The sequence below is a fragment of the Pandoraea capi genome (assembly GCF_902459735.1).
Taxonomy (GTDB): Bacteria; Pseudomonadota; Gammaproteobacteria; order Burkholderiales; family Burkholderiaceae; genus Pandoraea; species Pandoraea capi.
The window spans coordinates 115,344-230,686 of the sequence record NZ_CABPRV010000006.1 but is presented as its reverse complement, the minus strand read 5'-3'; the positions used below and the strand labels follow the sequence as shown (position 1 = coordinate 230,686).

Sequence of the window (115,343 nt, the reverse complement as noted above, 5' to 3'; positions counted from 1 at the left end):
GCTTTCCGCAAAGCTTGCCACCGGCATCACGCCACAAGCATGTGATGTGATGCAGCGTAGTCGCGCAAGACATCTTGATGCGAGTTTGCCAGCCACTCCCCGTGGCCTTGAATGCCTCGATGACCTCTCGATCAACTCGCATGTTCAACGTCACTTTTCTCTGATCGACAGGCAACACTGGGCGACCGCGGCGTTTCAGGATGGCCTCGGCACGCGTCTTTCCCAAAGCCTCCGACAGCACTTCGCGTGCGGGTCGCATCTTTCGCAGTTGTGCCGGTGACAACGGGGGCTCCCATTGACGGGGTGCCCCATCATTGCAGCAACGTTAGTGCCAGAGCTTCAGCAAAGTCCGAATCGTGATCAAAGGTCTTAGAACACCACACCGAGTCGCTCGGCAAGCACCCGCCTGGCATACGCCTGCGTCCTCTGCCATGAAAAAATTCAGATAAGCCTCACGTTCATTAGACACGCGGAGAGGTTTAGGACAGTGGTTTCGCCACCGCGTCACTGCACCGTCCGGCTATACCCCCTGAGCTTCGGCAGCATCTCCTCATACACAGCAGGGTTCCCTGCCACGATTTCGCCCAGTTGCAGGAAGGCGTCGCCGCCGGCGTAGTCGCCCACGCGGCCGCCGGCCTCCGTGATGAGCAAGCTGCCCGCCGCCATGTCCCACGCGTTCACGCCCTGCTCGAAGAAGCCATCCAGACGCCCCGCCGCAACGTTCGCCAGATCCAGCGCACACGCCCCCGGGCGACGCAGCCCCGCACACGCCCGGCTCATCTCCACGAACAACCGCGTGTAAGCCTCGATATCGTCCGTCTCGCGGAACGGGAAGCCCGTACCGATCAACCCATCGGCCAACTGGCGACGTCCCCCCACACGCATCGGCTGTTCGTTCAGAAACGCGCCACCCCCGCGCGTCGCCGTGAACAGTTCGTTGCTGTTCGGGTCGTAGACCACCGCGTGCGTCACCAACCCGCGATACGCCAACGCAATCGACACGCAGTAATACGGAAAGCCGTGGATGAAGTTTGTCGTGCCGTCCAGCGGATCGATAATCCACTGAAAATCGGAAAGGCCGTCCGCGCCCGCCGACCGCCCCGACTCCTCAGCCAGTATCGCGTGACCCGGATACGCCGCCCTCACCGTTTCGATGATCGCGGCCTCCGACGCCCGGTCCACCTGGGTGACGAAATCGTTGTGCTGCTTCTTGCTCACGGTGAGCCGATGACGTTCGGCCGACGCGCGATGGATGATCTGCGCAGCGCTGATAGCGGCGTTGACCGCAACATTAAGCATGGGGTGCATGGAACGAAATCCTGATGAAGCACGGCCGCACGGGCCGTCTGATAGACGAAATTACGTAAAACTGGAGAGCGCGACACCGCGTCACGACGTTCCCGGACATGAAGCCTCACCACTCGCCGATACCTGGCACCAACGCGTCGCGCTACCCGCATCGCCAGTGTTGTCGGCGTTGCCGGCGTTGCCATCCTCCCGCGCATCGCTCGCGCTAAGGGCATCGCAGACATCTCCGACATTGCGCGCCACCAACGCCCGAACCAGCGACCAGTCCGCGCGCTCGCAGAAGTCGATCATCATCGTGCCGCACGGCCCGAGATAACCTTCGAGACGCGCCGTCAACATGTCGTTGATCCCCCGTTGTTCGGGCCGCACGCCGCCGCACGCCACGCGCAAGGGATTCGCCCCCATGCCGGTGCCGCTGCAAAAACTGATCACCCAGCGGGTCTCCGCCATCGCTTCAGTGCGTGAGAGCAACGCGTCGATCTGACGGAACTTGTAATCGATGGCGGCCTCAATCGGCACACGATATTCGTCCTGAATCGAAAACGATGCCCCTGCCCGCCCGATATCGAATGTCGCATTGTCCGGCCATTCGGTGAGATCGATGCCGAGCGGCGTCGCACTGGCAAAGCGGCGCAGCAGCACGATCGAGCCTCTGACATCTCCCAGACGCGGTATCGTGTCGCCCAGAAACCAGCGAACGTGTTCCGCGTAGCGCTCGACATACGACGCAAAGGTCTGCGCAAAGCTGCGCGTACAATGCCGGTCGCCGCACTCGTCCTTGACGAACATCACGATGCACTCGCCGGGATACCTCGCGAAGAACGCCGCACAGGTCGCCAGAACATCGTCGAACATCAGCCCCAACGGAATTCGCTGGTGATTGATGTGAAAGACATCGTCTTCATGACGGCAGCGAATGTCGAGCACCCGGACGCCGCACGCCAACTGCACGGCCAGACTCGCACCCTGCGTCTTCGCCAACGCATCGTCGACGGTGTAGGCACAGGTGTCGTGGCTACCGGGCAACGTCAGACGATGCAGCGCAATGTCGTCGGGCAGCCGCGTCATCCAGCCGACCGTTTCGTTGGGTGTGCTTGCTGTCGTCAAACCATGTTCTGCCATCGTCGTGAAGGGAGATTCGCGTGTGACGGTGATGTCTTGCTGGTTCGTCATCTTTTTGCCCTTTTCTTCGGGCACGCTGCGCGAAGCAAGCTTTGCGTCCCCTAACTCGCCACGCCATGCCGAAGAAACAAACGTCCTGGGTTACTGCCGCCGATGTCGCGCGCCGCGCCGGCGTATCGCGTTCTGCCGTATCGCGTGCCTTCTCGCCGACGGCCAGCATCGCGCCCGAGACACGAGAGCGCGTGATGGAAGCCGCCCGCACACTTGGCTATCAGGTCAATCTGATCGCCCGCGAGATGATCATGCAGCGAAGCAGCATGATCGGTGTCGTTACCGCAGGGTTCGAAAACCCGTTCCGCGCCAAACTCCTCGCACAGATCATTGCCGCTCTCGGGCGCCACAAGCTCACCCCCATCGTGGTGAACGCCGAGGATCCGGTGCAGATTCAGCAATCACTCGACATGCTCCTGAGCTACCGGATCGGCGGCATCATCATGACGTCGGCCTCGCCGCCGCTCGGGCTCGCCCGTCAGTACCTCGAAGGCGAGATCCCCGTGGTGATGATCAACCGCGCGTCCAACCTGCCCGGTGCCGACGTCGCCGTCAGCGACAACGCCGCAGGCGCGACACTTGCGGCAAGCCTGCTGATCGACGCGGGTGCAACGCGCCTGGCCTTCGTCGGCCCGACCAAACCCAGTTACAACGGCAAGGCGCGCTGCGCCGGCTTCCTGCGCGCCACGCGCCAGTTCGCCGCCGTCAACGACGCCCTCGAGCACCCGGTCGAGACACATAGCACCCCGGCCGACACATACGAATGCGGTGTCGCCGCCGCGCACGCACTGCTGAGCCAGACCGCTCGCCCGGATGGCGTCTTCTGCTCGTCCGACCTGCTGGCGCTCGGCTTCATCGACACCGCGCGCCGTCATTACTCGATACGCGTGCCGGAAGACATTCGCATCGTGGGCTTCGACGACATTCCCGCCGCGGGCTACGACAACTATCGGCTCACCACGATCGCGCAAGACACCTACGCGCTGGCGGACACCGCGACCGACCTGCTCATCGACCGGATGAACGCGTTCTCCGGCGCCTCCCGAACACGCGTCGTGTCCGTCACCCCGATCGTGCGCGAGAGCTGCGGCTGAACACCGTCAGGCCTGCGCCTTCGCGCATGGATCACTGATCGATCACCTATCGATCACTTTAGTCCGCCCGAGAACCCGTGCAACAGATACCGCTGCACGTATCCGGCAACGGCCAGCGTGGGGAGCGACGCGATCATGCCCACGCTCATCAGATCCCCCCAATCGATGCCGTTTTCCGTCACATAGCCCGCCACCGCGAGAGGCAGCGTAAATCGACTCGGCGACGAGACGAACAGCAGCGCCAGCAAGAACTCGTTCCACGCGGCGATCAGCACGAAAATTGCAGTCGCCACCAGCCCCGGCGCGCAAAGCGGCAGCATGATGTGCACCAGCCGCTGGAACAGCCCGGCACCGTCGATGCACGCCGCTTCGTCGTAGTCGACCGGAATCTCCCGCACGAACGAGAGCAACATCCAGATCGCCAACGGCAGCGTGTAGACCTGATAGGCGAGCATCAGCCCGACTTCCGAATCGAGCAGATGCAGTGTCTTCGCCAGCGAAAACAACGGCACGGCGACCGTGATCGGCGGCATCAGCTTGACGGCCAGCACCAGCATCAGAAACATCACGTCGAGCCGCCCCGGAAAGCGCATGCGCACGAGCGCATAGGCCGCCGGGAACGCCAGCGTCAGCGATAGCAGCGTCGTGCCTGCGCTGACCAGCAGCGAATTGAGTACCTGACGACCGATGCCGCTCTCCCAGACCGTCTGGAAGTGCTGCAACGTCGGCGCGTGCGGCCACAGCGCGAGCGGATGGTCGAGACGCTCCAGCGACGGCGTGAACGCCGCGCCCAGCATCCAGACACACGGCAGCAGCATGAGCGCCAGCGCGGCGATGCGCAGCGTCCAGAGCACAGTGCGTTGCCCGGTCCGGCCGAATGCCGCCGAAGCCACCGAAGCCACCGAAGCCACCGAAGCCGGCGAGGTGAACACGGCAGACGTCGCAGACACGCACGGCACAGTGGCACCGGCAACCGGTGCATCACTGCGATTCATGGCCTGACTCATCGCGCCCCCGGCTTACGGATCGACAACCACACGTTCACCGAGACCAGCCCGGCGGCCACTAACAGCATCAACACCGATGCCGCGCTCGCCGGCCCCACGTTGAAGAATCGAAAACCGGTGTCGTAGACGTAGGTCGACAACGTCTGCGTCGCGTTGCCCGGACCACCGCCGGTTAGCGCATAGACCTTGTCGAACAGCTTGAACGTATCGATCGAGCGCAGCAGTAGCGCGAGCACGAACTGCGGCACGAGCAGCGGCAACGTGATGTCGCGCAGGCACTGCCACTCGCTTGCCCCATCGGTGCGGGCCGCCTCGTAGAGTTCGGGATCGATGGACTGAATGCCCGCGAGAATGATGAGAAACGCCATGGGCGTCCATTGCCAGACGTCGACGAGAATGAGCGACCAGATCGCCAGTCCCGGATCGGACAACCACTGCACGCCCGGCAACCCGAACTTCGCGAGCCCGGCATTCAGGAAACCACCGAAGTTCAGCCAGTTTCGCCAGATCGCCGAGCACACCAGCGTCGAGAGCATCATCGGCAGAATCAGCAGCGGCATGACGAAGCGCCGCCCGCGAAACGCCCGCGAGAACAGCAACGCCAGCGCACCGCCGAGCACCACTTCACACACCGACGCCACGACCGTGAAGTGCATCGTGTTGAAGAAGCTGGCCGAGAAGTTGTCGTCGGCGAGCACCGTGCGATAGTTCGCCAGCCCGGCGAACGCCCGACGCCCCGACGCGTAGTCGACGTTGAAAAACGAATCGGCCAGCACTCGCAGCACCGGGTACAGCGCCAGCACCCCAATGACGAGTAACGCCGGCCCAACGAGCCAGACCAACGGCAGCCAGCGACGCACAGCATTCATGGAATCGTCGAAGTCCGTATCGCGTCGTTAATTGACCGCAGTGGCCGCAGCCGCAAGCACCGGCGCGATCTTCTGCGACGCCTGGCGCAGCGCGGCTTCCGGCGTGAGCTGGCCCGTCAGCACGAGTTGCAGCGCATCGCCCAGCAGGCTCTCGATCTGCTCCCAGTGCTTCACACGCGGACGTGCACGCCCCGCCTCCAGCGCCTTGAGCTGATCCGGATACCAGCGGAACTGCTTCACGAGCGCGGCGTCTTCGAACACGCTCTTGCGGGTCGGCGGAATACCCATCGCCGCCAGACGCGTTTGCGTCTCACGCGACGTCAAATACGCAAGGAAGTCCTGCGCAAGTGCGGCGTGGCGGGCGTCCTTTGGAATCGCCATCTGCCAGATGCCGAGCATCGGCGCCGGCCCCTTCACCTGTCCCGGCGGCGCCTGCAAGGCGACTTCTCCCACCACGCGCGATTGCTTCGGGTCGTCGAGCGCCGGCACCCAGGCCGGCCAGACTTCGATGGCTTGCGCGGCAGCGCCCTTTTGCAGCGCATCGCGCACTTCGGCAGCGCCGTACACGGCGACGTCCTTCGGCGCACAGGCCTTGAGCGAGACAAACATCTTCAACGCCGCGAGCGCCTGCGGCGAATCGATGGCGGCGCGACCGTTGGCGTCGATCACGTCGCCGCCGTACGCCCACAGGATAGGCAGGAAGCCCGTCACGACCGGATTGCCCTTCGTGCCACGGAACACGACGCCCGACACACCGGCGCCCGCCGCAGTGGTCTGCGCGATCTTGAGCACGTCGTCCCAATTGCGCGGCGCTTGCAGCTTGTATTTGGCAAGCAGATCGCGGCGATACGCGAACATCTCGACGTTACCGACCACCGGCAGTGCATACAGACTGCCGTTCGGCGCCCGGCCCAGCGCAACGGTCGAGGCGACCATGTCGGCGTCGATGAGCGCGACGGGCAGCGGCTTGAGCCAGCCGTTCGCCATGAATTCCGGCGCCCAGGTGTCGTCCATCATCACCAGATCGTAAGCACCCGTGGCCTCGCGCATCGACAGCTTGAGCTTTTGATAAAGGTTGGCATTCGGCAGCTTCAGTAGTTCGATGTCGGCATCGGGATGCTGCTTCCTGAAGCCCGCGACGGCCTCGGTAAGGCCTTTGCCATAGATGTCGTCGCGACCGGCGATCACGAGATCGGCCGCGCCGGCGCTCGTCGCCACGGTGAACAGGCTGACGGTAGCGGCGACGGCAAGGGACACAGCGCGCAGACGGGTGAACAGTTTCATGCGATCTCTCACGGGATCTAACGGCGATTACGGAACCAGCGGCTCTGCCGAACATCGATTGCACACGTGTGCAAACTCGACACAGAAAAAGGCCACTGGCATGGCACGAGCGTCATTCTGGCGAGGGATCGTTAAAGAATTGTGGCAAGCGACATCGCGGCCGAGCAAAAGAAAAATGGGCGCTTCGCAGCGCCCATTCTCAAGTCATCGGTCAACATCGCATGGCGATGCGTCAAGCATCCGGGCGCGAGCCCTTCACCGTTGCGGCCGCATGTCCTGCCGCATCGCCATGGCGACGCCCCGCCATCTCGCTGCTGCCCGGGTCACCCGCCGGCAGACGATGATTCTCGATGTCCTGCACGACCTGAATGGCCGTGGCGTCGATGCCGTCGGTGAGCGGTTTCGGATCGAGGCCGATGCCGAGCACCATCACCGCCATCGCGCCCAGTAGCGCGAATTCGCGGCGGCTCAGATCCTTGAGCGACGCGACGCGCTCATTGCCCACCCGACCGAAGATCACGCGCTTGTACATCCACAAGGTGTAAGCCGCGCTCAGCACCAGCGTGAGCGACGCCAGCGCACCGATCCAGAAGTTGGCCTTGATCGCGCCCATCAGCACGAGAAACTCGCCGACGAAACCCGACGTGCCCGGCATGCCGACGTTCGCCATCGAGAACAGCATCGCGAACGTCGCGAAACGCGGCATCGTGCTCGCCACACCGCCGTAACCGTCGATCAAGGCGCTGCCGGTGCGGTCGTACAACATGCCCGTGCACAACAGCATGGCGCCCGAGACGATGCCGTACGAAATCATCTGCATCACCGCGCCGTCGGTGCCCATCTCGGAAAAGAGGAACAGGCCGAGCGTGACCAGCCCCATGTGCGCCACCGCCGAGTACGCCAGCAGCTTGCGCAGATCCGTTTGCACCAGCGCCACCAGACTCGCGTAGATCACCGCAACGAGCGACAGCACGACCATCAGCGGCGCGAGGAAGTGACTGGCGTCCGGCAGCAGCGGGAGGTTGAAGCGCAGCAAACCGTAGCCGCCCAGCTTCAGCATGCCGAGCATGACGGCCGCGCCTGTCGGCCCGTCGAGGTGAACTTCCGGCAGCCACGTATGCACGGGCCACATCGGCACCTTGACGGAGAACGCCGCGAGAAAGCCGAAGAAGAGCATGACCTGCACCGCGAGCGGCAGGTGCAGCGTCTGCCAGCGGGCCATGTCGAAGCTCTGCGTCTGCATGTACAGATAGAGCATCGAGACCAGCATCATCAGCGAGCCGGTCAGCGAGAAGAAAAAGAACTTCACCGCCGCGCGCGTGCGGTTTGCCCGGCCGTACACGCCGATGAGCAGATATAACGGCAGCAACGTCGCTTCGAAGAACACGAAGAACAGCATGCCGTCCTGCGCGGAGAACACGCCCTGCATCAACCCCGAGAGGACGAGGAAACTGCCGAAGTACGCGCTCATGCGCGTGGTCACGGCGCGCCACGACGCCAGCACCACGATGATCGTAGTCACCCCGGTGAGCGCCACGAGCCACAGCGAAATGCCATCGATACCCACGTGCCACGAGGCGTCGAACGAATCGATCCAGCGAAAACGCTCGACGAATTGCAGACTGGAGACATGGGTCTGAAACCCGCGCACGAGCGGCACGAGCGGTGCCGCCGAAATCACCCCGGCGCTAAGCGATGCCCAGCGCACGGCATTGGGGTAGCGATCGCGGCCGAGCAGCATGACGAGTGCGCCAGCCACGATAGGAAGCCAGATCAGGAGGGACAGGATGGGAAACATTGGGGGTCCTGGTGTGCCGCAACAAAAATCGAGCGCAAATGCGCAACGTCGACGCGGCCAGGGACGAACCTACCCCGCGCGTGTCACATAGCGTGAAACGCGAGAATCAAGGCAAAACAATGCCTGCGGGAGGGGACGCCGGGCGCGGGGGCGTCAACGAAGGTGGCAAGCATACGCGTCTCGAAAACATTTTGCATCGCAGCAAATTTTACAAATGATTGCGAACGCGTCAGCCGACCGACCGGTTGGCAATTAGGGTATCCGCCTAGGCTTTGGGTAAGCCCGCGCGACAACGCGCCGCAGCGTGCCCCGTCGTCAGCATGACAAGTCAATCGATCTCGCGCGTCGAAATCGTCAATAGCGCATTGCGGAAAGTGAAGACAGTGATGCGCATGAAGGTATCGTGCCGAAGCGCGGCACCTTCACGTTCGATGTGCTGAAACGCGTGATGAGACAGCGAGAAGATAGATAAGACGCGAACGGAAGCGAGACCGTCGCCGTCAACGTTCCTTACGCTTTGGGACGACGCAGATCGAACATCGGCCCGATCTCGGCGTAGTCGCCGAGATAGCCGGCGCGCATCACCGGGTGGGCTTTCACGGTATCGAACAAGCCGTCTTCACGCAGGAATTCGCGGCGGATATGCACGCCGACCACCTGCCCCAGCGCAAGCCAGTTGTTCATCGGCTTGCCGTCGAGATCATGCATGCGCACCACTTGCAGCAGCTTGCATTCGAGGGATGCGGGCGACTCGGCCACGTGCGGCACATCGACGTTCACGCCGGGGGCCTTGGTCAGCCCAGCCAGCTCGAACTCGTCCACGTCATGCGGCACGGGCGCGGACGTCTGGTTCATCTGCCCCACCAGCGACTTGCTCGTCAGATTCCAGACGAACTCGCGCGTGGCTTCGATGTTGGCGATGGAATCCTTGTACCCCTCGCTGCAAAAACCGATGATCGGCGGAAACGTGGCGAACGCACCGAAGAAGCTGTATGGCGCAAGGTTCACCTGACCCTGCGCGTCGCGGCTCGAAATCCAGCCGATCACGCGCGGCGCGACAATCGCCTTGAACGGGTCGTGAGACAGGCCGTGGCCTTTGGCCGGGTCGTAGAAATGAACGTCGTCAGTATGGGACATGAAAAGCGAGGGCCGAAAGTTATACGGTGTGCACGATGTGCACAGGGGTGCATGCGGTAATGCCGATGCTATCGCACTCCGGCGGCAAGCGTCGCCGCAGGACGGCAACCGCTTGCATTTTCACTGCCCACGCAGTGTCGCGGGGTCGATCGCTTCGGGGCGAAGTCGAGGCAGACGTCGCGGTCTCAGCCGCGTCCGAGGCGTGCGATCAGATCGCGATGCGCCGGCCACTGCGCGGCAAGCGCCGCAGGATCAGCCATCTCGAAGTCTTCGAAGGCAAAGCCCGGCGCTACCGTACAGCCAACCAGCGAGTACTGCGTGGACGGTGCGGGTTGTGCGGCAAACCAGTGACCGGCGCGCACCACGTGCTGAAGATGCTCGCCATGCGCGACATCGTGGCCAAGCGGCGTCGTCGTGAGCTTGCCGACGGCGTCGATCTCGTGAATCCAGAGTGTGCCGCCCAGATGAAAATGCCACACCTCGTCGCTGCGAATGCGGTGAAACGCCGAGAAGTCCCCCGCTTCGAGCAGATAAAGAATCGCGGTGGAGATGCTGCGTGGACCGGAGAATCCGTTCGGCAATGCCTGAGCGGAAATCGTGTCGCCGGCGCGATACGTCTCCCGATAATGCCCGCCTTCCGGATGCGGCAACAATTCCAGCGACGTCACGAGATCGGCAGCGGACGGCATAACGGACTCCTTGAAAATCTTGGGGGGAAGATGATCGATAACGATCGATAACGATCGATTTCGCCCCACACGATACCGCAACGCCATAGATGGCTGTGATCGACGTCGATGAAGGTTCCATCTCTCAAAACAATAATTTCGACTGACAAAACACGAGTCAAACCTCTGCCTCCAGCCACCCTGGCCGCAGACCCGCCTACGCAAAGGCCGGCGGCAGGCGCACCGCAGGAACCGGCGAGAATTATCGATTTGTGCGACGATTGCCGTGTTGCGTCGCGCAAGGCGGCGCGTTTTTCATTGCACGCGCCCCCTTGGCGCCGTCAGATCATGCCTGCCACACTCAAGATTGACTTTGTTTCCGATGTCGCCTGCCCCTGGTGCGCCATCGGCCTCGCCTCATTGAAGACAGCGCTCGGCCGACTGGGCGACGAAGTCGATGTCGACCTGCACTTCAGCCCCTTCGAGCTGAACCCCGACATGCCGGTGGACGGCGTGCCGCTCGCCGACTACATGTCGCGCAAGTACGGCCTCTCGCCGGAACAGCTCGCGCAGAATCAGGCGAACATCAGTGCACGTGCCGCCGCCGAGGGCTTCCCGATGCGCATGGATCTGCGCACGCACGCGTACAACACGTTCGATGCGCATCGTCTGCTTCACTGGGCGCAGACCGTCGGTAACGACAAGCAGCTCGCACTCAAGGAAGCGCTGCTGCGCGCCTACTTCGTCGAAGGCAAGCGCACGAGCGATCCGGAAGTGCTGGTCGACGCCGCGCGTCAGGCGGGCCTCGACACCGCGCGCGCTCGCGAGATCCTGTCGACGGACGAGTATGCCGATCAGGTGCGTGCACTGGAGCGTCACTATCAGAATCTGGGCATCAGCTCGGTGCCCGCGATCATCTTCAACAACCGTCATCTCGTGAGCGGAGGGCAACCGCCCGAGGTCTTCGAGCAAGCCATCCGTCAGATTCTGGCCGAGGGCTGATCCGTCATGTCGTCGTTGCCCCCGACCGCCGACAATTCGACGGTAAGCGCCGCCGCTGCGCAACCTCACGAGCCGCCCGCCACCGGACGCGGTCTTGCCATGACGGCGATCCTGCTCGCCGTCTCTCTCGCCAGTCTCGATACCGCGATCGCCAACACGGCCCTGCCGCAGATGGCGCTCGATCTGAACACGACGCCGTCGGCATCCGTCTGGATCGTGAACGCGTACCAGTTGGCAATGGTGGCCACGCTGCTGCCGTTCGCATCGCTTGGCGAGCGTGTCGGACACAAGCGGGTGTTCATGGCTGGCGTTGCGGTCTTTCTGGTGGCGTCGCTGCTGTGCGCGCTGTCGCCGTCGCTCGGCTTTCTTGCCGGCGCACGCGTGCTGCAAGGCGTGGGCGCGGCAGCCGTGATGAGCGTGAACATCGCGCTGATTCGCTTCCTCTATCCGGCGGCGCAGTTGGGACGCGGCGTTGGGCTCAACGCCCTGATCGTCGGCATCTCGTTTGCCATCGGACCGACGGTGGCATCGCTGGTGCTAGCGTTTGCCAGTTGGCCGTGGCTGTTCCTCATCAACGTGCCGACGGCGCTGCTGGCGCTGGCATTCTCGCGCCGCAATCTGCCGGACACGCCGCGCAGCGAGCACAAGCCCGACATGATCGCCGCGCTGCTCAATGTGCTGACGTTCTCGCTGCTGATCTTCGCACTCAGTCAGAGCGCACAGCAGGCCGACTGGCATCTGACGCTGGCGTGCTTCGTCGGGGCGTTGTTCTTCGGTTGGGCATTGATTCGACGTGAGCGGGGTCACCGTGCGCCGATGCTGCCGGTCGACCTGTTGCGTCTGCCTGCGTTTGCGCTGTCGACGCTTACGGCGATCTGCGCGTTTGCGACGCAAGGGTTGGGGCTAGTGTCGTTGCCGTTCTACTTCGAGAACGTGCTGCATCGCAGCCCCATCGAAACCGGCTTCCTGATGACGCCGTGGCCGTTCTTCGTGGCCGCCATCGCACCGTTGGCGGGACGTCTGTCCGATCGTTACCCGCCCGGTGCGCTGGGTGCCATCGGACTGGCGATGCTCAGTGCCGGGATGGCGTTGCTGGCGATCATGCCGGAGCATGCGCAGTTGTGGGATATCGGCTGGCGCATGGCACTGTGCGGGCTGGGCTTCGGCTTCTTCCAGTCGCCGAACCTGAAGGCGTTCATGCACAGCGCGCCGCCGGAGCGTAGCGGGGGCGCGAGCGGCATGGTCGGCACGTCACGACTGCTCGGTCAGGCGACGGGCGCCGCACTCGTCGCCCTCGCGCTGGGCCTGTTCGGCACGCACGGTTCGACCTGGGCCCTGGCTTGGGGCGCGGCGTTCTCCGCGGCGGGATGTATCGCGAGCGGGATGCGGTTGGTGGGCAAGCGTGCACACTGAGCGCTGAACGATCGGTAGTTCATCGAAGCCCCGCCTTTTGCGGGGCTTCGTCGTTTTACGAATAGTGTTGAAACGCGCCTGTCAGGGTTGACAGGTGCGAGATGCGCCGGTGTCGCCTAGATTCGAAAGACACCACGTCTCAACAAGAGGTCTCTCATGGCGAGCATTACGAGCACCACCCTCGACATGGTTGAGCGCAAGGGCGGCGGCCAGTTCACGATCACTGGAGCCGGATTCTCGAAGGCCGTTCAGGTGTACTTTGTCGATGCCTCTTCGAAGAAGATTCCCGCGACCAGTTACACCCTTGTGAGCGACACCAAGATCACCGGCGTGGTCCCGGCATTCACATCGCCGGCGCAGCAAAGGTCAATGTGACCGTGGGCGAAGACGCGACACCGGCCAAGAGTACCGAACCCGGCAGTACCTCGGAAGTCGGCACACCGCTCGGACTGGTGATTCAGCGCCGCCAGCAATATGCGAATGAGTTTTTCGTGGTGGATGCGAGTTCGACGGGCGCAGTCGCTTAGCGCCTGACGAACACGAATCTAGAGCCTCCGGTCACTCCACCGTCACCGACTTCGCCAGATTCCGCGGCTTGTCCACATCGGTGCCTCTTGCCACGGCGGCGTGATACGCCAGCAGTTGCATCGGAATGGTGTGGAGAATCGGTGAGAGCAAACCGTAGTGTTCGGTCAGCCGGATCACGTCGATGTCCGGCCCCGGCGACAGCCCGCAGTCGCTGTCCGCGAAGACATACAACTTCCCATTGCGCGCGCTCACTTCGTGCATGTTCGACTTGAGCTTCTCCAGCAACCGATCGTTGGGCGCCACCGCCACCACCGGCATCTCGTCGCTCACCAATGCCAGCGGCCCATGCTTGAGTTCCCCCGCCGGATACGCCTCGGCGTGGATGTACGAGATTTCCTTCATCTTCAGCGCACCCTCCATCGCCACCGGGTAATGCAGGCCGCGCCCAAGGAAAAGAATGTCCTGACGCCGCGTCAGTTGCTCCGCCCAGCCGATGATTTGCGGCTCCAGCGCCAGCACCTTGGCAACCGCATCCGGCAGATGACGCAAGGCCTTCAGGTGCTGCTGCTCGTCTTCATCCGTCAGGCGCTTGCGGCTTTGCGCCAGCGTCAACGCCAGAATGAACAGGGACACCAGTTGCGTCGTGAACGCCTTCGTCGACGCCACGCCGATCTCCACGCCCGCCCGCGTGAAGAACGTCAGCGCGCATTCACGTGCCAGCGCGCTCGTCGCCACGTTGCAGATCGCCAGCGTATGCAACATCCCGCGCTGCCTGGCCACATGCACCGCGCCGAGCACATCCGCCGTCTCGCCGCTCTGCGATACCGCCACGACGAGCGTCTTCGCGTTGGGCACGCTATCGCGATAGCGATACTCGCTCGCGATCTCCACACTCACCGGCAGTTGCGCCAGACTCTCGATCCAGTACTTGGCGGTGAGCGCCGCGTGATAGCTCCCGCCGCACGCCAGCAGCAACACCGAGTCGACCGCATTGAACACGCGCCAAGCGTTATCGCCGAACAACTCCGGCATGATCGACGTGACGTCCGACAACGTGTCGGCCACCGCGCGCGGCTGCTCGAAAATCTCCTTCTGCATGTAGTAGCGATACGGCCCGAGGTCCGCCGCGCCACTGTGGGCCGCCACGCGATTGACCGGACGCTCGACACGCTGCCCCTGCGCGTCCACCACCCAGTAGCGATGCAGTTGAACGTCTGCCACATCGCCGTTCTCGAGATACACGATCCGGTCGGTGACGTTGGCAAGCGCAATCGCATCCGACGCGATGAAGTTCTCCCCATCGCCCACGCCCAGGATCAACGGCATGCCGTCGCGCGCGCCGACGAGCCGGTGCGGTTCGTCCCGGCAGATCACGGCAATCGCATAACTTCCCTGCAATTGCGCAGCCGCCGCCTTTACCGCATCGAACAGATCGCCGTCGTACAGATGGTCGATCAGATGCGCGATGACCTCGCTATCCGTCTGGCTGGCGAAGGTGTAGCCGTGCGCCTGGAGCGTTGCGCGCAGTGCCTCATGGTTTTCGATGATGCCGTTGTGCGACAGCGCGATGCGCGGCGTTTCGGCATTCGGCGAGAAATGAGGATGTGCGTTGTCGGTGACCGGTTTGCCATGCGTCGCCCAGCGCGTGTGAGCAATACCGGTGTAACCGCTCAGTCCGACACGCCCGATTTCCTCCTGAAGATTCGCCACCCGCTCCACGCTTCGCGCCCGGACCAGTTCACGGTCACGATAAAGCGCCACGCCACACGAGTCGTACCCGCGATACTCCAACCGCTTCAGACCGTCGACCAGATTGGGGACGATGTCCCGCTGCGCCACCGCGCCGATGATTCCACACATCACGCTTCTCCGAAATGTTGCGTTGCCCGTCAGTGAAGCGATGGTAGAGTTGACGCAAAGAAATTAATCGTCAATATTCGAGTTCACATGAAATTTAAATTCATGCATCACGTGACATGAAATTTAATTTCAAACGCAAAACACATCTCGGACTCTCGCATGGCGAACCTCACCCTCGACGATCTGGACTTGCGCATCCTCGGCATCCTGCAAGCCGATGCCTCAATCTCGAATCTGGAACTGTCGCGACGGGTTCACGCGTCCGCGCCGACCTGCCTGCGACGTGTACGTGCTTTGCGCGAGGCCGGCGTGATCGCACGTCAGATCGCCATCGTCGATGCCACGAAACTCGGCCCGACGCTAAGCGCCGTCGTCGAAGTCAGCCTTGACCGCCAGACCGCCGAGGACTACGACACCTTCGAGTCCTACATCTGCGAGGAGCCTGCGGTGACGCAGTGCTACCGCGTCTCGCCGGGGCCGGACTTCGTCATCATCGCGGAAGTCCGCGACATGGCCGCCTACGACGAACTCGCACGACGCCTGTTCAAAAGCTCGGCCAATATCCGGAACGTGCGCACCTTCTTTTCGACGCGCTGCGCGAAGTTCGAGGCGAACGCTCCCGTTCATCCGAGTGTTTCTCGTTAATTGAAAATGTTCATTTGAACATTCGACACCGTCATTTGAATGTCATTCTCGGCTGTCAAAGTGGCGCCCATTCCAGAACGAATGTGCACATTGCGACCGTCAGATGGACCTCTCCGAACGCCAGACCCGTATCGTCGCCCTCTTCCGCCAACATGGCGAAATGAGTGTCGACGCCCTCGCCGAGCATTTCGGCGTGGCGACGCAGACGATTCGCCGTGACGTCAACATGCTTTGCGACGCCAACGTGCTGCGTCGCTATCACGGCGGCGCGCGTCTGCTCACCCCGGGCGCCAACCAACCCTACGAAGTGCGCCGCGTGCGCAACCTCGAAGGCAAGCTTCGCATCGGCCACGCTGCGGCCGAACGTATTCCGGACGGTGCGACCGTCCTGCTCGGCATCGGCACCACGCCCGAGCAGGTGGCCGTCGCGCTCGTGCATCGCAAGCGTCTGTGCGTCATCACCAACAATCTGCGCGCCGCCCTCGTGCTGGCCAGCAACCCTGAGCATCGGGTGATCGTGCCGGGTGGCGAACTCCGCTCGCCCAACCCCGAAATTCTCGGCGACGAAGCCGACCGCATGTTCCGCGCCTATCGGGCGGACGTGGGCGTGTACAGCGTCGGCGGCATCGACGACGACGGCACGCTGCTCGATTACGACCGTCACGAAGCGGCCTCGCGCGAAGCCCTTCGCGATGCCAGCCGCTATCGCATTCTGGTCGCCGATGCGTACAAGTTCACACGCAAACCCAGCGTGCGCGGCGGGCAAATCGCCGAGCAGGATCTCGTCATTACCGATGACGTCCTGCCCGATTCGCTGTGTCGGCACCTGGCAAGTCCGTCGGACGGATCGCCCGAAATTCTTGTCGTCTGACCACACGTTCATTGTTCACGCGCATCTTCCAAACGCATCGTCCACGCCCTGCCCAGAGACCGATCACCATGCCATCCGCTCCGCTTCGTCAGTCGCGCTTTGCGTCGTTTCAAAAACCGCTTAGCACGTCCGTGATGTCCATCCCCCTGCCGGTCGCCCGCCTCGCTGCCGTGGGCATCGCGGCCGCCGCCTGCCTCTTCGGCGCACTGACGCCCGTCACCGTCAATGCCGCGCCGCTGATCGTGGCGCATCGCGGCGGCACCGGCGACACGCCGGAGAACACCGTACAAGCCTTTGCCAACGCGTTGCAGAACGGCGCGCAGGCGCTGTGGATGACAGTGCAGGTCACGCGTGATGGCGTGCCGGTCATGTACCGTCCGGCCGACCTCTCCGCGCTGACGAACGGTCGCGGCAAGCTCGCCGACCTCGACTACGCCGACGTGAAAACGCTCAACGCCGGCTATGCGTTCTCACGCAAGGACGCCAGCGGCCAGACCGTCTTCCCCTATCGCGATCATCCGCTGCCGATTCCAACGCTGCGCGAAGCGCTGGCCGCCGTGCCGGCCAACGTCCCGGTACTGCTCGACATGAAGCAGACGCCGGCAGCCCCGCTGGTCGAAGCCGTCATCAAGGTGCTCGACGAGACGAACGCGTGGTCGCGTGTGCGTCTGTACTCGACGCAGGCCGATGCGACCGATCGCATGCGTGCGCGCCGCCCGCAGGCGCAGTTGTTCGAGTCGCGCGACGCCACGCGTAACCGCCTCGTGGCGGCGGCCCTCGCCGGCCAGTGCGCTACGCCCCCGGCGCCGGGCACATGGGCCGGGATCGAGTTTCATCGTCAGGTGGAAGTCGTGGAGCGGTTCACGCTCGGCGAAGGCATCTCGAAGGTCGTTGCCAACTGGTGGACGCCGGCCGCCGTGCAGTGCTTCAAGTCGCGCGGCGACGTGCACCTCGTCGCCTTCGGTGTCGAGACGCCGCAGGACTTCGAAGCGGCCTCGCAACTGGGCTTCGATGCGGTGATGACGGACTCGCCCGCCCGTTTGCGCGCCGCACTCGGCTCGCAAGGGAAAGACGCCGCGAAGTAACGAACGCCTGACGGCTTTCGGTTCATCACCCGCTTAGCTCGATCAGGCCACACGCCGATACCGGAGCACGTGGCCTGATCACCCGCTGACGCGATCACGATCATCCGAGGGATGTCGACATTCATATTTTTAGGATTCCTATTTTTTAAACGTGCATTCACTCGGAATAAACACCGGGGCACACATCGACGGCGCTTCACGGCGGCTACACCACTACACCACTACGCCGCTGCGCCAAAAAGCCGCTTTCAGGCCCTTTGGCCTTTTTCTACTCGCCCGACATCACTCAGGAAAGTCACCATGAAGTCATTCGCCCACGCGCCACTCGCGCCCCTCGCCCGTGCGACCGCGCTGCTCATCGGCTGCGGCGCCGCCGCACTCGCGCATGCCCAGTCCAACGTCACCCTTTACGGGATCGTCGACGGCGGCATCGGCTATGCCAGCAACGTCGCTACCGTCACGCGCGCCAGCGCCGCGGGCCGTCCGGCACTGGTCAACGGCGCGTCGAACTACGCGTTTCAAAGCGGCACGTGGCAAGGCAGCCGTTGGGGCCTGCAAGGTACGGAAGACCTCGGCGGCGGCCTGAAGGCGCTGTTCCGTCTGGAAAATGGCTTCAACATCGGTAACGGCACCGCCAGCCAGGGCGGCGCGCAGTTCGGTCGTCACGCCTATGTCGGCTTGCAGGACAAGGCTTACGGCACCGTCACCCTCGGCCGCCAGTACGACCCGCTCATCGATCTTGTCGGCGCCGTGGGCGGCACAGCACTGCTATCAGGCGTCGCCGCACATCCGGGCGACGTGGACAACCTCGACCACAGTTCGCGCGTGAACAACAGCGTGAAGTACCGCTCGCCGACGTGGGGCGGCTTCACCTTCGGCGCGATGTATGGTTTCGGCGGCCAGCCGGGCACGATGGGACGCCAGAACACCTGGGGCCTGGCCGGACAATATGCCAACGGTCCGCTGACGTGGGGTCTGGGCTATTCGCACGCCAACAACGACAAGGCCAGCGCGACGGACACGTCGGTCGGCACCTGGGTCGGCTCGTCGGAATCGGCCTTCGCGTCGTCGATCAACGCGGGATATGCCAGCGCCCGCGCTCGCGACATCATCGCGACCTCGATGACGTACCAGATCGGTGACACCACGCTCGGCGCGAACTACAGCCATACGGAATACTCGGCAGGCCCGTATTCGCGCTTTACCCGAACGGCCAAGTTCGACACGATCGGTGTGCTGGGCATGTACCGCGTCACGAATGCGTTCCGCGTAGGCGGCGGCTACAGCTTCACGAAGGTGAATGCGCCGGCCGCGAACGTCTCGGGCGCCAAGTACCACCAGTTCAACCTCGCGGCGTTCTACAACCTGTCCAAGCGCACGGAGTTGTACGCGTTGGCCGGTTATCAGAAGGCCTCGGGCAGCACGCTCGACGCGTTCGGCAACGTGATCGACGCCACGGCTTCGGTCGGCGACGCCGCAAACGGCATGTCGTCCGCAACCAACTCGCAGACCGTCGTGCGTCTTGGCGTCAGTCACGTGTTCTAAGACGCAACAAAGCAAACCGCCCGGGACTTGCGCTACTGTGCAAGTCCCGGGCGGCTTCTCTATCACTCGACAACCTGAGAGATAACGCGACGACGATGCGCCCCGCGGCTTACCGTCGGCTCCGATGATGTCGCAGCGATTTCACCGCGATGTGCCGGATGTCGTCGAAACCCGATGATGCGGGTTAGGCCGCCTGCGCCGGCAGCGCCGGCACGATCTGCACGCGAGGACGCGGCAGCGTCGTGACCGCATGCATCTGAGCGCGCAGCCAGTCGCGCGGACTGCTGCCCGTCTTGCGACGGAAGGCGCGTGCGAGCGCCGAGGCGCTGTCGTACCCGACCTCCTCGGCCACGCGCGCAATCGGCTGCCCGTCGCGCAAGCGCTTCTGCGCCAGCCCGATACGCCAGTCCAGCAGATAGTCCGCCGGCGATTGCCCCACGACTTCGCGGAATTGCGCGGCAAAATTCGCGCGCGACATGTTGGCCGTGCTCGCCAGCGACTCGACCGTCCACGGCTCGCCCGGCTGATTGTGAATCGCATTCAACGCCCGTGCGAGGCGAGGATCGCCCAGCCCGGCGAGCATGCCGAAACTCACGAGCCGATGCTCCAGCACGTGGCGCAGCAACTGGATCACCAGCAACTCGAACAACCGGTCCATCACCGCCAGCCGCCCGCAATGCTCGCCGAACGCTTCTGCGAACAGCCAGTTCAGCGTGAGTTCCAGCGTAGAGAGGGACTTCGTCGGCAGGACGAGAAACTCCGGCAGCGCCGCCACCAGCGGATTGTTGTGACCGCCGTCGAACGAGAGCGAGCCGCAGACCAGCTCCGTGCGATCCGCCTCGCCCGAGAGCAACTGGTGATGATTGCGTCGCGGGAAAAAGATCAGCGACGGTTCCACGATCTTCTGACGCACGCCGTCTTCCGTGACGAGGGCGACTTCGCCCGAACGCAGCAAATGAAGATGGCCGCCGTCGTGGGCGTCGACGCCGTAACTGGCAAGCCCACACATGCCGCCGCTATGAAACACACCGGCGCGAACGCCGAAATTCGAAATCAGGGTGGAGAGCCGATCCATGGCGCACTCGTCGAAATAACCCGGTGCGCCGATTATGGCGGATTTGTCCAACCCTTGCTCGGATCGGCCCACGCACTCAAGCACGATTCACGAGGCGCCTCACGCGCGGTTATCGCCAACCGTCGCAGCCGTGCCGATTTCCGAGCGCACTTCCGCACGTGAGCGACCAGCGGACGCGCGTTGTTGCAGCAGCGACGGATACGTTTCGAGCGATTGGTCAAGCTGGCCCGAAGCACGCGCCTCACGCAGTTCTTCCACAACTTGTGCACGGGTGAGACCTTGTGAAGCCACGGGCTGGCCGGCATCGGCGGTCTGCGTGTCCGCAAACGCCGAAGCGCAAGCAAACGAAGCGGTAGCGATCAGGGCAGCGGCAAAAAGACGAGCGTTCATGGTGAAACTCCTTTCGGTCGGCATGGAATTGCCGGATGTCTGTTTTCCCTGTGCGTTCATCCTGAGAGTGGATGAACGCTTGCGGGTATGACTGAAGATTACGAAAGGACAGCGCGCTCTGCACGGCAGGACGTCTGCAAGATGCGACCATTCGTCCAGTTTCGACGGGCGCGATTATCCGGCGCTATGGCATCGATAGCGAACGTCGATCAGATGGCCGGAAAAGGTGGAATTTCGTCCGTCTCGCGAACGGGGCGAACGAAGAATCGTGTTGAGGATTACGACGCCGTTACGCGCTTCTTGACTTTGATATCCGCCACCGGAATGACGGCGGCGGCCCCATCCCCCAACAGACGGCGCAACTCCGCCGGTTGGTCGACGAGATCGGCCAGCGTATAGCGATCGAGCACGGCAAAGTAAGCGCGCAGCGCGTCACCGAGCACACTGCGAAGATGGCATGCCGACGTGATCACGCAAGCGTTGTCGCCCTGATGAAAGCACTCGACCATGGCGAAATCGGGCTCCATCGCCCTCACCACTTCGCCGAGGCCGATGCGCTGCGGCGCACGCCCCAGCCGAATCCCGCCCGAGCGGCCACGCACGGTGTGCAGAAAGCCGAGTTGACCGAGCTTCTGCACGATCTTCACGAGGTGATTCTTGGGGATGTCGAACGCGTCCGCCACGGACTGCACGTGCACCAGCTCGTCGGGATGAACCGCGACGTAGATCAGGGTGCGCAGACTGTAATCGGTATGGTCGGTAAGTCGCATGCGACGGTGGACAGGGAACGGCGGCGGGAACGAATCGGGCGGCACGATATGTCTCGTCGGCCGCCCGGTGTGCTTTTGCGAGGCAGTTTAACATGGCTCCGACATGCATCTTATGTCCCGCGCACGCCACGCATCCCCCGGTCTCACGCAGCACCAACGGACGCGCAGCGCGATGCGCGTCAGGCCGTCGAGTGCCTTACCAGCGCACCGTCAGCCCGCCCATCCACGAATAATCGTACGTCTGCGGATTGAGGCCGCGCCGGTAGCCGACGTCGAGATCCATCCACGACGTCGGGCTATAGATCGCGCCCAGAATCATGAACGCGGGATTCGTCTTTTGCGCGAAATCGGGGTTCTGCGAAGTCCCCACGTCCAGAATCAGTTGCGTGGACGGCAGGACGCGATAGAGCACCGCCGCAGAAGCCTTCCAGAGCCCCTGACGCTGACCTTGACGGTTCGCCTGATAGGCAGCGCCGGCGTTGGCGAGAAACGTCCAGTCGTCGATCTGGTACTGGGCGAGCAATGTCGCACCGGCATTCACGCGGCCGGTGCCGAGTCCGCGCTGGTCGTTGCCCGAGGGAAACGTCAGATACGGCTTGAGACCGACGCTGAATGCACCGTCGTCGTACATGCGCCACTTGGCGCCGGTCTCCACATCGCCGATGCCGCTGCCAGACGTCTCCGAGCGGTTCTGAATGTTGGTGTACGGCACGTTGACGTACAGGTCGAGCGCTTCGCCGACACCGCGCGTGAGCGTGCTGTTCCATAGCGTCTGACGCCCGATATCCGGTTGCTTCGAGGTGACTTCGCCGTTCGTTTCGAATTGCCAGTTGCCGTCGCCTTGCGTGCCGGTGTCGTCAGACGTCAGCGGGTGCGCCGCGAAAGCGCTCAAAGGGCAAACCAGCGGGCCAAACAGCGCGAGGTAAATCAGTGGCTTCTTCATGAATCGTTCTCTTTGTGCGTGTGCCGCCCGGTGCGGCAGGATGCGCACCGGGACGTCAATGTGTGGGTTGTGGTGGTGGGATGAGCGATCAGAACCAGCGACCGAAGCGGCGGATGTAGATCGTCTTCACCATCTGCGCGAGCATGATGTAACCGAGCATGGTCGCCACGAGCCAGTAGAAGTACGACCCCGGCAGGCTCACGAAGCCCATGGCGTCGGCAAAGGGCGAATACGGCAGCCAGCAGGCGATGGCAATGGCGACGGAGGTCGAGAGCATGATCGGCAGCGCCGGCGTGCTTTGCAGGAACGGGATCTTCTGCGTGCGCAGCAAGTGCACCACGAGCGTTTGCGAGACGAGCCCTTCAATGAACCAGCCCGAGTTCATGATCACCTGTCCGGCATTGCCGCCGTGGGCGTGATAGAGCGCGCCCGCGCCGAAGACCGTCCACATCAGCGCATACGTCGTGATATCGAACACCGAGGAAGTCGGTCCGATCCACAGCATGAAGCGACGGATGTTGCTGGCGTCCCACTTGCGCGGTTTTTTGAGGAACTCCGGATCCATGCGGTCCCACGGCAGGAACATCTGCGAGATGTCGTACACGAGGTTCTGCACGAGCAGTTGCACGGCCAGCATCGGCTCCCACGGCAGGAACGCACTCGCCACCAGCACCGAGAACACGTTGCCGAAGTTGGAGCTGGCCGTCATGTTCAGGTACTTGAGGATGTTGCCGAACGTCTCGCGGCCCTTGATCACGCCGGCTTCGAGCACCATCAGGCTCTTTTCCAGCAGGATGATGTCGGCCGTTTCCTTGGCGATATCCGCGCCGGTGTCGACCGAGATGCCGACGTCTGCATCGCGCAGTGCCGGCGCGTCGTTGATGCCGTCACCGAGGAAGCCGACGGTGTGGCCGTTGGCCTGCAATGCCTTGACGACGCGCGCCTTGTGCAACGGAGCGAGCTTGGCGAAGACGGTCGTGCGGCCGACGACATCACGCAGCGTGGTGTCGTCCATCGACTCGATGTCCGAGCCGAGCAATGGCGTGCCCGGTTCGAGACCGACCTGACGGCACACCTTGATCGTCACGATCGGGTTGTCGCCCGTGAGCACCTTTACCGTCACGCCGTGTTCGCGCAGCGCGGCAATGGCCGGGGCTGCCGAGTCCTTGGGCGGATCGAGGAACGTCAGGAAGCCGCACACCGTGAGACTGTGCTCGTCGGACGTCTTGTACTGCGTCTTCGTCTCTCTCGCCGGAATGTCGCGCGTGGCCACGACCAGCACGCGGAAACCGTCTTCGTTGTAGGACTCCGCACGGGCGATCAGCATGGCGCGGGTGGTGTCGTCGAGCGCACGCACACCCTGCGGGGTCTTCACGTACGTGGCGACGGACAGCATCTCCTCGACGGCCCCCTTGGTGATCATCAGATGCTCATGACGCTCGTTTTCGACCACGACCGACAGACGGCGACGCACGAAGTCGAACGGCAGCTCGTCGATCTTGGCAAACGTGCGCGGTTGCACCGACTCGCCGATCTCGTTGGCGCGGCGGATGATCGCCACGTCGATCAGGTTGCGCTGACCGCTCTGGTGATAGCTGTTGAGCCAGCCCAGACGCAACACGTCTTCCTGCTCGTCACCCGCCACATCCAGATGCTGTTCGAGAATGATTCGGTCCTGCGTGAGCGTGCCCGTCTTGTCGGTGCACAGTATGTCCATGGCGCCGAAGTTCTGCACGGAGTTCAGACGCTTGACCACGACCTTGCGACGCGACATCGCCAGCGCACCGCGCGCGAGGTTGGCGCTCACGATCATCGGCAGCATTTCGGGCGTGAGACCCACGGCCACGGCCAGCGCGAACGTCAGTGCGCTCAACCAGTCGCCCTTGGTCAGGCCGTTGATCATGAACACGACCGGCACCATCACCAGCATGAAGCGAATGAGCAGCCAGCTCACACTGTTCACGCCCCGGTCGAAGCTCGTCTCCACGCGCTTGTGGCTCACGACGTTCTTCGCCAGCGCGCCGAAATACGTATCCGCGCCAGTCGCCACCACCACGCCGAGCGCCGTGCCGCTCACGACGTTCGTGCCCATGAAGCAGATGTTGGACAGATCGAGCAGGTTGGCATTGCCCGCACTGCCGTTAGCGCCGGCAATCGAAGCGGATTTCTGTGCGACGGAGCCGAGCGTGTCGTACTTCTCCACGGGCAGCGCCTCGCCGGTCAGAACGGCCTGGCTGATGAACAGGTCGCGCGACTCGATCAGACGCAGATCGGCCGGGATCATGTCGCCTGCCTGAAGCGTCACGATGTCGCCCACGACCAACTCACGCATGGCGACCTCGTGACGCTCAGACTTGCCCGACGCCGAGAGCCGGCGGCGAACGCTGGCCGTGGTGCGCACCATCGCCTTGAGCTTTTCGGCCGCGCGCAGCGAGCGGAACTCGGAGAAGAAGCGCAATAGGCCGCTGATCGTCACCATCGTCATCAGGATGATGATGCTCTTGTAGTCCTCGTCGCCCGGATCGGCAAAGTAGACGTCGGTGAAAAAGCTGATCGTGACGAGTGCGAGCAGCACGAACACGAACGGGTTGTTGAAGGCGCCGATCAACTGTCGGGTCCAGTGCGGCGGCTTGTCGTGCGCAATTTCGTTGGGGCCGTAGCGTGTCTGACGCTGACCGACGTCGGCGAGCGGCAGGCCGCTGGTGTCGGTGCCCAGCGTGTGAAGCACGTGATGCAGCGGTTCGGTCGCGAGACGTGCAACGACGTCGGGCCCCGAGAGGGGCAGATCGGAGGATGTCGAGTGTTCGACGAAGCCGCGCTGCTTATGGCGGGAGCGGTGGTTATTTGTCATGACGATTTCCTGGCGCGGCTTACGCTCACATGCACAAGGCATGGCGGCCGGCCGGTCTCGTCAGGCGCTACCGGATGTCATCTCTCCGGAAAACAGCGCGAACGCACCCAGCCGCGCCGCGCGGCGCGCGGTCGGTGATAGCGAAAAAACTGGGATGTGGCGTTATGTCGCCCGCCGGGACGTCATGCATCGCGTGCACGACCCCGACGGGCGACCTTCGAGGACTTCCGTCTTCCATTTTGGACTCCTTAAATTTTGATCATCGATAACACCGGATCGCGGGCAAGCGCGAGGCGGCGAATCGTCGGTGGATCGGGAAAACCGCACTCAGGCGGCGACGGGCGAGGCCCCGACGCTCGCGCGGCGCGAAGCGTCGTCGGACCAGAACACGCGGCGCACGCTCCGTTCGCCGGACAGTCGCATGACGAGCGACGTGAGCGATGCGCGCGATGCCTGCGGGCAATCGAGCGTCACGGTGGCGGACGCCTCGTCGCGGTCGCTCCAGCGCGTGATACTCACGTGCGTGGCGCGCAGGCCGAGGGCGGTCAGGTCGATGAACATCTGCTTGCGCAAGGCGCCAAGGGCCTCGGCCAGGCAGACGATGGTCAGATGCGACACCGGCGTAGTGCGCGTCGGTTGGCTCTGGAAAGCCTGAAACGTTTGAAAAGCTCGCATGATTTCCTCGCATGACTGCGAAGTGCCCATGGCGCATGTGAACACGCGGCATGGACGGCCGGCGCGTGAAGCCGCATCGTCATGACGCGCAAACGCCAAAGCGCAGACGCAAGACGACGACACCCATCACGGGCACGACAGTGGAAACTTTTGCGGGAATTGCGCCGAAGCGCCCTGGGCGGGCACGCTCGGAAAGAGCGTTCGGTTGGCGCGAGACACCGCATCCTGCTTGAGGACGCGGCACAGGGAGAGCTGTGGATCCTCAGGCAATCAATCGATCAAAGATCGAGGACTACTGGCATCGGAATTCACGGACTAACCCCTTAAATTGAAGACAGGGCGGATGGTAACTGAGGCTAATTTGGAGCGTCAAGCAATAAATGCTGCATCGCAAACATCTTCGGAATTTGCCTGAAAACAACACCCTCTCCGGTCGCACATGCCCGTGCGGCGGCCCTGAGCGACATCTGCCCCAATTCGGCACACCTACCCTTTTCCCATCGGCAAAGCACTTGCGATTGACAGGGACATTTCCCATGAGTTATCAATAATGATTATCATTAACAAATTACTGCGAGTTGTCTCACCTGCTGCATGACCGTTAGCCAGTGTTCGCGCTGGTCCTCAGTGTCGTGAGTGGACCGAGCATCAGGCTGGATCATGCAAACCCCGGGCACCCTCCCCTCCACCGTCGAACTGCTGTATTGCCATCACCACTCCTGGTTGAAGGGCTGGTTGCATCGACGTCTGGGCAGTGCCGAGCAGGCAGCCGACATCGCGCACGACACGTTCGTGCGATTGCTCGGCAGCGAGCGCGTGCCGTCAACGTTCGACGAGCCGCGCGCCTATCTCACCACGGTCGCGCAAAATCTCGTCTCGAATCACTGGCGTCGCCAGAAACTTGAGCGCGCCTATCTCGAAGCGCTCGCGCAAGTGCCGCGCGATGTCGAATGGTCGCCCGAGACGCGCGCCATGATGCTCGAAACCCTGCTGGAACTGGACCGTTTGCTCGATGGCCTGCCGACCATCGTGCGGCAGGCATTTCTGTATTCGCAGCTCGACGGTCAGACGCACGCGCAAATCGCACAGACGCTCGGCATTTCGGTGCCGACGGTCAAACGTTATCTCGCCAAGGCATTGCAGCGCTGTTACTTCGCCGACTTGTCCGACCTGCCGTTCGTCGGCTGACGAGGAGCACACCATGCCTGCCGTTCGTTCAAGCTGGTACGACGCCACCGCCGATGCCGCGCATGTGCCGGCGGAAGTGGCCGAGCGCGCCGTCGAATGGCTCATCGAGCTGCAGAGCGACGACGTGTCGCCGCTCACTGTCGCCGCATGGCAGGCGTGGCGCGAGGCGCACCCCGATCATGAACGCGCATGGCAGCGCATCGAGTCCGTCAAAGGCAAGCTCGCCCCGCTCGCCGCGCCCGTCGAAGCCGGGGTCGCGCAGGCCGCATTGGCGCCGCCCGCGTCGAAGCAGCGCCGCCGCGCGGTGAAGTCACTGGTCGTCTTGCTGTTCGCGGGTAGCGGAACATGGGGAACGTGGGGCGTCTTGCATTCGTCGCCCTGGCAGCGCTGGTCCGCCGACGTGCACACCGCCGTGGGCGAGCGTCGCACGCTGAGACTCGACGACGGCACGCAACTCGTGCTCAACACCGACACCGCCGTCGACATCGTCTATCGGGACAACGAACGCCGCGTCAGGTTGATCGCCGGGGAAGTGCTCATCACGACAGCCCCGGACACGCATGCGCCCGCGCGCGCGTTTCTCATCGAGACCGCACAGGGCACCGCGCGCGCCCTCGGCACGCGCTACACCGTGCGCCAGTTCGATGACGGCACGCATGTGAGTGTGTTCAAGGGTGCGGTGGAGATTCGGCCGCGCGACGTACCCGGCAAGTCGCTGATCCTGCCCGCCGGCAAACACGCGAGCTACACGGCCAGCAGCATTTCCGAGGCGAGCGACACACCGACCGACGACGCGACATGGGCCGACGGCTTCATCGTCGCGCGCAGCATGCGGCTCGCGGACTTCGTTGCCGAACTCGCGCGTTACAGCAACGCTTCGCTCACGTGCGACGCCAGCGTCGCCAACCTGCGCGTGTCGGGCACGTTCCCGCTCGACGACGTCGGCAAGGTGCTCGACACCCTCGGCACCACCCTCGCCGTGCGCACCGAAGCGGTCACCCGCTTCTGGGGCGCCCGCGAAATCCGGCTGGTCCCGGCCTAACGCTGATAAGGCCGATAACGCTGCGACCAGATTCCGTCACCTGTAGTCGGACGATTTCAGGCGACTCCGAAATTTTTTTAAAAAAGGTGATCCGTTTCTGTTTTTCGCGGGTCATGGAGGACGAGCACCACCGCTCTTCTTCCACACGAAAGGTCAGATCATGGGTCACGTCCGCGGGCTGCAACAACGCCTCAGCCAACCACTTCGGGTACCGCGCCGCACGCGGCTGGCCTGCGCATTGGGCCGCATCGCCCTGGGCGCAGCGGTTGCCGCCCCGGCCGGTGCAGGCCTCATCGCCCTCGGCGCGCCGCTCGCCGCTCACGCGCAGAACGCCACCGTGCAGGGTGCGCGAGCGTTCGACGTTCCCGCAGGCTCGCTCGAAGACGCTCTGAGCCGTTTCGGCCGCGACGCCGGCATCATGCTGTCGTTCAAGCCCGAAGTCGCGGCGGGACGTCACAGCAACGGCCTAAAAGGCACGTATACGCCGCGTAACGGGCTCGAAGCGCTCGTGGCAGGCACCGGGGTCGAAGTCGTCCCCCAATCGAATGGCAGCTTTCTCATTCAGCCCGCAGCGGGTCTGAACGCGACGGACTCCGCCGTCACCCTGCCGACGACACATGTCACCGCCACCTACGACAACGGCCTGCAACCGGCCTATGCCGGCGGTCAGATCGCACGCGGCGGCAGCCTCGGCATGCTCGGTTCGGCCGACGCCATGGATGTGCCATTCAGCACGATGAACTACACCGAGCAGATGGTGCGCGACCAGCAGGCGCGCACGCTGGCGGACGTCGTCATCAACGAATCTTCGGTCCGCATGCTGACATCCAGCGGCGGCTTCGGCGAAGACTTCCAGATTCGCGGCTACACCGTCTCGAGCAGCGACGTCGGCCTCAACGGCCTGTATGGCATGGTCTCCGCCAGCCGGGTGCCGGCCGCCATCGTGGAGCGCGTGGAAGTCCTCAAGGGACCGGGCACGCTGATGAACGGCGTAGGCCCGAGCGGCAGCATCGGCGGCGCCATCAATGTCGTGACCAAGCGCGCGACGAGCGAGCCGATCACGCGACTGACGACGACCTTCCAGAGCAAATCGCAGCTCGGCGTCGAAGCCGATGTGGGACGCCGATTCGGTGAAAACCAGGAATGGGGGGTGCGTCTGAACGGCGTGTTCCGCGACGGCAACACCACGATGGACAACGGCAAGCAGAACATCGGCTTCGGCTCCGTCGGCCTCGACTACACCACGCAACGCCTGCGCTGGACGCTCGACGCTTACACGCAACACGAAGGCGACGACAACTTCCGCCCGCAGATCGGCTTCCAGTCGTCGGTGAAGAAGATTCCGGACGCACCGTCCGCCTATCGCAACTTCTACCCCGGCACCGAGCTGCATCTGCACGACTCGGCCGTCACCACGCGTCTCGAATACGACGTGCTGAACAACGTCACCGTCTGGGGCGCGGTCGGCTATCACTACGCGAGCGCCTATCAGACGTTCCCGAGCGGCCCGGCCGACGCGCTCGGCAACTTCACGGCGACGAATTCCTACTACGACTCGTACACGCGCTCGCGCACGGCAGACGTCGGCGCACGTGCCACGTTCAAGACGTTCGACATCGGTCACACGCTGACGGTGCAGGCTTCGCGTCTGGAGCAGGATGCGGGTAACGCGTACTCGCCGGGCACCACGTCGGTGGTCTCGAACATATACAACCCCGTGCCGCTGCCGGCGGTGAACGTGCCGCGTGCGGACGCGAAGAAGGCATCGGAGTCGACGCTGACGAGCATTGCCGTGACGGACACGCTCTCGTTGCTGAACGACCGTGTGCTGCTCACCGGTGGCCTGCGCCACCAGCGTGTTGCGCTCGACAATTTCAGCACCGCCACCGGCGCGCTGACGTCGAGCTACGACCAGAGCGCCATCTCACCGCTCGCGGGTATCGTCGTCAAGCCGTTGCAGAACATCTCGGTCTACGCGAACTTCACCTCGGGTCTGTCGCGCGGCGGCATTGCACCGGCCACGGCGCGCAACGCCGGGCAAGTGTTCCCCCCGTACAAGTCCAAGCAGTACGAAGCCGGCGTGAAGGCCGACTGGGGGCCGGTGACGACGGTGGTGTCGGTCTTCCAGGTGCAGCGTCCGAACGCGATCACCGATCCGGCCACCAACGTCTACAGCTTCGACGGCGAGCAACGCAACCGCGGGCTTGAGTTGTCGGCGTATGGCGAAGTCGTGAAGGGTCTGCGTCTGATGGCCAGCGCCACGTTCTACGACGCGAAACTCACCAAGACGGCCGGTGGCGTGAACGACGGCAACGATGCCAACGGCGTGCCCAAGCGCGCGTTCAACTTCGGTGTCGACTGGGATACGCCGTGGGTGCAGGGACTCTCGCTCAACGGTCGCATCATCAACACGTCGCGCATGTACTTCAACGCGGCCAACACCCTCGAAATACCGGCCTGGACCCGCTACGACATCGGCGCGCGCTATCGCACCCGCATCGCAGGCAAGTCGGTCGTGTTCCGCGCCAACATCGAGAACCTGTTCAATTCGAACTACTGGCTCATGAGCGGCACCTACGCCACCGTGGCCGCGCCGCGCACGTTCCTGCTGTCGGCGCAGATCGACTTCTGAGGTCAGCCGACATGTCATCGATCCACCGCCGCAGCATTCGTCATCTCAAGAGGTAACTGACTCGCATCATGGCTCAGGTTCGTCGTACCCCCACGGGGACTGCCCGCACTTTGGACACGCCCGATATGCCCGATATGCCCGATATGCCCGATATGCCCGCCAAGCGGCAAAAGCTCGTCGGACTCGTCGCGCTCGTCTCTCGCATCGTGGCGGCCATCGGTGGCGGCTACGCCGTCGCGGCGCTCGCGAGCGTGGCGGTGCTCGCCCTGCCGATGAACAAGGTGCAGGCGGTCATCACCGGCGAGCTGGCGAGTTTCGCCATCTATGCCGGAGCGGTCGTGTGGGTGTTCGCGGTGCGCAGCGCGTGGCATGCCTGGGTCGGCTTGCTGATCGTTGCCGCACCGCTCGCGCTCGCCGCCTGGGCGGTCTCATCGGGCGTGATGACGGGAGGTGCGGCATGACACCTAAGCCAGCGAACGACGTAAGAACACCGAAGTCGCAAGGTCGTGGCATCCGTCAGACGATGTCCGACCTGCACACCTGGGCGGGACTGCTCGTGGGCTGGCTGCTGTACGCCATGTTCCTCACCGGCACCGTCAGCTACTTCAAGGACGAAATCTCGCAGTGGATGCGCCCCGAAGTGCCGCATCGGCAGACGCTGCCCGACCCGGCCATCGTCGCGCAGGAGGTGGCGAACCGGTTGACGACGCTTGCCGCCGGTAGCCCGCAGTGGAGCATCTACCTGCCGACCGAGCGCAATCCGGTCGCCGGTGTGTTCTGGCGCAATGCCCCCGCGCCCAATGGGAGCGCCAGCGCACCGCGTCGCACATTCGAAGAGGCGACGTTCGATCCCACGACGGGCGAGACGCTAAAAGCCCGCGAGACGCTGGGCGGCGATTTCTTCTACCGCTTCCATTTCCAGTTCCACCCGTTGCCGGTCCTGTGGGGACGCTGGCTGGCGGGCTTCTGTGCGATGTTCATGCTCGTGGCGATCGTCAGCGGCGTGATCACGCACAAGAAAATCTTCATCGACTTCTTCACCTTCCGATGGGGCAAGGGGCAACGCTCATGGCTCGACGCGCACAACGCGCTGTCCGTCTTCGGCCTGCCCTTCCATCTGATGATCACGTACACCGGTCTCGTCACGCTCATGGCGATGTATATGCCGTGGGGCGCACAGACGGCCATCAAGACACCGGCCGAGCGCAGCCAGTTGAACGCGCAGTTGAGCGCGTTTCCGCCGCCGGGCAAGGCCACCGGCGAGAAGATGCCGCTCGCGTCCATCGAAGCGATGGTGCGTGAGGCGCAGGCCCGCTGGGGCGCACGCGACGTCGGACGCGTCACCGTCACCAACGCCGGCGACGCCAACGCGCGCGTGGCCGTCACACGCGGCGAATCCACACGTGTCTCGATGAGTCCGCAATATCTGCTGTTCGAGGGCACGACCGGCAGACTCATCGACGTTCATGACAACGTGGGTGCCGCCGCCGAAACGCGGGGCGTGATGTACGCGCTGCACCTCGGACGGTTCAGCGATCTGCATCTGCGCTGGCTGTACTTCCTCGTCAGTCTTGGCGGCACCGCGATGGTCGGCACCGGGCTCGTGATGTGGACCGTGAAACGTCGCGGCAAGCTGCCCGACACGGCGCGCCCGCATTTCGGCTTCCCTGTGGTCGAGCGGCTGAACATCGCGGCCATTGCCGGCCTCTCCATCGCCATGACCGCGTTCCTGTGGAGCAATCGGCTGATTCCGGCCGATGCACTGAAGCGCAGCGCCGCCGAAGTCGACGCATTCTACTGGGTGTGGGCGGCTACGCTGCTCTATGCTCTCGTCAGGCCTGCGAAGCGCGCGTGGATCGAACTGCTCTGGGCCGGTGCTGCCATGCTCGCGCTGCTGCCGATCGTCAATGCCGTGACGACGTCGCGCGGCTTCTGGCGCAGCGTGACGACCGGCGACTGGGTCTACGCGGGGGTCGATGCCATGCTGTGGGCGTTCGCCGCCCTGCACGGGTGGCTCGCCGTACGTACCGCCCGGCACAAGCCGAAGACGAAACCAGCCAGGCGTGCGGACGTCGCCAAGGCTACGCCGCCGGCAATCAACGCGCCGTTGAGCGAGGATCGCGCATGATGCACGTCGTCACTTTCTTCATTTGTCTCGTGGGCTTCGCCGCGCTGGCGATGGCGACCGAGCGTCAGCAGGCAACGTTCTTCGGAGGTGTTTCGGTGGCGCGCACGCGCGCAAGTCGTGGGCTCGGATGGACGGCACTGATCGTCGCGCTGGCGGCAACGGTCGTGCATCAGGGATGGGGATTGGGGCTGGTGAACTATAGCGGCCAGACCAGCATGGCCGCCGGTCTGGTGTATCTCACGCTCATCATGGCCGAGCGCCGCCGCTCACGCTAGCGGCCGCAGGCCACGCTCATTCGTTCTCTTCGAAGTAGTGTCCGAACTTGACCTGCTTGGTCCGGATGTAGCGCTCGTTCTCTTCACGCATCGGGATGTCGAGCGCCACGCGCTCGCTCACTGGAATACCGTGCTTGATGAGCGTATCGAACTTCTTCGGATTGTTGCTCATGAGGCGCACCGAGCCCACGCCGAGAATGCGCAGGATGGCGGCGGCGGAGTCGTATTCGCGGGCGTCGTCGGGCAACCCCAGATCGAGGTTGGCCTCGACCGTATCGCGGCCCTGCTCTTGGAGCAGATACGCCCGGATCTTGTTGCTCAGGCCGATGCCGCGCCCTTCGTGGCCGCGCAGATACAGCATGACGCCGCGACCTTCTTCGGCGATCTTGCGCATGCCCGCATCGAGTTGTTCACCGCAATCGCAGCGGTACGAACCGAATACGTCGCCCGTCAGACACTCCGAATGCAGACGTACCAGCGGCGGCAAGGCGCCCGACGTGTTGTCCGTCACATCGCCCATGACCAGCGCGAGATGCTCGTTGGCGCTGTCTTTGACGCGAAATGCATGGGAAGTGAAGGTGCCGTAACGGGTCGGCAGGGTTGCCGTAGCGACAAGCTCGACGCATTCGCCAGCGTCGCAGTTGGGCGTGGCAGAGGCAGTACCAGGGGACTTCATGTTGACGTTCAAACCGGCTGAAATTGGGAGGTGCGTGCCACCCGGCTAGGGTGACGTGTACTCGGAGTGTACCGCCATTTGCCAATATCAGCCGACAGCCCTACGCAACACACCGTTGCATAGGGCTGTCCAATCGGCTAGCGCTTCACCCGGCCTTGGGTTCCGGGCACGCGATTCGCCGTTCTACAACCCTCAATAGTCCGCGCGCAGCGTGAGCATGATGTTGCGACGCTCACCGTAGATACCGTAGAACGTCGACGGCACGCGGGCATAGTAGTCGCGGTTAAACACGTTGTTCACGTTGAGCTGTGCTTCGAGATGGCGATTCACGCGGTAGGCCAGCATGGCGTCCCACACGGCGTAGCCGCCCTGCGAGAAGCCCGTTGCACGGTAGGTCGAGCTCTGGACGCGTACGCCACCGCCCACCCGCAGGCCGTCGAGCACGCCACCGAACAGGCCGTTCGTGAAGCGATACGTCGTGTACAGCTTGAACAAGTGCTGCGCCTCTTCGCCATCCAGCGCCTGACCGACCTGGGTCGGATCGCTGTTGTAACGCGTATTGAGCAACGTGTACCCGGCGTAGACATTCCAGTTACGCGTGACTTCCCCGGTCACCTCGGCTTCCCAGCCCTGACTTTGCGCCGAGCCCGCTGCGACCGAACCCAGCGGATGGAACGGGTCGGCCACGGCACGGTTCGTGTCCGTCATGCGATAAGCCGCCACCGTGGCGCTCAGGCGACCGTCGAGGAACGTGCCCTTCAGGCCCACCTCATATTGCTGCCCTTCGCGCGGCGGCAACCCCTGACCGTCGAACGTCGTCGCCGTTTGCGGTGCGAAGATCTTCGAGTAGTTGAAGTACGCGTTGATCTGCGGCGTGAGGGCCAGCACCACACCGCCGTACGGAATGAACTTGTTGTTCGCGCGTGCGGTGGTGTTCCACGGGCCTTCGGTCGGGAGCAGATTCTGACTTTGCTGCTGATACCAGGCTTCGCGTCCGCCCAGCACGACGGTGAGCGGGTCGAGCACGCGAACACGCGCCTGTCCGTACACGCCGAACTGCTGCGCTTGCAACTTGTTGCCGGAGTCGAACGGAATGGTCGGCTCCACCGACGGCGGCGAGAAGATGCTGAAGGTGCCGAGGTTTTCGCCACCCGACAGACTGCGCTGCTGCGTCATCTGGTAGTTCATGCCGACCAGCCATTCGTGCTTGCGGCCGAACGCCTGCACCGGACCGGACAAATGCGAGTCGATCCCCAGCAGGTTGTTCTCGCCACGTTGCGACTGGCCGAAATAACGGGCTGTGAGCGTCGCAGCGTTGATGCCCGGGCCGAGATAGGCGTACTTGCTGTTCGAGAGCACGTGGCGATAGTTGATGGTCGTCGTCGAGACGATATCGTTATCGAAACGGTGCTCCAGCTTGCCGTTGACTTCCTGCATCGACGTCCAGGCGTAGTTCCAGTCCGGCGAGAAGTTCGAGTTGTTGGGGGCGTTCAGGAATGTGCGGTTCGTCAGCAGCGACTGACCATAGTCGAACGCATGCAACGGGTTGACCTGATACGAGCCGGAGAGCGACAGCAACGTGCGCGGCGTCAGGTCGAATTCGAGCGCGCCATAGGCGAGGAAGTTGCTTTCGTTGGTCCGGGTGACCGACTTGTTGCCGGTATTGCCGGTCAGCACGGCGCGTCCGCGAATGGTGCCCGATTCGTTGAGCGGGCCCGTAACGTCGATCATCTGACGATAATTCGCCCACGAACCGATGGACGTCTCGCTGCGCACGGCGAAGGTGTCTCCCGGGCGCTTGCGCACCAGATTGACCGTGCCGCCCGGTTCACCCGTGCCGTCGAGCAACCCCGCCGGGCCGCGGAAGACTTCCACGCGGTCGTACATCGAGAGATCGAATTGCGGCTGGTACTGGATACCGCTCAGGATCGACACGCCGTCGTATTCGACGCCGACGTTGTAGCCTCGCGAGTTGAAGTAGTAAGTGCCGTCACCGTAGTTGACCGCCGTGATACCGGTGGTGAATTGCAGCGCATCGGCCACCGAGGTCATCGCCTGGTCGTCCATGCGCGCACGCGTGACGACCGACACCGAGTTCGGAATGTCCTTGAGTGCCTGCGGCGTCTTGCCGATGGTCGTGGTCGAGGTGCCGTACGAGCTCGACCCCTCGGTCTGCGCATCGCGTTGCGCGCTGACGTTTGCCGCCGGCAGTGCCGCCGTCGTGCCCGGTGCCGCCGTCGCGGGCGAGGTCGACTGCGCGTGCGCCGCTGCGGCCCCCAACATCAGCATCGCCACGGCGATGGGTGTCCGCGCGAGGCGCAGCGGCGACGGGTGCCCGGTCCTCATGCCGTCAGACATGCGGCCCCGTGCCGCGCGGCGAGGTTGCTGGTTCTGATTCTTTTGCATCGTTGACAACACTTCCCCTGGTTCCTTGTTGCCGGGATCTTCCGGCGATCGTGAATCGGTGCCTTGTTTTGTGTGGTGATTGTGCCTTTAGCGTCTCGGTCCAATTCCCGCTACACTGGCGAAAATATCGCAAATGAGACTCATTACTAAATTTGCGTGAGATTCGGCAAACACATTGATAGATCAGGAGAATATCGGGTTCGGAATAGGCAAGGGCGACAATTAATGTCGATTTTTTGACAAATTTCGTCTGAGTATCGATGCCCGATTACAAACCCCGGCATGAACGATTTTCTGCGCAAGCGATTCCCCAATGCCGTGCGTCCTTTGCCGCGCGATGTCTATTCGCAGATCACGTCGTACCGCCACGGCGAGCGGCTGATCTGGCATCAGCATCGTCACGGTCAACTGGCATTTGCGGTGCGCGGCGTCGTGCGCGTGCTGACGTCCACGGCCATCTGGACATTGCCGCCCTCGCGTGCCGTGTGGCTGCCCTCCGATGTCGAACACGAGTTACATGCCGTGGGCGACGCGCAGATCTGCAACGTCTACATGGAACCGCGCATGTTTCCCTGGGATTGGGTGCGGCCAACGGTGATTCTCGTCACCCCGCTGATCCGCGAGCTGGCGGTCACCGTCGGCCGTGACGGCGACAGCTATGGCCCGACGAGCCGCGCCGCACTCTCGGTGCCACCGCTACTGGGTGTGCTGCGCGACGCCACCGCCCTGCCCGAGCGCGGCGTGCCGGTCCCGCGCGACACACGGTTGCAGGCGATTTGCGAGCATTTGATGAACGACCCCGGCAGCAAACTGACGCTCGACTTCTGGGGCGAACAGTTCGGAGTCAGCGGACGCACGCTTGCGCGTCACTTCCAGAGGGACACCGGCATGACGTTCGTGACATGGCGTCAGCACCTGCGCGTGTCCGAAGCGATCTCGACACTGGCGCTCGGCTCGTCGGTAGCGGCGACGGCCGATGCCTTCGGTTATGCGAGTCCGAGCGCCTTCATCGCGATGTTCAAACAGGTCACGGGCCGCACCCCGCAACGCTACCTCGCCGACGCCTGAGCCCGCTCAGCGCGCGTAGCTCACCGGCATGCCGCCGTCGGGGTTGGGCAGCACCCCCATCGGCACGCCATAGATGGTTTGCAGCGTGTCAGGCGACATCAGTTCGGCGGGGGTGCCCCGGGCGATCGGCCTGCCTTGCTTGAGCGCGAGCAGCGTGTCGCAAAAACGCGCCGCCATGTTCACGTCGTGCAACACGATCACCACGCCCAGCCCGTGCGTGTCGGCCAGTTCGCGCACGAGCTTGAGCACGTCCAGTTGATGGGCGACGTCCAGCGCCGACGTCGGCTCGTCGAGCAACAGACACTGCGCCTGCTGTGCGACAAGCATCGCCAGCCACACGCGCTGACGCTCGCCGCCCGAGAGCGATTCCACCAGACGATCCGCAAAGCCCAGCACGTCCGTTTGCGCCATCGCCTGTTGCACGGCCTCGTGATCGTGCACATCGAAGCGCCCGAGCGCGCCGTGCCATGGATAACGCCCCAGCGCGACAAGCTCGGACACCGTCATTCCCGCTGCCGCCGGCGGTTGTTGCGGCAGATACGCCACGCGACGCGCAAATTCGCGCGCGCCCCACGACGCCAGGGCGCGTCCTTCGAACTGGAGGCTGCCGCTGACCGGCGAGAGCTGGCGCGCGAGCAACTTGATCAGACTCGACTTGCCCGAGCCGTTGTGGCCGATCAGCCCATGCACCTGCCCGCCCGCGAGTTCGAGGGTGAGGGGCGCGAGGAGCGTGCGGCCTTCCACGGCGAAGGAAACGTCTTGCAGCGCGAACATCGGAGTATCAGTCATGGGCTTTCGGTGAAGCAGGTTCGTGGTGCGCCCCGGCATCGGTCTGCGGCGCGCGCAGTTGGCCGTAGTCGAGGCGAATCAGACGATCCGCCAGATCGAAATAGCGGTCGTCGTGCGTAATCACCAGCACGCTCTTGCCGCGCGCCTTGAGCGCGGGGAGCATCTGGCGGTAGAAAACATCCTTGAAAAGCGGGTCCTGATCCGCCGCCCATTCGTCGAAGACGTAGAACGGCCGGTCTTCCAGATACGCCACGAGCAACGCGAGACGCTTGCGCTGCCCTTGCGACAGATCGAGCGTCGAGAAGCGGCCGTCTTCGATCGTGACCTTGTGATCGAGCTGCAACGACGTCAGGAGCGCCTTCGCCTGCGCATCAAGTCCATCGGACGGCAAGCCGAGCAGATGTTCGAACAGGAAGAAGTCGCTGAACACCACTGAGAACAACTGACGATAGTGGTCGCGCTCGGCATCGCCCACGGGCACACCGTCAAGCAGAATCCTGCCGTGCTCCGGCACATAGAGGCCGACGATGAGCTTGGCGAGCGTGGTCTTGCCGCTGCCGTTGCCGCCGACCAGATAGACGAGTTCGCCCGGGCGGAACGTCAGACCGATCGGGCCCAGCGTGAAGTTCTCGTTCTCCTGTTCGCGGAAGTAGCTGTGCGTCACCCCTTCGAGCGTGATGTCGTGGAACACCGGCACTTCCGTTCTGGCGGGCGCCGGCAGCAACTCGCGCGGCAGTTCCTTCTCGACCTGCGCGATGCGCTCCAGCGCCACGCGTGCACTCCCGAGCGAGGGCATCGCCGAGAGCACCCCCTCGATCGGCATGATCATGTACAGGAACACCAGCGCATAGCCCGACACGACCTGCGGCGGCAGATCGACATGACGCAGCACCACGAACAGCGTGAGCCCGATGAACGCGAAGAGAATGAAGCTGCCCCAGCTTGCCGCCGCCGCATACAGCACATAGCCTCGTGTGCGTTGCACGCGCACCGCTTCGACGTTGCTCGCGAGGCGATCTTCGATGAACGCGTCGCGTCGCGCACGATGCAGCTTGAGTTCCTTCGCGCCGTCGAACAACGCCCGGAAATCCTTCACCAGCGCTTCCTCGCGCTTGCGCGAGCTGCGCAGATGCAGGAGCGCACGCTGATTCGCGAAACGAAACCCGGCCGCGCCGATGAAGATCGTCACGACCGCGAACAACAGAATCTGCCACGACAGATAGCCGAGATAGATCAGGCAGCCCGCGATCACCGCGCCCTGCATGGCGAGCACCGGCAGATTCACGAACAGCACCACGATGGTGTCGAGATCCTGCGTGAGTACCGCGATGGCACGGGCGATGCCGTGCCGCTCCAGACTCGCGTACGGCGCCGCGCCGATGCGACGCACGACCTGCATGCGCAGCGTCGCTTTGGCCCGCTGACCGAGCGACATGAACAGCGTTTGCGACAGCGCACGCGTGACGAGCACCAGCACACCGAGGCCGAGAAACTGCATGCCGAGCACGCCGAGATGCTCGCGCGGTGCACCGAGCGCCCGGTTGATGAGCGCGACGAGACCGGCATTGCCGAAACCGCTGATGAGACTACCGGCGAGCGCGATTGCCAAAGGCCATCGCGACGCACGCACCAGTTGCCAGAACAAGGACATAGGAGGCAAACCTCTCTTATATTTTGTGGGGATATTGGGGGGACATCAGGCCACTTGACGACGCAAGTGCCACAGCAGATACGGTGCCGCGATCAGCATGGCGAGCACGCCCGCCGGCAACTGTTGCGGGAACAGCAGGTTACGGCCGAGCCAGTCGGCGGCAATCATCAGCAGCGCGCCGGACACGCTCGCCGCCACGGCCTGCGGGCGTCCCTTGCCGAATCCGGCCATGCGGGCGAGGTGCGGCGCGAGCAGACCAACGAACGACAACGGGCCGACGACGAGCGTAGCCACGGCGCTCAGCGTCGCGGCGAGACACCAGAGCCACAGGCGCGCGCGCTTCACGTTCACGCCGACGGCCGTGGCTGTCGCATCGCCCATCGGCAGCAGATCGAGCCAGCGCGACGCGAGACACGTCAGCAGCAGCCCCGCGAGCGCCGCCGCGACCGTGACCATCGCAATGCCGGGGCCGACGATGTACGTCAGCCCGAGCATCAGCGAGCGCAGCAGGAAGGCATTGGCCGTACCGCTCGCACTCGCAATCGCCACGAGCGACTGCGCCATGCCGGAGATGGCCACACCGGCGAGCAGCATACGTGTGGGTGAGAAGCCTCCCTTGCGCGAGAGCGTCAGCATCACGGCGAGACTGATCGCCGCCCCCGCGAAGGCCGCCAGGAACAGAACGGAAGCGCCCGCCCCCACCACGACGAACGTCACGATCAGCACGCCGAGCATCGCCCCGCCGCTCACGCCGAGCAGTTCGGGACTCGCCATCGGGTTGCCGCTGATCCGTTGCAGCAACGTGCCCGAGAGCGCCAGCGCGACACCTGCCGCGGCCGACGCCAGCATGCGCGGCATGCGCCACGGCGACATCGCCGTCCAGACATCGCCGCTCGCCCATCCCCAACCATCGAAGGTACGGCCGAGATGCTGCGTCGCCCACACGATCACCACGCCGAGCGCCAGCGTCACCGCCAGCCAGCGCAGCGGGTGACGCACACGCGCAGGCGGCGCGGCATCGGCCGTCGCCACTTCGCCGGCGCGCGTGCGACGCAGCAGCCATAGCAGCAGCGGACCGCCGAAGAGCGCGGCGGCAGCCCCTGTCGGCAGCGATGCGCCGTCGAACAGCGGCAGCCACTGTACGATCTGATCCGTCAGCATCAGCATGAGGGCGCCGATGGCCGGCGCCCAGACCAGTTGATCTCGCAGACGTCGCGCGCCCGCCAGCCGGACCAGTTGCGGCCCGGCCAGTCCGACGAAACCGATGATGCCGACCGTGCCGATGATGCAGGCGCAGAGCGCAACCGCGACCACGAGGCCCGCGGTGCGAATCCACGCGACGCGCGCACCGAGTTGCGTGATGCTGCGGTCGTCCAGCGTGAACAGGGTCAGCGGTCTGAGCAGCAGCGCCGCCGCGACGACCGCCACGAGCACGCGCGGCAGCAGCCAGCCGACGTCGTGCCAGCCGTTCTGCACGAGCGAGCCGGCCCCCCATGCAAACACGCCGACGAGCGCACGCTCGTGGGTCATCGACACCATGATCGACAGGCCGCTGCAATACAGGTTGACGATCATGCCCGCGAGGATCACCGGCACGGGCGCGAAGCGGCTGCGCCACGTCAATGCCATCACGATAGCTATGGCGGCCGCCGACCCTGCCATGGCGACGCCGGACTTCCACGCCAGCGCGACCGGCGGCAGCCAGATCGTCGCGGCCGAGAGAGCGAGCGATGCGCCGGAAGCCACGCCCAGCGTCAACGACTCGGCCAACGGGTTGCGCAGCACCTGCTGGAACATCACGCCGGCGAGCGAGAGCCCGGCACCGGCCAGCAACGACATGGCCAGACGCGGCAGCCAGGCGTAATTCACGAGCAGCCCCGACATCGCGGCAGGCGACGTCGGCGCGTAGGCGCCCTGCACCGGATGCACGATCGCGTGCCACACCGCCGCGACGAACGCCCCGCTGTCGACACCCGCCGGGCGCAGCGCCAGTAGCGTCGCGACAGCAAGGGCCACCGCAGGCAGGCCGACAATAAGCGCCAGACGCCACAGATGACGCACGTCGACGGGTGCCGACGCGCCGCGCGGCGCGCCACTCGTCACGGGGGAAAACGGATTGCCTGTGCTCATACCGCTGCCCCCGTCAGTGCGACGCTCAACGCGTCGGCCAGCTTCACGGCCGTGGGGGTGCCGCCCGTGGGCAGCATCATCGGCAGTTGTCCGACGCGCGCACCGCGCACGAAGGGCAGCGCCTGCCACAGCGGACTCTGGCCCAGCATGCCGAGCAAACCGGGACGCGCCCCGATGAGCATCGCGCTCGCCGCCGTATCGACACCGAGCTGCGTGTAATCGATCTGTGCCATGCCCTCCGTATCGCTCGGGCGTCGCCAGGCATTCGTGAGGCCGACGGCAGCGAGCGTCCCGCCGAATACGCTCTCGCGGCCGAAGACGTTCGTCAGACGCGTGTCGATGGGACTCATCAGATAGATCGGACGTTGCGTGGCGCCATGCTGCGCCAGCCGGTCTCGCACGGCGCCAAGGCGCGCATCCGTCTGCGCGAGCAGCCGCGCGGTCTCGGCAGGACGCCCGAGGGCGTCCCCCAACGCGTGCGCCCGTCGCTGCGCGAGACGGTATCCGTCTTCATGCGGATGCGCAGGCGGCGCGACGAATAGCGGCGCGATGCGCGACAGCGAATCGGCCAGCGAGGCATGCGCGGGCGTGATGACGATCAGATCGGGGCGCAACGACTGCACGACCTCGAAATTGGGCTGGAACAGCAGCCCCACGTCGACCACGGAATCCGGCATCTCAGGCGTGCCCGAAAGCAGCCGGTACCAGAACGGACGCGCGACGCCCACCGGGACCACGCCCAGCGCGAGCACCTGCGCAGCGAGTCCCCAGTCGAGCACGACGACACGCGGCGTGCGGCCCGAAGCCGCCGCCTCACCCGATACGCCGCCAGATAAGGCGCCAGATAAGCCGCCAGAAGCGGCAAAAGCACGCGAAGCGTGCAGGAACGGTGCCACCGCACCAACGCCAAACGCCGCCAGAAGGCGGCGCCGGACGGCAAACGATTTTCGTTGCATCACCATTGATATCGGGCTGTCCCCAGAACGGTTCGTGTTGCGCCGTAGTAGCAGAGGAACGAGTTCGTGCAATACGAGAGGTATTCGCGATTGAACAGGTTACTGACGTTGATGCCGAACCGCCATTGCTGCCAGTCGTAATGCACGGCGGCATCGACCAGCGTCCGGCTCGGCACTTCGAACGTATTGGCGGCGTCTCCCGCCGACGAACTCATGTAACGCACCCCGGCACCGAACCCGAGATTGCGCAACACGCCTTCGTGCATCGTGTAGTCGGCCCACAGGGCGAGGTTGTTGCGCGGCGTGATCGGCGGGCGCTTGCCTTGCGCCGTCGTGCTTTGCAGGTTGACCTGATTGACATACGTGTACGACGCGATGACCTTCAGATCGCGGGTGACGTTGGCACGCGCTTCGGCTTCGAAGCCGCGCGAGCGCACTTCACCGGTCTGCGTGGGGAACGTCGGGTGTGCCGGATCGACCACACTCACATTCTCCTGACGAAGATCGAAGGCAGACAGACGCAACGAGGCATCGTATTGCTTCGGCTGATAACGCACGCCGATTTCGTACTGCTTGCCCTGCGTGGGCTGCAACGCCCCGCCGGAGAAGGTCGTGCCGAGCACCGGCGCGAACGACTTCGCGTAGCTCACGTACGGCGCGATGCCATTATCGAACGCGTAGGCCAGCCCGGTGCGCCACGTGAAGGCGTGGTTGTCGGCCGTCAGCGTATTGCCGTTCGTGCTGGAACGGGTCGTCGCCCAGTCCTCACGCATGCCGAGCGTGAGCACCCAGCGGTGGTACCGCAGTTCGTCCTGCGCATACAGACCGGCCTGACTCAGCGAATAGTCCAGCCGCGTGTTCTGGTTCACCCCCGCCAACGCGGCGTAGTCGGGATTGAACAGATCCAGTTGCCCGACGACGGCGCCGCCGTAGTTATCGCCTTCGAGCACGCGGCGATAGTCGAAGCCGAACAGCATCGTGTGCTCGACGGGGCCGGTCGAGAATTTCGCCTGTGCATTCGTATCGATCTGCCACTGGCTGACGTGCTCTTTGTCTGCATTGCCCCACATGTAGACCGAGCGCTGATCCGCGCCGAAGCCGCTTGTAACCGACGTCTGGTAGTAGTTCTGGTCGATATGCAGGTAGCGCGCGTTCTGCGAGACGCGCCACGTGTCGTTCAGTTGCTTCGCGAACTGATAGCCGAACCAGTACTGCGTGCGCTGCATGCCGTCGCGGGTCGGGTCACCGAAGTATTGATCGGCGCCGAGGTGACCGTTCGGGTTCGCGAACAACGTGCCGCTCGCCGGCACCGGGTTGAACAGGCCGCCTTGCGGGTCGCGCTGATAGCCTGCCAGCAGCGTGAGCGACGTGTCGCGGTCCGGCCGGAACGTGATCGACGGGGCGATCGCCAGACGCTCGTCCTTGATCGCGCTCACCTGCGTCCTGGCGTCACGCGCCAGTCCGACCACGCGATAGAGGATCGTGCCGTCCGGGGTGAGCGATCCGCCCAGATCGAAGCCCGCCTGATAGGTGTCGTGATTGCCGATCTGAAGCATGACTTCGCGCACCGGCTGATCCGTGGGCAGCTTGCTGCTGTAGTTCACCAGACCGCCTGGGTTGCCCTGTCCATAGAGCACTGACGACGGGCCGAACATCACGTCGATGCGCTCCAGCAGATACGGGTCCACGCGCGCCGTCGCAAAGCGCGGCGACTGGAAGATGCTCAGACCGTCGAGGTATGCGTCGATATCGAAACCGCGGGCACGCAGCTGGTCGAAGCGCACGTCGGTGCCGTCCTGCGTATTGACGCCGGTGGTGTAGCGCAATGCCTGATCGATGGTGATGGCGCCCTGATCGTCCATTTGCTGACGTGTCACCGTCGAGGTCGCCTGTGGCGTGGTCAGCGTCGCGGCGTCGGTCTTCGTCGCGGTCCTCATGCGCTTGGCCACGTAACCGCGTCCCGGCCCGTTCGGGCTCTCGGTGAGCGACGAGTCGTTCACCTGCGTGGCGGGCAGCGACACCATCGCCCCGCCGGCGGCACCGGCCGCTGTATTGTCACTGCCGGCATCGGCGGCCATCGCCGCCGGCTGCCCAAAGACCGTTCCCGCCACCATGGCCGCGAGCATCGTCAATCGCCGCGCCTGGGTCGGCTTCCCCGTGTGATTTCGTTTCACTTTACGTCCGCTTCCCGCGTCAGTGTCATTCTGTCTGAATGAATTAAAATAAATGAGACGCATTACTATTATCACTTGTATCCGCCACCTGAACCCTGATGGCAGTTGGTAGAATACCGGGGATCGTTTTGCTGTGAATCGCAAAAAATGTTGAGAAACGGACATTTTTTGTCCATTTCTCTATGCTTTGGCGCGCCGCGCGTTGTCCTCACGAGGGGCAATTGAACGCGCGGCCGTCGTCTGACCGTGTCGAGCGGTCCGGTTGGGAAGTCGTCATGAAGGAATTGCTGCTGCGCCGCTACCCGGAAACGCGTCGACATCTGGCGCGCGACGTCACGCTTGTGGGCATGGAGTGCGAGGATGGCGAACGCCAGCCCTGGCACCAGCATCAGCACGGTCACGTGGTGATGGCGCTGCGTGGCGTGGTGCGAGTGCTCACGCCTGCGCACACCTGGACGCTACCGGCGTCGCGTGCACTATGGCTGCCGCCCAACACGCCGCACGAACTGCACGCCGTCGGGCGCATGCACTTCTGCACCATCAGCGTCGAGCCGGGCACCGTGTCGTGGTTGTGGCCGAACGCGCTCGCGCTCACCGTTGGCCCCCTGCTGCGCGAGCTCGCCGTCGACATCCTCCCCGACGGCATCCACTACGCCCCGGACAGCCGCACAGCGCTGTCCGTCCCCCTGCTGCTGCGCCTGTTGCGTGAAGCCGCCGCGCCCGGCGAGCACGGTTTGCCGTTGCCCAGTTCGGCGAAGCTATTGGCAATCTGCGAGCACATGATGATGGAGCCCGCGACCGATTACTCGCTGGAGCGATGGGGTGAAGAACTGGGCGCGAGCGGCAAGACGCTGGCGCGCCGCTTCAAGGACGAGACGGGCATGACGTTCGGACGCTGGTGTCAGCACATGCGCGCGTCGGAGGCGATCACGCGGCTGGCGCTGGGCGCGTCAGTCGGCGATGTCGCGCTCGCGCTCGGCTATCAAAGCCCGAGCGCGTTCATCGTGATGTTCAAGCGATTGTTCGGCCGTGCGCCGCAACAATATCTGGCGGTGGCGGATCGTTGAGGGTGCCCTGCCCGGCCGACCGTTCGCATCGGCGGATGCCGCCGGCTTGAGGAATAAAGCCGCGCCCCGGCTACGCCCCGTGCATCAAAGCACGCCGAGTGGCGAAGCCGTGGACGCGAAGGTGTCGCGAATCGACGCAATCGCCGCAATCGTCTCATCGATGTCGTCATCGCCGATGTGACGATGCGTGACGAGCCGTAGCATCGACGTGCCGCTCGCCCGCGCCAGAATTCCGTACTCCGCCAGCGCCGCCTCCCACGCACGAGGATTCGCCTCGCCTTGCTCGCCGACACGCAGGCGCACGATATTGCTCCTCGACGGCACGGCATCGACCAGTTGCGCATCGATTTGCGCCAGGCCCGCCCACAGACGTTGCGCACGCTGGTTGTCGTCGGCCAGTCGCGTGACCATCGTCTCCAGCGCCACCTTCCCCGCCGCCGCCATGATGCCCGCCTGACGCAGACCGCCGCCCGTCATGCGACGGAACGTGCGCGCCTGCTCGATCATCGCGTGCGAGCCGACGAGCATCGCGCCCATCGGCGCCGAAAGTCCCTTCGACAGGCAGAACGTCAGGCTGTCGCAATGCGCCGTGATCTGCGAGACGTCCACGCCGAGCGCCGCCGCCGCATTGAACACGCGCGCGCCGTCCATATGGACCGGCACACCGGCGCGCGACGCGAGCGCATGCACATCCGCCAGATACGACAGCGACGGCACGTAACCGCCCGAGTGATTGTGTGTCGACTCGACCGCAACCATCGCCGTCGGCTGGCCGTAACGCGAAAAGCCGGGACGCAACGCCCCGGCCAGTTGATCGAGATCCATTTCGCCACGCACTGACGGAATCAGCACCGGGAACAGATGCGCGAGCCGCGACATACCGCCCGCTTCCGACTTCGCCATGTGGGCCTGCACGTCGAGCACCGCTTCGCCGCCGTGCGTAGCGTGACACAGCGAGGCGATCAGATTGCCCATCGTACCGGAGACGACGTACATCGCCTCCTCCTTGCCGGTCATGACCGCCGCGAGATGTTCCAGTGCGCGTACGGTCGGATCGCCTTCGAGCGTGTCGTCACCCAGCGATGCAGTCTGCATCGCCTCCCACATCAACGCGGTGGGACGGGTGACGGTATCGCTGCGCAGATCGACGGCGCGTTCGGTATTGCCTGAGGTCATGCAAACTCCTGACCGTGGGCATGGCTGCCTGTGCCTGCCTGCGCGCCTTGCGACGATTCGGCCGCGAGCGCCGCCTGCACGGCCTCGGGCGATTCGTACGGAATGCCGGCGAGCTTCATGACGAGCTTGATGGCCACGGTATTGCTGAAAACGTTGATGGCGGTACGGCCCATGTCGAGGAAAGCGTCGACACCGGCGATGATGGCGAGGGCTTCGATGGGCACACCGATGGTGGTGAGCACCATGGCGATGGCCACGAGGCCGCCCGACGGGACGTTCGCGCTGCCCTTGCTGGCGAGTGTGGTGACAAGCACGATGGACAGCAGCGTCGGCATGTCGAGCGGCACGTGATACGCATCGGCCAGGAAGCCCACGGCCAGCGCGAAGTACATGATCGAGCCGTCGCGGTTGAAGGCATAACCCAGCGGCAACACGACCGATGCGATGGCCTTCGGGACACCCATCGCGATGAGCTTCTCCATATGCAGCGGCAACGTTGCTTCCGACGAGCGCGTGGCGAAGGCGAGAATCACCGGCTCGCTGATCGCGCGCGTGGTCGCCATCGGCTTTTCGCCGATCGCCTTGAGCACGATCCAGAACAGCACGAGCAGCACGCCGAGGCCGAGGTACATCGTGCCGACGAGCTTCACGAGCGACAGAATCGTGCCGATGCCTTGCGTAGCGAACAGCCACGAAATGATCGCGAAGATCGCCACCGGCGAGAGCGAGATGATCCAGTCGGTCAGTTTGAACACGGCGCCCATGAGCGCGTCGAGCACGCCCACGAGCGGCTTGGCGCGCTCGCCGATGGCCGACAGCGCCATACCCAGCAGCACCGCGAAGACCAGCACCGGCAGCAGATTGCTGCCGCTCATCGCCGCCACGATGTTCGACGGGATCATGTCCAGGAAGAACTTGGTCCAGTCGACCGACGCCGCAATCGGCTTGGCCGACGCGTGCGCCGTCGCAAGATTCGCGCCGAGGCCCGGGTGGAAGATCGCGTTCAGGCCGAGGCCGATCACGATCGAGACGAGCGTCGCGACGAAGAAGTAGATCATGCTGATCGCGGAGACGCGTCCGAGCGAGCGCGCGTTGTGCCCCATCTGATAGATGCCGAGCGTGATCGCCGTAAAGACGAGCGGCACGACGATCATCTTCACGGCCTGCACGAACGCCGTGCCCACGGGCATGAGCTTCGTGGCCAGCCCCGGGGCGACCATGCCGCAACCGATACCCAGCGCCAGACCGATCAGCATCTGGATGGGCAATGGAATGAGGCGCTTCTTCTTGCTGGCAGTACTTGACGACATGACGACAATCTCCGGATTGAACGAGACGACACCGCTCGCGCTCGACGTAGGCGGTACCCGGGCCTTCCGGGTATGGCAGACGGTCAGCGCTTGCGACCCGGCGCCGCTTTCGCAGCGGGCGGAACAGCCGGGGGGACGAGTGCCTGCAAGCGAGCCTGCATGGCGTGCGTGAGGTGGTCCCAGACACGACGCTGGGCCTCCTCGGGACGCCCGGCGGCAATGGCCTCGAAGATCGCGAGATGCTCGCGAACGGCGGTGCGGGTGCGCTCGGCGTCGTAATGCGGAATGCGTTGCAGCGCCAGACCGTTCTGGGTGCGCAACGCGTGATAGGTCTCGGTGAGGCGAACGTTGTCGGCAGCGGCGAACATCGCCTCGTGGAACTGCCAGCCCACGCGTTGCGTGATGTCGACGTCGAGTTCGATGCCCTCGGCGCCCTGCGCGTCGAGCGCGCGCAGTCGCACGGCCACTTCTTCGAGCGCGGGCGTCACGCCTTTTTGCGCGGCCAGCCATGCGGCCATGCCCTCGAGGGCAAGGCGCACCTCGTGAATCTCGCTCAAATCCCGCACCGACAACTGACGCACGAAGGTGCCGCGCATCGGCACGATCTCCAGCAGGCCGTCGTTCGCGAGGGCACGAATCGCCTCGCGCACGGGCGTGCGGCTGATGCCGAAGCGCTCCGAGAGCGCGCGCTCGGACAGCGCTTCGCCTGCACGGATCTCGCCGGAAACGATCAGATTGCGAATGGCGTTGTAAGCCGAATCGCTCAGGGCCGGGGTGCGTTGGGTCTGGTTCATAACTGGTATACCAGCAAAAAACAATTTGCCGGTCAACGGCAAAAGCTGTGGGGCGGGAGAATTTGCGGGTAAACGTTACGCCCCGCCTCGGTTAGCCGGACGTTGCGGGTCGTGCGCTCGAACACGCGAATGCCCAGACGCGTCTCCAGCCGGGCGATCACACGACTCACCCCGGACTGCGACATGTCGAGCGCCTCGGCGGCACGACCGAAGCGCTTCGTGTCGACGACCGCTGCGAGCACGTCGACGCCTTCGAGTAGTTGCGAGTTGAGTGTTTTCATTGATGACGTGGATGCAAGAATCATATGCGTTCCATGCAATCGAATTCATGAACGCCCGGCGTCAGAATCCGATCCGTCTCCACTTGTTTCTTCTCGGATCGATCTATGGAACCTGCCATAACCTCTTCCGCCGGCACGCCGGACGCTGCCGCCCGCTGGCCCGGTGCATCCCGGGCGAAAAGCGCCGCCGCAGTGCTAGCCCTCAGCCTCGGCAACATGGGGCGACGCATGTGCGCACGACTGATCGGCGGGGACGACGCGACACTGGATGCCGCCCGCGCGGTCCTCACGCCGATGGGCGCCGTGATCCGGCACGTCGGCCCGATTGGCTGTGGCGCATTGACCAAGCTCGCGACCAATACGCTCCTGGGCGTGCAAGTGACGGCGCTGGCGGAGGTGTTTGGACTGTTCGCGAGGTTCGATTCGATTGAATTTCGATGCGCCCGCCATCATCCGAAATGATTTGTAAGCATCGAGGTTCGATTCGATTGAATTTCGATGCGCCCGCCATCATCCGAAATGATTTGTAAGCATTCCTTATCAAATGACCGATAAGGAGGCGGCGCAGAAAATTCTGATTGAACACGACGAATTCGCGCAATCGTGCGAATTGAGTAAGTTGAGGAAGTCGCGTGTGACCCACCGGCGTTTCACACGGTCAAAATCCGTGAACGCCGCGCGGGTGAAGGGTCAGCGCGATGTTAGGACAATGCCGTTTCGGCAAACGAAATCACCAGCCCGTTGAGGCAGGGGAAAACTTGCGTCGTGCAAATCCGGTACCCCGCTCGCGCCCATCGCCCTGACAACGATCGACGGTCAGCCCGCCGCGCCGGACGGCGATATGAGCGCACCCCGGCCAAAACGTCGCGCCACACGCAAGGCAACCCCGCGAGCGCAGGCCTAACGCCGTCGCCGTGGGCAGACGTCAATCCTCGCGCGCCGCGACCGTCTCCTGGAGCAACATCTCGAGAAACGCCAGCGGCGCGGGGTCGAGCGGCGGCACCGCGTCTTCCGACGAGGCAGGCAGATGCGTGACGACCAGTTCCCAGCAGAGCGTCTTGCCTTTGAGCGGCACCTGCACCAGCCGCTCAGCGCGCCGCGACACCAGATCGGCCGGCAGAAACGCCACGCCCAGCCCCTGCTCCACCAGACTCATCAGCGTATCGAGATCGCCGATCTCGAACGCCACGCGGCGCCGCACGTCCGCCTCGGCGAACCCGCGATCCACCAGGCGCCGCGTGCCATGTCCCGGGACGAAGTCCACGAATGGCTCATCCGCGAGCTGTGTGAGCTGGATGTTTCGTCTGGCCGCCAGCGAATGGCGGTGGCCGCACGCGAGCACCATGTCGTCGCACGCGACAATGTGCGACGTGAGTTTCTCGCTACGCTCTTCGATCGGGAGAATTGCCAGATCGATTTCACGCGCCGCGATCTTGTCGTTCAGATCGTGAGCGCCGCCCTGCACCAGACGAATTTCAATCTGCGGATAGCGCTCGTAAAAGCGCGACATCAGGTTCGACAGGTCGAGAAACGGCGGCAGGCTTTGCACCGTGCCGATGGACAGGCGGCCCTTGCGAATGGCGTGGATATCGGCGACGTCGCCCGAGGCCCGGTCCAGCACATCGAGTGCACGTCTGACCTGATCGAGAAACGCCTGCCCGGCCGCCGACAGACTCACGTGACGAGTCGTGCGCACGAACAGCTTCGCGCCGAGTTCGTCCTCCAGTGAGCGAATCGACGTCGAGAGTGCAGACTGTACGATGTGACACCGCTCAGCCGCGCGCGTGAAATTGCCCTCTTCCGCCACGGCAATGAAATGGCGCAACTGCCTCAATTCCATACGCGACTCCCGCGATCCATCGCTTTGATAGATTAATTCCGACAATTAACGAAACTTATCAGATCAAACGAATCGTCGCATCGACGGTGATGTCATCGGTGTCTTGTCACGCTTTACTGCCCGGAAAATCGCCCGCACCTGCCCCTCGGCCGTCGTCGGCTGACGGGCATGACGGGGCGCGGCATCCATCGATTCCTATCACTCGATCTGCGACGAGACCTTCCAGAGATCCACATCGCCGTCTTGCGCGTATCGATCAATCTGTGCAAGTTCGTCAGCAGTAAAGTCGAGGCGCTTCACGGCATCGAGCGAGTCGTCGAGCTGCGCCACGGTGCGTGCACCGATCAGCGCTGACGTGACGCGTTCGTCGCGAAGCGCCCACGCAATCGCCATCTGGGCCAGCGTCTGACCACGCCCCTGCGCGATGTCGTTGAGCGCGCGAATACGGGCCAGATTGTCTTCGCTGAGCATGCTCTGGCGGAACGAGGTGCCTCGTGTGACACGGCTGCCCTCGGCGCTGGAAGTCGACAGGTACTTGGACGTCAGCAGCCCCTGCGCCAACGGCGAGAACGCAATGCATCCGGTGCCGAGATCGTCCAGCGTGCTCAGCAGCCCCTTCTCGATACGGCGATTGAGCATCGAGTAGTTCGGCTGATGGATGAATAAGGGCACACGCTCGTCGGCCAGGATCTGCGCCGCTTTACGCGTGAGTTCCGGCGAGTACGACGAAATGCCCACGTACAGCGCCTTGCCCTGACGATGCAGTTGCACGAGCGCGCCCATCGTCTCTTCCAGCGGCGTGTCCGGGTCCACCCGGTGCGAATAGAAGATGTCGACGTAATCCAGCCCCATGCGCTTGAGGCTCTGCTCGCAACTGGCGATCAGATGCTTGCGCGAGCCGTTCGGGCCGCCGTAGGGGCCGGGCCACATCTGCCAGCCAGCCTTGGACGAGATGATCAGCTCGTCACGAAACGGCTTGAAGTCCTGCGCCATCCAGCGGCCGAAGTTCTCTTCTGCCGAGCCTGCGGGCGGGCCGTAGTTGTTGGCGAGGTCGAAGTGCGTCACGCCACGGTCGAAGGCGCGACGCAGCATCGCGCGGCCCGTTTCATACACATCGACGCCACCAAAGTTTTGCCACAGGCCCAGCGAGATTGCCGGCAATTTGATGCCGCTGCGGCCGACGCGGCGATAAGGCATCTGAGCGTCGTAGCGCGTGCTTTCGGGTTGATAAAGCATGGAATTCTCCTTGGAAAAAGCTCAAAAGTCGGAACGCCTTGCACACGACGCGGGTACACCGCATGCAAAGACGATACAGGAGACGCGGCGAATATCAGGCGCGTGTCCAAAGACGCGTCAACGGCCCGCCGGTCCCCGTGACCGGATCGATTTGGGGAAACGGTAGCGACTGCATGCGCTGGCTCATCTCGGCCGTGGGCGCGGAGGTGCAGACGTCCCATTGCTGACCGCGCGGATACGCGCCGACGACGAGCAAGTCGTTGCTCGCCGAGACGCGCATGTGGCCGGTACCGGTCGGCAGCACCACGACGTCGCCGCTTAACGGTGATACGCGGCGCCCGCCGGGACCACCCAGCACGAGTTCGACGCTGCCGCGCACGAAGAACAACACTTCATGCGCCGTCGAGTGATAGTGGTGGTAATCGTAGATGCCTGCGCGCCATTGCGCGGGCCAGCCATGCTCACCGACCAGACGCTCGAACCTGTCCGCCGACGACCTGGCTTCGTCCGGGGTCATCACCTGACGATAGTGCAGCACCGGCAACTGCGGATTATTCGGAACCCACCCATTGCGCTGGAGAATGAAGCTGTCGGGCTCCAAGGTCGCTGCACGGGCGGCAAGTTCGGGAAACGCTGCACCGAGGCCCGTCAGCCCCAGCACGGACAGTGTGCGCATGAAATTGCGGCGGTCGAATTCAGACATGATGACTCCCCGGCCGTCAGATGCCGATGGTATTGCGATATGACGCGAGATAACCTTGTTCAGCGGACGTCGTACGGTCCATGGCCCACATGGCGCGGTGCCAGAACGGATAGATGGGTAGCGGACGTCCCACGGCTTCGATACGGGCAACCTGGTCGGCTGTCAGCACGAGGTCGGCTCACAAATTTGCAGAAACCCAGTCGAGTCGCCTCAACCGATCGTGAGCCTAGTTTGACGATAACCGATTGATTTTTTAAGTTCCGATTTTTGATGTCATCGATCTATGAGATAGATGAATGATCGAGGATGCTCATGCGTCCTTCAGCAACCCCAACCGGATCAGGCTTTCGGCCGTCGCGACAATCGCCTCCTCTCGCGGACGCGGTGTCCAGCCCAACAGTCGCCGCGCTTTCTCGCCCGTGGCGTTCATATCCACGCCTAGCAATGGCACGACGCCGCGCATGGTCGGGTCTTTCAGCGCACCAAGACGCACGACCCAGTTGGGCAGCACGCGCGTAGGCACCTTGCTCGCGGCGGCGCCCATCCGATCGCGCAACACCTTGGCGACATCGGCGATCCACATGCTGTCCCCGGAAATCGCCAGGAAGCGTTCCCCCTTCGCTGCCGGGGACGTCATGGCCCGCACATGCAAGTCGGCGACATCGCGCACGTCGACGAAACCGCAATTCACTTTCGGGCTGCCGGGCTGTCCATCCATCAGGTTCTTGATCAGGCGAATCGAGTGCGAGTAATCCTTGCCGAGCGCCGGGCCGACGACGGCGACCGGGTTGACGGCGGACAACTCGAGATCACCGCCTTCGCGGGCAATAAAGTTCCACGCGGCGCGCTCCGAAAGCGTTTTCGACTTTTGATAGAGCCACACGTCACCCGACAGATCGGACCAGTCCGTTTCGTCGAACGGGCGGTTTTTCGGCTTCTTGTGCCCGGCGCAGATGGCGCCGAAGGCCGACGTCAGCACGACGCGCTTCACGCCTGCGGCTCGCGCCGCGCGCAGAACGCGCAGGTTGCCGTCGACCGCCGGCTTGACCCAATCGTCCTCGCCGGCCTTTTCGCCGGTCGGTGTGGGCGAAGCGCCATGCAGCACATACGTGCACCCCGCCGCCGCCTCATGCCAGCCGTCGTCGGACGCCAGATCGGCCACGACGAACGACAGGCGGTCGCCCGCGTCGACACCGCCGGTCTTCAATTGCTCGCGCACTTCAGCTTCGCGCGAGAGCGAGCGCACGGTGGTCCGCACGCGGTAGCCATCGCCCAGCAGCGCGATGATGCAGTGTTGGGCAATGAAGCCAGTGCCGCCGGTCACCAAAACCAGTTCGTTTTTCATCATGAATCTCTGAAGGCCCTGAAGCGCCGGGGAATCACGGCGAGAGGAAGGGTTGTTCGCCGACACGTCGCGGCGAGAAAGTGGGATGTCCCAATGTCTGAACATGCGAGAAGATTACGGCCCGGCACTCGGACTGTGAATGCTCTATAGTTCGACTTACTTGCGCAATCGTACGAATATGAGATCAGATCCTTTCTCCGACATCCTGAAATTCACGAACGCGGAATCGATCGTGACCGGCGGTTTCAACGCAGGCGGACCATGGGCGCTGCGCTTTCCCGCGCCCGACAAGATCAAGTTCTTTGCCGTGCTCAAAGGCGAGTGCTGGGTCGTGATCGACGGCGTGTCCGAGCCGACACACTTCCGAACCGGCGACGTGGGACTGCTGACGGCCAAGCGCTCGTTCGTGCTGGCGGGCGATCTGGAGACGACGCCGGTCGATGCGATGAGCGTCTTTACCGGTGCGCGCAGTGGCATCACCACGCTTGGCGACGGCAAGGACTTCTCGCAGCTAGGCGGACACGTGCTGCTGGATCCGACGAGTGGCCGCCTGCTGGCGGACGTCCTGCCGCCGTGGATTCACGTGCCCGCGGCGTCGCCTCAGGCGACGAGCTTCCGGTGGCTGCTCACGCAATTGGTCGAGGAACGGGCAAACGATCTGCCCGGCGCCTCGCTCGTGGCAGGGCAACTGGCGCAAATGCTGTTCATCCAGATTTTGCGGGCGCATCTGGAGACGTCGAGCCCGATGCCCGCAGGATGGCTGCGCGCACTGGCAAATCCCCGCCTCGCGCCCGCGTTGCGGCTCATGCACGACGATCCGGCGCGTGACTGGCATCTTGAAGATCTGGCGCAGGCCTGCGCCATGTCGCGCACCACGTTCGCGTTCCACTTCAAGAAGATTGCGGGCGTCGCGCCCCTCACCTATCTCACCGAATGGCGCATGCGGCTTGCCGAGAAGACGTTGCGCGAAGGCAAGACACCGGTGGCAACGCTCGCCCAATCGCTGGGGTACGCCTCGGAAAGCGCCTTCAGCAATGCGTTCAAGCGGGTCACCGGAAGCTCGCCGAAAGCGTTCAGAAATGCGGGCGTATGAAGTCCGCATGCGAGGCCGGATGCAGGCCGTATAAAGCCTCCCTCACGTGCCCCGGGAGCCAATGACCGGCGCCGGCGCACTTACGTCGCGACGCACGCCCGCCAGCACACGGCCGATCGCGATGGCGATCGCGGCAACCACGAGTCCCATGATGACGTCCCAGACGTAATGTCCGCCGTGCGTCGGCGTGGACACGATCATGAGGGCGTTCCACCCGAAAACGAAAGGGAACAGGCGCTCGACCTTACGCGTTGCGTAGGTGAACAGCACGCCCAGTACTGCGTGAAACGACGGAAAGGAGATCAGTCCCTGCGCGGTCCAGATCGAAAGCTCCCGCATCTTGCCGGTTCGAAAGGCCATGAAATCCGATACCGTCGAAACGGTGTTCGGATCCTGAATGTGAAAATGAACGAAGGCGCTCTCCGCCGGGAACAGCGTTGCAATCAACATCACAATCGCACTGGCCACCATGAATTGCGCAACGAACTCGGCATAACTGGCGATGTTTCGGGTGTAAATAAGCACCAGCGGCAATAACGCCAATTGCGGAAACACCGATTGGTACGCAATGGAAAGCGTGACATCCAGCCATGGCCGCGCGCGCATCGCGTGATAAAGCGATGGCCAGTCGATGCCAAGACGCGCGTCGGCAGACACCAGCCAGTTGGCGATATCGGGAGCGGAAACGGAGACCGACAGGTATTGGAAAAACATGGCCGCGCCGCTAAAGCATGCCAGCGTCGTCACCCACAGCACGCCAACCCCGGCTTCCCTGTAGGCATTGCCACGCGCCGTCGCCAGCAACCGACGGGAAACCGCTGCACGCATTAGCACCGACGCCAGCAATACGCCCAGACCGCAGCGCACGATCATCCATTCGATATCACTTCGTAGAACGGACATTCCCGCACGCCCGCCCCACGCAACATCCACAACGATCAACGAAATATTGGCCAGCCACGTGGCCCAATAGAGACGCCAGAAATTGGGGGACATGCATTTCGCTCACTCTTGTTTTATTAGTTAAACGAAACATGACACGCAAACGACGTCTCGAAATATATCTAAGTTTTCGAGATTTTTGTGAACACCTCGATAATTTAGTAGTTAACTTTTAATCACCGTTTAAAAGCGACGCGCACCAACGCATCGAAGACATCGCGTCCGGCGCCGAATGCCGGATCGAATTGCAGCGCATCACGTGCGCACTTCTCCGTAATTTCCGGCGCAATGGCCAACGACGGCCCCATCATGCTCGTGGCAAGCTGAATTTCACAGGCGCGATTTAACGTCCAGAGATAGGTGAAGGCTTCGGGAATGCTGCCGCCCCAGGAAAGCAGGCCGTGGTTTCTCAGAATGACGGCCTTTTTTCCATCGATGCTGCGAATCAGCCGTGGCCCCTCCTCCGGGTTGACCGTCACCCCTTCGAAATCGTGATACGCGACACGTGTCTGCAATTGGGCGCTGTAGAAATTATCGCTGCGCAATCCAGCGGCGGAACAGGCCACCGCCACACCCGCTGTCGTATGCGTGTGCATCACGCAGTGCGCCCCGGGCAACCCGTGATGCAACGCGGCATGCACCGTAAAACCGGCCGGATTGATCGGATAGTCGCGATTGCCGAGGATATTGCCGTCGCCATCCACCTTGACGAGATTGAGCGGCGTGACCTCGGAATAATGCAGACCGAACGGATTGATGAGAAAGGCAGGCGGGGTGGCGTCAACCAGGCGAAGCGTGATGTGGTTGTAAATCAGCTCCGTCCAGCCGAGATCGTCGAATACCCGATAACAGGCGGCGAGTTCGCATCGTGCCGCCCATTCGCTATCGCTCATCCCCTCGGGCTGGGTGAAGTCATCAAATATGTGGCATCCGGAAATTGTTGTCATGTTGCGTGTCTCCTCATTACCCGAAAGAGTCTACGCGGCCCGGCGTGTCATATCGCGACTTCTGTTGATCGATTCCTAAAGAACGCTTACGAATACCGTCGACACCTCATCCCTCCAACGTCCGATACCAATCGCCGACCCATTGCTCCAGAAAGGCATGAAACCCTGCGGCCGCTGGCGACAATTCGCGCTCTTTGGCGTGATAAAGGCAAATCTGGCGAATCGTCTCCGGCTTTCCGGTGCGGCGCATCACGAGCCCCTGACTGCGTGCGAAGCCCTGCACATAGTCGGGCGCCAGCGTCACGGCGAGCCCGGCGCGGGCGAGACCGAACGCCGTGGTGACGTTCTCGACAATTTCGACGGGCAGCACGCGGTGCCCTTCCGGCTGGTCGCTGAGCATGCGCGTGACGCTGTATTCGTGATCGCGCCCGGTGGCGACGATGGACGTCTCTCGCAACGCCTCCCACGGCACGATGTCGTAGCGCGCGAGCGCGTGCTGCGGTGAACACCAGACCACCCACGGACTATCGAACAGGGGCGTCGCGCTCACTCGCTCACCGAGCGGCTGGTTTGGCCCGAGCGCGATGTCGATCTGCCCGTCCGCGACCGATGCCACAAGTTTCTCGACTTCGACGTCCGACGGACGGATCGTCACGTTCGGATGGTGCTGACGGTAAGCGGCAATGGCGTCGGGCAACACGGCGGCGCAGAGCACGAGCGGCGCGCCCACGCGGATCACGCCCGATGCGCGCTCGCGAATGTGCTTGGCCGATCGTTCGGCAGCATGGAGTTGCGTCATCGCCGCGGCAGCCGCTGGCAGGAAATCCGCACCGGCCACCGTGAGCGACACGCGACGCGTGGTCCGGTCGAAGAGCCGGAATCCCACTTCGCGCTCCAGCTCGCTCAGCAACTGGCTCACTGCAGACGGCGTGAGACACACCCGGTCTGCCGCGCGCGCGATACTCCCGCAGTCTGCAATCGCGAGAAACGTCTCCAGTTGTCGGGCATTCAATCGGCTCAGTGTCATAGCGGTTCGCGGTTCGCGGTTCGATAGTTAAGCGCGCAGCTCGCTCAGGATCTGCTCGGCCAGAAAGTCGCAGGGCGGACGATTGGACGTGGCGCTGCGTGCCAGCACGACTTCCAGGTCATCGAGCGGCGGCAGACCGTCGCTCTGAGAGAGCTGCAAAAGATGTGACGGTACGCTGCATCGCGCCAGTGGCGCAACCGCCAATCCCGCCTCGACCATGCTGATGAGCCCCAGCAGGCTCGGGCTCTCGTAAGACATGCGATACGGGATGTTCTCACGCTGGAGCGCGCTGATCGCCCGCGCTCGCGCGTTGCTCCCCGGCGCGAACAACGCCACCGGCAACGGACGCTCCTTCCACACGGGCCGTGTCGACGTGCCGACCCACACCATCGGCTCCACGCGAATGAACGTCCCCGTCACGCCTTTCGACTTCGTGAGGCAGGCGAGATCGAGCGTGTTGTCCTTGAGCAGTGGCGCGAGTGCGCTGCTGGGCAGTCCCAACACGCGGATTTCGACACGCGGATGCGCCACCGCGAACTTGCGCAGCACCTGCGGCAGCAGCGTCGAGGCGTAGTCGTCAGGGATACCGATCGTTACGCGCCCGGTCATCTCCGGGCGCACGATCGACGCCCACGCTTCGGCCCGCATCTCCAGCATCCGCCGCCCGTAATCGAGCAGCGTCTGCCCCTCCGGCGTGATGACCACATGGCGCGTGCTGCGCACGAACAGCGGCTTGCCGAGGTCGTCTTCGAGCGCCTTGATCTGCATGCTCAGCGCGGAAGGCGAGCGATGCACGACTTCCGCCCCGCGCGCGAACGAGCCGGTCTCGGCGACCGCCACGACCATCTCGAGCACATCGAAATCGAGTCTTTTCATTTGCTCAGAAATTCTGATGAATTGACTCAGATTATATTGCTTTACCGACGACAGGTGCCGCCGGATACTGGTGCAAACCTCCGCCACATCGAGCACCAACATGCCTGACCCCGCCCTGACTTCCGCCGCCAGCGCTTCCTCGTTTTACGCCTTCCTCGCGGTGTGCAGCCTGCTCGCCATCACCCCCGGGCCGAACATGGTCTACATCATGTCGCGCTCGATTGCGCAGGGCCGCACGGCGGGTCTCACGTCGCTCGCAGGGGTCATGGTCGGCTACCTGTTCTACATGTTTGCGGCAGCGTTCGGGATCACGGCACTCTTCGTCAGGATGCCTTTCGCGATGCTCGGACTGAGCATCGCGGGAGCGGCCTATATCGCGTATCTCGCCTGGCAGGCGCTGAAGCCGGGCGGACGGTCGCCGTTCGAAGTGAGAGCGCTCACATACGAACCGCCCCGGCGGTTATTCATGATGGGGGCAACGACAAGCCTGCTGAACCCCAAGCTCGCCATGATCTTCCTGACCCTCGTGCCGCAGTTCGCGCGCGATCAGGGCGGCAGCATTCTGGAAACGTCGATGCGACTCGGATCGATCATGATTCTGGCGTTCGCGCTGGTGAACGGGACCGTCGCCATCGGCGCGGGCAGCACCGCGAAGTTCCTCGCCACCCGCCCTCACCTCATGACGTTGCAGCGATGGTTCATGGGATCGGTGTTGCTGGCGCTTGCGGCGCGGATGGTTGTGGAGGCTTTCGCCTGAGCGGGGAAGAGACGGCAGCGTGCGCTTTCAGACGTTCAGACGGACAGGGCCTGCCACGCCAGACAGGCCTGACACCCCGGCACGTCGTCGATCCACAGGAAGTTCAACTGCCCGGCGGCCTGAAAGCGCGAGGCATCAGCGACATCAGCGACGATGGGGCGTTGCACGGCAAGATGGCCGACATCGACCCGCAGGCACAACAACCCCTCGGCAATCCCCAGGCCAATCGTTTTCAGAATGGCCTCCTTGGCGGTCCAGCACCGAAGGAAGGCGTCGCACCGGGCCGGTGAAGGCAGCGAGTCGATGTCGGCGCGTTCCTGCGCCGTGCACACGAGCGGCGCAAGCTCCTGCCAATTGAGCGCACGCTGCTGCACCTCAAGGTCGATGCCGACGCTGCGCGTTCGGGAAATGGCGATCAGCGCATCGCCCCCGGTATGGGAGACGTTGAAAGACAGACTGGCACCGGGTTCCGCGCCCACTGGCGCCAGTTCCGGGCGGCCGAATTCGCCCTGCGTGAAGCCAATCGACTCGGGTGGTATTCCCGTGTACTTGCTCAACAGCACCCGCAGCGCCGAGCGGGTTTTCGCGAAGCGCTCCCGGTCGACGTCGTAGCGAAACCGTCGCGCGCGCGCCAGTTCATCGGCATCGAGATAACGATAGATGTCCGGCGTCGCGTCAGCCGCCTCCCCCCCCTGAGCCGCCGGCGCGCCGCCCAGCGGTACATGCCAGACGTCGAGGTCCGCGGGCCACCTGCCAGCGCCATGCAGTTGTCGTGCACGCGCCGTCATGCAACGACCTCAGTCCTGTTTCCAGCCGCGCCGACACGATCGTGAGACATCATGTAAATGAGAATCATTTTGATTTTTGAGAAAAAATCGTCGATCATTGGGATTCAGAAAACTGGAGGAATTCCCGATGGGTTCGAACACTGATTTTGTCGCTCCTGCCAACGCTACGCGCCAGCTCGCGCTGGACGCTCTGCTCAGTCGCCAGTCGCACTGGCCGCTCGTCGAGCCCGCGCCGGGCGACGCAGAACTCAATCTTGCCTTCGACGCCGCCTTGCGTGCACCGGATCATGGTCGTCTGCGCCCGTGGCGCTTCGTGGTGATCCGCGACGAGGCGCGCGACGAACTGGGTCAGGTGCTCGTGGAGATCGCCGCCAAACGTGCCCCCGATCAGCCGGCAGAGACGCACGAACAACGGCGCCAGAAGGCGTTCGCGGCACCGGTCATCGTTGTCATCGCGGCGTCGGTCTCGACCAGGACCAGCGTGCCGGAAGGCGAGCAACTGCTGTCCGTGGGCGCTGCCACCATGAACGTGCTCAATGCGCTGCATATACTCGGCTACGGCGGCTTCTGGGCCACGGGGCCCGATGCCTACGACCGCGATCTGCACGAAGCGCTGGATTTCGAACCGCATGAGCGCATTCTCGGGTTCCTGTTCGTCGGCACGCCGCCGGAAAATACCGAAGTGTCGCCTCGCGCCGAACGCGGCGACCACGTGCGTGAGTGGCTCGGCCGTTCCAGCATCTGACACCGCAGCGGACTCTCGCGCCGCTGCCCTCGCCCACAGGTTCGACCTGACCGGGGTCGCCAATTCGGCGGCCCCTTTTTCATGCCATCGCCGCAGCGCGGTTCACTCCACTGAAGCACTCACCGGCGCATCCACATTCGGCTCGTAGGCGAACGTACTGCCGTCGGCTTCCTCGACGATGCGCCCCTGATGCAGACGCACCACGCGATCGGCCAGACCGAAATACCGATCGTCGTGCGAGATGACGATCAGCGTTTTGCCCTGACGCTTGAAGTCCGGCAGCATCTCCTGATAGAAGTAGCGACGGAACGTCGGGTCCTGATCGGCTGCCCATTCGTCGAGCACCATCCACGGACGGTTTTCCAGGTACGCATGCACCAGCGCCAGCCGCTTGCGCTGCCCGGCCGACAAATCGATAGTGGAGAACGCCCGGTCGACGATGCTCACCTTGTGCGCCAACCCGAGTTGCTCCAGATAGGCCTGCGCATGCGCCAGCGTTTGCGGATCGCTCGCCACGAGATCGTCGAACAGATGATAGTCGGAGAACACCGCCGAGAACTGCTGACGAAAATCGTCGAGCCGCTCGGCCGGCACCGGCTTGCCGTCGACGAGCAACTCGCCGTCGCCCGGGCTATAGAGCGAGAGCAGTGTCTTGATCAGCGTGGTCTTGCCGCAACCGTTCTCGCCCACGATAAACAGTGTTTCGCCGCGACGGATCTCGAGATCGATCGGCCCGAGCTGAAACTGCGTGCTGTCGCCCACGGCAGGAAACACGTGCGTCGCCTTTTTCAGCGCGAGCGTGTGCATCGTAGGAAAGGCCGGTTCGCCGGGCGCCGGGCCGTCGATCAGACGCGGTTCCTGATTGCGGAACTGACTCGTGAGTTCGGCAATGCGCTGGAACGAGACACGCGCCTGAATCAAGGTCGGCAGGCCACCGGCAATCATCTCGATGGGCCCGCGAATATAGAGCAGCACGATCACGAAGCCGCTGACGGCGCGCGAATCCACGCCAAGGCTCGACTGCAACAGAAGAATCAACCCGATCACGACGAAGAACAGCATGCTGCCCATCGCGTTGGCCGCGTAGTAAAGACGCATGGCGCGGCTCTTTAGCTCACTGATCAGATCAGCGGCGCCCGAGAGTTGCTCGCCGTACACACGTTGACGACGGGCGCGGTTCAGGCGCAATTCTTTGGCACCTTCGGTAATCGCGCGGTACTGCTTCTGAAGATCGTCCTGTGCGCCGCGCACCCCCTGATAGTGGAAATCCCAACGCAACGACGCGTAGTGATTGATCCCCAGACCGATCAGGATGGCGGCCAACGCGAAGAGGAACAACAGCGGCGAGAGCACCACCATATAGACCACGCATCCGAGCGCGATCGCCACGGCCACCATGAAGCCAGGGAAATTGAAGGTCACGGCGCTGACGGTGTCGACGTCGCTGTTGAGCGTGGCGAGCAACCGGTGCACGCGATAGCGCTCGACTTCGGCGATAGGCGCGCAGACGATACGCGCCGAGATGTCCTTGCGCAGTGCCGCAATGATCTTCTGGCCGATCACGCTGTTGCCCACGCCGGAAATCGCATTGCCGGCAAGGGTGACCGCGCAAAGCACGACGAACGTCACGACTGTCTTGCCGGTGATGCCGTCGGGCGCATGCAGGCCGTCGTTAATCGTCGCGAGCAGCCACGCCGTGGTGAGACCTGCGACCACGCCCATGACCGTAGAGAACAGGCTCATCGGGAGGAAGGGCCGGAACAGCCGGAACAGCTCGTGCCCGATGCGCGTCTTGTCAGGCGATTGACCAGTGGAACGGTCGGTCATGGCAATTTTCCCCAATCGTGAAACTTAACGGACGACGCAAACCGGCTCACCGGTTTGCGGATGCGACATCACCACCATTGCGATGTCGTAGATCTCTTCCAGACGCTCACTCGTCATCAGGTCGGCCGGCGTGCCCCGGGCACACAGACGCCCGCCGCGCAACGCCACGATCTCGTCGCAAAACCGTGCGGCCATGTTGATGTCGTGAAGCACCACCACCACACCCAGCCCACGTGTGCGTGAGAGCGACTGAACTAGCGAGAGCACTTCCACCTGATGCGCGACGTCGAGCGCGGCAATGGGCTCGTCGAGCAAGAGGCAGTCGGCATCCTGCGCGACGAGCATGGCCAGCCACACGCGCTGACGCTCGCCGCCTGAGAGCGTATCGACCAGCCGGTCGGCGAATCGCGCGACGCCGGTCAGCTCCATCGCCTCATCGACCCGCGCCAGATCCTGCGCGGAAAAACGACCCAGCGGCCCATGCCACGGATACCGACCGAAGCGCACCAGTTCCCGCACCCGCAGACCGGCCGCAGGCGGCGTGTGTTGCGGCAGATAGGCAATCTTGCGTGCCAGCGCCCGGCCCTGCCAGTCGTCCAGCCGCTTGTTTTCGAAGCGAATCTCTCCCCCGGCGGGCGCCTGCTGACGGGCCAGCAGCTTGATCAGCGTCGATTTGCCCGACCCGTTGTGCCCGATCAGCCCGATTACGCGGCGTGGTGCGAGCGTGAGCGTGAGCGGTTGCAACAAGGTGCGGTCTCCGACCTTGAACGACACGTCGCGCAGGTCGTACATCGGCGAGGGCACATCGTGAGCGGCATGCGCTGCGTGCGGGTCAGTCCCCGTTCCGACCGCCGCCGAAGGTGTGGCGGCGAATTCTGTGTCTTCCATCATCGTGTCACTCGGTCTTGCTGTGTGTTGTGTCATCGCTGTCGCTCCGGGCCCTCATGTCATGGCAGGTCAAGTCAGGTCCGATCGCGCCAGATCAGCATCAGGAAATACGGGCCGCCGACGAACGTCGCCAGCAGCCCCGCCGGCATCTGGTCGGGGAATAGCGCATTGCGCCCGATCCAGTCCGCCAGCACCAGCATGGCCGCGCCCACGAAGGCACCGCCGAAAATCTGCGACACCGGGCGTTGCAGGCCCAGCAGTCGTGCGATATGCGGTCCCATCAGGCCGACGAACGAAATCGGGCCGATGATGAGCGTGGCCGCAGCACTGAGCACGGCGGCTGCGAGCAGCAGCCCGAAGCGGGCGCGTCCGACGTTCACGCCGACCGACCGGGCGACGGCTTCGCCCAGCGGCAGGATGTCGAGCGCACGTGCGGCGAAGAGCACCAGCGGCAACAGCACCACCGCGATCATCAACGCCACGCTCGCCTGCGTCACCCCGACCCCGTACGTCGACCCCGCCATCCACGCCAGCAGCATCGCCATGCGCGGGTCGCCGCTGGCCATCATCAGTGACGCGAGGCCGCTGAACACGGTGCTGATACCGATGCCGGTGAGAATCAGGCGCTCCGGCGAGAAGCCGCTCCGGCGCGCGAGCAGGAACATCGCACCGAGCGCGAGAAACGACCCGGCCGACGCGGCCGCAAGCTGCATGGTCTGCGACGGCGAATTCACCGCGAACAGCAGCACGATCAATCCGAGCGACGCGCCCGACGAGATCCCCAGCACTTCCGGACTCGCCATCGGATTGGCCGTCAGACGCTGAATCAGAATGCCCGCGACCGAGAGCATGGCCCCCGCCGCCAGCGCACCGACCACACGCGGCACCCGCAGCGACGTCAATTGGCCGAGCGATGCAAACGTATCCACCCGCCATCCCGACAACCCTTGCGAGACGAGCACGGCGGCCACCGTCATGGCGACGAGCACGACGAGCGCGCCGATGACCACGACCCAGAGATTGCGCGGCTCGCGCTGCACGACCGGCCCTTCGGGTCGATGCACATGCGCGCTGTCGTGCAATTGCGGCAGCAGCCACAGCAACAGGGGCGCCCCGAGCAGCGCTGTCGCGATCCCCGTGGGAATCTCCGGAATCCACTGACCGAGCCACTGCACCAGTTGATCCGCCAGCCACAGCAGCAATGCGCCAATGATCGCGCCCCAGGTCAGGCGCCGGCCGAGCGTACGCGCGCCGGCCAGACGCGCCAGTGCAGGCCCGGCCAGTCCCACGAACCCGATCACGCCCAATGCGCTGACGATCCATGCGCACAGCAATGTGCCGACGAAAAGCGCGCATAGACGCAACCCGCGCAGCGATACCCCGAGGGCACGCGAGGCCTCGTCCCCCACGGACATGACCGAGAGCGGGCGCACCAGCAACGCCGTCGCTACCGCACCGAGCGCAATGCGTGGCAGCAACTGCTGCGCGATCGTCCAGCTATTCTGGTTGAGCGCGCCGGATTGCCAGACGAACACACCGAGCAATCCTTCGTGGAAGAACAACGACAGCACCGAGCCGATGGACCCCGCGCAAAGCGTGACGACCAGCCCGCACAGAATCAGCACCAACGGCGAGAGCGAGTGCGCCCACGCGATGACGAACACCAACGTGAATGCGGCGACGGCACCGCCGAGCGCGACGGCGTCGCGATGCTCGATGAGCAGCGACGGCATCCACAGTGTCGTGAGCGTCATCGCCAGATTGGCCCCGGCAGCCACGCCCAGCGTCGTCGGCTCGGCGAGTGGATTGCGCAGGACATGCTGAAACAGCCCGCCCGCGAGCGACAACGCCACGCCCGCCAGCAGCGAGACCGCCAGACGCGGTGCAAACGAATACTCGATCACCACGCGCTTCATGTCGTCGGGATCGGCGGCGGGCAGCAAACCGCGCCAGCCCGTGGCGGGCAGCGCATTGTGCAGATTCAGCCACGTGAGTCCGAGCGCCAGCACGAACAGGAGGAGAACGAACGACAGCGGCGACGTCTCGCGCGGCGGCATCGGCGTCGGAATGACCGCGCTAGACATGGCGAAAATCCTCACGGCGAACGAGTCCGTCGAGCCCGCTCAGCAGCGTCATGGCAGAAGGATACGAATTGAAAAGATCGATGAGCGGAATCCGGTAGACACGCCCCGCACGGACGGAAGCGAGCCGGTTCCAGAATGGGCTGACGGCGAGCTGACGCAGCGCGGCCGTCGTCGACGCACCGAAGTCGACGACCACGATGTCGGCATCCGGCGCTTCGGCCAGCAATTCCACGCCGCCGACGCTGAATCCATACTCATTAGTGCTGCGCGTCCAGGCATTGCGAAGCCCCACACGCGTCATGACGTCCCACATGATGCTGTTGCGGCCATACGCGACCATGGAGCGTCCGCCGTCGTTGAGCGTGACGAGATAGGTCTGACGTTGCGGGGGACGGCCGCTTTGCGCGAGCGTGTGGGCGACCTCAGCCATGCGCGCTTCGACCTGCCCGATATACGCGGCGGCCTGCGCTTCACGACCGGTCAGGCGCGCCAGCGTGCGCAGACCATCGGCCGCCCGGTCGAGCGCGCCGATCTGGCCGGTGAAGATGTCCAGATGGGTGACCGGGGCGACCACGCTCATGCGCTCGCGGGCGATTTGCGGCGTGGTGACGGTCACGCACCAGTTGATGCCCAGCTCGATCATCAGTTCGAGATTCGGCTCGATGGGGTCGCCGCTGTTGACGATATTCATGCCCGGCGGCATGCGAGGCTCGGCGCCCATCGAGTCGTAGAAAGCGCGATCGGCACCGGCAATGGGTTCGACGCCGAGGGCGAGCAGCGACGACACCGCGCCGCGATCGGGCGCAAGAATGCGCAGCGCGGACCCCGTCGGCGGGCGTCCGGCTGCCTGGACCAGAGAACCGGCCCCCGCCAGCATGGCGGCGGCACCGGCACAAAAACTACGACGTTTCATGCAACTTTCCGAGGGTTCTCGCCCGCGCGTCGCCGGTGTCGGCGCACGCGAGCGGTAAGGTCGTCAGGGAGATCGGCGCGACACCGCCAGCGCCGGCGCATCGCCCTTTTGCCACATCGCGAGCCAGCGCTCACGTTGTTGCGCGGTAGCTTGCGGCGCGAGCGCCAGAGAGACGACCGGCGCACCAAAGCTGTCGAACCACGTGATGTCTTCCGACTTACGGTTCGCTTCGTCCTGCGCACTGATGTCGGCGCACTGCGCGGCGATACCGGATGCCCGCACATGCAGGGTGAAGTGGCGGATCTGCACGCTGAGCCATCCGCCGCCGATATTCTCGATCTTCTCGATGCGCCCGTCCTGCGCCAGCGATGCTGCGCCGTTGTTCACGCCAAGGCGCACCGGCCAGCCGTTCGTTCGGGCGGCGTCCAATGCGTCGGCCAGCGCCATGCGGGCACGGCGGCCGTCATCGCTAGCCAGCGCACAGCGGCCTTGCGTTACCGGCACCTGCGCAGCCACGGGCTTGGGCGTCGCCCCCTTTATCGAAGCGATGTCCTGCGGGCCCGCGCGATAAGACGCGACAAATGCATCGTAGTCCATCACGTGCGCCGCCGGTTTCGAGTCCAGGACCGTCATCTTAGCGATATTCCGACCCTGTGCGTCGAAGAACTGCAACTGGCGGTACGGTTCGCGCTTCGGGCCGTAGTACCGTGTGACCGCATACGCGGACTGCCAGCGCGAGACGTCCAGTGTCATTCCCAGCGCCGACGTCGCGTGGCCGTTCGCATCGAAGAGCGGTTTGGACGACCGCACGATTTTTTCGCCGATACCCTGCTCCGTTCGCACCATCACTTCTAGACCTCCCAACCGGTGAAGGTTGGCAAGCATCGCGGGGAAGTCCTCGCGCCCCATGCGCAGCGGCACGATCAGGCTGCCCTGCTCCGTTGCCACGAGCGCCGCCTCGGACGTCCCCAGCAGTTCGCTGGCTTCGCGTGCCGGGACGCCTTGCGACGCCAACGCCTGCCACCGTGCCGGGAGCGTCGCCGAAGCGCCGACATCGGACAGCACGAACGGCGTCGCCTGTGCACTGTCGAGCCATGCGCCGCCACTATCCGGCTTCGCTGACGTTGCCGAGGTGACGGCATCGAGCGGACGCGCCACCCATGCCTGCTTGCTGTAGCGCAGCGTGCCGTCGGCAAAATGCGGCGACGCCGGATCGTCGGCCTGCGAACCGGCCATGAGCGTACGTGCGTCGACGGGGCCGCCGTTCGCCCCGAACGTCACGATCTGCATGTAGCTGTTCGAGAACGCGTGGGCGTCGATCTTCAATGCGCCGTCCTCGATGCGGGCGTCGCTATTGCAACCCGAGGTGAAGTAGCCTTCGTCGTCGCATCCGCCGAACCACGGGATTCTGACGCCATTGCGCGTGGCGTACATGGCCGAGCCTGTTTCGACGTCCGGCGTAAATCCACCTTCACGCAGGCGCAGCACGGCGACACCGAGCCCATTGGCGAGCGTCTTGCCGTCGAGCTTCAGCGTCGCAGGCGTGTCCAGCGGACGTTGCGGATCGAACGGCACGGCAAACCGCTTGTCTTCCGGTACCGCTTTGATCTGTGCCCACCAGGCGTTCCACAGCACCGCCCCCTGCGCGAAGGGTCCGCCCTTGTCGTCCCATTTCTTCAACACCGCGCATGCCGGTGCAATGTCGACGTCGCGCGGCGCTGCCGTCTTGCCCGGCTGATCACCCTGCGGGTCGCCGGACGGCTCCACCGTCACGATCTGCCGACGCCCGTCGGCACGACAGGCGCTCGCCAGCGCCTGCGACTTGAACAGCAATGCGGACATCGCTCTGGCATCGAGCGCCGCGCGCGCGACTGTGTCGACGCTCGCGCCCGGCGCACCGAGGCCGTCGCTGCCCCGCATGCGCTGCTCAGCAATGCGAAAGCCCAGACGCGGACGCAACCCCATCTCCGTGCGCTCCTGCCCCGTGACCGCGGCGAAGCCGGTGAGCGGTTGCGCCGGATTGACGATCCAGTGCGTGTTGTTCATGTTCGCAACGTAATCGTTGCGAAACATCTGCGGCATGGCATCGGCGGGCAACGCGCCGGCCTGTGCCGCGCCGGGACTGGTTTGCCAGTCGCACGTCGAGCGCGAGCCGTCGAGGAAAGGCACGCCCGGCACCTGCGAGGCGAGCGCCTTGCCCAGTGGCGGCGTGCATCGGGCGGCCAGAGAGTCCGGCACGTTGGGCATGGCGCCCACGTCGCCGAACCACACGCGCGGATCGTCGCGACCGATCGCGACCGTGTTCACCCAGGGGGTTGCCGCCTCGCGGCGCGCGATGCCGACGAATTCGTCCAGTGACGATGCGCGGCCCCACGCGAGGAAGTTCGCAAAGACCCGGTAGTTCTCAGCGTTGATGTCGCGGATCACGAACGCCAGCCCCGGATTGCCCGGTGCCGTGGCACGCCATTGCAACGCGGGCGAAAGCGACGCGAGATTCACGACCGGCCCCAGCGCCGTGCGATACAACGTGCGGGTATGCGGGCGCACCGTGCCGTCGCTCTCGCGCACGGGCACCGTGACGACAACGGGTGTCATGGCCACCGGCTTGCCGTCGACCCGATACGTGGTATCGCTATCGGGGGCGAGGGATAACTGAAACAGACCGAACCGGCGCGCCGCCGACACGGTATGCGTCCACGCGACATTGTGGTTGAAGCCGATCATGACGACCGGCACGCCGAGGAACGACACGCCGCTGACGTCGAGCTGGCCGGGCAACGTCAGGCGCATCTGATAGAAGCGGTCAGGTCCTTCGAGAAACCAGTGCGGATTGCCGAGCAACACCGACGCGCCACCTTGACCGGAAGTCCCGCGAGCGCTGCCTTGCGCACCGAACGCCAGTGCGTTGCTGCCGATGCCCCGCCCACCGCCCACGTCGAATGCGCCGGGGCGCAACGCAAGCTTGTCTGTCGACGCCGCACCGTCTTGCGCTTGGGGCGAAGCGGGCGCGTTGCCGGGCGGCTTGGCGCTCACGACACGTCCGGCGAAGCGAGCCATGCCTCCGGCAAGGTTCGCTGCGAAAAGCCGTCGATAGACATCCTCCGGCGAGATCGTCGTCACCCACGGTGTGTTGCGGCACGCGGCATGCGCCGGGCCGACACCGCTCGCCCCGCCGCGTTGCCAGTCGTTCAGGTAGCGGTTGTAACCGGCAGCGAACCCGTCGACCAGCGCACGAAACTGCGGCGTCTGGGCGTCACGATAGGCTTGCAGCCGAGCGTCGTCAGCGACGAAGCGGAAGAAAAAGTCGGAATCGAGATTGTCGAGTTCGCCAAGCGTGCTGGCCGTCGGCTGCTGGCCCTGCGCGCCGAAGTAGCGCGAGCGCTCACCACGGTACGTGACAAACGCCTGCGCCATGGTGCACAGATCGTCCTGCGCCTGCACGTACGCGGCGCCCCAGCCGAGGCTGCCCCAGTCGTTGGCGACCACATGCGGCACGCCGTCGGCGGTCCGTTCGATCCGGGCGCGATAGGACTGCGCGCTGCCCTCGCTGGCGCTGCCGGGCGAGTGCGACGTATCCGTCGCACAAGCGCCGAGTATCGCCAGACACAAGGCGCCGGACACTGAAAGGGTGAGGAATTTACGAGGGTTCACGGTACGTGAAATACGAAGTGTCATGAGTCGTCACCCTGCCGGGTGTCTTCGGCACCGGCGATATCATCCGGTTCGCGCAGCGCGCTCAGAGCACGATGCAGCGCCGCCATGAAATCCGGATGACGCACGATGCCGGTGTGATCCGTGTCGAAGCTCTCGACCACGACACTGCCCGCATGCGCACGCCACGCCCGGGTCGCGGCAATCGCATCGAGCGCCACGGTCGTGTCGCCGTCGCGACGGGCCAGCCACAGGTGCATCGATACCGGCAACAGGTCCGCGTCGCCCGCGTTGGACGACACGGCGTCGAAGTGCTTGCCGATGCGCAGCGCCGTCGCCAGCCACTGACGCCCGTCGTCGCCCTCGGGGATCTCCCCTTGCCAGCGCCCGGCACCGGCCCGCATCGCGGCTTGCAGAAGGTCGATTTCCGCGTCGGAGACGGCCATCGCCTGCGCAATATCCGGCGCGCCGTCGCGGGTTCCGTCATCCGATGCGGCACGCTCGGGCGCGGCACCATCCACGCTGCCGAGGAAGTCGACGACGTCGCCGTCTGCCACGAGCACCCCGGCGACATGACGGGCCATTGCCGCGCCGCTCGACCAGCCCAGCAAACGATAAGGCCCTCGCGGCTGAACACGACGGATCGCCGCCGCATAGTCGCGAGCCATCGCGTCAAGCGACGTCGGCGCCCAGTCAGCATCCGTGTACATCGGCGATTGCACGCCATGAACCCGCGCCACACCCTCCAACGCACTCGCCAGTGCACGGTACTCGCCAACAAGACCGTAGCCGGGATGGATCGCAAACAGTTGCCGTGCCGCCGTGGCCCCGCCAAGCGTGACGATGTTGGCCGGACGCCCCTGCGACGCCTCGTCCAGCCATGTCGCCAGACCGGCCACCGTCGGATGCGAGAACAGGCCTTCCAGCGAGAAATGCGTCACGCCGCTGCGCTGGGCACGCGCCGCCACCCTGAGCGCCGCGAGCGAATCACCGCCGATGGCAAAGAAATTGTCATGACGGCCGAAGCCGTCGCGACCCAGCGTGTCGCGCCAGATGTCGAACAGCAGCGCTTCGGTCGGTGTCGCAGGCCCCTGCGCGGCATCTCCCGGCGTCGGCGCGGACGGCTCGGGCAACGCCGCACGGTTGAGCTTGCCATTGGGCATGAGCGGCAGCGCATCGAGGTGCACGAAGGCGCCCGGGATCATGAACGCGGGCAATCGCGTCTGTAACGCATCGCGAAGGTAGCTGGGGTCGATCAGCGTTGCGTCGCCCGTGACGTAACCGACGAGTTGTCGGTCGTCGCCCTGCCCGCGCAGCTCCGCCACCGCCTCACGCACACCGGGAACGCTTCGCAACGCCGATTCGACTTCACCCAGCTCGATACGGAAGCCGCGCAGCTTGACCTGCTGGTCCATCCGACCGAGGAAGTCGATGGTGCCGTCCGGGCGCTTGCGGCAAAGGTCGCCGGATCGATACATGCGACCGCCGTCATTGCGGTGCGGATCGGGCACGAACTTCTCCGCCGTCAGGGCTGCGCGGCCAAGGTAGCCGCGCGCCAGCGTTTCGCCGCCGATGCACAGCTCGCCAAGCGCCCCGACCGGCAAGACATTGCCCGCGTCGTCACACACATAGACGTCGCGCGACGGATATGGCCCGCCGATGGACACGATGGGCTGGGCGCAATCGGCGTCCTGCGTCGGACGATACATGCAGGCGACGGTGGTCTCCGTCGGCCCATAGAGATTGTCCAGACGAATGTGAGCGAGCGGCCCGCTGCGCCATTGCCGCAAGGCGTCGCCGGGCAAGCCTTCGCCGCCGACCGTGATCTGCCGCAGCGCGAGCGACGCCGGTTGCGGCGGCTCGTGCAGCCATTGTTGCCAGTACGCGGTCGGAATCCGTGCAAACGTCACCTGCTCCGCGACCAGTTGACGGTTGGTCGTCGCCAGATCCCACGCCTTCGCGCCCCGCATTTCGATGCTGCCGCCCTGCATGAGCGAAGGCAGCATTTCGTGCAGCGCCACGTCGAAGTTGATCGTCGACGACTGCAATTGCCGATCGGACGCCGAGATGCCATACGTCGCGATGAAGTCGTTCAGATGCAGCGCGAGACTACGGTGGCTCACCGCGACGCCCTTCGGGCGGCCCGTCGAACCGGAGGTGTAGATGACGTAGGCGAGTTGATCGCCATGAACATCAGCGTCGTCAGGCGCGTCGCCGCTTGCCGTGGAGGCTTGCCCATCAGCCGCAGGGCGAAGCATGTCGATGTCGATGGCCTCGCGTTGCGCGAACAATCCCGTCAGCGCCTCACACGTCGTGGCGTCGGTCAGCAGACGCGTCACGCCGGCATCTTCCATCATGTAGGCCAGACGATCGGCCGGATACTCGGGATCGAGCGGCACGAACGCCGCACCGGCACGCAACACGCCGATCAGTGCGGGGACCAGTGCCACCGAGCGGCGCAGACAGAGTCCCACCCGCTCCTCCGGCCGCACCCCCGACACCCTGAGCGCCGCCGCGACGCGCCCGGACCATGCGTCGAGATCCGCGTACGTGAGATGTTCGCCTTCGCAGTGCACGGCGCGCTGGGCGGCATGCGCCCGGGCCGATTCGATCAACGTCTGTGCGACCGGCCGCCATGGCTTGTCCGTCACGCTGCCACTGCCTGGTGCCGCATTGACATCCGCCGGGGCGTCGACGAGGCGAACGTCCCCAAGCGCCACGTCGGGCGGTGCGGCCATCGCTTCATCGCGTACCAGACGATCGATCACCTGGCGGTAGCGGGCGAGCATCGCTTCGATGGCATCGCGCTCGAAGATATCGCAGGCGTACGTCAGCGACAGCCCGAACGCGTCGTCGTCGAACACGTTGAGTACGAGGTCGAACCGCGCGGTGGCGGCCTCGCTGGCCAACAATCCGAACTGCACGCCCGGGAGTGCCGTCGGCTTGTCCGGCCGCACGCCGTAGTTGAACATCACCTGGAACAGCGGCGTGTGGCTCAGGCTGCGCGGCACCTTCAACGCATCGACGACGCGGGCGAACGGCACATCCTGATTCGCCTGGGCTTCGATCATGCGCTCGCGGGTGTGCGCCAGCAGATCGCCGAGCGTCTGCAAACCATCAAACTCCACGCGGATGACAAGCGTATTGACGAAGAAGCCGACGAGATCGTCTGTGGCCGGATGCACACGACCGGCCACCGGCACGCCAACGCGAACGTCCTTCTGCGCGGCATATCGCGACAGCGTGAGTTGCCAGGCGCTGAGCAGGACGGTGAACGGCGTCGTGCCGTAACGACGGGCAAGTGCGCGCACGCCATGGCTGATGGCGTCGGGCAGCTCGGCGGTAATCCGCGCACCGAGATCCGCGCGCAGCCCCGCGCGTTTTCGTGCGACGGGCAATTCCAGCACCGGATGCTCGTCGCCGAGTCGGGCGTGCCAGTAGGCCAGTTGCGACGCTTCACGCGTCTCGTCGAGCCATTCGCGGTGCCATTCGGCGAAGTCTCCGTAATCGGCCTGTAGCGGCGCGAACGCCGGGGCGTCGCCCGCCAGCCGTGCCGCGTAAGCCGTTCCGAAATCGTGGGCGAGCACGCCGACCGACCATTCATCGGCCACGATGTGATGCGTCACGAAGTGCAGGACGTGCGACGTCGGGCCGACCCGCAACAGCGTCACGCGCAGGATCGGGCCGTGTGCCAGATCGATCGGCGCAGACGACAACGAACGCAGACGTGCCTGCAAGACTGCGCCCTTGTCGTCGCCTTCCCTATCCTCGACATCCTCGACCGACCAACCGAACGCGTCGGGGGCGTCGATCATCTGCCACGGCGTGTCGTCGATGGACGCAAAGCGGCTATGCAGCACCTCGTGCCGGGCCACGACATCGGCCACCGCGAGCTGCAATGCTTGCGGATCGAGTTGTCCGTCGAGGCGGAATGCGCCCGTCATGTGATACGCGGCGCTCCTCGGGTCCATCTGCCAGAGGAACCAGAGGCGCGCCTGACCGTGCGTGAGCCGTGCACGACGCGCGTCCTCACGCCGGGGAATCGGTGCGATAACGCTGGCGTGCTGCGGCGCGGTCGACACCATGCACTGCGCGAGCGTCGAGAGCGTGGCAGCGGCGAACACGTCGCGCAAGGCGAGCGCCTTGCCGTGCTTCGTCGCCAACTGCGAGACGATCTGCATCGCCTGCAACGAATGCCCGCCCAGTGCGAAGAAATTGTCGTCCCGGCTGACGGACTCGACGCCCAGCACGTCACGCCAGACCTCGGCGAGCGTCGCTTCGTCTCCCGCTTCAGGTGCAACGAAGTGTCGCGGGGCGACGTCCGGGGCCGGCAAGGCCTTACGGTCGATCTTGCCGTTGGGCGTGAGCGGCAGCGCGGGCAATACGAGAATGACCGCCGGGACCATGTAGTCGGGCAACTGCGCGGCCAGCTCGCTGCGCAGCGCGTCCGCGTCCGGGGCATCGGCGGGGGTGACCGGGCTGACGTAGCCTACCAGTTGCGTGCCCGATGCCCCATCATGCGCGACCACGACGGCGGCCCCAACGCCCGCCGACGCCGCCAGCCGGGCCTCGATCTCGCCGAGTTCGATCCGGTGTCCGCGAATCTTGACCTGATGATCCGTGCGGCCGAGGAATTCGAGCGTCCCGTCGTGCTTCCACCGGGCCAGATCGCCCGTGCGGTACAGGCGCTGACCTTGCGACGAGAACGGATCGGGGACGAAGCGCTCGGCGCTCAGATCGGCACGTCCGAAGTAACCGCGCGCCAGACCGCTGCCCCCGAGGTACAACTCCCCGGCCACGCCCGGCGGCACCGGCGCAAGCCGGGTGTCCAGCACGCGGGCCTGCGTGCCCGCGATGACCTGCCCCAGCACCGGCTTGCCGACAACGCGCCCCAACATCGACCAGATCGTCGTCTCGGTCGGCCCGTACAGGTTCCAGAGTTCACAGCCGCGCGCGCGCAGCGCTTCGGCCAGATCCGGCGGCAGCGCTTCACCGCCGCACAGTGCCCGCAACGCCGGCCACGGTTGCCCGGACGCCAGCAGCATGCGCCACGTGGCGGGTGTCGATTGCAGTACGGTCGCCTCGCTCGTGCGCAGCAATTCCGCCAGCGCGAAGCCGTCGCGTGCCGTGTCTCGTGACGCCACGATCACCTGCGCGCCCAGCGTGAGCGGCAGGAAGAGTTCCAGCGCGGCAATGTCGAACGACAACGACGTGACGGCAACCCATCGATCGCTCGCCGTCAGTCCCGGACGCCGGGCGAGCCCCGAAAGGAAGTTCGACAGGCCGCCGTGGCGCACCATCACGCCCTTGGGCTTGCCGGTCGAGCCGGAGGTGTAGATCACGTAAGCCAGGTGTTCCGGGCCGACGGGCACGTTCGGTGCCTCGTCCAGGCCGTCGGGATCGCGCCCCGAGACCCCGACGTCGAAACGATCCAGCAGCAGACACGTCGAGCCGGCCGGCAACGGTAACGTCGCCTGAAGCGACGATTGCGTGATGAGGCGCGTCACGCCGCTGTGTTCCAGCATGTATTGCAGACGCTGTGCCGGATACGCCGGGTCGAGCGGCACGTAGCAACCGCCCGCCTTGAGCACGCCGAGCAGCGCCACGAGCATGCCTGCGCCTCGCTCCAGTGCGATGGCCACGGGCACGTCCGCACCGACACCTTGCGCAATCAGCGCGTGCGCCAATCGATTGCTGCGGCGCTCCAGTTCGGCGTAGGTCAGGCAATCGTCATCGGCGCGCACGGCCATCGCGTCGGGGGTCAGTCGCGCCTGCGCGGTCACACGGACGTGCACCCGCGCGTCAGCCGAAAATTCTTCCGTCGCAACGCCCCAGGCGTCGAGTTGTGCTGCGGCGTGCGCATCGACGAGAGGAATGTCGTCGATGATCGCGTCGTCCGAGGCGCACAGCGCCGTCAGCAGCGCCTCATACTGGCGCGACAGACGCGCCATCGTCGAGGCTTCGAACAATTCGCGTGCATAGGTGAAGCTCCCGGCAATCGCACCGTCTGAAGCTTCGCCGACGTTGAGCGTCAGTTCGAACTGCGCAGCCTCGCCGCCGGTATCGAAATGACGCGTCGCGAGCCCCGGCAGATCGCGCAGCACGCGGTAATCCTCGCGCTGATGATTGAACATGACCTGGAAGAGCGGCGTGTGGCTCACGCTGCGTGTCGGGGACAACGCATCGACAAGGGTGTCGAACGGCAACGTCTGATGATCCATCGCCGCTTGCGTGCGCTCGGCGACGCTACGCACCAGCGCCGCCGCGCCCAGACGCTCGGGGAAGTCAGCACGCATGACGAGCGTATTGATGAACACGCCGATCAGGTTGCCGAGTTCGGGATGGTCGCGGCCCGATACGGGCACGCCAACGCGAATTTCACGCTGCATGCACCATCGATGCAGCAATGCCTGGAAGGCCGAAAGCAGCACGACATAGGGCGTCACGCCGTGGCGACGAGCCGCGTTGCGCACCGACGCGACTGTCGCGTCGTCCAGCTTGAACGGGTGACGGCCCGCCTTGTACACCCCGACGGGATGACGCGGATGATCGTGCGGCAGATCGAGCACGGGATGCGCATCAGCGCCTTCGCCAAGCAGCGAACGCCAATACGAGAGTTGCCTGTCACGCTCCGCACCGTCGAACGTCTCGCGCTGCCATGCGGCGTAGTCGCCGTATTGAATCGGCAGTTCGGCGCGTGTCGGGACAGACGCTGCGCCCGCCGCGCCGACCTGCGCCGTGTAGGCCGCGACGAACTCGTCGAGCAGCACGCCCACGGACCAGCCGTCGGCGACGATGTGATGCATGGCGATGAGCAGTACATGGTCCGGCTGTGCCTGCATCCCCTGCCCGCCCAGCCGCATCACGCCGACACGCAGCAGCGGTCCGCGCTGCAAATCGAACGGCGCATCGGCGAACGCCTGCGCACGGGCGGGCGCCTCGTCGGCGGACACATCGAATGCCTGCCAGTCGAACTCCGGCGCGTCGTGCACGACCTGCACCGCCTCGGTCTCACCCACCGGAATCTCGAAGGTCGTGCGAAGCACTTCGTGCCGCGCCACGATCCGTGCGAACGCGTGACGCACGGCTTGCTCGTTCAGCGCGCCGCGCAAGCCGATGCCGCCCGCCACGTGGTAAGCGCTGCTCTCCGGTTGCAGATGCCACAGGAACCACAGTCGGCGTTGCGCATGCGACATGGGCAATGCCTGACGCGAACGAAGGCTTCGGGGAATCGGCGCCGTCATCGGCCCGCTCGCCTGCATCGAGGCGGCAGCCAGCGCCGCCAGCGACCGATGCACGAACAACTGACGGGGCGTAAGCGAGATGCCTCGTGCGGCAGCCCGCGCGACCACCTTCAGTACCAGAATCGAGTCGCCACCGAGCGAGAAGAAATTGTCGTTGCGCCCGACACGTGCGAGGCCGAGCACGTCCGCCCAAACCTCTGCCAGCGCGATTTCGCGCTCACCGTCAGGCGCTTCGTATTCGCTTTGCCCGAAGGACGGTGCCGGCAGCGCACGGCGGTCGAGCTTGCCGCCCGGCGTCATGGGCAGCGCATCCAGCACGACGATGGCCGACGGCACGAGCGGCGCCGGGAGCGACGCTTCGAGCGCAGCGCGCAACGCGATCGCATCCGGCTGACACGCCGGCTGCCCTGTGACGTAAGCGGCCAGCCGCGTGCCCGCGTCGCTGTCGAACGCACTCACCACGGCTTCGCGCACGCCCGGCTGGGCGAGCAACGCGGCTTCGATTTCACCGAGTTCGACCCGGAAGCCCCGGATCTTGACCTGAAAGTCGACGCGGCCGAGGTATTCCAGCTCGCCATCGGCACGCCAGCGCACCAGATCGCCGGTGCGATAAGCACGGCTGCCCGGCGCCCCGAACGGATCGGGCACGAAGCGCTCCGCCGTCTGCGCGGCCCGGTCCAGATAGCCACGCGCAAGCAGATCGCCACCGATGAGCAACTCACCGACAGCGCCCTGCGGCGCCAGCGTCATGTCAGGCGTGACGACGTACAGTTGACGACCTTCGAGCGCCCGCCCGATCGGCACACTCGCCCCGGCATCGATTTGCGCATCAGAAGCGGTCCATGCAGACGCGGTGACGACCGCCTCCGTAGGACCGTAGGTATTGAGCAAGCGGATATGGCTGAGGTTGGCGTGCTCGCGCCAGCGACGCCACCCTTGCGCCGACATCGCTTCGCCGCCCACATGCAGTTGCCGGACACCGGCCAGCGGTGCTCCCGGCGTCGGCGCACCGTCGAGCGTCTGTGCCAGCACGTTCCAGTACGCCGTGGGCAAGTCGACGACCGTCACGCCCTCGCGTGCGACGTTCGCCACGAATTCGTCCGCGCTCCACAATTGCGGCCCGCGCAGCACCACGGCCGCGCCCACGTGAAGCGCCGGGAAAAGCTGTTCGACGAAGCCGTCGAAGTTCATGGTCGAGAACTGCAACACACGGTCGTCGCAGGTCAGCCCGCACAGCGATGCCCACACGCGCGCATGCGCCGCAAGCCCGCCATGGCTGACCGCCACGCCCTTGGGCTTGCCCGTCGACCCCGACGTGTAGATCACGTAAGCGAGATGCCCCGGCAACAGCGCCACCCGTGGGGCGCCGTCGAGCGCGTCGAAGCCATGCGCCGTGTCATGCGAAGCATCGATATCGACGCGAAGCACGCCGTCAGGCAATGCCACGTGAGCGCTTGCTTCATGACCGAGGACCAGCGTCGCACCGCAGTCGTCGAGCATGTCGGCGAGCCGCTGCGGCGGATAGTCCGGATCGAGCGGCACGTAAGCGCCCCCCGCCTTGAGGACCGCCAGAATCCCGACGATCATGTCGATCGATCGCGACAACGCCACGCCCACACGCGTGTCGGGCGTCACCCCCAGCGCGATCAGACGATGCGCCAGACGGTTCGCTCGCCGCTCGAGCGTGGCGCGCGTGAGCGACACGCCATCGTGACGCAACGCCAGCGCCTCGGGGTCCTGCACAACGTTCGCCTCGAACTGGCAGTGCACCGGCAGGAACGGGGCGGCGGCCTGCGAGGTCCGTCCGTGCGCCAGCAAGTGCGCATGCCCCTGCGGCGTGTGCAGCGTCAGTTCCCCCAGCGGCGAATCCGGCGTCGCGACGAACGCCGTGAGCAGCACCACGAACTGTTCGCACATCCGTGCCATCGTCTCCGGTGCAAACAACTCGCGGGCATAATCGAAGCTTCCGGTGATACCGCCGGACGCCAGTTCGTTCGCACTCAGCGTCAATTCGAACTGCGCCGCACGCTCGCGTGGCAAGTAGCGCTCCACATGCAGCCCATCGAGCGCCTGCACGGGACTGGCGTCATCGCGCTGGTAGTTGAGCAACACCTGGAACAACGGCGTATGCGTCAGGCTGCGCTCCAGCGCCATGGTCTCCACAAGCGCCTCGAACGGCAACGCCTGATGGGCGGCCGCCTCCAGCACCTGCGTGCGGGTCCGGTCCAGCAGTTGCGCCACCGTCTGCGACGCATCGAGCCGTGCGCGCATCACCTGCGTGTTCATGAACAGACCGATGAGCGGCGCGCTCTCGGGTAACTCGCGCCCGGCAATCGGCACGCCCACACGGACGTCGCGCAAACCGCTATGCCGCGAGAGCAGCAGTTGAAATGCCGCCAGCACGATCATGAACGGCGTGGCGCGATGCGCGGCGGCAAGCGCGCGAATCCCGCCCGTCAATGCCGGGGACAGCGAGAACGGCACGGCGGCTTCCGTGTACTGCGCCAACGGTTCGCGCGGATGATCCGACGGCAGCAGCAACACGGGGGCTGCCTCGCCGTCGCCCAGCGTCGCGCGCCACCAGTCGAGTTGCCGCTGCCGCTCGCCGGCCGCCAGCCGGTCACGTTGCCATTGCGCAATGTCCGCGTATTGCAACGACAGCGGCGCAAGCGCTGCGGTTTGTCCGGTGAGCGCCGCTTGATAGCCTGCGACGAATTCGCGCAGCACGATGTCGATGGACCACCCGTCCGCCACGATGTGATGCATCGCGACGAGCAGGATATGGTGACGCGAGGCCCGCGCCGAAGCCCCTTCTTCCGCCCGTTCCTGCACTGACGCCGCGTCGGCGGGCAACGCCAGCAAAGCCACGCGCAACAGCGGTCCGGCGCGCAGGTCGAACGGCGTGTCGTTGAATTCCTGAGCGCGCGCGTGAGCCTCGTCTTCCGATGCGACGTCCACCCACTGCCACGAGAACGGCAGGTCGGCATGCACGATCTGTTGCAGTTCGCCGTCGGTATCGGTATCGACGACGGTATCGCTGAACGTCGTGCGAAGCACTTCGTGGCGGGCGACCATTGCAGCGAAGGCACGCTGCACGGCGTCGACGTCCAGCGCGCCTCTCAGGCGCATCGCGCCGGTGATGTGGTACGCCGAACTCTCCGGCTGCAACGACCAGAGGAACCACTGGCGTTGCTGCGCATGCGACGCTGCGGCACGCAATTCCGCCCCCTCGCGAACGAGGACTTCGGGGCGACCTTGCGGCACGTCGTCTCGCGCGACCGCTTCGGCCAGCGCACGCAGGGTTGCCGCTTCAAACCATTGGCGCGGGGTGGAAGCGACGCCCGCGCGCGCGGCATGCGCCACACCTCGCAGCGTCAGGATCGAGTCGCCGCCAAGCGCGTAGAAGTTGTCGTCGCGACCGACGCGCGCGCCCTCATCCAGGCGCAGCGCCGAACGCCATGCCTCGGCGAGCGTGATTTCCACATCGCCCTGCGGGGCCTCGTAGACGGTGTCGCCATGCTGCGGGACCGGCAGCGCACGCCGGTCGATCTTGCCGTTGGGCGTGAGCGGCATCGCGGGCAGCACGATCACGCGGCCCGGCACCATGTAATCGGGCAGCGTACGGCCGATGGCACGGCGAAGCGCCGCCTCGTCCAGCGATGCGCCCGGCGAAGCCGTCACGTAACCGACGAGACGCGCGCCCCCCGGTCCAGTGTGAGCCGTCACTACCGCTTCGCGCACCCCTTCGTACGCAGAGAGGCCTGCCTCGATTTCACCGAGTTCGATGCGGAAACCACGAATCTTGACCTGCTGGTCGATACGCCCGATGAACTCGATGTCGCCATCGGCTCGGCGTCGCACGAGGTCGCCTGTGCGATATAGACGCGCACCGAGACGCGCACCATCTGCCGCGAACGGATGCGGGACGAAGCGCTCGGCCGTCAGTGAAGCACGCTGCCAGTAGCCTCGCGCCAGCCCTTCGCCGCCCAGATAAAGCTCGCCGGGCACACCGACGGGCGTCTCTTCGAGTCGGGTATCGAGCACCCATGCCTGCGTGGCACGGACGGGGGCGCCGAGCGTGGTCTTTTCACCGTCCACGCGTGCGACGAGCGACCAGATCGTGGTCTCCGTCGGACCGTACATGTTCCAGAGCACCACGCCGTTTGCCAGCAGCGACTGCGCCAGGTCCGGCGGCAGCGCCTCTCCCCCGCAAAGGCCCTTCAGCCCCCGAAGCGCCGCCTGCGTCTCATGCGCCTCAAGGTCGAGCAACATGCGCCAGGTCGCCGGGGTCGCCTGAAGCACCGTGGCCTGTGTTTGCGTCAGCAATCGGGCAAGCGCCGCGCCATCACGCGTGGTGTCCTTGTCGGCAACGATCAGTTGCGCGCCCGTCACGAGCGGCAGATACAGCTCCAGCGCCGCGATGTCGAACGAGAGCGACGTCACTGCGACCCAGCGGTCGTCGGCGCCAAGCCCGGGACGCTCGCCCAGACTCGCAATAAAGCTCGACAGCGCCGCATGGCGCACCATCACGCCCTTCGGTCTCCCCGTCGAGCCCGATGTGTAGATGACATAGGCCAGATGCTCCGGACGCACGTCCACGCTCAACGTCGGCACCACCCGCTGCCCATCGTCGGGCAGCACTTCGAACGTCCGGATGTCTGCGCCAAACCCGAGTCGCGCGGCGACTTCCGCACACGTGACAATGCGCTGCAAACCGGCATCCGCCACGATGTAGGCCAGACGCTCGGCCGGATATTCGGGGTCAAGCGGCACATACGCCGCACCCGAGCGCAGCACGGCAAGCACGGCGACGACCATGTCGACGGAGCGCTCCAGCGCAACGCCGATGCACACGTCGGGACCGGCGCCGTCGTCGATGAGACGCTGCGCCAGCAGGTCCGCGCGGCGCATCAACTCGCCGTACGTCACGCTCGCATCGCCGCAAACGACAGCGACACGCGACGGATCGAGCGCCGCGCGCGACGCTATGCGCACCGGTACGGGATCGAGCCGTGCATCGTGGACGCCGGCCGTCGTCTCGTCGGGCAGGCAATCCGCCGGGAGATGGGCCGACGTGCGCGGCGCGAGCGCGATGGCGCCCGTGGCACGATCCGGCGTGCTCACCAATGCATCGAGCCACGCCACGAAATCCTCGATCAGGGCGTGCGCGAGCGTGCCATCGACGCGCTCCCGATCGTATTCGAGGTCGAGATCCGCACCGAGGCTATGCCAGTCGACCGCCAGCGTCAGATCAAACTGGGGCGTGTCGTTGGACAGCGTGAGCACGTCCACCCGCACGTCGCCGACGCGCAACTGCGGCGCCGCGTCCGACTGGCTGAAGTTGAACATCGTCTGGAAGAGGCTACCGCCATTGCGCCGGGCGGCATCGAGCGCCAGTTCGAACGGCACGTCGAGCCGGTCGAGATTGGCAATGCGCGCCCGATTCACCGCCTCGACGACGGCGCGCAACGTTTGCGCAGGACGGTGATGCGCCCGGTAGACCTGCGTGCCGACGAAGCAGCCGATCAGGTCCGGCGTCCCCGGAACGTGACGGCCGTCGACGGGCACGCCGACCAGGAAATCGCCGTCGCCATGGTAGCGACGCAAGGTCAGTTGCCAAAGTCCGAGCAGCGCCACGAACGGCGTCACGCCCGCTTGCCGACACCACGCACTCAGTGCCGCATGTCGGGAGGCGTCCAGTTCGTGACGCAATACACCGCGCCGCACCCCGGCCTCGCGCACCAGCGGCGCAGGGAGTTGCAACGGACCGTATTCGTCAGCCAGATCCCGTTGCCAGCCGTCGAGCGCCGCCTGCCATCTTCCGCTGACGAGCCCCGCGTGCTGGCGTTGGGCATAGTCGGCGTACTGAATCGCAAGCGAGGGCAGCGTGAGCGCCGGGTCGGCGCCTTGCACCCCCGCGAGATAGGCCTGCGCGAACTCGCGCGCCCACACGTCGTTCGACGCGGCGTCCGAGATCAGGTGATGCATGGTGACGGCCAGCACGTACTGCTGCGCGGGCAAGGCGATCCACGTCACGCGCAGCATGGGCGCGGTGGCCGGATCGAACGGGATTCGGGCGCTCTGCGCCGCCAGCGCGGCCACGCGTGCGTCGATATCGGCGACCGGCAGTTCGCGCCAGTCGAGGCGTGTCATGGCGAACGGCACTTCGGACAGTACCGTTTGCGATGGCTCGCCGTCATGCAGGGAAAAACACGTCCTCAGTACGTCATGCCGGGCAATGACCGTGCGAATCGCCTGCTCGATGGCGTTCGCGTCGATATCGGCGCCTTGCAGACGGAACACGCGGGAGATGTGATAGGCGTCATCATCGGGTGCGAATTGCTGCGCCATCCAGAGACGGCGCTGAGCGAACGACAACGGCACGGCGCCCGGCAAGGCGGTCGACGCTTCGGTGTGCGGCGTTGCCTGCGCGTCGTCGCCACCGGCATCGCCTCTCGTTCCCGACGACGCTTGCATGTCGCTCATCAGCAGTTCCAGCAGCGCGGGGTCGAGATCGTCCATGGCCATTCCAGCATCCTCCGGTGAAACGGCCCGTGCACTTGCCCGGGCCGGAAAAGCAATCTGGCGCACGACGGCGCGCGCCAGAGGTCATGCAAGCGCCCAGATCGAACCGATCAGTAGGCCGTGCGCAACGTCAACATCACGGTGCGCGGCTGTCCGCGTGCGTAAGCCGCGGCAAAGTAGTCGCGATCGAACAGGTTGTTGGCGTTGAGCGACAGCGACGTCTTCTTCGTGAAGGCATAGCTGATCGACGCATCGACCACCGCGTAGAAGCCCTGCGTGGCGGTATAGCCGTTACGCGAGGCCGACGTTTCGCTCACCGCCGTGACGCCACCGCCCAGCGTGAGGCCATGCAACATGCCCGGCAGGCGATAGCTGGTCCAGAGCTTGAAGATGTTGTGCGGCGAGATCGACGCGAACGGCGACGCGATCGTGTCGAAGCTGTTCGAATCTTCCAGTTGGCTGTTGTTGTACGTGTAGCTGCCGAACAACTTCCAGCCCGGCGTCAGTTCTCCGGTCCCCGACAGTTCGAAGCCGCGCGTGCGCGCCTTGCCCAGTCCGATGTAGTGCGACGAGGTCGGATCATTCGGATCCACCATGGCGCGATTCTTCTGGTTGATCTGATACACCGCGAACGCCGTCGTGAAACGGCCGTCCATGAACTCGCCCTTGATCCCCGCCTCGTACTGATCGCCCGTAATCGGCTTGATCAGCGTGCCGGAGGTCGTGAGCAGGTTGTCCTGCGGCTGGAAGATGCTCGTGTAGCTCGTGTAGACCGACCACGTCTTGTTCAGGTCGTACACCAGCCCGGCGTAGCCCGTGAACTTACCGGCATTGCCCAGCGAATTGCCCGTCATGCCGAAGACGTTGTACGTCGGATCGACGGCGAAACGCGACTGATACCAGCTCACGCGCCCGCCGAGAATCAGGGTCAGCTGATCGAGCAGCGAGAGACGCGTCTGACCATAAAAACCATACTGCTTGGCGTACGTGTTGTTGCGGCTGGTAGTGTCCGGGGTGCCCGGGAACACCGGCATCGGATACAGAATGTCCAGCAAGTTGACGTTCGTCACGCTGAACAGATTGCTCGGGTCGCCGTAATATTGCGACTGGTGTTCGACCATGCGCATGTAGTTCGCGCCGATGGTCGCCTGATGCGTGCGGCCGAACAGCGTGAACGGACCCGTTGCCGACACGTCGATGTTCGTCTTGCCTTCGCTCACCACGTTGTTCGTTGCGCTGATATCGCCCGTGTACGTGACCGGGTCCCAGGCATTGAACTGGCTGGCTTGCAGCGTGGTCGAGCGCGAGTAGACGTAATCGAGCACGGCCTTGGCAGTCCAGCCGCCACCCAGCTTCTGGTGCAGCTCGGCGAAAAAGTCCGTCGTGCGGAACGTGTCACGGTTCCAGCCTGCGCCGTAGTAGTGGCCGCGCGGCAGATCGCCGTAGGTGCCGTTGGTGTAGATGCCCCAGATCCACGGCTCGTTCGAGGTGTACTCGTTGTAGCTCGCCCCCACGCGCAGCAGCGTCGTGGACGTCAGATCCGCTTCCAGCGTGCCGTACAGCACCTTGTTACGCGTGTTCGTGGTGTCCTGCACGCCATTGGCGCCGGTGTACGACACGACTGCGCGACCGCGCAGCGAGCCCGACGGATTGAGCGGACCGCCCACGTCGAGAGTCGCGCCGCTGTTGCCGCGCGTGCCGCCCGAGAGCGTTGCGCTCGCTTCGAACTCTTTCTGCGCGTGCTTGCGCACGAGGTTCACGGCGCCGCCCGGTGCGCCGAAACCGTTGAGCAGCCCGCTTGGGCCGGTCAGCACCTCCACACGATCGTAGATCGCAAGGCTCGGCTGGAAGGTGTCCGCCGTCACGGAAATGCTGCTGTTCACGAAGGACGGTGTGCCGTCCACGAGGAACGACGTGATCGGGAAGCCGCGCGCGTAGTACTGCACGCGGTCCGAATCGCTTTGCAGCGTCGTGATGCCCGGTGCGTACTGCATCGCATCCTTGAGCGTCTGGAAGTTCTGTTCCCTGATCTGTTCCTGCGTGATCACCGACACGCTCTGCGGGATCTCGCGCGCAGTCATCGGGATCTTCGAGCCGACCGTCGTGGCCGGATTGAGTGCGTCGGCCACCGGATCACGGCGGTCTTCGACATTCGTCGCGGGTAGCGATGCGGCGGGAGTGCCGGCCGCCGGAGATGACGTGGCGTCACCGCCGGCATTGTTCTGTGCAGTCTGCGACTGTGCCTGTGCTGCGGCAGCCTGCCCAAGGATCAGCAGCATGACCGCCAGACTCATGCGACTCGGTGTGAGTACGCCCCTCCTTGTTGACCGGCCCTGCCCGTGAATCGACTTCATGTGCAACCTTCCCCTATGACGTGTAGTGGCGCGCTCTCAGCGGCGCATGCTGCATCGGGATTCGGAGAGACGCCCGATGTAAGAATCGGAAGAAAATCTCGGAAATAATAACCGTTCTCATTACCATTCACAATTGAAATGACGAATCGGTGATGACAACTAAGCGATTTCAGCAACATCCCGGGAGATTGCGTCGTCAATCTCACCGGGATGCGGCCGAAATGTCGGTGTGCGATGGTTCAGGACGCCGCGCCGCTCGCCTGACGCGCCCGTGCCAATAGCGCCGCCTGCGCCTCGGGTGACAAGGCGTCGAACGTGAGTCGCGCCTGCGCGCGCCGCGCCAGCGCCTCGCCCCCGTCGGGGCGCGCCAGCAAGGCATTCGCCAGCGCACGCACCGTGGGGTTGGCAAAGACCAGTCCCGGCAGCACTTCGATGTGCAGCCCTTCGCCGATCCGGGCAACGAAACGAATCACCGTGAGCGAATCCCCGCCGAGGTCGAACAGGCTTCGCGTCACGCCGACCGGGGCTCGGCCCAGCAGGTCTTCGAGACGCTTCGCGAGCCAGGTTTCGAGCGGAGTCTGCGGGGCGACGTCGGCCGCACCGCCCTCGCCCGCCATGGCGCCGTCTCTCGGGTCCGGCAATGCCTGACGGTCGACCTTGCCGTTCGCCAGACGCGGCATTGAGGCCAGCGTGAGCACGAACGCGGGGATCCATGCGGCAGGCAGACGCTCGGCCAGCGCGTCACGCACCAGCTTGACGGGATCGGCCATCTCGGGCGCGACCACGTAAGCGGCGAGCTGCGCCTGCGTGCCGCTGCCCCACGTTCGCACCGCCGCCTGCGTCACCCCCGGAATGTCGCGGCACACGGCTTCGATTTCCGCCGGCTCCACCCGGTGGCCGCGAATCTTGACCTGCTCGTCGGCGCGGCCAAGCCATTGAATGCCGCCCTGCGGCAACCAACGCGCGACGTCTCCGGTGCGGTAGAGTCGTGCGCCCGGCTGGAACGGATCGTCGACGAACCCTTCGCGAGCGTCGCGTCCGAGGTAGCCCTGCGTGAGTTGCTCACCGCCGATGTAGAGCATGCCGCGCGCGCCGACCGGCGTGAACGAGAGGTCGTCGTCGAGCACCCGCACGTAGCAGTTCGCCAGCGGCTGTGTCAGCGGCAGCGCGCCATTGGCATCATTGCTGTCGCCCGCTGCCTCGCAGAGATGGGTCAGCACCCCCACAGTCGTCTCCGTCGGCCCGTAGTGATTGACGATCCGGACGTCCGGGCGAATGCGGCGCAATGCCTCCACCAGCGACGGCTGCGTCGCCTCCCCGCCGAGCACGACGGTGCTGGGCAGGATCGCAGTCGGCACCTGCACCAGCGCGTCGAGATGCGACGGCGTGATCTTCACGATATCGATGGCATTGCTGCCGACGAAACGGGCAAACGCCGCGCCGTCCGCCATGTCGGCCTCGTTGGCGACCACCAGACAAGCCCCGGCGGCCATTGCGCCGAACAGCGCCGTATTGCCGAGATCGGCCGCCACCGTCGAGGTCAGCGCGACCCGATGCTTAGACGAGAGCCACAGCACGTTCGAGATGGCATGCGCGTAGTTCGCCAACTGACGATGACCAATCGGCACCCCCTTGGGCGTGCCGGTCGACCCAGAAGTGAAGACGACGTACGCGCGATCCGTCGCACGCGGCGCTGGCAGGGTCGCGTCGCCGACCATCGGCTGCATCAGTTCGGAAAACGATACGAGCGGCACCGACGGCACCGGTGCCGAGGCATCGAACGGTGGGGCCACGATCGCCAGCACCGGTGTGGCCTGCGACAGCACCGCATGCACGCGCGACACCGGCCACGACGGATCGAGCGGCACATAGGCCGCCCCCGCGCGCATCGTCGCCAGCAATGCGATCACCATGTCGACGCTGCGCGGCATGGCAAGCGCGACCGTGTCGCCCGTGCGGACGCCCTTCGCTTGCAGGTGCGCCGAGACCTTCAACATCTCGCTCGTGAGCTCCGACCACGTGAAGCGTTTTCCGTCGCCCTCCAGCGCCGGGGCATCAGGCCGCTCCTGCGCGTGACGCAACAACGCGTGGACGACCGTTTGGTCGGCCACCGTCAGCGCCGGTCCTGCCCAGCCCAGATAGCGCGACTTATGGAGTTCGGACGTCACCTCGATCTGACGCCACGCCCTGTCGGCGCTGGCCGGCGCCGTGAGCGATCCCAGCAACGTCAGATACTGATCCGCGAGCACGTCGAGGGCATCGGCCGGATAGGCACGGGCGTCGCCCGTCAACGCGAGTTGAGTCACGGCGCCGCGAGCATCCGTGACCAGATCCAGATGGCATTCCGCTTTGCCCACCGGTGCCGTCACGCCGACCAGACGCGCGCGCGCAGAAGGCGAATCCCACACGACGATGCGCAGCGATGTCAGACCATGATTGCCGATGTCGGCGGGCACGGATTCCTGCCAGTTGCGATGTTCGTCGATGGTCTCGCCCAGTCGGCAGGCGATATCGACGAGCGAGAGCGTGTCGTCGAGGAACACACGCACCGGCATGCGCCGCTCGAACACACCAAGCGAACCGGCCAGCGGGCCGTAGTCAGCGCGACAGTCGTGGCACACGGTGCCATCGACCGGCGACTGCCCGCCGATGCGGGCCAGCAGCGCCCACCACGCCGCCTGCAACAGCAGGTCCGGCGCAATGCCGCGCGCCTGCGCCATCGCGACGAGCGCCGCGCCGGTCTCGCCGGGCACGACGCGTCGCACCCCATGCGCCACCGTATCCTGTGTCGCCTCGCCACTGCCGGGCAGCCGACGGTGCGCTGCAAGCCGCACGCCCGTGCGTGGCGAGCCGGCTTCGTCGAGGTACCGACGCCAGTAGGCCTTGCCGTCGAGTCCTTCGGTACCTTCGACGAGACTGTCGCGCCACGAAGCGAAGTCCTCGTATCGCAACGGCGCATCGTCATCGGCGCCGGCCTGCCCCGGCACATCCGATGCCAGAGCGATCAGTTCCTGCGCGAGCGCGACGAGGCTGGCTTCGTCGAACAGCCAGGCCCGCGCCATGAGGATCAGACGGGTGTCGCCCTGTGCGGCGTCGAGCACGCCATCGCAGGTGAGCCAGATCGCACAGGCGTTGGCGCGTTGCGAGGCGGCGTCTTCGGGCATCGGGCCGGCCGCGGCGGCCAGCGCAGCGGCATCTGCCGACGTGTGGTTCACGCGCCGCGCAATCCACGGCAAGCCCAGCGCAGGCGTCTGCGGGAGGTGCCGCACGCCGCGAAAGCCTTCGACCTGTCCGGTCGCCATCGTGAGCAGTTCATGGCGTTCGGACAGCATCGCCCACGCCTGACGCACCGCGTCCGGGGAAAGCGCCGCATCGGGCGCCACCACGACGGCCACACTGGCCGCCTCCATGCCGAGAGCCACGCGCGTGCGTTGCTCCGGCGTCAATGCAAATCCGGTATCGGTCATCGTTTGAGGCTCTGTCGGGTGTGACGATGCGTCACGCATGGTCGTCGTTCTGTGTCATCGGACCCGCAACCGGGTCGGCGGCCTGTGAGGCAGACGGTGAAGCGGGCTGCACGAGCGGCACGCTGTCGCGCGACATCATCTGCGCCATGGCCACCACGATCTTGCGCGGCTCCTGATAGGGGTCACGCGCGTGGGCCACGAGCAGGTTGTCGAGCATGACCACGTCGCCGCGCTGCCAGTCGAAGCGGAACGCGCAGGCGTCGTACGCGCGACCGACCAGAGCCATCGTTTCGTCGTCGATCGGCGTGCCGTCGCCGTACAGCACATTGCGCGGCAGACGGTCCTCACCGGCGATGTCGAGCAAGTGTTGCCGCACGTCCGGCGCCAGAAAATACGGGTGATGCAGTTGCACCTGATTGAAGAACGCCATGTCGCCCGTCGCCGGATGCCGGATCACGCCGGGTCCGCGAGAGACGGTCTGCAACGTGTCGCCGAACCAGCGCACTTCGGTGCCCACCGCCCGGCAACGCGCCTCGACTTCCTCACGGCTGTCGGTATGGAAGAACTGCCGCCACGGCACGTCGAGCCCTTCGATGAACGTGCGCACGTAGCACAGCCCCAGACGTGCGAAGCGATCCACGACCTCGGCGGGCAACCGGCGCAGCATCTCGCGGCCGTCGACGATCGGCGTTGCGCCACCGACCTGCGAAGGCAATTCGCAGAAGAACCACTGCTTGCGCGGCCATTGCTCCAGATGCGAGCTTTCGTTGTGGAAGAGGATCATTTCCTTTTCGGGATAGGGCGTGGAGCGGTACGTCCTCTCACCCTCCTCCTTCTTCGGCAGATCGCCGTAATCGCCGTAAAGCTCCGGCACGATCGCCTCAACGAAGCGCTCGAACTGACGCGGCCCCTCGATGGCGAAGCCACGCAGCAACAGACCGCCGTGTCGGGCGAGCCAGAGGTCAATCTGTTCGCGATGGCGTGCCGCCCAGACGAACGGGTCGAGATCGGCGTGCAACGGCTCGATCAACGCCGGGAAGCCCGTGCCCGCCTGCATCGGCGTGACGCGGACCTGAAAGTCCGGCGCGGCGGTAGTGCCGTCCCGACCAACCGCAGCGCCGGAGGCTGCACGCGCCGTGCGGCGTGCGCCACCGAGGGCACCCAGCTTGTCGAGTTTTTCCAGCTTCGCGGCGCGGGCGGCGTCTCGCGTTCGCGCGGCGTCGGACACCGGCGTGGTCTCGTTCGTCGGATTGTCGGGTTCCATGAGATAGGTCTCCAGAAGCTTGAGCCAGGTGGCAACGAAGCGTTCGATGCTTGCGTGCACGAACAGATCGGTTGCGAACACCCATTCGCCGGCAAAGCCGAGCGGGGTTTCATGCATGAACAGCGCCATGTCGAATTTCGACGACGCGGTAGGCTGGCCGATCGGGTCGATACGCAGACCGTCGATGGCGAGCGCGCCGCGCGGCGTGTTCTGCATGACGAAGAGGGTTTGCACCAGCGGACTACGGCCCGGCTCGCGCGCCACGCCGCTGGCCTCGACGATGCGCTCGAACGGCAGCGCCTCGTGAGCGATGGCGCCGAGCATGGCGTCATGCGTGCGGCGGGTGAGCGCCGCGAACGACGCGCCATTCGCCGCGAAGCGCGAGCGCACCGGCAGCACGTTGACGAAAAAGCCCAGCATCGATTCGAGCGCGACGTCGTTTCGCCCTGCCGAATCCACGCCCACCACCAGATCGTCCATGCCGGTCAGTCGATGCAGGAACGCCTGATAGCTCGCGAGCAGCACGCTCGACGCCGTCGTCCCGTGACGCTGCGCAAATGTGCGCAGCGGCGCGTCGAGATGCTTCGGCAGGGTGAATGGCACACCCGCGCCTGCGGTAGACGTCGCCTCCGGGCGCGCGTGATCGGTGTCCAGACGCAGCGCTGCCGGCGCATCGCGCAGTGCATCGCGCCAGTACGTGCGCAACGCCTCGCCGGACGCCCCGTCCAGTGCCTTGCGCTGCCAGTCCGCGTAGTCCACGTACTCCACGCGATTCGTCTGCGGCGCGGACAGCTCCGACGTCGTCGAGAAAACCGGTGCTTTCCCGGATACCTGTCCATCACGCACCGCCGAGTAAGCGGAGGCGAACTCGCTCACCAGCACGCTCATGGCCCAGCCGTCGGCAATGATGTGATGCACGGCGAACAGCACGACATGGTCGTTCGACGACAGACGCAGCAGGCGAATCCGGGCAAGCGGGCCGCTCGCCAGTCCAAAGCGATGCCGAGACTGCGCAGCGATGGCCTCGGCCACAGCGGCTTCCTGCGCCGATGCGGTTCGTCCTTCCAGATCGACGACATCGATGTCCGCTTCACCCTGCGACGCGATGCGTGCATACGGCACGCCGTCGTCGTCCGGATAGCTCGTGCGCAGCACCTCATGGCGAGCGACGAGCCACGCCATGGCGGCACGCGCGGTGTCGACATCGAACGCGCCCTGCACCCGCATGGCTGTTGCCAGCGTGTACGACGCCGCGTCATCCGGGCTGGCGAGCTTGTCGGCCAGCCAAAGACGGTACTGCGTGGGCGACAGCGGCATGCGCGAGGTGCGCGGCACACGAACGAGAGTCGGGGTTTCAGCCGCGATACGCGGCGCACGCGCCAACTGCTGCGCGAGCGCGCTGAGCGTCGGCGTGGCGAAGACGTCGCGCAGCGCCATCTCACGACCCAGCGTCGACTTCACACGCGAGACGAGCTGCAACGCCTTGAGCGAGTGACCGCCGAGCGCGAAGAAGTTGTCGTCGCGACCGACCGTCGGCACATCGAGCAGCGATTGCCACAGCGCCGCCAGCGCGATTTCCGTCTCGCCCACGGGCGCCGCGACGTGCGCCGCCTGAGCATCTGGTGCAGTATCAGCCGACGGCAGCACCAGCGCCCGGCGATCGACCTTGCCGCCCGGTGTCATGGGCAGCGCATCAAGAACGACGAGCACCTCCGGCACCATGTAGGCCGGCAGCGTGGCGGCGAGGGCCGAGCGCAACGCGGGCACGTCCAGCACGGCACCGGCCTCCGCCGTAGCCCATGCCACGAGTCGCTTGTCTTCACCGGCGAGGGTTGCGAGCGCCGACGCCACCGCCTCGCGAACGCCCGTGAGCGCCAGCAAGGCGGCTTCCACTTCGCCAAGTTCGATACGCAGGCCGCGAATCTTGACCTGCTGGTCGATACGTCCCAGATAGTCGAGCTGACCGTCGGCACGCCAGCGCACGAGGTCACCGGTGCGATAGCAGCGGCCCCCGTCGGTACGCGACGGGTCCGGCACGAAGCGCTCGGCCGTCAACGCCGCACGGCCCAGATAACCACGCGCCAGCAGATCGCCGCCGATGACCAGTTCGCCGACAGCGCCCTGCGGCACCGCCGTCATGTCCGGTGCGACGACCTGCACGCTGCGCCCCGGCAACGGACGCCCGATCGGCACCGTGCCCGGGAACGTCGCAGCGGTCGCTTCGGTCACCGACGTTGTGTCGTAGACGGTTGCGGTGATGGTCGCTTCGGTCGGCCCATAGGTGTTGATCAGCGTGACCGGGGCGAGCGCCGGGCTTGCCTGCGTGCGCCGCCAGCCCTGTGCGGACATCGCTTCGCCGCCCGCGTGGAACTCCCGCAACGGTGCAAGCGAGGCGCCGCGATCGGCAAGATCCTGCGTGAGCACGTGCCAGTAGGCCGTGGGCAAGTGCGCCACCGTCAGACCATGACGGGCCACCCGGGCGACGAATTCATCGGTCGTCCAGAGGTCGGGGCCCCGCATGACCACCGTCGCGCCCAGACACAGCGGCGGGAAAAGCTGCTCCACAAAGCCGTCGAAGTTCACGGTCGAGAATTGCAGCACGCGATCCGACGGCGTCAGACGCGCGTAGCGAATCGTCGCATCGATATGGCCGGAAAGCGCTGCGTGCGCGATACCCACGCCCTTCGGCTGCCCGGTCGACCCCGACGTGTAGATCACGTACGCCAGGCGTTGCGGGAGGTCCGACACCGACGGGGCGTCAGACGTCACAGCGCTTGCCGACGACTCAGCGATATCGACGTTCACCACCGCGACGCCCGGCAACCGCGTCAGTGCGGGCAACTTGCCCGCGACGGCGGCGTCAGTCACCAGCAGGTGGATGCCGCTGTCTTCAATCATGTACGTCAGGCGCGCCATCGGGTAATCCGGGTCCAGCGGCACATACGCCGCACCGGCCTTGAGGATGGCCAGCATGGCGACGATCATGTCGAGCGAGCGCGTCATGGCAATGCCCACGCACGTGTCGGGCTTCACGCCCGCGTGGCCCAGACGTTGCGCGAGACGGTTCGCTCTGGCGTCCAGCTCGGCATAGGTCAGGTGCGCGTCGTCGAGCATCAGCGCCAGCGCCGACGGCGTACGCGCGGCCTGCGCGGCGATGGCGGCGTGCACGGCCGTCTGCGCGAACGCACCCGATGCCGTGCTGTCGCCTTCGCCCCAGCGACGCAGGCGTTCGACTTCCGAGTCGTCGGCCAGCGTGATGTCCCCCACCGCCGCGCCCGTCGACGTGACGAACGCCGTCAGCACCGCAAGGTAATGCGTCATGAAGCGCGCGACGCTTGCCTCATCGAACAACTCCCGTGCGTACTGGAAGCTGCCGTCGATGAGGCCATCCGGCGCGCTGCGCAAGTTCAGCGTCAGATCGAACTGCGCGGCCTGCTCGACCGCGTCGAAGCGCTCCGTGATCAGCCCCGGCAGCGATTGCAGCGCACGGCGGCTCTCCTGCTCGAAGTTGAACATCACCTGGAACAGCGGCGCGTGCACGAGGCTGCGCTCGGGTTGCAGCGCTTCGACCAGCGCGTCGAAAGGCAGATCGCGATGCCGTTGCGCACCGCTCACGCGCTCACGCGCCTGCACCAGCAGCGCTTCGAGCGTCATGCGCGGGTCGATCTGCACGCCCAGCACCTGCGTGTTGACGAACAGACCGATGAGGCCCTGCACTTCGGCGTGTTCCCGATTCGCCACCGGCACCCCGACCCGAATCGCTTGCTGACCGGTATAGCGATGCAGCATCGTCTGGAACGCCGCCAGCAGCACCGTGAACACGGTCGTCTCATGGCGACGCGCCAACGCGGCGACCTGCGCCGCGAGCGCCGGCGGCAATGCCACCGGCAGACGCGCCGCGCGATAGCGCCCGCTCGTGTTTCGCGGACGATCCGTCGGCAACGCCAGCACCTGCGCGCGGTCGTCGAGCGCTTCACGCCAGTAAGCCAGTTGGCGCTCGCGCTCGGTGTCGTTCAGCACGTCGCGCTGCCACGTCGCATAGTCGGCGTACTGCACCGGCAAGGCGCGCCACGCCGGGGCGTCGCCTGCGAGCGCGGCGGCATAGCCCGTCGTGAACTCGTCGAGCATGACGTCGATCGACCAGCCGTCCGAGACGATGTGATGCATCGCCACAACCAGCAGATGATCCTGCTCGCCGAGCGAGACCAGCGCGAGGCGCAGCAACGGCCCCTGCGTGAGATCGAACGGCTGCGCCATGAACGCCGCCGCCCACTCGCGCGCCGCGTCCACGTCGAGCGTCGTGCGCTCGATCGTCACCGGCGCGGCCGCGTGCACGATTTGGAGCACATCGTCCCCTGCCCCCTGTCCGAACGTCGTTCGCAGGCTCTCGTGGCGAGCCACGATGGCGTCGAACGTCGTCTGGAGCGCCGCCATGTCGAGCGCGCCACGAATCCGGACAGTGTCGGCAATGTGATATGCGCTGCTTTGCGGATCGAGATGCCAGAGCACCCACATGCGACGTTGTGCATGCGACGCGGGAAGCGGAAGGGGCAACGACGAGCGGTCTGCGAGTGGCGCAAGTGGCCTGACCGGAGTCAGTGCGCCGCCCTGCATGCTCGATACGGACGTCGCCAGCGCCGCCACCGTCTGCGACTCGAACATCTGACGCGGGGAAAGCGAGATCCCGCGCCCTGCCGCACGTGCCACGATCTTGAGAATCTGAATCGAATCGCCGCCGATGGCGAAGAAGTTGTCGTGACGGCCTACGCGCAATGCGCTCGCGGTGTCGGCACGCCCTTCAGCGAGCACCTCCTGCCAGAGATCCGCCAACGTTTGTTCGAGCGCCGTTTGCGGCACTTCAAATGCCTGCGCTGCGAACGACGGCACCGGCAACCGATGACGGTCGAGCTTGCCGTTGGGCAACTGCGGCATCGTCTCCAGCACCATGAGGGCGGACGGCACCATATAGTCCGGGAGCGTCGTGCCCAATGCCAGACGCAGCGCCTCGGCGTCGAGCATCGGCTCCGTATCACGGGTACAACCGGCCACCGGCGTGATATAGCCGATCAGACGTGTCACACCGTCGACGTCGCGCGCCAGCACCACCGCCTGACCGACACCGGGCTGCGCGAGCAGCGCCGCCTCGATCTCGCCCGGCTCGATCCGGAACCCGCGAATCTTGATCTGATGATCGGTGCGTCCCAGGTATTCGAGCTGGCCATCGGCGCGCCAGCGCACCCGGTCGCCGGTGCGATACAGCCGTGCACCGTGCTCACCGAACGGATCGGGCACGAAACGATCGGCCGTCAGATCCGGACGATTCAGGTAGCCTCGCGCCAGCAGGTCGCCCCCGATCATCAGTTCGCCGATGGCGCCGGCCGGCACCAGTTGGAAATCGGCGTCGACCACATACAACGCGCGCTGCCCCAGCGGCACGCCGATCGGCACCAGCGCGGGCAGCGAATCGATTTCGGCGGCAGACGCGTCGAACAGCGTCGCCGTCACCGCCGCTTCCGTGGGGCCATAGGTATTGAGCAGACGCACGCCGCCGAACGCGCGGCTCGCGCGCCATTGCCGCAACGCCTCCAGCGGCATGGCCTCGCCCATCGCATGCACTTCGCGAAGCCCGGCAAACGCGTCGTCATCGCCCAGTTCCCGCGTGACCATCTGCCAGTAGGCCGTCGGCAGATCGGCCACGGTGATGCCGTGCTGCCGGACCTGCGCGCGGAATTCCGCAGCGCTCCATACGGAAGGCCCGCGCAGCACCACCGTCCCGCCCAGACAGAGCGAGGGCAGCAGTTGCTCCACGAACGGATCGAAGTTGATCGTCGAGAACTGGAGCACGCGATCGGCTGCCGTGATTCCGGCAAAACGCGCCGAGACGTCCACGTGACGCGCAAGTACGCCGTGCGATATCGCCACGCCCTTCGGCTTGCCGGTCGATCCCGACGTGTGAATCACGTAGGCCAGTTGCTCGGGATGAATGCGCACGTCCGGCGCGCTCGTCGCTACACCGTCGCGCGCATCGAGATCCAGCGTGTCGACACACAACACCGGCAATGCGAGATCCGCGGGCAGCCGGTCGAGCACATCGGCATGGGCGAGAATCGCCGCCAGACGGCTGTCCGTGACGATGTCCGCCAGTCGCGATGCCGGATAGTCCGGGTCAAGCGGCACGTAGGCCGCCCCCGACTTGAACACGGCAAGGACCGCGACCACGAGGTCGAGCGAGCGACGCATGGCAATGCCCACGCGCGCTTCGCCCCGGCCCTGATGCACGGCGATCAGATGCTGGGCAAGACGATTCGCTCTCGCGTCCAGCTCGCCGTATGTCAGACGCGCGTCGTCGAGAATGACGGCGAGCGCGTGCGGCGTTGCCGCCGCCTGACGGGCAATCGTTTCATGCACCGGGGCCGCGTGCGTCTGGCCGTCACCGTTACGCCCCCAGCCGATCAGCGCGTCAAGACCCTGCGCATCGTGCAGCGCGATCTCGCCGATGGCGCAATCCGGGGTCTGGACAAAGCCGGACACCAGTCGCGCGTACTGGTCGGCCAGTCGCTGCGCGCTCGCCGCGTCGAACAGCTCGCGCACGTAGTCGAGGTCGGCGTGGATCGCCCCTTCGGGCGACTCGCTGGTCGTGAGCGAGAGTTCGAACTGCGCTTCGCCCATGTCCAGCGCAAACGGCTCCACCCGCACGCCCGGCAGTTGCGCCAGTGCCCGCCGGTCGTCGCGCTCGTGATTGAACATGACCTGGAACAGCGGTGTGTGCGACAGACTGCGTTCCGGCTGAAGCGCGTCGACCAGCGCGTCGAACGGCAAATCCTGATGCAGGCGTGCCTGACGGGCGCGCTCGTCGATCTGCGCAATCAGTTCGGCCGCCGTGACGCGCGGGCCAAGTTGCGCACGCAGGACCTGCGTATTGACGAACAACCCGATCACGCCGGACATCTCAGTGCGCTCGCGGTTGGCGACCGGCACTCCGACGCGAATGTCGTCCTGCTGCGTATGGCGATGCAGCAACGCCTGGAACGCGGCGAGCAACACCACATACGGCGTGGTACCGAAGCGCCGGGCCAGTGCCCGCACCCCCGTCGATACGTCCGCAGGCAGTGCGAACGACACACGCGCCGCGTGATAGTCGCCAAGCGTGCGACGCGCGCGGTCGGTCGGCAGATCAAGCACCGGCTGCGGCTTGCCCGGCGCAGCGTCGAGCGCATCGCGCCACCAGGCCAGTTGCGCCTCACGCGCGCCGTGTTCGAGCCAGCCGCGCTGCCAGACGGCATAGTCGGCGTACTGCACCGGCAACGGCGTCCAGTCGGGCGTTTCGCCCGCGAGGGCGGCGCGATAGGCGTCGACGAACTCGCTCAGCAGGATATCCATCGACCAGCCGTCGGACACGATGTGATGCATGCCCACGACGAGCACGTGCGCGTCTTGCGCCATGCTCACCACACCTACGCGAAGCAGCGGGCCATTGACGAGATCGAACGGCTCGCCCATCCATTGCAAGGCAAACGCACGAGCACTGGCTTCGTCGCCGGTGCGATGCTCGAAAGCGCACGCCAGCGTGTCGTGCACGACCTGCGTGGCTTCACCTCGCGGCGACATCGCGAACGTCGTCCGCAAGGCTTCATGCCGCTCGACGAGCGAACCAAACGCCTTGCGCGCCGCCTCGGCGTCGAACGCGCCGCGCATGAGCAATGCGCCGCCCACGTGATACGCCGTGCTTTGCGGCTGCAACTGCCAGAGGAACCACAAGCGTTGCTGCGCGTGAGACAACGGCAGATGATGACGATCCGTCAGACGAAGGATCGGCGAAGGCGCGGTGTCCCCCACTGGCGCACCGGACGCATCGAACGCCTCGGACCTGTCCGTCGCATCGGCCGCAGCGGCCAGTGCCGCCAGCGTCGTGGCCTCGAAGCACTGGCGCGCCGTGAGGACGATCCCCGCCTGTGCGGCGCGTGCCGCGACCTTGAGCACCAGAATTGAATCGCCGCCGAGATCAAAGAAGTTGTCGTTGCGACCGACCGTCGGCACGCCAAGCAAGTCGGCCCAGATTTCGGCCAGCGCCAGCTCGGTCCGTCCCTGCGGTGCGGGACCGCCCGCATGCTGCGCCTCGGGCGCAGGCAGCGCCGCGCGATCGAGCTTGCCGTTGGTGGTCAGCGGCAGCGTGGCGAGCACGCTCACGCTCGCAGGCACCATGTAGTCGGGCAGATGTTGCGCCAGCGCCGTGCGGACCGATGCCCCGTCGAGCGCCGACGCGCCGCACACATAAGCGTGCAGACGCGCGTCCGCCGTGCCGCCCACGGCGATCACCGCCGCATCCGTCACGCCCGGCACGCGCAGCAGTTGTGCTTCGATCTCGCCAAGCTCGATGCGATAGCCGCGAATCTTGACCTGCTGGTCGATACGACCGAGGTAGACGAGTTCGCCGTCATCGGTCCAGCTTGCCAGATCGCCCGTGCGATAGAGACGCTCACCGTCCTGGGCAAACGGATTCGGCACGAAGCGCTCGGCCGTGAGGGCTGCACGGCCCAGATAGCCTCGCGCCAGCCCTTCACCGCTGACATGCAGCTCGCCGGGCACGCCGACCGGCGCGAGTTCGCCCCACGCGTCGAGCACGTACAGCCCGAGGTCGTCGATCGGACGCCCCACAGGACTGCGTTCCGCCCCGATGTCCCGGGACGTAATCTCACGGGCCGTGACGTGGACCGTCGTCTCCGTGATGCCGTACATGTTGACCATGGCCGGACCGCGATCGCCGTAATGCGCGAACCACGGTGCGAGCGCGCGCACTTCCAGCGCCTCGCCCCCGAAGATGACCGTGCGCAGGCGCAGGCCGTCCCCATACATCGACGGCACTTGCAGCAGTTGACGGAACGCCGACGGGGTCTGGTTCAGCACCGTCACACCGGTCTCGCGCAATAACGTCGCGAACTCGGCGGGCGAGCGTGAGACCGCGTGCGGCACGATGACCAGCTTGCCGCCGTAGCACAGCGCGCCGAAGATTTCCCACACCGAGAAGTCGAAGGCGAAGGAGTGGAACAGCGTCCAGACGTCCTGCTCACCGAACCTGAAGCGCGCCTGCGTGCGATCAAGCAATCGCATGACGTTGGCATGCGTGAGCTGCGCCCCCTTCGGCCTGCCGGTCGAGCCCGACGTGTAGATCACGTAGGCAAGCTGCCGCGCATCGACCTTGATCGTCGGGGCTTCTGCCGCTTCCACGGTGTCCGTGTCACCCGCCTCGTGGTCGATGTCGACCACAGGCAAACCGTCCGGCACCGGCAACAGCTCGCGGTCACCCGCGCGGGTCAGCAGGCAGCGCATGCCCGAGTCGGTCATCAGATACGACAGCCGCTCGGCCGGATAGGCCGGATCGACCGGCACGTAGGCCGCACCGGCTTTAAGCGTTGCGAGCATGGCCACGATCATCTGCGGCGAGCGTGTCATGCCGATACCGACGCGCGACTCCGCGCCGATGCCCACGGCGAGCAGGCGGTGCGCGAGGCGATTCGCCTGCGCATCGAGCTCGCCGTAGGTGACGACCGTCTCGCCGTCGCGCAGCGCCGGGGCCTGCGGTGCACGACGCGCGTTCGCCGCGATACGTTCGTGCAGGCACAACGCCTGCTGTGCCAACGTCGACACGGCTTGCGACTGCGGCGCACCGAGGGCCGCGATCTGCATGGCCTTGTCGGCGCTCAGGCGCAGCGCATCGGCCGCCGCCTGCGAACCTTCGCTGGCCAGCGCGCGCAACGTGCGGGCGAAGCGCGTCGCGAGCGTGAGCACTTCCTCGCGCGAGAACCCCTGCGTGCGGTAACTCCAGCGAATGCGCCACGCCGCGCCCGGCACGACCGTAACGGCGAGCGGGTAATGCGTCGATTCGTCGGTGCTTGCCCCCGAGAGCGTCAGACCGTGCGAAGACGCCTGCGCAAGCGCGCCGTCGACCGGGAAGTTTTCGAAGACGAACAGCGTGTCGAACAGCGAACCGCTGAGCGGCGCCACGCGTTGAATGTCGTGCAGCGGCGTGTGTTCGAAGTCGGCCGCCTCGGCACGCCGTGCCTGCAAGTCACGCAGCCAGTCGCCCGCCGCATCGCGAAGTGGGCGGTGACTCACGACCGGCACCGTGTTGATGAACAAACCGACGATGGTCTCGGCGCCGGGCAGCGACGCAGGACGCCCCGCCACGGTCGTGCCGAACGCCACGCTGGCATGCCCCGTCGCCTGATGCAGCATCAACGCCCACGCGCCCTGCGCAAGCGTGTTGACGGTGATGTGTTCACGTGCGGCGAACGCATTCAACAGGCTGACGGTGTCGGCATCGAGTTCAGAGACTTCCGTCGCGAAATCCTCGCGCGCCTGCGCACCGGGCAATTCACGAGGTGCGAGACGCGTCGCGCTGTCGAGGCCGCCGAGCGTCTTGCGCCAGAACGCATTCGCGCCACCGGCATCGTGCTGGCGTTGTGCGACAAGCCAGGCGACATAGTCGCGGAACGTCGCTGACGAGGCCGTCTGAGCCGCTGCGGATTCGCCGCGATAGTGGCGCATGACGTCGCCGATCAGGCGCGACGTGCTCCAGCCGTCGAGCAGCAGATGGTGGCAGGTCCAGATCAGGTGATACGTCGACGCGCCGGTGCGCACGAGGGCGACACGTTGCAGCGGCGGCGTGGCGAGATCGAAAGGCTGCTCGCGCTGTGCGAGCGCCAGGGCATCCAGCGCGACCGCCAGCGACGTCGTACGCTCACGCCAGTCGTGATGCAGGAACGGCACGGGCGCCTTGCGGGCCACCCATTGCAGCAGCGTGCTGCCAGTAGCCACGAAGCCCGTGCGCAACATCTCGTGACGCGCACATACGGCCTGCCACGACGCTTCGAAACGCGCCGGATCGAGTCCGTCGATATCGACACGCATCTGATTCAGGTACGCCCCGCCCTGCCCGTCGACCATGGCGTGGAACAGCAGGCCCGCCTGCATTGGCGCCAACGGGTAGAGATCGTCGACGTCGCGCCACGGCAGGGGCAGGCTTGCGAGCGTTGCCTCGTCCAGTGCGGCGAGCGGGAAATCGTCCGCCGTCACGCCGGCGGCGTGCTCATCGAGACAATGTGCGACGACAGCCGACAGTTCGCGGTCGATGGCAGCAGCCAGCGCTTCGACGTCCGCCTTCGCCAGACGTCGCGCGCTGAACGACAAGGCCACGCTCAACGCGCCGTCCACGACCTTGGCGTCGATGCTGAGGTCATGCGAGAGCGGCGTATCGCCGGCGACGGTCTGTCCGAGCGGTTCCCCGGCTTGCTGCCAATCCTGCCCCAGCGCACCGTCGAAACGCCCCAGATAGTTGAAGACAACGCTCGGCACCGGCACTTCGGCGAGCGCCTCGCGGGTCGCGTCGTCGCCCAGCCAGCGCATCACGCCGAAGCCAAGACCACGTTGCGGCACTGCACGCAACGCCGACTTCGTACGCAGAATGGCGTCGCGAAGCTCACCCTGCGCCTGAACGGCAAACGGGTACAGGCTCGTATGCCACCCGACCGTACGCGACAGATCGACGTCGTCGCTCCACGGCTCGCGTCCATGCCCTTCGAGTGCAATGACGTAGTTCGACAGAGGCGTCGGCACCTGCGTCGACACATTCGCCGGGGCGTCCACCCACGAGTGCAGGGCACGCGCCACGGCAACGAGCAGCAGCTCGGCCGTCTGCGTGCGATAGGCCACGCCTGCGTCTTGCAGAAGGTGTCGCGTCACGTCACGATCGAATCGGCGTTCGACCCGGGTCAGGTCCGCCGCCAGCGCCACGGCGCTGTCGTTCATCACCGGCAGATGCGTTGCACCGCGAATGCCCGTCCAGTACGGCAGCTCGGCGCGTTGCGCCTCGCGCGACGCCCCTTGCGCCAGACGTTCGGCCCACGAGCGATAGCTCGTGCCCACCGAGAGCAGCGCCGGTGCGCGCCCGGCGCGCCATGCGTCGTATGCCGCACGCAGGTCGCCAAGCAGGATGCGCCAGGACACCCCATCGACCGCCAGGTGATGCGCACTGAGCAGCAGGCGCTGGCTGGCGTCCGGCAGCGTGATGAGCACGGCGCGCAAGATCGGCCCGTGCGTAAGATGAATGCTGGCGTGCGCTTCGTTGCCGACGGCTTCGATCTCGTCGGCGCTCGCGACAGTCCTCGTCCACAGCACCGCCTGCGCGGCTTCGCGGTCGAACGCCGCATACGACTGACGCCATCCGCTGGCCTGTGCGGCGTCAGGTGTGAGGTCAGATGTGAAGCGAAGACGCAGCGAGGCATGAAGCGCGATGACGCTTGCCAACGCCTGACGCAGCGCCTGCGCGTCCAGCGGCTCCGCCGGCGTGAGCAGCAAGGCCTGATGCCAGTGATGCACGTTGGCCATGCCGGTAGCGAAGAACGCCCGCTGGATCGGCAACAGCGGCAGGTCGCCCGGCGCGTCGTCGGTCGTCACGCGTGCGGCACCGGCCTCGGCCGGTGTCGTCACCGCGGCCAGCGCGGCGAGCGTCGGCGCCGAGAAGAGTTGCTTCGGCGACAACGACAGCCCCTTCTGACGGGCACGCGCCACGACTTGCAGACTCAGGATCGAATCGCCGCCCAGTGCAAAGAAGTTGTCGTGACGCCCCACTTGCGGGACGCCCAGCACCGTTTGCCACAAGTCGGCAAGCACGCGCTCGGTCTCGCCCTGCGGGGCTTCAAACGCCGTGACGGCGGCTCCGGGGTCCGGCAGCGCCACGCGATCGACCTTGCCGCCCGGGGTGAGCGGCAGGGCGTCGAGCACGACGACCGTCTCGGGCACCATGTAGTCGGGCAGCGCGTTGGCGAGCGCCTCGCGCAGTCGGCCGCCGTCCACGGCTTGCGATGGCTCACGGCCCACATAGGCAATCAGACGCGTGCGGGCGCCGTCCGTGCGCACGATCGCAGCGGCTTCCCGCACGCCTGCCTGCGCCGTCAGCGCGGCTTCGATTTCGCCCGGTTCGATCCGGTAGCCACGCAGTTTGATCTGATGGTCAATGCGACCGAGATAATCAAGCGCGCCATCGTCACGCCAGCGCACCAGATCGCCGGTGCGATACAGGCGCGCGCCGTCATTCTCGAAGGCGTCCGGTACGAAGCGTTCGGCGGTGAGTGCCGGGCGGTTCAGATACCCGCGCGCGAGCAGGTCGCCACCGATCAGGAGTTCGCCCGGGGCACCGCGCGCCACGAGCGACAGATCCGGCGACACGACATACAACCGACGTCCCGGCAGCGCACGTCCGATGGGCACGAAGGCCGACAGCGACGGCAGCGCGTCGGCACCGATCTCCGCCGCATCGTAGACCGTCGCCGTAATGGTGGCCTCGGTCGGGCCGTAAGTGTTGATCAGCGTGACCGGCGCCAGCCCGGCGCTCGCGCGCGTGCGGCGCAATGCCTGCGCGGACATCGCTTCGCCCCCGGCGTGGAATTCACGCAGCGGCGCGAGGGATTCGGCGCTATCGGCCAGATCCTGCGTCAGCGCGTGCCAGTAGGCCGTCGGCAAGTGCGCCACCGTCACACCGTGATGGCGTACGCGCGCGACAAACTCGTCGCTCGACCAGACATCCGGGCCGCGCAGCACGACCGTCGCGCCGACACACAGGCTCGGGAAAAGCTGTTCGACGAAGCCGTCGAAGTTCACCGTCGAGAATTGCAGCACCCGGTCGGCGGCACTGAGCTTCGCGTAGGCAATGGTGGCGTCGACGTGGCCCGTGAGCGCGCCGTGCGAGATCGCCACGCCCTTCGGAACGCCGGTCGAGCCGGACGTGTGAATGACGTACGCCAGATTGTCCCTGTGCAACGCCGCGTCGGGCGGCAGCGGCTGACCGTCGGCCAGAACGGACGCGTCGATATCTAGACGCTGCACGCCCGCCGACAACGACAGCGAGACGTCTGCCTGTGAGAGCACGACGCGCACCCCGCTATCGTCGATCATGTGCGCGATGCGCGCCGCCGGATAAGCCGGATCGAGCGGCACATAAGCGCCGCCTGCCTTCATGACGGCCAGCAACGCGACCACCATGTCGATGGAGCGATGCATCGCGACACCGACGCGCGCTTCCGGCGTGACATGCATGCCGATCAGGCGGTGTGCCAGCCTGTTGGCCGCAGCGTCGAGTTCAGCGAAGCTCAGGCTGCGCTCGTCGAGGACAAGCGCCACGGCATCGGGGGTGCGTCGCGCCTGCGCCGCGATGCGTGCGGCCACCAGGGTCGTCGCGACGTCGGTCGCCACGGCCTCGCCCAACGCCGCGAGTGCGTTCGTCGTGTCGGCGTTCGGGGTCAGTGCGTCAACCACGCGCTGGCCGGTCGCCGGGGCGTCGGCCAACGCATTCAGCAACGTCAGGTACTCGCGACGCAGCCGTGTCGCCAGTGCGTCCGAACAACGCGTCGCGTCGAAGCGCCAGCCCAGCGTGGGCGTGCCGCGCGTGGCGACCGTGAGCGTGACAGGATAGTTGGTGCGCTCCCATCCCTGCACCTGGCCGACGCGCAAGGACGCATCGCCATCGAGCAGCCCGGCTGCCACCGGATAGTTTTCGAACACCATCAGGCTATCGAACGGCGCGGTGCCGTTCATGCCGAGCCATTGCTGGACGGAGGCGAGCGGGGTGTGCTCGTGCTCGCGCAGCGAGACGTTCTGTGCCTGCAACGCGCGCAGCCATTCCCCCAGGTCGCGCGACGGCTCGACGGCGACGAACAGCGGCAACGAGTTGATGCACAGGCCGAGCATGTCCTGCGCGCCGGGCAGCGACGCGGGACGGCCCGAGACCGTCACGCCGAACGTCACGCATTGGCGGAAGCTATGCTGCGAAATCAGCATCGCCCACGCGCCCTGCATCACCGTGTTGATCGTGACCTGATAGCGCTGAGCGGCTTCGGTGAGTCTCGCGCCAAGCGTGTCGGGAAGCACATCCTCGAAGGTAAGCGCTTGCCCCGCGGCGCTGGACTCGCCAGCGGCGTAGGCCAGCAACTGCCCGCGCTCGGACGCATCACCGGCTTGCGCCACCCACCAGTCGCGTGAAGACGGCTGACGCGAGACCCAGTCGACGTAACGGCTGTACGGCACCGCCGGTGCCGCGTTCGCCTGTCCCCGCGTCTCGCCGTTGCACACCCGCCGATAGGTACCGACCACTTCGGCCATCAGCAAGGCGCTGCTCCAGCCGTCGGTAATGGCGTGATGCGCTGTCCACACCAGATCGGCTGCATTGTCTGGGCGCAGGAATACGTTCACCCGCAGCAGCGGTGCGCGCTCGACGTCGAATCCGGCACGCAGATCGTTCGCCAGCCACTGTGAGAAACGGGCCTCGAAGGCTAGCGTCGTTTCGTTGTGCGCCGCCACCGGATGCACGGTGAACGGCAGTTCGGCGCGCGACTGTACGATTTGCAGGATCGGGCCGCCATGGCCCCACGCGAAACGCGTGCGCAGCGCGGCGTGACGTGCAACGGCGTGCTCCCACGCCGCGCGCAGGGCGTCGACATTGAGCTCGCCAACGAGCGTCACACGCTTTTGCGTGATGTACATGCCCTCGCCGGGCAACGACAGATCGTGATACAGCAACCCCTGCTGGACTGCCGTGGCGGGATAGACATCCTCCACCCCCGACGCTTCCAGCGACAGCCGTTGCCATTGCGCCGCAGTCAGCGCCGCGCGCGGGAAGTCGCTGCGCGAGAAGAGGCGAGCACGCTCGCGTGTCGCGGCCACCACGGCCTGCACCTGCGCGTCGAAACGCGCGATGCACTGCTCGACCTGTGCGGCATCGAGCAGATCGGGGTCGTAGTCCCACGTAATCGACAGCGCACCGTCCTGAATACGTGCGTTCAGATCGAGCGCGAACGGTGCAGGTGCCGCCACGGCCATCTCGCCGCAGGGCAGCGTCGACAGCGCGAACAGGCTGCCGCTCGCGACCGCCTGATCGAGGTTGCCGAGATAGTTGAAGCCGACCTGTGCGACAGGCAGCGTGGCGAGCGCATCGCGCACGTCGTCGCGCGCGTGCCACGCCAGCAGGCCCCAGTGCAGGCCCTTGTTCGGGACGTCGCGCAACGTGTCTTTCGTCGCGAGAAGCTGTTCGTCCAATGCACCGGTCGATGGCAAGCGCACCGGGTAGCGCGTCGTGAACCAGCCGATGGTCGAACTCAGATCGAGCTGGGCATGCTCGGCTTGACCCAGCGAGCCTAACGTTTCGCGGCCATGACCTTCGACGGCAACGACCGCGTCCGCACAGCCGAAGACATCGCCCAGCGAGCGGGCCAGCACGCCCAACAACGCTTCGTCCACCTGCATGCCAAGACGGCTGCGGGTCTGCGTCACCAGTTCGCGCGTCGACTGCGCGCCGAGCGACCACTGACGGGTCTGACGGGGCTTACCCGCACTGGCGCCGTCGAACAGCGGTTTCGCACCGGTGAGCGCGTCGCGCCACCACGGCAATTCGTCGATGACGCCGGCCGAATCGGCATGATCGGCGGCCGCCTGCACCCATACGCTCCAAGGGGTATTGTCCGGAAGCTCGATCGCGCGCAATTCGTGCGCGGCGTGGTAGGCACGCTCCAGCTCGTCGAGCAATACGCGCCAGGACACGCCATCGACCGCCAAGTGATGGATGGTGACGAGCAGATAGGCGCCCTCGGGCACCTGCATGAGACTGGCCCTGAGCAGCGGTCCCTGCCCGATGTCGAGCGAGCGATGGACACGGGTGCCCTCGCGGTCGATGGCCGCACGCCAGTCCGTCTCGGCGCGAAGGTCCAGCGTTTCGAGCAGGTTATGCGCGTCCACCGCCACGACCTGCTGCTGCCAGCCCGACGGCGTGCGCGTGAAGCGCAGCCGCAGCGCGTCGTGCGCCTGCATGACGGCGTCCAGCGCGCGTCGCAGCGCGGCGACGTCCGGCATGGATGCGCTATGCAGCAGCACGGCCTGATTCCAATGCGCTTCGCCGTGCGGGTGACGTTGGAAGAACGTCGCCTGAATCGGCGTGAGCGGCAGCGGATCGCGGCACTCCACGTGTGTCTCGCGGCTGTGCAGCGGCTCCGCCAGCAGCGAGAGCCGCTCGATGTCCGGCGCGTCGAAGATATGGCGCGGCGTGAGCTTGAGCCCGGCGGCGGCGGCCTGCGCAATCACGCGCAGGCTCAGAATCGAATCGCCGCCGATCTCGAAGAAGTTGTCCGTCACGCCAACATCATCGCGTCCCAGCACGTCGCGCCAGATGTCGCGCAGGGCGGTCTGTACGGCGCCCACCGGCGCCTGACGTTCACGCGAGGCCATGTCCTGCGGCATCGGCAGCGCAGCACGGTCGGTCTTGCCGTTCGGCATGACCGGCAGCGCATCGAGGTTCACGAACACCGACGGCACCATGTGCGCGGGCAACTTGCGCTCCAGCGAGCGGCGCAGCACCACGTCCGCCACGTCGCCCACGACGTAGCCGGCCAGTCGCGCGCCCTCGCCTGCGCCGACCAGCGCCACGACCGCGTCGCGAACCCCCGGGACCTGACGCAGCACCGCGTCGATCTCGCCCAGTTCGATCCGCAGGCCGCGCAGCTTGACCTGCGCGTCCAGACGGCCGAGGAAATCAATGCGGCCGTCGGCGCGGCGTCGGCAGAGGTCCCCGGTGCGGTACATCCGGGCACCGTTGCCGATGAACGGGTCCGGCACGAACTTCTCCGCGCTCAATGCGGCGCGACCCAGATAGCCGCGCGCCAGCGTGTGGCCCGCGATGCAAAGCTCGCCCAGCGCATCGACCGGCGCCTCGAGACCGTGCTGATCGATCACGTAGACACGGCGCGACGGATACGGCACACCGATGGAGACGATGGCGTGCTGCGTGTCTTCGTCGCACGTGCGGCGGAACATGCAGGCCACGGTCGTCTCGGTCGGGCCGTAGAGGTTATCGAGCTGAATGCCCGCCAGCGGGCCATCCTGCCATTGACGCAGCGCATCGCCGGGCAGCCCCTCGCCGCCGACGGTGATCTGACGCAGCCCGGCGAGCGCTTCGCGCGACGGCGGATTGCGCAGCCATTGCTGCCAATAGGCGGTCGGAATCCGCGAGAAGGTCACACCCTCTTCGCTCAGATGACGGCTCGTGGTCTCCAGATCCCACGCCTGCGCGCCGCGCATCTCGATTTGTCCGCCCTTGCACAGGGCCGGCAGCATCTCGTGCAGCGCCACGTCGAAATTGATCGTGGACGATTGCAGTTGCTTGTCGTCCTGCGAGATCGCGTACGTGCTCAGGAAGTCGTCGATGTGCTGGCTGAATGCGCCATGCGAGATCGCCACGCCCTTCGGACGCCCCGTCGAGCCCGACGTATAGATGACGTAGGCAAGCTGTTCGGGATGCACTTCCTGACAAACGACCTCGGTCGACGCCCGGTCCAGCGTATCGACGACGATGACTTCATGGCCGCTCAGGACATCGGCCATCGCCTGCGCGGTCGCGGCGTCGGCCAACACGCGACGCACGCCCGCGTCTTCCATCATGAACGCCAGCCGGTCGGACGGATACGACGGATCGAGCGGCACGAAGGCGCCCCCGGCACGCAGCACGCCGAGCAACGCCGCCGTCATCCACGGCGAGCGCTCGACGCACAGCCCGACACGCTCGTCGGCCAGCACGCCGGCCGCGGCCAGCGCCACGGCAATGCTGTTGGCCGCCGTGTCCAGCGTCTGGTACGTCCACCGGACGCCTTCGCAATGGATGGCCGGACGTTGCGGCGTCGCCCACGCCTGCGCCGCAATGCGATGCATCACCGGCTCGAACGCGTGACAGGTGAGCGGAGACGGTTCGATCCGTCCGGACAGCGTGATGGCGCCGACATTCGGCAGCACGTCGTTGGCCGGGCGGGCCAGTTGGTCGAGAATCGCGCGCAGATCGTCCTGCAACTGGCGCAGGATCTGCGGCGCGATGCGCGACGCCCTGGCCTTCCAGCGCAACGTCAGCGTGTCGCCGGGCAGCACGGCGAGCACCAGCGGGTAATGGGTCTGCTCGGTCGTGGCGAAGGCGGCGAGCGACAACGACGCGTCGTCGGCACGCACGGCCGCATCGATCGGATAGTTCTCGAAGACGACGAGGGTGTCGAACAGCGCTTCGGCGGCGCGTCCGGTCCACTGCTGCACCTGACGCAACGGCGTGGTCTCGACGGCGCGCAATGCCGTGCCGCGCTGCTGCACGTCCTGAAGCCAGTCGGCAACGCTCGACGCCGCAGGCACATCGATCCACAGCGGCAAGCTGTTGATGAACAGGCCCAGCGTCCGGTCGATCCCCGGCAGATCGTTCTCGCGGCCGGACAGCGTGACGCCGAAAGCGACCTGTGTGCGGTTGCCGTAGCGCGAACTCAACATCGCCCACGCGGCCTGCACCATCGTGTTGAGCGTGACGTGATACCGGCGCGCCGCATCGCGAAGGCGGGTGTCCAGCGTGGCGTCGAGCACGTCGTCGACTTGCAGCAGGGTGCTCGACGTGGCGTCGTGTGCGGTCGGCCCTGCCGGCAGACTGGCGACCAGCGTCGCCGGTTCGTCCAGCGAGCGCATGCGGGCTTGCCAGTAGTCGGCGTGATCGGTCTGCGTGTCCAGCCAGCGCACGTACTCGCCGTACTGCGGCAATGCGCTTTGCTCGGGCAACGACTCGCCGCGATAGATCGCCAGCACCTCGGCGAGCAGACGTGCGGCGCTCCAGCCGTCGAGCAACACGTGGTGGTCGGTCCAGACAAGATCCGTGAGACCGTCGGGGCGCGCGAACAGGTTCACACGCAGCAGCGGCGCGACGGCGAGGTCGAAGCCCTGCGCCAGATCGTCCGCGAGCCAGGCATGCAGACGCGCGTCGTAGGTCGCCTGCGGCCCGACGGACCAGTCATGACGCGTGTAAGGCAACCCGACATGACGCGAGACGACCTGCATCGCGTCACCTCCGTGCGCCCAGCTGAAATGCGTGCGCAGAATGGCGTGACGTGCCATGACCTGCGTCCAGGCGCCGCGCATACGGTCGTGATCGAGCGCACCGCGCAGCGTCAGACGCTTCTGGTTCACGTAGATGCCGCGCCCGGACTGCATCAGGCTGTGGAACAACAGCCCGCTTTGCAACGGCGTAGCGGGATACATCGCTTCGATGTCGCCATTGGCGCCCACGTCCGCAATCGCGGCGACTTCCCGGCCGTTCGACGGACTCGCCGCGCCTGCCTCGGAGATCGGCTGCGCCAATGCGGCGAGCGTGGCGACGGTCTGTGCTTCGAACAACTGGCGTGCCGTGATCTTCCAGCCCTCGCGCGCGAGGGCCGTCACGATTTGCAGACTCAGGATCGAGTCGCCGCCAATCTCGAAGAAGTTGTCGTGACGGCCGATGCGGTCGATTTGCAACACCGACTGCCATGCGGCAGCGACGGCCTGCTCGGCGGGCGACGCCGGCGTCTCGAAGGCGCCGCGATGCGCCCCTGCACGCGCCCCGGCATTAGCGCTCTCGCCACCGTGTGCAAGCATGAAATCGCTGGGCACGTCGTCCACCAGCGGCATGATGCTGCCGTCGGCGTTGCGCAACGTCACCTGCCCCACGGCAATGGACGGATCGCCTGCCAGCGCCTCGCAGAAGTTCACGAAGTGCGCGGCCCAGCAAGCAACGCTCGCCTCGTCGAAGATCTCGCGCGCATAGGTCATCGCCGCGCTCACGGAGCCATCGGCAGCCTCCTCCGTGTCCAGCGTCAATTCGAACTGCACGTTCCGGCCCGCGATATCGATACGCGAGACCGTCAGGCCGTCGAGCGCGTCGAACACATGGTGATCGGGCTGGCGATGGTTGTGCACCACCTGAAAAATCGGGGTGTGCCGCAGGTTCCGCTCGGGATGGAGCGCGTCGACGAGCACGTCGAACGGCAGATCCCGATGCGCCTGCGCTCCGGCGGCATTCGCACGCACCGTGTGCAACAGAGCGCCAAGCGTCTGCGTGCGTAGCGGTTGCGCATGCAGGACCTGCGTGTTCACGAAGCAGCCCAGCACGTCGTTCACTTCCGGACGCTCGCGCCCGGCAACGGGAACGCCGACGCGAATGTCACGCTGGCCGGAATGACGATACAACGTCGCCATGTAAGCGGTCAGCAACGCCACGAAAAGCGTGCTGTCGTGACGCTGGGCGCTTGCCCGCAATTGGCGCGTGAGCGCCGCCGGCAGCACGAACGTATGGCGTGCGGCCGTGTAATCCGCGAGCGACCGGCGCTCCCGATCCGCCGGCAACGCCAGCACCGGATGCCGATCGCCCAGCGTGGCGCGCCACCACGCCAGTTGACGCTCCCGCTCGCCGGCATCGAGCCAGCGGCGTTGCCACACGGCGTGGTCGGCGTACTGAACCGGCAACACCGGTAGCACCGGCGTCGTACCGTCCAGCGCCGCGCGATAACACGTGACGAACTCGTCGAGCATGCGGTCGATCGACCAGCCGTCGGAGATGATGTGATGCATCGACACAAGCAGATGATGCTCGTCGGCGCTCAACGTGACGATGCCCACGCGCAACAGCGGGCCCTGCGACAGGTCGAACGTCTCGCGCGCGAATGCGTTGGCGAGCGCTACGGCTTCGGCCTGCGGATCGGCGGTGCCCGAAACGTCGTGATGACGCACAGCCACCGGCATGGTGTCGTGCACGACCTGGCGCGCGGCGACCGGTCCGCCTGCACTTTGCGCGTCGCCTTGCGCCTGTGCGAACGTCACACGCAAGGACTCGTGGCGAGCGACAAGCGTATCGAACGCGGCCTGAACCGCCTGTTTCGCGCGGTGATCGAACTTACCCTGCAACCGCAATCCGCCTGCGATGTGGTACGCGGAGCTTTCCGGTTGCAGATGCCAAAGGAACCACAGGCGTTGCTGCGCGTAGGACAGCGGCAGCACCGCGTCGGCGCCGCGAGGCACCGGCACGAGCGCGGGCTGTGTCCCCACGTCCCCCTGCCCGCCCTGCACCCCGCCTTCATGGTCGAGCGCTTCGGCCAGTTCCGCCAGACTCTGATGCTCGAACAGATGCCGCGGCGCGAGTGCGAGGCCCGCCTGCGTTGCACGCGTCACGACCTTGAGCGTGAGCAGCGAGTCGCCACCGATCGCGAAGAAGTTGTCGTGTCGTCCCACGGAGGCGACGCCCAGCACATCCTGCCAGACCTTGGCCAGCACGGCTTCGGTGCCCGCGCGCGGCGCGACGTCGCCGCCACGGCCGAACTCGGGCGCAGGCAAGGCACGGCGGTCCACCTTGCCGTTCGCGGTCAGCGGAAACACCGGCATGACCACGATCGCCTTGGGCACCATGTAATCCGGCAGTACCGCACCCAGCGCACTGCGCAGCGCAGGCACCTGAGCGATGCCCGCCACGTGCGCGATCAGACGTGCGCCGCCCGGGCCTTCCTGCACGCTCGCGACCGCACCGTGTACGCCGGGCTGCGCGAGCAGTTGCGCCTCGATCTCGCCCAGTTCGATACGAAAACCGCGAATCTTGACCTGATGATCGATACGTCCGAGGTAATCCAGCTCACCATCGGCACGCCAGCGCGCCAGATCGCCGGTCCGGTACAGTCGGCCGCCGTCTGCCGCGAAGGTGTCCGGGATGAAGCGTTGTGCGCTCAGCGATGCGCGTTGCCAGTAGCCGCGTGCGAGGCCTGCCCCGCTCACGTGCAGTTCGCCCGGCACGCCGATGGGCGCGAGTTCGCCCTCGCTGTCGAGCACGTACAGCCCGAGGTCGACGATGGCACGTCCCACGGGGCTGCGCGTCACGGCGAGGTCGTCCTGCGTGATCTGGCGGAACGTCACGTGCACCGTCGTCTCGGTGATCCCGTACATGTTGATCATCCGCGGGTGGGCGTCGCCAAAGCGCTCGAACCACGGACGCAGCGTCTGCGGCTCCAGCGCCTCGCCGCCGAACACGACCACGCGTAACGTCAGATCGTCCGCCGTCGCCAGCGCCGGGACTTGCAGCAACTGACGGAACGCCGACGGCGTCTGGTTGAGCACGGTCACGCGCTCGCGGCGCAACAGCGTCAGGAAGTCGTCCGCCGCACGGCTCACGAGGTACGGCACGATCACGAGCCGTGCGCCGTAGCACAGCGCGCCAAAGATTTCCCAGACCGAGAAGT

General features: G+C 65.4%; 66 protein-coding genes and 1 pseudogene (1 of these 67 only partly in view). 21 read left to right on the top strand and 46 right to left on the bottom strand.

Features of this window, described 5'->3' with window-relative positions; translation table 11 throughout:
* Nucleotides 1-88: 88 nt before the first annotated feature.
* The 3 genes and pseudogenes from PCA20602_RS26385 to PCA20602_RS14615 form a co-directional block, all read right to left on the bottom strand.
* Nucleotides 89-283: pseudogene (locus tag PCA20602_RS26385) on the bottom strand (BrnA antitoxin family protein); the annotation flags it as partial.
* A 221-nt stretch (nt 284-504) separates the two neighbouring features.
* The gene (locus PCA20602_RS14620; RefSeq protein WP_150721848.1) at nt 505-1,308 is read right to left on the bottom strand and encodes an inositol monophosphatase family protein; all 804 of its coding nucleotides are present in this window, start codon (nt 1,306-1,308) and stop codon (nt 505-507) included.
* Nucleotides 1,309-1,389: 81 nt separating this feature from the next.
* Nucleotides 1,390-2,481: a phosphatidylinositol-specific phospholipase C gene (locus tag PCA20602_RS14615; protein WP_246182165.1), complete on the bottom strand. Its 1,092-nt coding sequence runs from the start codon at nt 2,479-2,481 to the stop codon at nt 1,390-1,392.
* A gap of 65 nt (nt 2,482-2,546) precedes the next feature.
* Between PCA20602_RS14615 and PCA20602_RS14610 the strand changes: the two genes are divergently transcribed.
* Nucleotides 2,547-3,575 carry a LacI family DNA-binding transcriptional regulator gene (locus tag PCA20602_RS14610; RefSeq protein WP_150721847.1) on the top strand — a complete coding sequence of 343 codons (1,029 nt, stop codon included), beginning with the start codon at nt 2,547-2,549 and terminating at the stop codon, nt 3,573-3,575.
* Nucleotides 3,576-3,628: 53 nt separating this feature from the next.
* Here the strand turns inward: PCA20602_RS14610 and PCA20602_RS14605 are convergent, their stop codons facing one another.
* From PCA20602_RS14605 to PCA20602_RS14580, 6 genes are all read right to left on the bottom strand, one after another.
* Nucleotides 3,629-4,570 (bottom strand): carbohydrate ABC transporter permease, encoded by a 942-nt coding sequence (locus PCA20602_RS14605; protein ID WP_150721846.1) that lies wholly within the window; start codon nt 4,568-4,570, stop codon nt 3,629-3,631.
* Nucleotides 4,571-4,578: 8 nt separating this feature from the next.
* A complete protein-coding gene (locus PCA20602_RS14600; RefSeq protein ID WP_150721845.1) occupies nt 4,579-5,451 on the bottom strand; it encodes a carbohydrate ABC transporter permease in 873 nt (290 codons plus the stop codon).
* 27 nt (nt 5,452-5,478) lie between these two features.
* On the bottom strand, nt 5,479-6,735 hold the full coding sequence (locus PCA20602_RS14595) for an ABC transporter substrate-binding protein (RefSeq protein ID WP_150721844.1): 1,257 nt from the start codon (nt 6,733-6,735) through the stop codon (nt 5,479-5,481).
* A gap of 232 nt (nt 6,736-6,967) precedes the next feature.
* A complete protein-coding gene (locus PCA20602_RS14590; RefSeq protein WP_150721843.1) occupies nt 6,968-8,533 on the bottom strand; it encodes a complex I subunit 4 family protein in 1,566 nt (521 codons plus the stop codon).
* 510 nt (nt 8,534-9,043) lie between these two features.
* Nucleotides 9,044-9,670, bottom strand: a complete 627-nt coding sequence (locus PCA20602_RS14585) for a flavin reductase family protein (RefSeq protein ID WP_069341813.1) — start codon at nt 9,668-9,670, stop codon at nt 9,044-9,046.
* 185 nt (nt 9,671-9,855) lie between these two features.
* Nucleotides 9,856-10,359, bottom strand: a complete 504-nt coding sequence (locus PCA20602_RS14580; RefSeq protein ID WP_150721842.1) for a cupin domain-containing protein — start codon at nt 10,357-10,359, stop codon at nt 9,856-9,858.
* Nucleotides 10,360-10,686: 327 nt separating this feature from the next.
* Between PCA20602_RS14580 and PCA20602_RS14575 the strand changes: the two genes are divergently transcribed.
* The 4 genes from PCA20602_RS14575 to PCA20602_RS25655 all read left to right on the top strand — a co-directional run bounded on the left by PCA20602_RS14575 (nt 10,687) and on the right by PCA20602_RS25655 (nt 13,280).
* Nucleotides 10,687-11,340, top strand: coding sequence for a DsbA family oxidoreductase (locus PCA20602_RS14575; protein ID WP_150721841.1), 654 nt, complete (start codon nt 10,687-10,689; stop codon nt 11,338-11,340).
* Between the two features lie 6 nt (nt 11,341-11,346).
* On the top strand, nt 11,347-12,753 hold the full coding sequence (locus PCA20602_RS14570; RefSeq protein ID WP_150721840.1) for an MFS transporter: 1,407 nt from the start codon (nt 11,347-11,349) through the stop codon (nt 12,751-12,753).
* Between the two features lie 156 nt (nt 12,754-12,909).
* Nucleotides 12,910-13,128 (top strand): IPT/TIG domain-containing protein, encoded by a 219-nt coding sequence (locus tag PCA20602_RS14565; protein ID WP_150721839.1) that lies wholly within the window; start codon nt 12,910-12,912, stop codon nt 13,126-13,128.
* A complete protein-coding gene (locus tag PCA20602_RS25655) occupies nt 13,125-13,280 on the top strand; it encodes a hypothetical protein (RefSeq protein ID WP_174981146.1) in 156 nt (51 codons plus the stop codon). Before PCA20602_RS14565 ends, PCA20602_RS25655 begins: the two co-directional genes overlap by 4 nt.
* Before the next feature lie 31 nt (nt 13,281-13,311).
* On the opposite strand, the gene glmS is transcribed toward PCA20602_RS25655, so the two are convergent.
* Entirely contained in the window at nt 13,312-15,141 is a 1,830-nt protein-coding gene (gene glmS, locus PCA20602_RS14560) for a glutamine--fructose-6-phosphate transaminase (isomerizing) (protein ID WP_150721838.1), read from the bottom strand.
* Nucleotides 15,142-15,300: 159 nt separating this feature from the next.
* Between glmS and PCA20602_RS14555 the strand changes: the two genes are divergently transcribed.
* The 4 genes from PCA20602_RS14555 (at nt 15,301) to PCA20602_RS14540 (ending at nt 19,287) form a co-directional block, all read left to right on the top strand.
* Nucleotides 15,301-15,786 (top strand): Lrp/AsnC family transcriptional regulator, encoded by a 486-nt coding sequence (locus PCA20602_RS14555; RefSeq protein ID WP_150721837.1) that lies wholly within the window; start codon nt 15,301-15,303, stop codon nt 15,784-15,786.
* 103 nt (nt 15,787-15,889) lie between these two features.
* Nucleotides 15,890-16,657 carry a DeoR/GlpR family DNA-binding transcription regulator gene (locus tag PCA20602_RS14550; protein ID WP_150721836.1) on the top strand — a complete coding sequence of 256 codons (768 nt, stop codon included), beginning with the start codon at nt 15,890-15,892 and terminating at the stop codon, nt 16,655-16,657.
* A 134-nt stretch (nt 16,658-16,791) separates the two neighbouring features.
* Nucleotides 16,792-17,742: a glycerophosphodiester phosphodiesterase family protein gene (locus PCA20602_RS14545; RefSeq protein ID WP_150721835.1), complete on the top strand. Its 951-nt coding sequence runs from the start codon at nt 16,792-16,794 to the stop codon at nt 17,740-17,742.
* Between the two features lie 300 nt (nt 17,743-18,042).
* Entirely contained in the window at nt 18,043-19,287 is a 1,245-nt protein-coding gene (locus PCA20602_RS14540) for a porin (RefSeq protein ID WP_150721834.1), read from the top strand.
* Between the two features lie 184 nt (nt 19,288-19,471).
* Here the strand turns inward: PCA20602_RS14540 and PCA20602_RS14535 are convergent, their stop codons facing one another.
* The 6 genes from PCA20602_RS14535 to PCA20602_RS14510 all read right to left on the bottom strand — a co-directional run bounded on the left by PCA20602_RS14535 (nt 19,472) and on the right by PCA20602_RS14510 (nt 25,991).
* Complete coding sequence (locus tag PCA20602_RS14535) at nt 19,472-20,362, bottom strand: AraC family transcriptional regulator (RefSeq protein ID WP_150721833.1); 891 nt, start codon at nt 20,360-20,362, stop codon at nt 19,472-19,474.
* 99 nt (nt 20,363-20,461) lie between these two features.
* Entirely contained in the window at nt 20,462-20,752 is a 291-nt protein-coding gene (locus PCA20602_RS14530) for a DUF4148 domain-containing protein (RefSeq protein WP_174981143.1), read from the bottom strand.
* A gap of 278 nt (nt 20,753-21,030) precedes the next feature.
* Nucleotides 21,031-21,522: an Rrf2 family transcriptional regulator gene (locus PCA20602_RS14525; RefSeq protein ID WP_150721907.1), complete on the bottom strand. Its 492-nt coding sequence runs from the start codon at nt 21,520-21,522 to the stop codon at nt 21,031-21,033.
* Nucleotides 21,523-21,718: 196 nt separating this feature from the next.
* Nucleotides 21,719-22,465, bottom strand: a complete 747-nt coding sequence (locus PCA20602_RS14520; protein ID WP_150721831.1) for a transporter — start codon at nt 22,463-22,465, stop codon at nt 21,719-21,721.
* An 88-nt stretch (nt 22,466-22,553) separates the two neighbouring features.
* Nucleotides 22,554-25,316: a magnesium-translocating P-type ATPase gene (mgtA, locus tag PCA20602_RS14515; RefSeq protein ID WP_150721830.1), complete on the bottom strand. Its 2,763-nt coding sequence runs from the start codon at nt 25,314-25,316 to the stop codon at nt 22,554-22,556.
* A gap of 327 nt (nt 25,317-25,643) precedes the next feature.
* Nucleotides 25,644-25,991, bottom strand: coding sequence for a hypothetical protein (locus tag PCA20602_RS14510; RefSeq protein WP_139133149.1), 348 nt, complete (start codon nt 25,989-25,991; stop codon nt 25,644-25,646).
* A gap of 660 nt (nt 25,992-26,651) precedes the next feature.
* Here PCA20602_RS14510 and PCA20602_RS14505 point away from each other — a divergent pair.
* From PCA20602_RS14505 to PCA20602_RS14480, 6 genes are all read left to right on the top strand, one after another.
* Complete coding sequence (locus PCA20602_RS14505; protein ID WP_069341830.1) at nt 26,652-27,179, top strand: sigma-70 family RNA polymerase sigma factor; 528 nt, start codon at nt 26,652-26,654, stop codon at nt 27,177-27,179.
* A 13-nt stretch (nt 27,180-27,192) separates the two neighbouring features.
* Nucleotides 27,193-28,221 carry a FecR domain-containing protein gene (locus PCA20602_RS14500; protein WP_150721829.1) on the top strand — a complete coding sequence of 343 codons (1,029 nt, stop codon included), beginning with the start codon at nt 27,193-27,195 and terminating at the stop codon, nt 28,219-28,221.
* Between the two features lie 160 nt (nt 28,222-28,381).
* Entirely contained in the window at nt 28,382-30,853 is a 2,472-nt protein-coding gene (locus PCA20602_RS14495) for a TonB-dependent receptor (RefSeq protein ID WP_150721828.1), read from the top strand.
* Nucleotides 30,854-30,987: 134 nt separating this feature from the next.
* Nucleotides 30,988-31,314 carry a DUF3649 domain-containing protein gene (locus PCA20602_RS14490; RefSeq protein ID WP_246182173.1) on the top strand — a complete coding sequence of 109 codons (327 nt, stop codon included), beginning with the start codon at nt 30,988-30,990 and terminating at the stop codon, nt 31,312-31,314.
* Nucleotides 31,311-32,981, top strand: coding sequence for a PepSY-associated TM helix domain-containing protein (locus tag PCA20602_RS14485; RefSeq protein WP_150721827.1), 1,671 nt, complete (start codon nt 31,311-31,313; stop codon nt 32,979-32,981). The genes PCA20602_RS14490 and PCA20602_RS14485 overlap by 4 nt, the downstream gene beginning before the upstream one ends.
* A complete protein-coding gene (locus PCA20602_RS14480) occupies nt 32,978-33,256 on the top strand; it encodes a DUF3325 domain-containing protein (protein ID WP_150721826.1) in 279 nt (92 codons plus the stop codon). The genes PCA20602_RS14485 and PCA20602_RS14480 overlap by 4 nt, the downstream gene beginning before the upstream one ends.
* A 16-nt stretch (nt 33,257-33,272) precedes the next feature.
* Here the strand turns inward: PCA20602_RS14480 and ribA are convergent, their stop codons facing one another.
* The gene (ribA, locus tag PCA20602_RS14475) at nt 33,273-33,932 is read right to left on the bottom strand and encodes a GTP cyclohydrolase II (protein ID WP_150721825.1); all 660 of its coding nucleotides are present in this window, start codon (nt 33,930-33,932) and stop codon (nt 33,273-33,275) included.
* A 192-nt stretch (nt 33,933-34,124) separates the two neighbouring features.
* Nucleotides 34,125-36,290: a TonB-dependent siderophore receptor gene (locus PCA20602_RS14470; protein ID WP_246182164.1), complete on the bottom strand. Its 2,166-nt coding sequence runs from the start codon at nt 36,288-36,290 to the stop codon at nt 34,125-34,127.
* A gap of 330 nt (nt 36,291-36,620) precedes the next feature.
* Between PCA20602_RS14470 and PCA20602_RS14465 the strand changes: the two genes are divergently transcribed.
* Nucleotides 36,621-37,406: an AraC family transcriptional regulator gene (locus PCA20602_RS14465; RefSeq protein WP_150721824.1), complete on the top strand. Its 786-nt coding sequence runs from the start codon at nt 36,621-36,623 to the stop codon at nt 37,404-37,406.
* Nucleotides 37,407-37,412: 6 nt separating this feature from the next.
* Here the strand turns inward: PCA20602_RS14465 and PCA20602_RS14460 are convergent, their stop codons facing one another.
* From PCA20602_RS14460 to PCA20602_RS14440, 5 genes are read right to left on the bottom strand one after another with little or no spacing between them, the layout of a single operon-like run.
* The gene (locus PCA20602_RS14460; protein WP_217432432.1) at nt 37,413-38,195 is read right to left on the bottom strand and encodes an ATP-binding cassette domain-containing protein; all 783 of its coding nucleotides are present in this window, start codon (nt 38,193-38,195) and stop codon (nt 37,413-37,415) included.
* Nucleotides 38,188-39,846 carry a cyclic peptide export ABC transporter gene (locus PCA20602_RS14455; protein ID WP_150721822.1) on the bottom strand — a complete coding sequence of 553 codons (1,659 nt, stop codon included), beginning with the start codon at nt 39,844-39,846 and terminating at the stop codon, nt 38,188-38,190. The genes PCA20602_RS14460 and PCA20602_RS14455 overlap by 8 nt, the downstream gene beginning before the upstream one ends.
* A 45-nt stretch (nt 39,847-39,891) precedes the next feature.
* Entirely contained in the window at nt 39,892-41,976 is a 2,085-nt protein-coding gene (gene fhuB / locus PCA20602_RS14450) for a Fe(3+)-hydroxamate ABC transporter permease FhuB (RefSeq protein ID WP_150721821.1), read from the bottom strand.
* Nucleotides 41,973-42,932, bottom strand: a complete 960-nt coding sequence (locus PCA20602_RS14445) for an ABC transporter substrate-binding protein (RefSeq protein WP_174981140.1) — start codon at nt 42,930-42,932, stop codon at nt 41,973-41,975. The genes fhuB (PCA20602_RS14450) and PCA20602_RS14445 overlap by 4 nt, the downstream gene beginning before the upstream one ends.
* Nucleotides 42,932-45,106 carry a TonB-dependent siderophore receptor gene (locus PCA20602_RS14440; RefSeq protein ID WP_246182163.1) on the bottom strand — a complete coding sequence of 725 codons (2,175 nt, stop codon included), beginning with the start codon at nt 45,104-45,106 and terminating at the stop codon, nt 42,932-42,934. The genes PCA20602_RS14445 and PCA20602_RS14440 overlap by 1 nt, the downstream gene beginning before the upstream one ends.
* A 275-nt stretch (nt 45,107-45,381) precedes the next feature.
* Between PCA20602_RS14440 and PCA20602_RS14435 the strand changes: the two genes are divergently transcribed.
* Nucleotides 45,382-46,173 (top strand): AraC family transcriptional regulator, encoded by a 792-nt coding sequence (locus PCA20602_RS14435; RefSeq protein ID WP_069341840.1) that lies wholly within the window; start codon nt 45,382-45,384, stop codon nt 46,171-46,173.
* Nucleotides 46,174-46,257: 84 nt separating this feature from the next.
* On the opposite strand, the gene PCA20602_RS14430 is transcribed toward PCA20602_RS14435, so the two are convergent.
* The 4 genes from PCA20602_RS14430 to PCA20602_RS14415 form a co-directional block, all read right to left on the bottom strand.
* The gene (locus PCA20602_RS14430; RefSeq protein WP_150721819.1) at nt 46,258-47,349 is read right to left on the bottom strand and encodes a threonine aldolase family protein; all 1,092 of its coding nucleotides are present in this window, start codon (nt 47,347-47,349) and stop codon (nt 46,258-46,260) included.
* A complete protein-coding gene (locus PCA20602_RS14425) occupies nt 47,346-48,659 on the bottom strand; it encodes a dicarboxylate/amino acid:cation symporter (RefSeq protein ID WP_217432430.1) in 1,314 nt (437 codons plus the stop codon). Before PCA20602_RS14425 ends, PCA20602_RS14430 begins: the two co-directional genes overlap by 4 nt.
* Nucleotides 48,660-48,742: 83 nt before the next feature.
* Entirely contained in the window at nt 48,743-49,453 is a 711-nt protein-coding gene (locus tag PCA20602_RS14420; protein WP_150721818.1) for a GntR family transcriptional regulator, read from the bottom strand.
* A gap of 32 nt (nt 49,454-49,485) precedes the next feature.
* Nucleotides 49,486-49,734, bottom strand: a complete 249-nt coding sequence (locus PCA20602_RS14415) for a helix-turn-helix domain-containing protein (RefSeq protein ID WP_150721817.1) — start codon at nt 49,732-49,734, stop codon at nt 49,486-49,488.
* Between the two features lie 105 nt (nt 49,735-49,839).
* On the opposite strand from PCA20602_RS14415, the gene PCA20602_RS14410 reads away from it, so the two are divergent.
* Complete coding sequence (locus tag PCA20602_RS14410; protein ID WP_150721816.1) at nt 49,840-50,196, top strand: NAD(P)-dependent oxidoreductase; 357 nt, start codon at nt 49,840-49,842, stop codon at nt 50,194-50,196.
* Nucleotides 50,197-50,659: 463 nt separating this feature from the next.
* On the opposite strand, the gene PCA20602_RS14405 is transcribed toward PCA20602_RS14410, so the two are convergent.
* From PCA20602_RS14405 to PCA20602_RS14390, 5 genes are all read right to left on the bottom strand, one after another.
* Nucleotides 50,660-51,574 (bottom strand): LysR family transcriptional regulator, encoded by a 915-nt coding sequence (locus PCA20602_RS14405; RefSeq protein ID WP_150721815.1) that lies wholly within the window; start codon nt 51,572-51,574, stop codon nt 50,660-50,662.
* A 198-nt stretch (nt 51,575-51,772) separates the two neighbouring features.
* Entirely contained in the window at nt 51,773-52,810 is a 1,038-nt protein-coding gene (mgrA, locus tag PCA20602_RS14400) for an L-glyceraldehyde 3-phosphate reductase (protein WP_150721814.1), read from the bottom strand.
* A 94-nt stretch (nt 52,811-52,904) separates the two neighbouring features.
* The gene (locus PCA20602_RS14395; RefSeq protein ID WP_174981137.1) at nt 52,905-53,513 is read right to left on the bottom strand and encodes a cupin; all 609 of its coding nucleotides are present in this window, start codon (nt 53,511-53,513) and stop codon (nt 52,905-52,907) included.
* Between the two features lie 16 nt (nt 53,514-53,529).
* A complete protein-coding gene (locus tag PCA20602_RS25650; protein WP_174981134.1) occupies nt 53,530-53,682 on the bottom strand; it encodes a hypothetical protein in 153 nt (50 codons plus the stop codon).
* A 141-nt stretch (nt 53,683-53,823) separates the two neighbouring features.
* Nucleotides 53,824-54,858 (bottom strand): SDR family oxidoreductase, encoded by a 1,035-nt coding sequence (locus tag PCA20602_RS14390; protein ID WP_150721901.1) that lies wholly within the window; start codon nt 54,856-54,858, stop codon nt 53,824-53,826.
* A 139-nt stretch (nt 54,859-54,997) separates the two neighbouring features.
* Here PCA20602_RS14390 and PCA20602_RS14385 point away from each other — a divergent pair, with 139 nt between their 5' ends.
* Nucleotides 54,998-55,951, top strand: coding sequence for an AraC family transcriptional regulator (locus PCA20602_RS14385; protein WP_150721813.1), 954 nt, complete (start codon nt 54,998-55,000; stop codon nt 55,949-55,951).
* Between the two features lie 42 nt (nt 55,952-55,993).
* Here the strand turns inward: PCA20602_RS14385 and PCA20602_RS14380 are convergent, their stop codons facing one another.
* The 4 genes from PCA20602_RS14380 to PCA20602_RS14365 form a co-directional block, all read right to left on the bottom strand.
* Nucleotides 55,994-56,947: a phosphatase PAP2 family protein gene (locus PCA20602_RS14380; RefSeq protein WP_150721812.1), complete on the bottom strand. Its 954-nt coding sequence runs from the start codon at nt 56,945-56,947 to the stop codon at nt 55,994-55,996.
* A gap of 122 nt (nt 56,948-57,069) precedes the next feature.
* A complete protein-coding gene (locus PCA20602_RS14375; RefSeq protein WP_150721811.1) occupies nt 57,070-57,840 on the bottom strand; it encodes a class II aldolase/adducin family protein in 771 nt (256 codons plus the stop codon).
* Between the two features lie 106 nt (nt 57,841-57,946).
* A complete protein-coding gene (locus PCA20602_RS14370; protein ID WP_150721810.1) occupies nt 57,947-58,867 on the bottom strand; it encodes a LysR family transcriptional regulator in 921 nt (306 codons plus the stop codon).
* A gap of 27 nt (nt 58,868-58,894) precedes the next feature.
* Nucleotides 58,895-59,743: a LysR substrate-binding domain-containing protein gene (locus tag PCA20602_RS14365; RefSeq protein WP_150721809.1), complete on the bottom strand. Its 849-nt coding sequence runs from the start codon at nt 59,741-59,743 to the stop codon at nt 58,895-58,897.
* A 100-nt stretch (nt 59,744-59,843) separates the two neighbouring features.
* Between PCA20602_RS14365 and PCA20602_RS14360 the strand changes: the two genes are divergently transcribed.
* Nucleotides 59,844-60,500: a LysE family translocator gene (locus tag PCA20602_RS14360; RefSeq protein ID WP_150721808.1), complete on the top strand. Its 657-nt coding sequence runs from the start codon at nt 59,844-59,846 to the stop codon at nt 60,498-60,500.
* 35 nt (nt 60,501-60,535) lie between these two features.
* Here PCA20602_RS14360 and PCA20602_RS14355 read toward each other — a convergent pair whose 3' ends face one another.
* A complete protein-coding gene (locus tag PCA20602_RS14355; RefSeq protein WP_150721807.1) occupies nt 60,536-61,288 on the bottom strand; it encodes a 4'-phosphopantetheinyl transferase family protein in 753 nt (250 codons plus the stop codon).
* Between the two features lie 127 nt (nt 61,289-61,415).
* On the opposite strand from PCA20602_RS14355, the gene PCA20602_RS14350 reads away from it, so the two are divergent.
* Nucleotides 61,416-62,033, top strand: a complete 618-nt coding sequence (locus tag PCA20602_RS14350; protein ID WP_150721806.1) for a nitroreductase family protein — start codon at nt 61,416-61,418, stop codon at nt 62,031-62,033.
* 102 nt (nt 62,034-62,135) lie between these two features.
* Here the strand turns inward: PCA20602_RS14350 and PCA20602_RS14345 are convergent, their stop codons facing one another.
* From PCA20602_RS14345 to PCA20602_RS14305, 9 genes are all read right to left on the bottom strand, one after another.
* Nucleotides 62,136-63,860 carry a cyclic peptide export ABC transporter gene (locus PCA20602_RS14345; protein WP_150721805.1) on the bottom strand — a complete coding sequence of 575 codons (1,725 nt, stop codon included), beginning with the start codon at nt 63,858-63,860 and terminating at the stop codon, nt 62,136-62,138.
* A 24-nt stretch (nt 63,861-63,884) separates the two neighbouring features.
* Nucleotides 63,885-64,652, bottom strand: coding sequence for an ATP-binding cassette domain-containing protein (locus PCA20602_RS14340; protein ID WP_246182171.1), 768 nt, complete (start codon nt 64,650-64,652; stop codon nt 63,885-63,887).
* A 170-nt stretch (nt 64,653-64,822) separates the two neighbouring features.
* On the bottom strand, nt 64,823-66,832 hold the full coding sequence (gene fhuB, locus PCA20602_RS14335) for a Fe(3+)-hydroxamate ABC transporter permease FhuB (RefSeq protein WP_150721804.1): 2,010 nt from the start codon (nt 66,830-66,832) through the stop codon (nt 64,823-64,825).
* A complete protein-coding gene (locus PCA20602_RS14330) occupies nt 66,825-67,745 on the bottom strand; it encodes an ABC transporter substrate-binding protein (RefSeq protein ID WP_150721803.1) in 921 nt (306 codons plus the stop codon). Before PCA20602_RS14330 ends, fhuB (PCA20602_RS14335) begins: the two co-directional genes overlap by 8 nt.
* A gap of 63 nt (nt 67,746-67,808) precedes the next feature.
* Nucleotides 67,809-71,420 carry a penicillin acylase family protein gene (locus PCA20602_RS14325; protein ID WP_150721802.1) on the bottom strand — a complete coding sequence of 1,204 codons (3,612 nt, stop codon included), beginning with the start codon at nt 71,418-71,420 and terminating at the stop codon, nt 67,809-67,811.
* The gene (locus tag PCA20602_RS14320; RefSeq protein WP_174981131.1) at nt 71,417-85,162 is read right to left on the bottom strand and encodes a non-ribosomal peptide synthetase; all 13,746 of its coding nucleotides are present in this window, start codon (nt 85,160-85,162) and stop codon (nt 71,417-71,419) included. The genes PCA20602_RS14325 and PCA20602_RS14320 overlap by 4 nt, the downstream gene beginning before the upstream one ends.
* 113 nt (nt 85,163-85,275) lie before the next feature.
* Nucleotides 85,276-87,444 carry a TonB-dependent siderophore receptor gene (locus PCA20602_RS14315; protein WP_174981128.1) on the bottom strand — a complete coding sequence of 723 codons (2,169 nt, stop codon included), beginning with the start codon at nt 87,442-87,444 and terminating at the stop codon, nt 85,276-85,278.
* 314 nt (nt 87,445-87,758) lie between these two features.
* On the bottom strand, nt 87,759-90,986 hold the full coding sequence (locus PCA20602_RS14310) for a non-ribosomal peptide synthetase (protein WP_174981125.1): 3,228 nt from the start codon (nt 90,984-90,986) through the stop codon (nt 87,759-87,761).
* Nucleotides 90,987-91,017: 31 nt separating this feature from the next.
* Nucleotides 91,018-115,343, bottom strand: the 3' portion of a protein-coding gene (locus PCA20602_RS14305) for a non-ribosomal peptide synthase/polyketide synthase (RefSeq protein ID WP_174981122.1). 4,027 nt of this gene lie beyond the right edge of the window; only the last 24,326 of its 28,353 coding nucleotides appear in the window; its start codon lies off the right edge, out of view — the gene reads right to left on this strand; its stop codon occupies nt 91,018-91,020.

Coding starts and splice junctions, on each gene's coding strand:
- PCA20602_RS14620 (WP_150721848.1), bottom strand. CDS start 1,308: ATGCACCCCATGCTTAATGTTGCGGTCAACGCCGCTATCAGCGCTGCG.
- PCA20602_RS14615 (WP_246182165.1), bottom strand. CDS start 2,481: ATGACGAACCAGCAAGACATCACCGTCACACGCGAATCTCCCTTCACG.
- PCA20602_RS14610 (WP_150721847.1), top strand. CDS start 2,547: ATGCCGAAGAAACAAACGTCCTGGGTTACTGCCGCCGATGTCGCGCGC.
- PCA20602_RS14605 (WP_150721846.1), bottom strand. CDS start 4,570: ATGAATCGCAGTGATGCACCGGTTGCCGGTGCCACTGTGCCGTGCGTG.
- PCA20602_RS14600 (WP_150721845.1), bottom strand. CDS start 5,451: ATGAATGCTGTGCGTCGCTGGCTGCCGTTGGTCTGGCTCGTTGGGCCG.
- PCA20602_RS14595 (WP_150721844.1), bottom strand. CDS start 6,735: ATGAAACTGTTCACCCGTCTGCGCGCTGTGTCCCTTGCCGTCGCCGCT.
- PCA20602_RS14590 (WP_150721843.1), bottom strand. CDS start 8,533: ATGTTTCCCATCCTGTCCCTCCTGATCTGGCTTCCTATCGTGGCTGGC.
- PCA20602_RS14585 (WP_069341813.1), bottom strand. CDS start 9,670: ATGTCCCATACTGACGACGTTCATTTCTACGACCCGGCCAAAGGCCAC.
- PCA20602_RS14580 (WP_150721842.1), bottom strand. CDS start 10,359: ATGCCGTCCGCTGCCGATCTCGTGACGTCGCTGGAATTGTTGCCGCAT.
- PCA20602_RS14575 (WP_150721841.1), top strand. CDS start 10,687: ATGCCTGCCACACTCAAGATTGACTTTGTTTCCGATGTCGCCTGCCCC.
- PCA20602_RS14570 (WP_150721840.1), top strand. CDS start 11,347: ATGTCGTCGTTGCCCCCGACCGCCGACAATTCGACGGTAAGCGCCGCC.
- PCA20602_RS14565 (WP_150721839.1), top strand. CDS start 12,910: ATGGCGAGCATTACGAGCACCACCCTCGACATGGTTGAGCGCAAGGGC.
- glmS (WP_150721838.1), bottom strand. CDS start 15,141: ATGTGTGGAATCATCGGCGCGGTGGCGCAGCGGGACATCGTCCCCAAT.
- PCA20602_RS14555 (WP_150721837.1), top strand. CDS start 15,301: ATGGCGAACCTCACCCTCGACGATCTGGACTTGCGCATCCTCGGCATC.
- PCA20602_RS14550 (WP_150721836.1), top strand. CDS start 15,890: ATGGACCTCTCCGAACGCCAGACCCGTATCGTCGCCCTCTTCCGCCAA.
- PCA20602_RS14545 (WP_150721835.1), top strand. CDS start 16,792: ATGTCCATCCCCCTGCCGGTCGCCCGCCTCGCTGCCGTGGGCATCGCG.
- PCA20602_RS14540 (WP_150721834.1), top strand. CDS start 18,043: ATGAAGTCATTCGCCCACGCGCCACTCGCGCCCCTCGCCCGTGCGACC.
- PCA20602_RS14535 (WP_150721833.1), bottom strand. CDS start 20,362: ATGGATCGGCTCTCCACCCTGATTTCGAATTTCGGCGTTCGCGCCGGT.
- PCA20602_RS14530 (WP_174981143.1), bottom strand. CDS start 20,752: ATGAACGCTCGTCTTTTTGCCGCTGCCCTGATCGCTACCGCTTCGTTT.
- PCA20602_RS14525 (WP_150721907.1), bottom strand. CDS start 21,522: ATGCGACTTACCGACCATACCGATTACAGTCTGCGCACCCTGATCTAC.
- PCA20602_RS14520 (WP_150721831.1), bottom strand. CDS start 22,465: ATGAAGAAGCCACTGATTTACCTCGCGCTGTTTGGCCCGCTGGTTTGC.
- mgtA (WP_150721830.1), bottom strand. CDS start 25,316: ATGACAAATAACCACCGCTCCCGCCATAAGCAGCGCGGCTTCGTCGAA.
- PCA20602_RS14510 (WP_139133149.1), bottom strand. CDS start 25,991: ATGCGAGCTTTTCAAACGTTTCAGGCTTTCCAGAGCCAACCGACGCGC.
- PCA20602_RS14505 (WP_069341830.1), top strand. CDS start 26,652: ATGCAAACCCCGGGCACCCTCCCCTCCACCGTCGAACTGCTGTATTGC.
- PCA20602_RS14500 (WP_150721829.1), top strand. CDS start 27,193: ATGCCTGCCGTTCGTTCAAGCTGGTACGACGCCACCGCCGATGCCGCG.
- PCA20602_RS14495 (WP_150721828.1), top strand. CDS start 28,382: ATGGGTCACGTCCGCGGGCTGCAACAACGCCTCAGCCAACCACTTCGG.
- PCA20602_RS14490 (WP_246182173.1), top strand. CDS start 30,988: ATGCCCGATATGCCCGATATGCCCGCCAAGCGGCAAAAGCTCGTCGGA.
- PCA20602_RS14485 (WP_150721827.1), top strand. CDS start 31,311: ATGACACCTAAGCCAGCGAACGACGTAAGAACACCGAAGTCGCAAGGT.
- PCA20602_RS14480 (WP_150721826.1), top strand. CDS start 32,978: ATGATGCACGTCGTCACTTTCTTCATTTGTCTCGTGGGCTTCGCCGCG.
- ribA (WP_150721825.1), bottom strand. CDS start 33,932: ATGAAGTCCCCTGGTACTGCCTCTGCCACGCCCAACTGCGACGCTGGC.
- PCA20602_RS14470 (WP_246182164.1), bottom strand. CDS start 36,290: ATGTCTGACGGCATGAGGACCGGGCACCCGTCGCCGCTGCGCCTCGCG.
- PCA20602_RS14465 (WP_150721824.1), top strand. CDS start 36,621: ATGAACGATTTTCTGCGCAAGCGATTCCCCAATGCCGTGCGTCCTTTG.
- PCA20602_RS14460 (WP_217432432.1), bottom strand. CDS start 38,195: ATGACTGATACTCCGATGTTCGCGCTGCAAGACGTTTCCTTCGCCGTG.
- PCA20602_RS14455 (WP_150721822.1), bottom strand. CDS start 39,846: ATGTCCTTGTTCTGGCAACTGGTGCGTGCGTCGCGATGGCCTTTGGCA.
- fhuB (WP_150721821.1), bottom strand. CDS start 41,976: ATGAGCACAGGCAATCCGTTTTCCCCCGTGACGAGTGGCGCGCCGCGC.
- PCA20602_RS14445 (WP_174981140.1), bottom strand. CDS start 42,932: ATGCAACGAAAATCGTTTGCCGTCCGGCGCCGCCTTCTGGCGGCGTTT.
- PCA20602_RS14435 (WP_069341840.1), top strand. CDS start 45,382: ATGAAGGAATTGCTGCTGCGCCGCTACCCGGAAACGCGTCGACATCTG.
- PCA20602_RS14430 (WP_150721819.1), bottom strand. CDS start 47,349: ATGACCTCAGGCAATACCGAACGCGCCGTCGATCTGCGCAGCGATACC.
- PCA20602_RS14425 (WP_217432430.1), bottom strand. CDS start 48,659: ATGTCGTCAAGTACTGCCAGCAAGAAGAAGCGCCTCATTCCATTGCCC.
- PCA20602_RS14420 (WP_150721818.1), bottom strand. CDS start 49,453: ATGAACCAGACCCAACGCACCCCGGCCCTGAGCGATTCGGCTTACAAC.
- PCA20602_RS14415 (WP_150721817.1), bottom strand. CDS start 49,734: ATGAAAACACTCAACTCGCAACTACTCGAAGGCGTCGACGTGCTCGCA.
- PCA20602_RS14410 (WP_150721816.1), top strand. CDS start 49,840: ATGGAACCTGCCATAACCTCTTCCGCCGGCACGCCGGACGCTGCCGCC.
- PCA20602_RS14405 (WP_150721815.1), bottom strand. CDS start 51,574: ATGGAATTGAGGCAGTTGCGCCATTTCATTGCCGTGGCGGAAGAGGGC.
- mgrA (WP_150721814.1), bottom strand. CDS start 52,810: ATGCTTTATCAACCCGAAAGCACGCGCTACGACGCTCAGATGCCTTAT.
- PCA20602_RS14395 (WP_174981137.1), bottom strand. CDS start 53,513: ATGTCTGAATTCGACCGCCGCAATTTCATGCGCACACTGTCCGTGCTG.
- PCA20602_RS14390 (WP_150721901.1), bottom strand. CDS start 54,858: ATGAAAAACGAACTGGTTTTGGTGACCGGCGGCACTGGCTTCATTGCC.
- PCA20602_RS14385 (WP_150721813.1), top strand. CDS start 54,998: ATGCTCTATAGTTCGACTTACTTGCGCAATCGTACGAATATGAGATCA.
- PCA20602_RS14380 (WP_150721812.1), bottom strand. CDS start 56,947: ATGTCCCCCAATTTCTGGCGTCTCTATTGGGCCACGTGGCTGGCCAAT.
- PCA20602_RS14375 (WP_150721811.1), bottom strand. CDS start 57,840: ATGACAACAATTTCCGGATGCCACATATTTGATGACTTCACCCAGCCC.
- PCA20602_RS14370 (WP_150721810.1), bottom strand. CDS start 58,867: ATGACACTGAGCCGATTGAATGCCCGACAACTGGAGACGTTTCTCGCG.
- PCA20602_RS14365 (WP_150721809.1), bottom strand. CDS start 59,743: ATGAAAAGACTCGATTTCGATGTGCTCGAGATGGTCGTGGCGGTCGCC.
- PCA20602_RS14360 (WP_150721808.1), top strand. CDS start 59,844: ATGCCTGACCCCGCCCTGACTTCCGCCGCCAGCGCTTCCTCGTTTTAC.
- PCA20602_RS14355 (WP_150721807.1), bottom strand. CDS start 61,288: ATGACGGCGCGTGCACGACAACTGCATGGCGCTGGCAGGTGGCCCGCG.
- PCA20602_RS14350 (WP_150721806.1), top strand. CDS start 61,416: ATGGGTTCGAACACTGATTTTGTCGCTCCTGCCAACGCTACGCGCCAG.
- PCA20602_RS14345 (WP_150721805.1), bottom strand. CDS start 63,860: ATGACCGACCGTTCCACTGGTCAATCGCCTGACAAGACGCGCATCGGG.
- PCA20602_RS14340 (WP_246182171.1), bottom strand. CDS start 64,652: ATGTACGACCTGCGCGACGTGTCGTTCAAGGTCGGAGACCGCACCTTG.
- fhuB (WP_150721804.1), bottom strand. CDS start 66,832: ATGTCTAGCGCGGTCATTCCGACGCCGATGCCGCCGCGCGAGACGTCG.
- PCA20602_RS14330 (WP_150721803.1), bottom strand. CDS start 67,745: ATGAAACGTCGTAGTTTTTGTGCCGGTGCCGCCGCCATGCTGGCGGGG.
- PCA20602_RS14325 (WP_150721802.1), bottom strand. CDS start 71,420: ATGACACTTCGTATTTCACGTACCGTGAACCCTCGTAAATTCCTCACC.
- PCA20602_RS14320 (WP_174981131.1), bottom strand. CDS start 85,162: ATGGACGATCTCGACCCCGCGCTGCTGGAACTGCTGATGAGCGACATG.
- PCA20602_RS14315 (WP_174981128.1), bottom strand. CDS start 87,444: ATGCTGCTGATCCTTGGGCAGGCTGCCGCAGCACAGGCACAGTCGCAG.
- PCA20602_RS14310 (WP_174981125.1), bottom strand. CDS start 90,986: ATGACCGATACCGGATTTGCATTGACGCCGGAGCAACGCACGCGCGTG.